The organism is Thalassospira profundimaris, from assembly GCF_003326675.1.
Taxonomy (GTDB): Bacteria; Pseudomonadota; Alphaproteobacteria; order Rhodospirillales; family Thalassospiraceae; genus Thalassospira; species Thalassospira aquimaris.
In genome coordinates, this window is sequence record NZ_JPWF01000006.1 from 1 (window position 1) to 115,343 (window position 115,343).

108 protein-coding genes and 1 pseudogene (1 of these 109 running past the window's edge) are annotated in these 115,343 nt (G+C 54.0%); 54 read left to right on the top strand and 55 right to left on the bottom strand.

Annotated features, from left to right (window positions below):
• Positions 1-81: 81 nt before the first annotated feature.
• Positions 82-696 (bottom strand): HAD family hydrolase, encoded by a 615-nt coding sequence (locus tag TH19_RS09870; RefSeq protein WP_114102199.1) that lies wholly within the window; start codon positions 694-696, stop codon positions 82-84.
• Between the two features lie 222 nt (positions 697-918).
• Here TH19_RS09870 and TH19_RS09875 point away from each other — a divergent pair, with 222 nt between their 5' ends.
• The gene (locus TH19_RS09875) at positions 919-1,743 is read left to right on the top strand and encodes a dienelactone hydrolase family protein (RefSeq protein WP_114102200.1); all 825 of its coding nucleotides are present in this window, start codon (positions 919-921) and stop codon (positions 1,741-1,743) included.
• A gap of 84 nt (positions 1,744-1,827) precedes the next feature.
• Here TH19_RS09875 and TH19_RS09880 read toward each other — a convergent pair whose 3' ends face one another.
• The 3 genes from TH19_RS09880 to TH19_RS09890 form a co-directional block, all read right to left on the bottom strand.
• Positions 1,828-2,598, bottom strand: a complete 771-nt coding sequence (locus tag TH19_RS09880) for an ABC transporter permease (protein WP_114102201.1) — start codon at positions 2,596-2,598, stop codon at positions 1,828-1,830.
• Positions 2,599-2,616: 18 nt separating this feature from the next.
• Positions 2,617-3,402, bottom strand: coding sequence for an ABC transporter ATP-binding protein (locus tag TH19_RS09885; protein ID WP_114102202.1), 786 nt, complete (start codon positions 3,400-3,402; stop codon positions 2,617-2,619).
• A 100-nt stretch (positions 3,403-3,502) separates the two neighbouring features.
• Entirely contained in the window at positions 3,503-4,525 is a 1,023-nt protein-coding gene (locus TH19_RS09890; RefSeq protein WP_114102468.1) for an ABC transporter substrate-binding protein, read from the bottom strand.
• 281 nt (positions 4,526-4,806) lie between these two features.
• Between TH19_RS09890 and TH19_RS09895 the strand changes: the two genes are divergently transcribed.
• From TH19_RS09895 to TH19_RS09935, 9 genes are all read left to right on the top strand, one after another.
• On the top strand, positions 4,807-5,526 hold the full coding sequence (locus TH19_RS09895; RefSeq protein ID WP_258547901.1) for an ATP12 family chaperone protein: 720 nt from the start codon (positions 4,807-4,809) through the stop codon (positions 5,524-5,526).
• 320 nt (positions 5,527-5,846) lie between these two features.
• Positions 5,847-7,658, top strand: coding sequence for a sensor domain-containing protein (locus TH19_RS09900; RefSeq protein ID WP_114102204.1), 1,812 nt, complete (start codon positions 5,847-5,849; stop codon positions 7,656-7,658).
• A 299-nt stretch (positions 7,659-7,957) separates the two neighbouring features.
• Complete coding sequence (locus TH19_RS09905) at positions 7,958-9,490, top strand: acyl-CoA carboxylase subunit beta (protein WP_114102469.1); 1,533 nt, start codon at positions 7,958-7,960, stop codon at positions 9,488-9,490.
• 26 nt (positions 9,491-9,516) lie between these two features.
• Positions 9,517-11,517, top strand: coding sequence for an acetyl-CoA carboxylase biotin carboxylase subunit (gene accC / locus TH19_RS09910; RefSeq protein ID WP_114102205.1), 2,001 nt, complete (start codon positions 9,517-9,519; stop codon positions 11,515-11,517).
• A 128-nt stretch (positions 11,518-11,645) separates the two neighbouring features.
• Positions 11,646-12,215 carry a hypothetical protein gene (locus TH19_RS09915; RefSeq protein WP_147250748.1) on the top strand — a complete coding sequence of 190 codons (570 nt, stop codon included), beginning with the start codon at positions 11,646-11,648 and terminating at the stop codon, positions 12,213-12,215.
• 187 nt (positions 12,216-12,402) lie between these two features.
• Positions 12,403-13,215 carry an HAD family hydrolase gene (locus TH19_RS09920; protein ID WP_114102207.1) on the top strand — a complete coding sequence of 271 codons (813 nt, stop codon included), beginning with the start codon at positions 12,403-12,405 and terminating at the stop codon, positions 13,213-13,215.
• A 177-nt stretch (positions 13,216-13,392) separates the two neighbouring features.
• Positions 13,393-13,776 carry a DUF1244 domain-containing protein gene (locus TH19_RS09925; RefSeq protein WP_114102208.1) on the top strand — a complete coding sequence of 128 codons (384 nt, stop codon included), beginning with the start codon at positions 13,393-13,395 and terminating at the stop codon, positions 13,774-13,776.
• A 26-nt stretch (positions 13,777-13,802) separates the two neighbouring features.
• On the top strand, positions 13,803-14,117 hold the full coding sequence (locus tag TH19_RS09930) for an acylphosphatase (RefSeq protein WP_114102209.1): 315 nt from the start codon (positions 13,803-13,805) through the stop codon (positions 14,115-14,117).
• Between the two features lie 172 nt (positions 14,118-14,289).
• Positions 14,290-15,144 carry a 5'-nucleotidase, lipoprotein e(P4) family gene (locus TH19_RS09935; protein ID WP_114102210.1) on the top strand — a complete coding sequence of 285 codons (855 nt, stop codon included), beginning with the start codon at positions 14,290-14,292 and terminating at the stop codon, positions 15,142-15,144.
• Between the two features lie 65 nt (positions 15,145-15,209).
• Here TH19_RS09935 and TH19_RS09940 read toward each other — a convergent pair whose 3' ends face one another.
• From TH19_RS09940 to TH19_RS09965, 7 genes are all read right to left on the bottom strand, one after another.
• On the bottom strand, positions 15,210-15,785 hold the full coding sequence (locus TH19_RS09940; RefSeq protein ID WP_309471252.1) for a DUF4336 domain-containing protein: 576 nt from the start codon (positions 15,783-15,785) through the stop codon (positions 15,210-15,212).
• 3 nt (positions 15,786-15,788) lie between these two features.
• A complete protein-coding gene (locus TH19_RS23065) occupies positions 15,789-15,959 on the bottom strand; it encodes a hypothetical protein (RefSeq protein ID WP_258547903.1) in 171 nt (56 codons plus the stop codon).
• Between the two features lie 47 nt (positions 15,960-16,006).
• Positions 16,007-17,419, bottom strand: coding sequence for an FAD-binding oxidoreductase (locus tag TH19_RS09945; protein ID WP_114102211.1), 1,413 nt, complete (start codon positions 17,417-17,419; stop codon positions 16,007-16,009).
• A gap of 12 nt (positions 17,420-17,431) precedes the next feature.
• The gene (locus TH19_RS09950) at positions 17,432-18,427 is read right to left on the bottom strand and encodes an L-threonylcarbamoyladenylate synthase (RefSeq protein WP_114102212.1); all 996 of its coding nucleotides are present in this window, start codon (positions 18,425-18,427) and stop codon (positions 17,432-17,434) included.
• Positions 18,428-18,853: 426 nt separating this feature from the next.
• Positions 18,854-19,669, bottom strand: coding sequence for a 3'(2'),5'-bisphosphate nucleotidase CysQ (cysQ, locus tag TH19_RS09955; RefSeq protein ID WP_114102213.1), 816 nt, complete (start codon positions 19,667-19,669; stop codon positions 18,854-18,856).
• A gap of 109 nt (positions 19,670-19,778) precedes the next feature.
• Complete coding sequence (locus TH19_RS09960; RefSeq protein ID WP_114102214.1) at positions 19,779-20,168, bottom strand: DUF2750 domain-containing protein; 390 nt, start codon at positions 20,166-20,168, stop codon at positions 19,779-19,781.
• Between the two features lie 31 nt (positions 20,169-20,199).
• The gene (locus tag TH19_RS09965) at positions 20,200-20,979 is read right to left on the bottom strand and encodes a phosphodiesterase (protein ID WP_181846379.1); all 780 of its coding nucleotides are present in this window, start codon (positions 20,977-20,979) and stop codon (positions 20,200-20,202) included.
• 238 nt (positions 20,980-21,217) lie between these two features.
• On the opposite strand from TH19_RS09965, the gene TH19_RS09970 reads away from it, so the two are divergent.
• From TH19_RS09970 to hisN, 6 genes are all read left to right on the top strand, one after another.
• Positions 21,218-22,522 (top strand): ABC transporter substrate-binding protein, encoded by a 1,305-nt coding sequence (locus TH19_RS09970; RefSeq protein ID WP_181846380.1) that lies wholly within the window; start codon positions 21,218-21,220, stop codon positions 22,520-22,522.
• 78 nt (positions 22,523-22,600) lie between these two features.
• Positions 22,601-23,503, top strand: coding sequence for a carbohydrate ABC transporter permease (locus TH19_RS09975; protein ID WP_114102217.1), 903 nt, complete (start codon positions 22,601-22,603; stop codon positions 23,501-23,503).
• Positions 23,503-24,381, top strand: a complete 879-nt coding sequence (locus TH19_RS09980; protein ID WP_114102218.1) for a carbohydrate ABC transporter permease — start codon at positions 23,503-23,505, stop codon at positions 24,379-24,381. The genes TH19_RS09975 and TH19_RS09980 overlap by 1 nt, the downstream gene beginning before the upstream one ends.
• A 21-nt stretch (positions 24,382-24,402) precedes the next feature.
• Positions 24,403-25,473, top strand: a complete 1,071-nt coding sequence (locus TH19_RS09985; RefSeq protein WP_114102219.1) for an ABC transporter ATP-binding protein — start codon at positions 24,403-24,405, stop codon at positions 25,471-25,473.
• A gap of 17 nt (positions 25,474-25,490) precedes the next feature.
• Positions 25,491-26,264 carry a DeoR/GlpR family DNA-binding transcription regulator gene (locus tag TH19_RS09990; RefSeq protein WP_114102220.1) on the top strand — a complete coding sequence of 258 codons (774 nt, stop codon included), beginning with the start codon at positions 25,491-25,493 and terminating at the stop codon, positions 26,262-26,264.
• Entirely contained in the window at positions 26,261-27,067 is an 807-nt protein-coding gene (gene hisN / locus TH19_RS09995; protein ID WP_114102221.1) for a histidinol-phosphatase, read from the top strand. The genes TH19_RS09990 and hisN overlap by 4 nt, the downstream gene beginning before the upstream one ends.
• On the opposite strand, the gene amrB is transcribed toward hisN, so the two are convergent.
• Positions 27,064-28,530 carry an AmmeMemoRadiSam system protein B gene (amrB, locus tag TH19_RS10000; RefSeq protein ID WP_114102222.1) on the bottom strand — a complete coding sequence of 489 codons (1,467 nt, stop codon included), beginning with the start codon at positions 28,528-28,530 and terminating at the stop codon, positions 27,064-27,066. The genes hisN and amrB overlap by 4 nt on opposite strands.
• A 92-nt stretch (positions 28,531-28,622) precedes the next feature.
• On the opposite strand from amrB, the gene amrS reads away from it, so the two are divergent.
• The 3 genes from amrS to TH19_RS10015 all read left to right on the top strand — a co-directional run bounded on the left by amrS (position 28,623) and on the right by TH19_RS10015 (position 30,696).
• Positions 28,623-29,720 (top strand): AmmeMemoRadiSam system radical SAM enzyme, encoded by a 1,098-nt coding sequence (amrS, locus tag TH19_RS10005; RefSeq protein ID WP_114102223.1) that lies wholly within the window; start codon positions 28,623-28,625, stop codon positions 29,718-29,720.
• Positions 29,721-29,741: 21 nt separating this feature from the next.
• Positions 29,742-30,146, top strand: a complete 405-nt coding sequence (locus TH19_RS10010) for a (R)-mandelonitrile lyase (protein ID WP_114102224.1) — start codon at positions 29,742-29,744, stop codon at positions 30,144-30,146.
• A 79-nt stretch (positions 30,147-30,225) separates the two neighbouring features.
• Entirely contained in the window at positions 30,226-30,696 is a 471-nt protein-coding gene (locus TH19_RS10015; protein WP_114102225.1) for a GNAT family N-acetyltransferase, read from the top strand.
• Positions 30,697-30,707: 11 nt separating this feature from the next.
• On the opposite strand, the gene TH19_RS10020 is transcribed toward TH19_RS10015, so the two are convergent.
• Positions 30,708-31,940, bottom strand: a complete 1,233-nt coding sequence (locus TH19_RS10020; RefSeq protein WP_114102470.1) for an NnrS family protein — start codon at positions 31,938-31,940, stop codon at positions 30,708-30,710.
• Between the two features lie 247 nt (positions 31,941-32,187).
• Between TH19_RS10020 and TH19_RS10025 the strand changes: the two genes are divergently transcribed.
• Together TH19_RS10025 and TH19_RS10030 are read left to right on the top strand one after the other, a co-directional pair.
• Positions 32,188-33,657 carry a leucyl aminopeptidase gene (locus tag TH19_RS10025; protein WP_114102471.1) on the top strand — a complete coding sequence of 490 codons (1,470 nt, stop codon included), beginning with the start codon at positions 32,188-32,190 and terminating at the stop codon, positions 33,655-33,657.
• 82 nt (positions 33,658-33,739) lie between these two features.
• Positions 33,740-34,195 (top strand): DNA polymerase III subunit chi, encoded by a 456-nt coding sequence (locus TH19_RS10030; protein WP_114102226.1) that lies wholly within the window; start codon positions 33,740-33,742, stop codon positions 34,193-34,195.
• Positions 34,196-34,209: 14 nt separating this feature from the next.
• Here the strand turns inward: TH19_RS10030 and TH19_RS10035 are convergent, their stop codons facing one another.
• From TH19_RS10035 to TH19_RS22730, 3 genes are read right to left on the bottom strand one after another with little or no spacing between them, the layout of a single operon-like run.
• Positions 34,210-34,827: a hypothetical protein gene (locus TH19_RS10035; protein ID WP_114102227.1), complete on the bottom strand. Its 618-nt coding sequence runs from the start codon at positions 34,825-34,827 to the stop codon at positions 34,210-34,212.
• Positions 34,828-34,857: 30 nt separating this feature from the next.
• On the bottom strand, positions 34,858-37,212 hold the full coding sequence (locus tag TH19_RS10040; protein ID WP_181846381.1) for a protein-arginine deiminase family protein: 2,355 nt from the start codon (positions 37,210-37,212) through the stop codon (positions 34,858-34,860).
• 7 nt (positions 37,213-37,219) lie between these two features.
• The gene (locus TH19_RS22730; protein WP_181846382.1) at positions 37,220-38,098 is read right to left on the bottom strand and encodes a hypothetical protein; all 879 of its coding nucleotides are present in this window, start codon (positions 38,096-38,098) and stop codon (positions 37,220-37,222) included.
• A gap of 323 nt (positions 38,099-38,421) precedes the next feature.
• On the opposite strand from TH19_RS22730, the pseudogene TH19_RS10050 reads away from it, so the two are divergent.
• The 3 genes and pseudogenes from TH19_RS10050 to TH19_RS10060 all read left to right on the top strand — a co-directional run.
• Positions 38,422-39,150, top strand: a pseudogene (locus tag TH19_RS10050) (methionine ABC transporter ATP-binding protein); the annotation flags it as partial.
• 69 nt (positions 39,151-39,219) lie between these two features.
• Positions 39,220-39,879, top strand: a complete 660-nt coding sequence (locus TH19_RS10055) for a methionine ABC transporter permease (RefSeq protein ID WP_114102230.1) — start codon at positions 39,220-39,222, stop codon at positions 39,877-39,879.
• Positions 39,880-39,935: 56 nt separating this feature from the next.
• Positions 39,936-40,736 (top strand): MetQ/NlpA family ABC transporter substrate-binding protein, encoded by an 801-nt coding sequence (locus tag TH19_RS10060; protein WP_114102231.1) that lies wholly within the window; start codon positions 39,936-39,938, stop codon positions 40,734-40,736.
• Between the two features lie 142 nt (positions 40,737-40,878).
• Here the strand turns inward: TH19_RS10060 and TH19_RS10065 are convergent, their stop codons facing one another.
• Positions 40,879-41,517: a LysE family translocator gene (locus TH19_RS10065; protein WP_114102232.1), complete on the bottom strand. Its 639-nt coding sequence runs from the start codon at positions 41,515-41,517 to the stop codon at positions 40,879-40,881.
• 353 nt (positions 41,518-41,870) lie between these two features.
• On the opposite strand from TH19_RS10065, the gene TH19_RS10070 reads away from it, so the two are divergent.
• A complete protein-coding gene (locus TH19_RS10070) occupies positions 41,871-43,832 on the top strand; it encodes a diguanylate cyclase domain-containing protein (RefSeq protein WP_114102233.1) in 1,962 nt (653 codons plus the stop codon).
• Positions 43,833-44,005: 173 nt separating this feature from the next.
• On the opposite strand, the gene TH19_RS10075 is transcribed toward TH19_RS10070, so the two are convergent.
• On the bottom strand, positions 44,006-46,879 hold the full coding sequence (locus TH19_RS10075) for a DUF2339 domain-containing protein (RefSeq protein ID WP_114102234.1): 2,874 nt from the start codon (positions 46,877-46,879) through the stop codon (positions 44,006-44,008).
• 341 nt (positions 46,880-47,220) lie between these two features.
• On the opposite strand from TH19_RS10075, the gene TH19_RS10080 reads away from it, so the two are divergent.
• Positions 47,221-47,565, top strand: a complete 345-nt coding sequence (locus tag TH19_RS10080) for a hypothetical protein (RefSeq protein ID WP_114102235.1) — start codon at positions 47,221-47,223, stop codon at positions 47,563-47,565.
• Between the two features lie 155 nt (positions 47,566-47,720).
• Here the strand turns inward: TH19_RS10080 and TH19_RS10085 are convergent, their stop codons facing one another.
• Together TH19_RS10085 and TH19_RS10090 are read right to left on the bottom strand one after the other, a co-directional pair.
• A complete protein-coding gene (locus tag TH19_RS10085; RefSeq protein ID WP_181846384.1) occupies positions 47,721-48,020 on the bottom strand; it encodes a hypothetical protein in 300 nt (99 codons plus the stop codon).
• 189 nt (positions 48,021-48,209) lie between these two features.
• The gene (locus TH19_RS10090) at positions 48,210-50,111 is read right to left on the bottom strand and encodes an ABC-F family ATP-binding cassette domain-containing protein (RefSeq protein WP_114102472.1); all 1,902 of its coding nucleotides are present in this window, start codon (positions 50,109-50,111) and stop codon (positions 48,210-48,212) included.
• A 423-nt stretch (positions 50,112-50,534) separates the two neighbouring features.
• On the opposite strand from TH19_RS10090, the gene ndk reads away from it, so the two are divergent.
• Positions 50,535-50,957: a nucleoside-diphosphate kinase gene (gene ndk / locus TH19_RS10095; protein ID WP_022734236.1), complete on the top strand. Its 423-nt coding sequence runs from the start codon at positions 50,535-50,537 to the stop codon at positions 50,955-50,957.
• A 100-nt stretch (positions 50,958-51,057) separates the two neighbouring features.
• Here ndk and TH19_RS10100 read toward each other — a convergent pair whose 3' ends face one another.
• Both TH19_RS10100 and TH19_RS22735 read right to left on the bottom strand, forming a co-directional pair.
• The gene (locus TH19_RS10100) at positions 51,058-53,106 is read right to left on the bottom strand and encodes a methyl-accepting chemotaxis protein (protein ID WP_114102236.1); all 2,049 of its coding nucleotides are present in this window, start codon (positions 53,104-53,106) and stop codon (positions 51,058-51,060) included.
• Between the two features lie 172 nt (positions 53,107-53,278).
• Positions 53,279-53,416: a hypothetical protein gene (locus tag TH19_RS22735; RefSeq protein ID WP_181846385.1), complete on the bottom strand. Its 138-nt coding sequence runs from the start codon at positions 53,414-53,416 to the stop codon at positions 53,279-53,281.
• Positions 53,417-53,769: 353 nt separating this feature from the next.
• On the opposite strand from TH19_RS22735, the gene TH19_RS10110 reads away from it, so the two are divergent.
• The gene (locus TH19_RS10110; RefSeq protein WP_114102238.1) at positions 53,770-54,312 is read left to right on the top strand and encodes a P-loop nucleotide/nucleoside kinase family protein; all 543 of its coding nucleotides are present in this window, start codon (positions 53,770-53,772) and stop codon (positions 54,310-54,312) included.
• Positions 54,313-54,377: 65 nt separating this feature from the next.
• On the opposite strand, the gene TH19_RS10115 is transcribed toward TH19_RS10110, so the two are convergent.
• The 4 genes from TH19_RS10115 to purM form a co-directional block, all read right to left on the bottom strand.
• Entirely contained in the window at positions 54,378-54,506 is a 129-nt protein-coding gene (locus TH19_RS10115) for an aa3-type cytochrome c oxidase subunit IV (RefSeq protein WP_114102239.1), read from the bottom strand.
• Positions 54,507-54,625: 119 nt separating this feature from the next.
• Positions 54,626-54,982 (bottom strand): hypothetical protein, encoded by a 357-nt coding sequence (locus TH19_RS10120; protein ID WP_114102240.1) that lies wholly within the window; start codon positions 54,980-54,982, stop codon positions 54,626-54,628.
• Positions 54,983-55,130: 148 nt separating this feature from the next.
• Positions 55,131-55,805, bottom strand: a complete 675-nt coding sequence (purN, locus tag TH19_RS10125; RefSeq protein WP_114102241.1) for a phosphoribosylglycinamide formyltransferase — start codon at positions 55,803-55,805, stop codon at positions 55,131-55,133.
• Positions 55,793-56,866: a phosphoribosylformylglycinamidine cyclo-ligase gene (gene purM / locus TH19_RS10130; protein ID WP_114102242.1), complete on the bottom strand. Its 1,074-nt coding sequence runs from the start codon at positions 56,864-56,866 to the stop codon at positions 55,793-55,795. The genes purN and purM overlap by 13 nt, the downstream gene beginning before the upstream one ends.
• Positions 56,867-57,230: 364 nt before the next feature.
• On the opposite strand from purM, the gene TH19_RS10135 reads away from it, so the two are divergent.
• The 7 genes from TH19_RS10135 (at position 57,231) to rnd (ending at position 64,312) form a co-directional block, all read left to right on the top strand.
• Positions 57,231-58,355 carry a DUF2066 domain-containing protein gene (locus TH19_RS10135; protein WP_258547904.1) on the top strand — a complete coding sequence of 375 codons (1,125 nt, stop codon included), beginning with the start codon at positions 57,231-57,233 and terminating at the stop codon, positions 58,353-58,355.
• Between the two features lie 81 nt (positions 58,356-58,436).
• Positions 58,437-59,534, top strand: coding sequence for an AI-2E family transporter (locus TH19_RS10140; RefSeq protein WP_114102244.1), 1,098 nt, complete (start codon positions 58,437-58,439; stop codon positions 59,532-59,534).
• Positions 59,535-59,586: 52 nt separating this feature from the next.
• Entirely contained in the window at positions 59,587-60,327 is a 741-nt protein-coding gene (locus TH19_RS10145) for an HdaA/DnaA family protein (protein ID WP_258547905.1), read from the top strand.
• 83 nt (positions 60,328-60,410) lie between these two features.
• Entirely contained in the window at positions 60,411-60,911 is a 501-nt protein-coding gene (locus TH19_RS10150) for an ATP-dependent zinc protease family protein (protein WP_114102246.1), read from the top strand.
• A gap of 136 nt (positions 60,912-61,047) precedes the next feature.
• Positions 61,048-61,953 carry a 30S ribosomal protein S6--L-glutamate ligase gene (gene rimK / locus TH19_RS10155; protein WP_114102247.1) on the top strand — a complete coding sequence of 302 codons (906 nt, stop codon included), beginning with the start codon at positions 61,048-61,050 and terminating at the stop codon, positions 61,951-61,953.
• A 4-nt stretch (positions 61,954-61,957) separates the two neighbouring features.
• Complete coding sequence (locus TH19_RS10160; protein ID WP_181846386.1) at positions 61,958-63,046, top strand: succinylglutamate desuccinylase/aspartoacylase family protein; 1,089 nt, start codon at positions 61,958-61,960, stop codon at positions 63,044-63,046.
• 102 nt (positions 63,047-63,148) lie between these two features.
• Positions 63,149-64,312, top strand: a complete 1,164-nt coding sequence (rnd, locus tag TH19_RS10165) for a ribonuclease D (protein WP_114102248.1) — start codon at positions 63,149-63,151, stop codon at positions 64,310-64,312.
• 69 nt (positions 64,313-64,381) lie between these two features.
• On the opposite strand, the gene TH19_RS10170 is transcribed toward rnd, so the two are convergent.
• Positions 64,382-64,960: a TetR/AcrR family transcriptional regulator gene (locus tag TH19_RS10170; protein WP_114102249.1), complete on the bottom strand. Its 579-nt coding sequence runs from the start codon at positions 64,958-64,960 to the stop codon at positions 64,382-64,384.
• A gap of 179 nt (positions 64,961-65,139) precedes the next feature.
• Here TH19_RS10170 and TH19_RS10175 point away from each other — a divergent pair, with 179 nt between their 5' ends.
• The 3 genes from TH19_RS10175 to TH19_RS10185 all read left to right on the top strand — a co-directional run bounded on the left by TH19_RS10175 (position 65,140) and on the right by TH19_RS10185 (position 68,701).
• Positions 65,140-65,688 carry a carboxymuconolactone decarboxylase family protein gene (locus TH19_RS10175; protein WP_114102250.1) on the top strand — a complete coding sequence of 183 codons (549 nt, stop codon included), beginning with the start codon at positions 65,140-65,142 and terminating at the stop codon, positions 65,686-65,688.
• A 92-nt stretch (positions 65,689-65,780) separates the two neighbouring features.
• Positions 65,781-66,245, top strand: coding sequence for a nuclear transport factor 2 family protein (locus tag TH19_RS10180; RefSeq protein WP_114102474.1), 465 nt, complete (start codon positions 65,781-65,783; stop codon positions 66,243-66,245).
• A gap of 845 nt (positions 66,246-67,090) precedes the next feature.
• Positions 67,091-68,701 carry an autotransporter outer membrane beta-barrel domain-containing protein gene (locus TH19_RS10185; RefSeq protein ID WP_147250750.1) on the top strand — a complete coding sequence of 537 codons (1,611 nt, stop codon included), beginning with the start codon at positions 67,091-67,093 and terminating at the stop codon, positions 68,699-68,701.
• A gap of 508 nt (positions 68,702-69,209) precedes the next feature.
• Here the strand turns inward: TH19_RS10185 and TH19_RS10190 are convergent.
• Positions 69,210-70,076 (bottom strand): SDR family oxidoreductase, encoded by an 867-nt coding sequence (locus tag TH19_RS10190; protein ID WP_114102475.1) that lies wholly within the window; start codon positions 70,074-70,076, stop codon positions 69,210-69,212.
• Between the two features lie 100 nt (positions 70,077-70,176).
• On the opposite strand from TH19_RS10190, the gene TH19_RS10195 reads away from it, so the two are divergent.
• Positions 70,177-71,091 (top strand): LysR family transcriptional regulator, encoded by a 915-nt coding sequence (locus tag TH19_RS10195; RefSeq protein WP_114102252.1) that lies wholly within the window; start codon positions 70,177-70,179, stop codon positions 71,089-71,091.
• A gap of 55 nt (positions 71,092-71,146) precedes the next feature.
• Here TH19_RS10195 and TH19_RS10200 read toward each other — a convergent pair whose 3' ends face one another.
• From TH19_RS10200 to TH19_RS10240, 9 genes are all read right to left on the bottom strand, one after another.
• On the bottom strand, positions 71,147-72,040 hold the full coding sequence (locus TH19_RS10200) for an NAD-dependent epimerase/dehydratase family protein (protein WP_114102253.1): 894 nt from the start codon (positions 72,038-72,040) through the stop codon (positions 71,147-71,149).
• Entirely contained in the window at positions 72,037-72,573 is a 537-nt protein-coding gene (rfbC, locus tag TH19_RS10205) for a dTDP-4-dehydrorhamnose 3,5-epimerase (protein WP_114102254.1), read from the bottom strand. The genes TH19_RS10200 and rfbC overlap by 4 nt, the downstream gene beginning before the upstream one ends.
• On the bottom strand, positions 72,570-73,802 hold the full coding sequence (locus TH19_RS10210; RefSeq protein WP_114102255.1) for a class I SAM-dependent methyltransferase: 1,233 nt from the start codon (positions 73,800-73,802) through the stop codon (positions 72,570-72,572). The genes rfbC and TH19_RS10210 overlap by 4 nt, the downstream gene beginning before the upstream one ends.
• Positions 73,799-74,905 carry a CDP-glucose 4,6-dehydratase gene (gene rfbG, locus TH19_RS10215; RefSeq protein ID WP_258547906.1) on the bottom strand — a complete coding sequence of 369 codons (1,107 nt, stop codon included), beginning with the start codon at positions 74,903-74,905 and terminating at the stop codon, positions 73,799-73,801. Before rfbG ends, TH19_RS10210 begins: the two co-directional genes overlap by 4 nt.
• Positions 74,890-75,660 (bottom strand): glucose-1-phosphate cytidylyltransferase, encoded by a 771-nt coding sequence (gene rfbF / locus TH19_RS10220; protein WP_114102257.1) that lies wholly within the window; start codon positions 75,658-75,660, stop codon positions 74,890-74,892. Before rfbF ends, rfbG begins: the two co-directional genes overlap by 16 nt.
• A 54-nt stretch (positions 75,661-75,714) precedes the next feature.
• Complete coding sequence (locus TH19_RS10225) at positions 75,715-76,596, bottom strand: glycosyltransferase family 2 protein (RefSeq protein WP_114102258.1); 882 nt, start codon at positions 76,594-76,596, stop codon at positions 75,715-75,717.
• A gap of 135 nt (positions 76,597-76,731) precedes the next feature.
• Complete coding sequence (locus tag TH19_RS10230) at positions 76,732-78,018, bottom strand: DUF1835 domain-containing protein (protein WP_114102259.1); 1,287 nt, start codon at positions 78,016-78,018, stop codon at positions 76,732-76,734.
• A gap of 156 nt (positions 78,019-78,174) precedes the next feature.
• Complete coding sequence (locus tag TH19_RS10235; RefSeq protein WP_114102260.1) at positions 78,175-79,653, bottom strand: Ppx/GppA family phosphatase; 1,479 nt, start codon at positions 79,651-79,653, stop codon at positions 78,175-78,177.
• Between the two features lie 45 nt (positions 79,654-79,698).
• On the bottom strand, positions 79,699-81,846 hold the full coding sequence (locus TH19_RS10240) for an RNA degradosome polyphosphate kinase (protein WP_114102261.1): 2,148 nt from the start codon (positions 81,844-81,846) through the stop codon (positions 79,699-79,701).
• Positions 81,847-82,045: 199 nt separating this feature from the next.
• Between TH19_RS10240 and TH19_RS10245 the strand changes: the two genes are divergently transcribed.
• The 4 genes from TH19_RS10245 (at position 82,046) to TH19_RS10265 (ending at position 86,563) form a co-directional block, all read left to right on the top strand.
• Complete coding sequence (locus TH19_RS10245) at positions 82,046-82,579, top strand: SixA phosphatase family protein (RefSeq protein WP_114102476.1); 534 nt, start codon at positions 82,046-82,048, stop codon at positions 82,577-82,579.
• A 244-nt stretch (positions 82,580-82,823) separates the two neighbouring features.
• The gene (aspS, locus tag TH19_RS10255) at positions 82,824-84,611 is read left to right on the top strand and encodes an aspartate--tRNA ligase (RefSeq protein ID WP_114102263.1); all 1,788 of its coding nucleotides are present in this window, start codon (positions 82,824-82,826) and stop codon (positions 84,609-84,611) included.
• A 153-nt stretch (positions 84,612-84,764) separates the two neighbouring features.
• Positions 84,765-85,712: an SPOR domain-containing protein gene (locus TH19_RS10260; RefSeq protein WP_114102264.1), complete on the top strand. Its 948-nt coding sequence runs from the start codon at positions 84,765-84,767 to the stop codon at positions 85,710-85,712.
• Positions 85,712-86,563 (top strand): EipB family protein, encoded by an 852-nt coding sequence (locus tag TH19_RS10265; protein WP_114102265.1) that lies wholly within the window; start codon positions 85,712-85,714, stop codon positions 86,561-86,563. The genes TH19_RS10260 and TH19_RS10265 overlap by 1 nt, the downstream gene beginning before the upstream one ends.
• Positions 86,564-86,659: 96 nt before the next feature.
• On the opposite strand, the gene TH19_RS10270 is transcribed toward TH19_RS10265, so the two are convergent.
• On the bottom strand, positions 86,660-86,977 hold the full coding sequence (locus TH19_RS10270; RefSeq protein ID WP_114102266.1) for an ArsR/SmtB family transcription factor: 318 nt from the start codon (positions 86,975-86,977) through the stop codon (positions 86,660-86,662).
• 678 nt (positions 86,978-87,655) lie between these two features.
• Here TH19_RS10270 and TH19_RS10275 point away from each other — a divergent pair.
• The 5 genes from TH19_RS10275 to dxs all read left to right on the top strand — a co-directional run bounded on the left by TH19_RS10275 (position 87,656) and on the right by dxs (position 92,901).
• Positions 87,656-88,585 carry a histone deacetylase family protein gene (locus TH19_RS10275; RefSeq protein ID WP_114102267.1) on the top strand — a complete coding sequence of 310 codons (930 nt, stop codon included), beginning with the start codon at positions 87,656-87,658 and terminating at the stop codon, positions 88,583-88,585.
• A 129-nt stretch (positions 88,586-88,714) separates the two neighbouring features.
• Positions 88,715-88,978: an exodeoxyribonuclease VII small subunit gene (locus TH19_RS10280; RefSeq protein ID WP_114102268.1), complete on the top strand. Its 264-nt coding sequence runs from the start codon at positions 88,715-88,717 to the stop codon at positions 88,976-88,978.
• Between the two features lie 12 nt (positions 88,979-88,990).
• Positions 88,991-89,887, top strand: coding sequence for a polyprenyl synthetase family protein (locus tag TH19_RS10285; protein WP_258547907.1), 897 nt, complete (start codon positions 88,991-88,993; stop codon positions 89,885-89,887).
• A 24-nt stretch (positions 89,888-89,911) separates the two neighbouring features.
• On the top strand, positions 89,912-90,880 hold the full coding sequence (locus TH19_RS10290; protein WP_114102269.1) for an alpha/beta hydrolase family protein: 969 nt from the start codon (positions 89,912-89,914) through the stop codon (positions 90,878-90,880).
• A 101-nt stretch (positions 90,881-90,981) separates the two neighbouring features.
• A complete protein-coding gene (dxs, locus tag TH19_RS10295) occupies positions 90,982-92,901 on the top strand; it encodes a 1-deoxy-D-xylulose-5-phosphate synthase (RefSeq protein WP_114102270.1) in 1,920 nt (639 codons plus the stop codon).
• Between the two features lie 88 nt (positions 92,902-92,989).
• Here dxs and TH19_RS10300 read toward each other — a convergent pair whose 3' ends face one another.
• From TH19_RS10300 to dctP, 7 genes are all read right to left on the bottom strand, one after another.
• A complete protein-coding gene (locus TH19_RS10300; RefSeq protein WP_147250751.1) occupies positions 92,990-93,730 on the bottom strand; it encodes a type 2 periplasmic-binding domain-containing protein in 741 nt (246 codons plus the stop codon).
• Between the two features lie 203 nt (positions 93,731-93,933).
• The gene (locus tag TH19_RS10305; RefSeq protein ID WP_114102272.1) at positions 93,934-94,716 is read right to left on the bottom strand and encodes a glucose 1-dehydrogenase; all 783 of its coding nucleotides are present in this window, start codon (positions 94,714-94,716) and stop codon (positions 93,934-93,936) included.
• Between the two features lie 207 nt (positions 94,717-94,923).
• Positions 94,924-96,450: a malonate--CoA ligase gene (locus tag TH19_RS10310; RefSeq protein ID WP_181846387.1), complete on the bottom strand. Its 1,527-nt coding sequence runs from the start codon at positions 96,448-96,450 to the stop codon at positions 94,924-94,926.
• A gap of 12 nt (positions 96,451-96,462) precedes the next feature.
• Entirely contained in the window at positions 96,463-97,779 is a 1,317-nt protein-coding gene (locus TH19_RS10315; protein ID WP_114102274.1) for a malonyl-CoA decarboxylase, read from the bottom strand.
• Positions 97,779-99,095 carry a TRAP transporter large permease gene (locus TH19_RS10320; protein ID WP_114102275.1) on the bottom strand — a complete coding sequence of 439 codons (1,317 nt, stop codon included), beginning with the start codon at positions 99,093-99,095 and terminating at the stop codon, positions 97,779-97,781. The genes TH19_RS10315 and TH19_RS10320 overlap by 1 nt, the downstream gene beginning before the upstream one ends.
• A gap of 12 nt (positions 99,096-99,107) precedes the next feature.
• Positions 99,108-99,806, bottom strand: a complete 699-nt coding sequence (locus TH19_RS10325; RefSeq protein WP_114102276.1) for a TRAP transporter small permease — start codon at positions 99,804-99,806, stop codon at positions 99,108-99,110.
• 81 nt (positions 99,807-99,887) lie between these two features.
• A complete protein-coding gene (dctP, locus tag TH19_RS10330; protein ID WP_114102277.1) occupies positions 99,888-100,895 on the bottom strand; it encodes a TRAP transporter substrate-binding protein DctP in 1,008 nt (335 codons plus the stop codon).
• 318 nt (positions 100,896-101,213) lie between these two features.
• Here dctP and TH19_RS10335 point away from each other — a divergent pair, with 318 nt between their 5' ends.
• Both TH19_RS10335 and TH19_RS10340 read left to right on the top strand, forming a co-directional pair.
• The gene (locus tag TH19_RS10335; RefSeq protein ID WP_114102278.1) at positions 101,214-101,891 is read left to right on the top strand and encodes a GntR family transcriptional regulator; all 678 of its coding nucleotides are present in this window, start codon (positions 101,214-101,216) and stop codon (positions 101,889-101,891) included.
• Positions 101,892-101,968: 77 nt separating this feature from the next.
• Positions 101,969-102,709: a TlyA family RNA methyltransferase gene (locus TH19_RS10340; protein ID WP_114102279.1), complete on the top strand. Its 741-nt coding sequence runs from the start codon at positions 101,969-101,971 to the stop codon at positions 102,707-102,709.
• Positions 102,710-102,752: 43 nt separating this feature from the next.
• Here the strand turns inward: TH19_RS10340 and TH19_RS10345 are convergent, their stop codons facing one another.
• Both TH19_RS10345 and TH19_RS10350 read right to left on the bottom strand, forming a co-directional pair.
• Positions 102,753-103,181, bottom strand: coding sequence for a GlcG/HbpS family heme-binding protein (locus TH19_RS10345; protein ID WP_114102280.1), 429 nt, complete (start codon positions 103,179-103,181; stop codon positions 102,753-102,755).
• A 109-nt stretch (positions 103,182-103,290) separates the two neighbouring features.
• A complete protein-coding gene (locus tag TH19_RS10350; RefSeq protein ID WP_114102281.1) occupies positions 103,291-104,166 on the bottom strand; it encodes a LysR family transcriptional regulator in 876 nt (291 codons plus the stop codon).
• Between the two features lie 312 nt (positions 104,167-104,478).
• Here TH19_RS10350 and TH19_RS10355 point away from each other — a divergent pair, with 312 nt between their 5' ends.
• Both TH19_RS10355 and TH19_RS10360 read left to right on the top strand, forming a co-directional pair.
• Positions 104,479-104,928 carry an RrF2 family transcriptional regulator gene (locus TH19_RS10355; protein ID WP_114102282.1) on the top strand — a complete coding sequence of 150 codons (450 nt, stop codon included), beginning with the start codon at positions 104,479-104,481 and terminating at the stop codon, positions 104,926-104,928.
• A gap of 162 nt (positions 104,929-105,090) precedes the next feature.
• Positions 105,091-106,176, top strand: a complete 1,086-nt coding sequence (locus tag TH19_RS10360) for a methyl-accepting chemotaxis protein (protein ID WP_114102283.1) — start codon at positions 105,091-105,093, stop codon at positions 106,174-106,176.
• Positions 106,177-106,254: 78 nt separating this feature from the next.
• Here the strand turns inward: TH19_RS10360 and cobT are convergent, their stop codons facing one another.
• On the bottom strand, positions 106,255-107,316 hold the full coding sequence (gene cobT, locus TH19_RS10365) for a nicotinate-nucleotide--dimethylbenzimidazole phosphoribosyltransferase (protein WP_114102284.1): 1,062 nt from the start codon (positions 107,314-107,316) through the stop codon (positions 106,255-106,257).
• 452 nt (positions 107,317-107,768) lie between these two features.
• Between cobT and TH19_RS10370 the strand changes: the two genes are divergently transcribed.
• A complete protein-coding gene (locus TH19_RS10370) occupies positions 107,769-108,746 on the top strand; it encodes a DMT family transporter (RefSeq protein ID WP_114102285.1) in 978 nt (325 codons plus the stop codon).
• Positions 108,747-108,776: 30 nt separating this feature from the next.
• On the opposite strand, the gene TH19_RS10375 is transcribed toward TH19_RS10370, so the two are convergent.
• The 6 genes from TH19_RS10375 to fabI form a co-directional block, all read right to left on the bottom strand.
• On the bottom strand, positions 108,777-109,244 hold the full coding sequence (locus TH19_RS10375) for a DUF2269 family protein (RefSeq protein WP_114102286.1): 468 nt from the start codon (positions 109,242-109,244) through the stop codon (positions 108,777-108,779).
• A gap of 60 nt (positions 109,245-109,304) precedes the next feature.
• Positions 109,305-109,910 carry a TetR/AcrR family transcriptional regulator gene (locus TH19_RS10380; protein ID WP_114102287.1) on the bottom strand — a complete coding sequence of 202 codons (606 nt, stop codon included), beginning with the start codon at positions 109,908-109,910 and terminating at the stop codon, positions 109,305-109,307.
• 202 nt (positions 109,911-110,112) lie between these two features.
• Positions 110,113-110,826, bottom strand: coding sequence for a hypothetical protein (locus tag TH19_RS10385; RefSeq protein WP_114102288.1), 714 nt, complete (start codon positions 110,824-110,826; stop codon positions 110,113-110,115).
• Between the two features lie 48 nt (positions 110,827-110,874).
• Complete coding sequence (locus TH19_RS10390; protein ID WP_114102289.1) at positions 110,875-111,297, bottom strand: hypothetical protein; 423 nt, start codon at positions 111,295-111,297, stop codon at positions 110,875-110,877.
• Between the two features lie 36 nt (positions 111,298-111,333).
• Positions 111,334-112,437 carry a chorismate synthase gene (gene aroC / locus TH19_RS10395; protein ID WP_114102290.1) on the bottom strand — a complete coding sequence of 368 codons (1,104 nt, stop codon included), beginning with the start codon at positions 112,435-112,437 and terminating at the stop codon, positions 111,334-111,336.
• Positions 112,438-112,520: 83 nt separating this feature from the next.
• Complete coding sequence (gene fabI, locus TH19_RS10400; protein ID WP_114102291.1) at positions 112,521-113,351, bottom strand: enoyl-ACP reductase FabI; 831 nt, start codon at positions 113,349-113,351, stop codon at positions 112,521-112,523.
• Between the two features lie 204 nt (positions 113,352-113,555).
• Between fabI and TH19_RS10405 the strand changes: the two genes are divergently transcribed.
• Positions 113,556-114,914 carry a YihY family inner membrane protein gene (locus TH19_RS10405; protein WP_114102292.1) on the top strand — a complete coding sequence of 453 codons (1,359 nt, stop codon included), beginning with the start codon at positions 113,556-113,558 and terminating at the stop codon, positions 114,912-114,914.
• A gap of 79 nt (positions 114,915-114,993) precedes the next feature.
• Here TH19_RS10405 and TH19_RS10410 read toward each other — a convergent pair whose 3' ends face one another.
• Positions 114,994-115,343 carry the 3' portion of a tetratricopeptide repeat protein gene (locus TH19_RS10410; protein ID WP_114102293.1) on the bottom strand. It continues 316 nt past the right edge of the window, so 350 of the gene's 666 nt are visible here — the last part of the coding sequence; its start codon lies beyond the right edge, outside the window; the stop codon is at positions 114,994-114,996.

The following is a 115,343-nucleotide window of genomic DNA, read 5'->3' on the forward strand; positions in this document are numbered from 1 at the left end:
TGACAACGTATTTCAGGACGAGACACAAAAAGAAAAAAGGGCACCAATCGGTGCCCTTTGTCGTCTATGCGAAATGCGCGTCTAGAACAGGCGATCTTCGATCAGTTCGCGCTGCAATTTGACCGGATCGCGGAACCAGTGGGTCATAAAGCCCATTTCGCGTGCCTGCTGGATGTTCTTTTCACTGTCATCAATGAACAGGGTTCGGCGTGGATCAAGTTTGAAACGTTCGCAGACCAGATCGAAAATCCGCGGGTCCGGCTTGGCGAGTTTTTCCTGACCCGATACCAGAATGCCTTCAAAGTGGTTCAGGAACTCGAACCGTTCCAGGGCGTGTGGCCAAGTATCTGCCGACCAGTTGGTCAGGGCAAACAGTCTCACCTTGTTCTTGGCTTTCAGGTCTTCAAGAATGCCGACCGTGCGTTCAATCGGGCCTTTCATCATTTCGGGCCAGCGATCATTCCACGCGGCAATCTGATCGTGATATTCGGGATAGCGGTGCTGTAAATCCAGGACGGATTTAACAAAGCTCAGCGCGCCCTTGTCATGCAGAAAGTTCCAGTGCGGATGGCAAATTTCGGTCAGGAACTTTTCCATTTCTGCCGGGTCGGTGAAAATCTTGCGATACAGGTGTCGCGGGTCCCAATCAACAAGAACGCCGCCAAGATCAAACAAAACAGTCTCGATATCGCGCATGATGTCTCCGTCCGGAAAAAGTCTGTTACGGGATGGTTAAAGCAGTTGTGAAGTACAATCGCAAGATGCAGTTTCTTGAAAGAATGCTGTTGTGGCATGATCTTGAAGGGACAAGGTGGCGTAAAGAAGATGCCGCAGATGACAGGAATGTCATTTGCCAACCGGCAAGACCGTCACGAAAGGTGGATATTCCATAAAACAGGAATCAGAGGAGGCTTGAACATGTGTACCCTTGATGGATGTGGTTCCCACGAACATCTTGGCCCGCCGCCCAAGGCGACAGATGAAGACCGTCGACTGTTTCTCAAAGGGGCTGTTGCCCTGCCGCTTGCTGTAATCCTTGCCGATCCGATGTTGGCCCATGCTGCGGGCGCGATGCTTGATAAAGTCACCATCACCACGCCGGAAGGCGATAAGATGATGGCCGAAATCGCCATGCCGGCAACCCTTCCGGCGCCAACCGTGATCCTGATCCATGAATGGTGGGGATTAAATGATCAGATCCGTGCCGTTGCTGCGGAATATGCCAAGCAGGGCTATATCGCGCTTGCGGTTGATCTTTATGGCCAGCCGCCTGCAACCACGCCGGATGGTGCCAAGGCCCTGATGGCCGGGCTGGATCCGGTCAAGGCGACCCGCAAATTGCAGTCATCGGTCGAGTTTCTGAAAAACCACAAGGACTCAACAGGCAAAGTCGGATCGGTCGGCTGGTGCTTTGGCGGCGGCTGGTCGCTAAATACCGCACTTGCAACCGATGTTGATGCCTCGGTGATCTATTACGGCAATGTCAAAAAGACCCCGGAACAGGTCGCGACCCTGACGGCACCCTTGATGGGGCATTTCGGCACCCTTGATAAAAGCATCAACAAGGAAATGGTCGACGGGTTCGAGCGGTCCCTGCGGATTGCAGGCAAGTCGCTTTATAAAATCTACTGGTATGAAGCCGACCATGCCTTCGCCAATCCAAGTGGCGGGCGTTACGACGGCGAAGACGCCAAACTTGCCTGGGATCGCACCATGGCATTCTTTGGGCATCACTTGTCCTAGGGCAGGGCCGAATGCAAATTGTATGACGAAAAAAGGCCGGGAAAATCCCGGCCTTTCTATTGGTCTGATGATTGCAGATCGGGCTTAGGTGTTCTGATTGCCACGGTTCGCCCATTTGGTCGAACGGCGTTCAATGACGTTGAAAATTTCATACATCGCGATGCCCATCACGGCGATGACCAGAAGGCCGGCAAAGACCAGCGGCATATTGAATTTCGACGATGCGGACAGCATCAGATACCCAACCCCGACATTCGATGCCACGGTTTCGGAAATCACCGATCCGACAAAGGCCAGGGTGATCGCAACCTTAAGCGATGCAAAGAAATAAGGCATTGCACGCGGGAAGCCGACCTTGACCAGAATATCGCGGCGGGTCGCGCCAAGGGATCGCAACACATCGCGCAGTTCCGGTTCAAGGGTTGCAAGTCCGGTGGCGACGTTGACGACAATCGGAAAGAAGGAAATCAGGAAGGCGGTAATGATCGCCGGAACGGTGCCGATGCCGAACCACATGACCAGAACCGGTACAAGCGCAACCTTCGGGACCGAGTTGAAGCCGACCAGAAGCGGGTTGGCCGCATCATAGATCGCCCGGCTGGAACCAACCAGCGCGCCCAGAACCACACCAAACACCACGGCAATGGCAAAGCCTGCAAGGGTTGTATAAAGCGTATGAACCGCATGCATCCAGATCGCTTCATGGAACTGCCAGCCGACAATGATGCTTTCGGACGGGGTTGGCAGGACATAGGGCGGAATGTTGAAAATCCGCACGATCAATTCCCACAGGACGAACAGGCCAATTGCACTAAGCCACGGGGTTGCTTTGGTAAAATTGAATTTCTTTTTCATGGTATCTGCCCGCCCTTCTTAGGATTCTCGCACGTCACGGATGTGACTGCGCAGTTCATGGACAAGGTCGGTGAATGGCTGGGTAAAGGTGGTTTCCTGATCGCGCGGGCGGGGCAGGGTGTTATCACGTGCCACCAGAATTTTGCCCGGACGTTTGGACATCACATAAATGGTGTCGGCCAGATAGGCCGCTTCGCGCAGATCATGGGTCACCAGAATGACGGTAAAGGGACGCACCATCCAAAGGTTTTGCAAGATGTCCCAAAGTTCTTCGCGGGTGAAGGCATCAAGCGCGCCAAACGGTTCGTCAAGCATCAGAAGATCCGGCTCATGGATCAGCGACCGGCACAATGATGCGCGCTGCTGCATGCCGCCGGACAGTTCCCACGGATATTTGTCTTCGTGGCCCTGAAGGCCGACACTTGCCAGAAGTTTGCGTGCGCGTTCTTCGTATTCGGCGCGATGTTTGCGCAGGCGATTGCGGTGTGGCTTGACGATTTCCATCGGCAGCAGAACGTTATCAAGCGTCGTGCGCCAAGGCAGCAGCGTCGGGTTCTGGAACGCCATGCCGACGATTTTAAGCGGGCCGCTGACTTCCTTGTTATCGACAATGACATTGCCCTCGGATGGGGGCATCAGACCGGAAACCAGTTTCAGCAACGAAGATTTGCCACAGCCCGACGGACCGACAACGGCAATGAATTCCCCCTTGCCGATCTTCATGTTGGTGGTTTCAAGTGCTAGTTCGTCGCCTTCGCTATAGCGCAGCCTGACGTTGTTGAGTTCGACAAAGCTCTTCGACACTGCGGTAATTTCCCCTGCTTGTCTTGATCGTTCTTATAATTGAACTTTTGCGAGTGCATGGAAAACCGGGGCGGAAAACCGCCCCGGTTGACAGGATGACTTACTTGATTTTGCGGTCTTCTGCGCCCGGCATGAAGACGTCGGTGAAGACGTCACCAACGGTCGGTTTCTTTTCAAAACCGAATGCCAGTGCGACCTGATCGATGGCCTTGGCCATACGGTCGGTTTTGACCAGACCCATGCCGTTGGCAAGGGTGTCCGGGGTGACGACGTTTTCATCAATCGCCATCTGAAGACGCTGCAATTCAAGCGCCGGGTCAATCAGCGGATCGACTTCTTTAAGGGCGTCGATGGCCGATGCCGGATCGGCAATCGCCGCACGCCAGCCTTTAACAACACCGCGCAGGAAGGCACGCAGTTCTTCCGGATGTTTTTCCATCATGTCAGGCGATGCCAGAAGGCCGTTGCCATAGAAGTCCATGCCGAAATCCTTGTATTGGAAAACGGTCAGGTCATCTTTGGTCACACCCTGTGCCTGAAGGTTCAGGATCGAGGTGAAATAGTGACCGGAAATCGCGTCAACATCACCGCGGACCAGCATCGGTTCGCGCAGCGGCGGGTCCATGCTTTCCCAGGTGACGGCATCAAGTGCAAGGCCGGTTGCGGATGCAAATGCCGGATAGAGTTTGCGCGATGCGTCAAATACCGGTGCGCCAAGCTTTTTGCCAATCAGGTCTTCCGGTTTGGTGATGCCCGATTTCTTAAGCATGAACAGCGAGAAGGGCGGGCGGTCATACACCATGAAGATCGACTTCATGGCGCGATCGGGGTTCGATGCGTTGAATTCGACCAGCGAGTTGATGTCGGCAAGCGAAACGTCATAGGCACCGCTGGCAACGCGGGTGATCGCACCGACCGAGCCGTTGCCCGAATCAATGGTGACATCAAGGCCTTCTTCTTCGAAGTAGCCATTCTTCTTTGCCAGAATATAAGGCGCTGCCGGACCTTCGAATTTCCAGTCGAGCGAGAATTTGATCGCCATTTCAGCCATGGCCGAATGTGCGCCAAGTGCAACTGCGGCACCAAGTGCAGCACCCAAAAGTCGATTTGTGAAAGTTGTCATTTGTTGTGAAGCCTCCTGTATCGGGTCTGTTGTGCGACCCTGCAACCGAATAATCCCCTGATGACACAGCAATTCATATGCCATGTCGCGAACGCGCCCGCTTTGTTGCGGATTTGTAATCTTCACGAAACAGAGTAGAGTTGTTTATTATTTGGTCAATGGGGCAATTTGATCAAAAATTATACAGAAATTTTTGATAATCGCCCAAACAGCGATCTCGGCATGGTGGTCCGTTATGAAAACCCCTTGCGTCATGCGCCGCTTTTAGGCATATGGCGATCATGATTACAAAATCGATCAATCGCTTCTATAAAAAAGCCGAGGCTGCTGTGGATGACAGCGGTTCGGGTTGGCGCGTGCATCTTGACGGTCGCGCGGTAAAATCCCCTGCAAAGGCAGAGTTTCTGTTGCCTTCCGAGGTTCTGGCGCGCGAAGTCGCTGCGGAATGGGATGCGCAGGGCGAAAAGGTTCAACCCGCGACCATGCCGATCATGCAATTGGCGGCAACTGCCATTGACCGGGTCGGGCCAAATCGCGACGCCGTTATTGCAGAATTGACCGGTTACGGCCGGTCTGACCTGTTGTGCTATCGGGCATCATTCCCCGAAGACCTGATCGAACGTCAGGCCAAGGCATGGCAGCCGTTGCTTGATTGGGCAAAGAATGACCTTGGTGTCACGCTTGCTGTGACCGAAGGTGTGATGCCGATCACACAGGACGATGCTTCGCTGCTGCGTTTGCAGGAACATGTCGAGAGTTTCGATGATTATTATCTGACCGCGCTGCACAGCCTGACCACGGTTTCGGGTTCAGTGATCATTGGTCTTGCGGTCATGAACCGTAAAATCGATGCACAGCGGGCCTTTGAATGCGCGATGCTTGATGAGGAATACGCCATCGAGCAATGGGGTGAGGACGCCGAAGCCGTTGCGCGTCGCGACCGTCACAAGGCAGAGCTGCTTGCGACCGGACGTTATCTTGATTTGCTGGCCGGAGTTTGACGGGGCCGCTATCCGCATCATATTAACGACGCAAAATCGAAGTTGGAGGGGCAGGAAACTGCCCCTTTTTTCATGTCTGGTTTTCCGAATGCCATGGTCCGTGGCGATGTGATCATGGTCGCATCTGTGATGTTTCCGGCGAAAAATGCGCATCACATGACATCCTTCGGTGGTATAAGTATTCGACGATGATTATATACTGTAGTATTAGGTTTTAAATTCGCTCCGGCGAGGAGAGGGGCAGGTGGCATTGCGCGTTATACGGAACTGACGTGCGTGGAGTGCTCAGCCCCGAACCTTCATCTGAGCGCTGGACCCTGATGGCGGATATATTTGCTGAAATGTCGATTGCGCGCATGAAACAACCTGGTTTGACAAGCTCATTGCGAGATGCCGAGAGCCGCTATAAGCGGTTGCTTGACGCATTGGCCGAGGGCGTTGTTGTGCATGACGCATCCGGCGCGATTGTCGAGTTTAATGATGCTGCTCTTTCGATATTGGGGCTGTCCCGTGAAGAACTGATCGGGGCAACACCGATCGATCCGCGCTGGAGCTGCGTTAAGGCAGACGGATCGCCATTCCCCGGCGAAGAACATCCGGCCGCACGGGTGCTTGTCACGCATCAGCGTGAATCAGATGTAGTGATGGGGGTTAATCAGCCTGATGGCACTTTTACCTGGATCCGCATCAATGCAGAACCTTTGTTCCGCGAAGACAGCAACGCCTTTGACGGGGTCATCGTTTCATTTGCCGATATCAATGCCGTCAAACAGGCCGAGGTTGCGGTGAAGGAGCGCGAGCGTCTGTATCGACAGATGTTTAAAAATACGCGGTCTGTGAACCTGTTAATCGATCCGGTTGACGGGCGTATAGTTGATGCCAGCAACGCCGCCAAGGCCTTCTACGGATTTGAAGGCGATGGATTGATCGGGTTCAGTATTCTGGATCTGAACATTAATGGCGCTGGTGATGTCAAAAAGCATATTGCGGATGTGCTGAATGGCGGCGCCGCAAGTTTTGATGTGCAGCACCGTCTTGCCAATGGACTGGTGCGCGATATTCAGATCAATGCCGGGTTGGTCGAGCTTGATGAACGCCAATTCATCCACTCGACAAACTTTGACGTCACGGACCGCAAAAATTATGAGCGCCAGCTTGTTGATGTGAATTGTGCGCTATCTGCGGAACGCCAGCGTCTGGACGAAATTATCTGGGGCACCAATGTCGGAACCTGGGAATGGCATGTTCAAACCGGCGAGGTGCGCTTTAACGAAAGATGGGCCGATATTATCGGATATGGCCTAAGCGAGCTTGCGCCGATCAGCATCGAAACCTGGATAGGTCATTGTCATCCCGACGATCTGGAGCAGTCCAATGCGCGCCTTCAGCGGGTTTTTTCCGGCGAGGATGACTATTATGAATGCGAATGCCGGATGTTGCATAAATCCGGTCACTGGGTTTGGGTTCTGGATCGTGGCAAGGTCGTGGAGTGGGATCACGAAGGCAACCCGGTTCGTATGTCGGGTACGCATTCCGATATTACGCCGTCAAAAACGGTCGAGGCCGAAATCCGTCGTCTGGCGCAAACCGATCAGTTAACCGGTCTTGCCAACCGCTATCAGTTCAATGCCATGTTGTCGCATATCGTGCAGATGAACCGCCGATACAACAAGAATGTCGTTCTGATGTTGCTTGATCTTGATTACTTCAAGGCGGTCAATGACACATTCGGGCATCCGGTTGGGGACAAGCTTTTGGTGCGGGTTGGTGAAATCATCAAAACCCATTCGCGCGATGCGGATGTTGTCGCGCGGTTGGGTGGTGATGAATTTGCGATTATTTTGCCAATGATCGAGGATGTCGCTGATGCTGCTACACCAGCACAGCGGATGATCGACGAGATTTCACTGCCCCATATGATTGATGGCCATGAAATTCGGGTCGGTGCCAGTATCGGTATTTCGACTTGTGAGGGCGGCGAAAGTGACCCCGAGGCGATCTATAGTGACGCGGATCGGGCGCTTTATCGGGCCAAGGCATGTGGGCGTAACAAATATTGTTTCCACAAGTCCGGTTCGTCCGAGAATTGTGATGAATGCGCCCATATTCTGTGCGGTGACAAACAACCGTGATCTGCTGTGTTGCCGGTGCAGTTTGTGTGTTGCGCGTTGTGCCGGGTGTGGCTTGTTGCCAGGGCGTGCGCCGTTTTGCGATGCTATTGATCATCGGCGGCCCTAGACTTTAGTCCTGCTTCTTCTCACATATTGCAATGACTCTAGGGAATTCAGGTGCTTGCGCCAGTTTTTGGTGTGTCTGAAAACTGTTAAAAATAATTGGCATTCCAGTACCGAATAATGCTATTTCATTTCTCAGGACGCGCACATTGGGCGAAATGTGCATGCACGCCCGATCACAGCAAGGAAAACGCAAGATGCAAGATATCATCGCCAAGCTCGAAGCGAAACGCGCCGAAGCCGCCATGGGCGGTGGCCAGCGCCGCATTGATAATCAGCACGCCAAAGGCAAGCTTACCGCACGTGAGCGCCTTGATGTGTTGCTTGATGAAGGTTCCTTCGAAGAATGGGATATGTTTGTCGAACATGATTGTGTGGATTTCGGCATGACCGAAAACCGCATCCCGGGCGATGGTGTTGTCACCGGACATGGCACGATCAACGGTCGCCTTGTCTTTGTGTTCTCGCAGGATTTCACGGTGTTTGGTGGCGCACTTTCCGGTGCCCATGCGCGCAAGATCGGCAAGATCATGGATCAGGCGATGAAGGTCGGCGCGCCGGTGATTGGCCTTAATGATTCGGGTGGTGCCCGTATTCAGGAAGGGGTCGAAAGTCTTGCCGGTTACGCCGATGTATTTCAACGCAATGTCGAGGCATCCGGCGTTATTCCCCAAATTTCGCTGATCATGGGGCCATGTGCCGGTGGTGCGGTTTATAGCCCGGCCATGACCGACTTTATCTTCATGGTCAAGGACAGCTCCTATATGTTCGTCACGGGGCCGGATGTGGTCAAAACCGTGACCCACGAAGAAGTCACCCACGAACAGCTTGGCGGCGCGTCAACCCATACCTCGGTTTCGGGGGTTGCGGACCTTGCCTTTGACAACGATGTCGATCTGTTGCTTCAGACCCGTCGTTTCATGGACTTCCTGCCGCTCTGTAATAAGGAAGACCCGCCAGCACATCTGTGCGAAGACCCGATCACGCGCGATGATTTCTCGCTTGATACGCTGGTGCCTGAAAACCCCAACATGCCCTATGACATGAAGGAACTGATTGCAAAGATCGTCGATGAAGGCGACTTCTTTGAAATTCAGCCCGACTACGCCAAAAACATCATCATTGGCATGGCACGCATGGATGGCCGGACGGTTGGTGTGGTTGCCAACCAGCCGATGGTTCTGGCCGGGTGCCTTGATATCGATAGCTCCAAAAAGGCCGCGCGCTTTGTTCGGTTCTGCGATGCCTATAACATTCCGATTGTTACCCTTGTCGATGTTCCGGGCTTCATGCCGGGCACCGCACAGGAATATGGCGGGATCATCAAGCATGGTGCCAAACTTCTTTATGCCTATGCCGAGGCAACGGTGCCAAAAGTCACAGTGATCACGCGCAAGGCCTATGGCGGGGCTTATGACGTTATGGCGTCCAAGCATCTGCGTGGTGATGTCAACTATGCCTGGCCGACGGCGGAAATCGCAGTGATGGGGCCAAAGGGGGCAGTGGAAATCATCTTCCGGTCTGACATGAATGACCCGGCCAAGATCGAAGCCCGCACCGAGGAATATCGCGAAAAATTCGCCAACCCGTTTGTCGCGGGTCGCAAGGGCTTTATCGATGATGTCATCATGCCGCATGGCACCCGTCGCCGTGTTTGCAAGGCGTTGGGCATGCTGCGCAACAAAGACATCAAGAACCCTGAAAAGAAACACGGCAATATTCCGTTGTAAGCCGCAAGACATATTGGGAGACATCCATGTTTTCGAAAATCCTGATTGCCAACCGCGGTGAAATTGCCTGCCGTGTGATCAAATCAGCCCGCAAAATGGGCATCAAAACCGTCGCGGTTTATTCCGATGCGGATAAAGCTGCCCTGCATGTGCAGATGGCCGACGAGGCCGTGCATATCGGCCCGGCCCCGACCAATCAGTCCTATTTGATCATCGAGCGGATCATCGAGGCCTGCAAATCCACCGGGGCCGAGGCCGTTCATCCGGGCTATGGCTTCCTTTCGGAAAATCAGGCCTTTGCCAAGGCGCTTGATGCTGCAAACATTGCCTTTATCGGCCCGCCGAATGGCGCGATTGCCGCGATGGGTGATAAAATCACGTCCAAGAAAATTGCCGCTGATGCCGGGGTTTCGACCGTTCCGGGCTATATGGGCGTCATCAAGGATACCGAGGAGGCGATCAAAATCGCCAATGAAATCGGTTATCCGGTAATGCTTAAGGCATCGGCTGGCGGTGGCGGTAAGGGCATGCGCATTGCGCGCAATGACGCCGAATGCCGCGAAGGGTTCGAACGTGCAACCTCCGAAGCTGCAAGCTCGTTCGGGGATGACCGGGTCTTTGTCGAAAAATTCGTCGAAGAACCGCGCCATATTGAAATTCAGGTTCTGGCCGACAAGCACGGCAATGCGATCTATCTCGGCGAACGTGAATGTTCCATTCAGCGCCGCCATCAGAAGGTCGTCGAAGAAGCCCCGTCACCCTTCATCGATCCGGCAACCCGCAAGGCTATGGGCGAACAGGCCGTGGCACTGGCGCGGGCGGTTGATTACTGCTCGGCCGGGACGGTGGAATTCATCGTCGACAAGGACAAGAATTTCTACTTCCTTGAAATGAACACCCGCCTTCAGGTCGAACATCCGGTAACCGAACTTGTCACCGGACAGGACCTTGTCGAATGGATGATCAAGATCGCCGATGGTCAGGAACTGACCCTTAAGCAGGATGACGTAACATTGACCGGCTGGGCGATGGAAACCCGCGTCTATGCCGAAGACCCGTTCCGTGAATTCCTGCCCTCTACCGGTCGTCTGGTGAAATATCAGCCGCCAGAGGAAAGTGCGACGGTGCGTGTCGATACCGGCGTCTATGAAGGCGGCGAGATTTCGATGTATTACGATCCGATGGTCGCCAAACTGATCACCTATGGCGAGACGCGCGATCAGGCGATTGATGAAATGCGTGCTGCCCTTGATGGCTATTACATCCGTGGCATTTCGCACAACATCCCGTTCCTGGCCGCCGTGATGGCCAACAAACGATTTCAGGATGCCAATATCACCACCAACTTCATTGCCGAAGAATATCCGGACGGTTTCTCGTCCGATGATCTTCCTGATGAAGATCCGTCGACCCTTGTCGTCGTCGCAGCCTACCTTAATCAGCGCTATGCCGAACGCAATTCCGGCATTACCGGCCAAATCAGCGATCACCCGATCAAGGTTGCTGAAAGCTGGGTCGCGGTAAGTGGCGATGACCACACGCCGTTTGATATCGAGTTTGATGGTGTTAATGGCGATTACATTGTTGCCATCGGGGATCGTAGTTACGGCGTGGTGTCGGACTGGAAGATCGGCAATCCGATGTTTGTCGGTGAAATTGATGGCGCGCCGGTTTGTGTGCAGATCGATATCGAAGGCATTGGCTTCCGCCTGGCGTCAAATGGTGTTCAGCGCAGCTTCAAAGTCCTTCTGCCCCGCGTGGCCGAGCTTCAGAAACTGATGCCGTTCAAGGCACCGCCAGACATGTCGAACTTCCTGCAATCACCGATGCCGGGTCTTTTGGTCAAGGTCTCCGTAACCGAAGGCCAGACCGTTCAGCCGGGGCAGGAGCTTTGCATCCTTGAAGCGATGAAGATGGAAAACGTGCTGAAAGCCGAAAGCAAAGGCGTGGTCAAAAAAATCCATGCCGAGCAGGGGGCGAACCTGTCAGTCGATGCCATCATCATCGAGTTCGAAAAAGACGAGTAAGCCACCTGTTCCCTCTTGGGTGATGCTTGATCGGGCGCTGACTGGAAACGGTCAGCGCCTTTTTGCGTTGTGCTTAGGCTACGTTTATATTGACAGCGTCATCATATGGCTCTTGAGAAGGACGTGCAGTGAACGGAATCTCCTGCCATCGCGTTACTGTTTGGTATCTGGAAGAATGCCTTTTCCACCTTTCAAGGCGGAAAAGGCATGTGGGGGCGTTGGTGCTTGCAAATAAGAGCATGAGCACAGCACTAATCAATGCTGCTACAGCGACGATATCCGATCGTGATGCGTCTATAGCTTTCACCGAAAAAGCAAACGCAGCTTTAAAGTCGCAAGACGTGATGAAGGAGTACCAAATCCTAGATCGTTCGCGGCACAATTTCTTGAGGACTGAAGTTAAAGGGGGCAGAGAAGTGCTGATTCTTGCTCTGACTCACGGTGCATTTGGTGGAGATTTCTCTGAGGAGGATGAGGTGGTTCTAAATGAACTGAAGTTGGTCCGTGATCTGATCGAACACCCTAGGCCTTTAGAGCATGCATTCGATGATGAGTTTTTGCTTAGAGGTATTCGGAAGGGTGTGGAAATAATTCGGAGATTTGACTTTTCGCCAGAAGTTTCAAGGTCCGCTCAAATAGTCTCAGCGGTCGACGATGTTGAGCTTGCTTGCAATGCCATCTCGAATGGAGGTGCTTAGTTGCTCAGTACCTTTTGTTCTAGCCTGTTCACACACTTGCTTTTTCAACCCCTTTCGATGTGCGCCTGCGAATATTAAATACAGATAACGGGGCTTTACGGCGGGTTTGCGCTGCCATATGGTCGCAAATCGAGGCTGTTACTTCCTGATGAACACGGCCATCCAATAACAAGAAACGAGGCGTAGAATGTATAAACTGATTGCTTTTGATGGCGACGATACCCTGTGGCACAACGAGCCACTTTTCCGCGAAGCACATGTTCAGTTGCGCGAAATGTTAAGCCACTATGTCCCGGCCGATCAGGTTGACGACCGGCTCTATCAGGCCGAACTGGCGAACCTTTCGATCTATGGCTACGGGGTGACGGGCTTTACCCTGTCAATGATCGAAACAGCGATCGAACTTTCTGATCGCAAGATCAGTGCCGAAGATATTCACAAACTTGCCGAGATCGGCAAATCCATGTTGCGCGCGCCGACCCGTATCATTGACGGTGCGGCCGATGTGTTGCGCCATTATGCTGATAATCCGCGCTATAAGGTGGTTCTGATCACCAAGGGCGATCTGATTGCCCAGCAGCTTAAAATCGACCGTTCCGGGTTCGAGGATCTGTTTGACGGGATCGAGATTGTCTCGGAAAAGGATCCGCTGACCTATCGCAATATCTTTGGCCGCTATGGCGTGGAACCCGAAGACGCGATCATGATCGGCAATTCGATGAAGTCCGATATCCTGCCGGTCCTTGCGTGCGGTGGGGCTGCGATCCACATTCCCTATGAAATCACCTGGGTTCATGAAATGGTCGATCAGACCGAAATTGAAAACCAGAACTTTGTCACGGCCGAAGGCATTGCCGACGTTCCGGCCATGATCGAGCAACTTGAACAACATCGAACAAGGGTTCAGACTCACTCAAACTATAGCATCGGCAACTGTGGTGACAGTGAGATACAAGGAACCCCCGGCAGAGCGGGGCTGGCCCCCGGTCAAGGGGGGTGACGATGGAGGTTGCTGTCACCACAGTTGTCTACTGATCGACCGGATTTGCACGGACTGCTGTGTCGCCAGACATTGAAAGATGTATATCTTCCTGCTGTCTGGCTCCTAGCATCCACACAAATCCGGTCGACCGATGCCATAGTTTGAGTGAGTCTGAACCCTAAGGAAGTATGGAACATGTCTGATTGCGCCGGTTCTGAAATGTCGACGGCGGCCGTTCTGGCCAATGGCCCGGCAGCCGATCTTGATCCGCAAACCAAACTGGAACTTGAAGCAGCGGCCTTTCGCGGGCTTGTCATGCATCTTCAGGATCGCAAGGATGTCCAGAATATTGATCTGATGAACCTTGCCGGTTTCTGCCGCAACTGTCTGGCCAAATGGTATCTGGCCGCCGCACGCGAAAAGGGTGTGGCGATGGATTATGACGGGACCCGCGAAGTTGTGTACGGCATGACCTATGACGAATGGAAGGACAACCATCAGGCCCCCGCATCCGACGAACAGAAACAGAAATTCGTCGATACAGCCCATCTTCATGCCAAAATTCCGGGCGCGAAGTAATCTGTGTCCGGTGAAGGAAGTTTTTGATGAATGATACCCGTCCCGATCCTGTAACCGGTACCGGCAATATTTCCGTGCATGCGCGGATCGAAGGCCGGGTGCAAGGTGTGTGGTATCGGGCATGGACCGTCGAAGAAGCTCGCAAGCGCGGCCTGACCGGCTGGGTGCGCAACCGCACCGATGGCACGGTCGAGGCCGTGTTTTGTGGGCCGGTGGATGTCGTGAAATCCATGATCCTTGCATGTCAGGACGGGCCGCCAAATGCACGGGTGGATCGCATTCATGAGGAACCGGCTCTTGAAGACGGGTTTGCGTCGTTCGAGAAGCGTCCGACGGCCTGAAGGAACGCCAACGACGTTCCGTGGCGTCATTTTCAAACTGCATGCAAAAGCCTTTTTCCAAGACGAATTGGAAAAAGGCTTTTTATTTGGTGCGGTGCGGTGGCATGCTGTTGAAATCCTGTCTGGATGGTCAGCATCTATCCGGTCGGGAAATCAATCAGGGAGAATACAAATGACCTTTATCGCGAAATCATTCGGTGTGGCTGCCATCGTTGCGACCACTGCCTTGTGTGCGGTTGGTGCGCAGGCACAAGAACCGGCACAGAATGACGGTTTGAACGGAACACTTTGGTTGCAGACCTCGGTCGAATACAAAACGACTGCAATGTCGGTATATGCCGGTGCGACCCGTTTACTGAGTGATGCCATTGGCGATCACAGCTGGACGGCTGCGATTGAACAGGACGGCAACTATATGTCCAAACCGCCGGCGATCATTCTTGATCTTGACGAGACGGTTCTGGATAACTCCAAGTACCAGTCCTGGGTTGTGACCGAAAAAACCTATTACAGCTCCAAGACCTGGGCGAAATTCGTCCATGATATGGTTTCAACCCCGACCCCGGGCGCGCTTGAATTTACCAAGGCTGCTGCTGCCAAAGGGGTAGAGGTATTCTATGTATCCAACCGCAAGGCACCGGAAGAAGCCCCGACCATCGAGAACCTGAAAAAATACGGCTTCCCGTATGCAGATGAAAAACACGTCATGCTGCGCGGCGAGATTGATGCCTGGGGATCGAACAAAACGTCGCGTCGTCAAGCGGTTGCCGATGATTATCGTGTGATCATGCAGTTCGGGGACAATTTCGGCGACTTCACCGACGAGATTGACGGCACCATCGCAGAACGTCTCGAAGTGATGGAAAAATACGCCGATTATTGGGGTGAACGCTGGTTCATGCTTCCGAACCCGAGCTATGGCTCGTGGGAAGAAGCCGCCTTTGGTGGTGACTGGAAAAAGTCGGGCGACGAACGCCGCCAGAACAAGCTTGATGCCATGGACCCGTGGGCCGGTCCGGGCGAATAAGCCATCCATTGATATCGTGAACGTGAAAGGGCGTCTTGCGGAACGCCCTTTTGTATTTGTAGCGGTTATTTCAGGACCCAGCGAAACGCACGTTTCAGTTCAGCCACTGCATTATCCTGATACCAGCGCCCATGGGCCAGAATGACCCGTTTTGGGTTCCAGCCAATCATGGTTTCAACGCATTTGCGGACATGGCCGCGATGCCCGATAAAGGTCGCACGCATATCGCGCGGGGCCGATCCATCGGGATCCATGGTGCCGAAAAGACGGACCATAAATCGCCAGAACGGGCTTTTGATCTTCTGTGGTTCGAAATTCTCGATCAGATCGGTCAGGATCAGGGTTTGCGATGCTTTATGGAAAAACACTGCTTCATTCAGGTAGCTGCCGCGCACCAGGACCTGTTGGATGTCATCTGCCCAATCTGTTTCGGCACTATCGGCCAACTCGCCGTCAAACCGAACAGCGATGCCAACCAATTTGGCGCGCTTGATCACGCCGGGCGCACAAAATGCAACGGCCTTGGGATAGGTTTTTTGCCAATCCGGTACGCCTGCATAATGGATGGTGTTTGAGGCAATCAGCCAAGTGACCTCGCCCAACGCATCAACGGCCTCCTTAAGCTCATCTGTCAGGCGAATGGGCTAATGCACAAATAACCGGTTTCCCGAAAGACGCACGATGGTCATCCGGGTCGGAAAGGGCATCGAAAACCCGAAATTCTGAAACCCGATCACCGGACCATCAATGATCCAGATATTGTCATCAATCTGTTTGGGGACATCAAGCGGGGCATAGGTATCGACAGAGAACATGGGGCTTGTCTCCGGTTCAATGGGGCAGTGGGACGCATGTGTAAGGATTACACAACTTTACCGGGATTGAACCTATCATCGGGATCGATTGCTGTCTTGATTGCGCGCAGCAATTTCATCTTTTCGTCACTGGCATAGTGGGCAAGCTCGTCACGTTTAAGCTGCCCGATCCCGTGTTCGGCACTGATTGACCCGCCAAGATCGGCGACAATGTCGTGAATGACGCTATTCAGGCTTTCCCAGCGGGCCAGATATTTGGACTTTTCCATATCGACAGGCTGGCTGAAATTGAAATGGATATTGCCATCGCCCACATGGCCAAACGGGCAGGGGCGAATGCCCGGGATCAGGGCCTTGGCCGCGGCAATGCCGCGAACCAGAAGATCGGGAACCTTTGATACCGGAACCGATACATCATGCTTGATTGATCCACCTTCAAATCCCTGGGCGTCGGGGATGCCTTCGCGGATCGCCCACAGATTGGCGCGCTGCTTTTCCGACTGGGCAATGGTGGCATCGGTGGCAAGGCCGATTTCAACCGCATTGCCCAGAAGGTCAACCAGAAGCGTCTGTAAATCATCATCGGGGCGTGATGATGTCAGTTCGATCAAAACATGCCAGTCGGTCTTGGTGGCAAGCGGACGCGTCAGGCCCTTAAGGTAGGTCACAGACATGTCATGGGCGAAACCGCTCATCAGTTCAAAGGCGGCAATACCATCCCCGGAATGGCGGCGCGCCAATGCCAAAATATCAATCGCACAGTCCGGCGACGGCACGGCAAGCCAAGCGGTGGCGATGTGTTTTGGCTGCGCAAACAGCTTCAGCGTCGCCTTGGTGATAATGCCCAGCGTACCCTCGGCCCCGATAAACAGATCGCGCAGGTCATAGCCGGTATTGTCCTTGCGCAGCTTGGAAAGCCCGTTCCAGATGCTGCCATCGGGCAGGACAACTTCAAGACCAAGGCACAATTCACGCGCATTGCCATATCGGATCACGTTCAAGCCACCGGCATTGGTGGCAAGGTTGCCACCAATCTGACAGGTCCCCTCCGCGCCAAGCGACAGGGGAAACAAAAGATCATGCTTGGCACAGGCTTCCTGAATGGTTTGCAGGATCGCACCGGCCTCGACCGTGGCTGTGAAGTCGCGTTCATCGATTTCGATGACTTTGTTCATGCGTTTCAGGTTCAACAAAACCTGCTTTGACGTCGCAACTGCACCGCCGCACCGCCCGGTATTGCCGCCTTGCGGGACAATTGCGATATTGTGTTTGGCACAGATGGCAACGGCCCTGGCGACTTCATCAGTGCTTGCCGGAAACAGGATCAGCTCTGCCTGACCTTTGAACTTGCCACGTGCCTCGGCATTATGGGGGGCCAGAACGTCAAGATCGGTGCTCCAGCCCTTGGGGCCAAGCAGGTCTTTCAGATCATTGATCACGCTGTCTGGCAAAAAGGGCATTGCAGAATCCGTTCACACAGATGGATGGGGCGCACGGGGCGCTGCCGCACGTTTCATGCGGTCATTGATCGCAAGTCCAAGTCCCGTATCGGGGATTGGCGCAATCGCGATACCGTCAAACCGTTTCTGGTCGGCTTCATGAAGTTTGGCAAACAGATTGGCGGCCGCTTCACGGTCATCACCATTTTTCGAAAGCCACAGAACCGCATCAAATCCCTTGGTATTGCAATCGCCAAAAGCCAGAAGAACTTCATTGCCGTATTTCGACGTATCGGCAGTTTTGGCATCAAGCCGAACCGGAAGGCCCGGCGCATAATGGCTGGTCAACATGCCGGGGCTTTTGGGGGCTGTATCATCGGTTTCGGCCATGATGACCTCACAGCCAAGAATTTCCCCAACCTGTTCCTTGGTGATCCCGCCGGGGCGCAGCATCACAACCCGGTCCGTGGTCAGGTCAATGACCGTGCTTTCAAGGCCGACGCCACAGGGGCCGCCATCAAGGATCATGCTGATCGCATTGCCAAGCGAATGGGCAACATGGCCTGCCGTGGTCGGGCTGATCCGCCCGGAACGGTTGGCGGAAGGCGCTGCAATCGGGCGTGCAACCGCGCGCAACAGGTCACGCGCCATCGGATGGGCCGGAACACGCACTGCAATACTGGGAAGGCCCGCAGTCACCAGTTCGCACACATTGCTGTCGGGCTGGCGCGGCAGAACCAGTGTCAGCGCACCGGGCCAGAATGCATTGGCCAGCTTGTCGGCACGTGCATCAAAGACGGCATGTTTGGCGGCGGCATCGCGATCTGGAAAATGGCTGATCAGCGGATTGAAGCTTGGCCGTTGCTTGGCGGCATAAATACCGGCAACCGCATCGGCATTGGTAGCATCGGCACCCAGTCCATAGACCGTCTCGGTCGGAAAGGCCACCAGTTCGCCTGCGCGCAATTTCGCTGCGGCCTGACTAAGGGCACCTTCGGAATAGGGTCGAATGGTCAATGCGGGTGACATGCAAGTATCCGTGAAAAGACAATCTACTCAGATACCTAGCTACGATCATGGCCGATGACAAGGAAGAACGCCCCGTTACCGTGCGATGGCAGCCAAAAAAGAAGTGCATATCAAAGATGAATTTGGCCCCAAACAGCGCAGAGCCGCCATGAAATGGCGGCTCCAATTTACGCTCTAGCCCGATTTCGCCCCGCGGTGGTGAAACTGGACCGCGTCGCCGTTAGTCCGGCGGCTATTTACGTCACCTACACTCTGTGTGGCGATGATTTCTGTATATCGCAAAATTGCCCCAAAGTCAACAAAACTGCGGATCAGAGGGTGTTTAGGATGGCGAAAAACCAAAGCGGCCTGCCACATGTGCGATGCACAAAGGACAAGCCGCTGAGGATGCTTGATTATTCGATATTCGCTGTGCTGCGCGGCAAATTACGCTTCGTATTTCACCGGAACGGACGGGCTGCGCGCGATAAAGAACGGATTGCGGAAATCATCCTTGCCATAATGGAATCGGCTGCCATCCATATTTTCAACAACGCCACCGGCCGCCGCCAGCACCGCATGACCGGCACCAATGTCCCATTCCATGGTCGGGCCCAGACGCGGATAAAGATCGGCTTCGCCCGCCGCGACAAGGCAAAGCTTAAGCGAGCTTCCCGCCGGGCGCAGTTCCTTGACCGGAAGATCACCCAGAAACGCTTTCATGGCTTCGGGATCGCCATGCGAACGCGACCCGACAACAACCACGCCGTCGCTTGGCATGTCGCGAACGGTAATGTCGGTGATGGTCGGTTCAACATCGCCGTCGATCAGTTTGGCGCCATCCGGACCGCCGTAATAAAGTTTTTCAATGGCCGGGGCATAGACCACGCCCAGAACCGGCTGGCCCTTGGCGATCAGTGCGATATTGACGGTAAATTCGCCATTGCGCTTGATGAATTCCTTGGTGCCATCCAGTGGATCAACCAGCCAGAAGAAATCGGTCTCGCCATTCACATCGGGTACATCACCCTTGGCAGCGGATTCCTCGGACACGATTTTGACATCCGGGGTAAGGGCGCGCAAACCCGGCAGGATCACCGCCTCGGCGGCTTCGTCTGCCTCGGTCACAGGCGACGCATCATCCTTGGAACGGACTTCGAAATCGGTTTTATAGATTTCCATCATTGCGGCACCGGCCTTGCGGGCAATTTCGATCAGGCCGTTTTCAAGGGCGTCGGCTTTGGCGGGCAGGGCAATGGTCATCGCGGTCTCGTTCAATGATGTGAAGGGTCGGCTATCGTAAAGATGCTGATTGATGGGATAGGGAATTTTGCGCCCAAGGTCCAGTCTGCATCCACGATTGAACCGCGTTTCAGGATTTATTGCCGTTCAGGGCAGATTTAAGCGCGCTTAGTAAATCCTGTGCAAATTCATCGGGTGCGATCAAAACCGGGGCAAGGGCAGGGGTTGGCGAAACCCCGGCCATAACGCCATTTGCCTGCCAGTCGGGCACGATATGTTCGATGGCATCAACCAGTGTGATCGGCACGGGGACATGGTTGGTCTGAATGCTCGCACCCCAGCTTTGGGCATCTTCGCGCCTGGCAAAGACCGGGCAGAATGTCTGTCCGCCACTGGTATGAAGCAGCCAGCCATTATGATAAAGGCCCCAAAACCCTTCCCATTGCGCCGCACGGACAACAAAGCTTTGATACCGGGCGGATTGTTTTGGGCACTGTTCGGGGTTCAGGGGCTTTGACATCGTTTTCCGGCGTGGTTGGGGCGGTTGTGGATTACACCGGGTGTTTTACCGGAACCGTGTGGCTGGTCACACCATTTTCCGGATTCCAGATATGCAGCATGTATTGCGCGGGCTCGGCGACCAGTTTGTAGGGCTGATCAACGCGCAGATCACATTCGATCTGATGGGATGCGGATGGTGAAACCCGGACAGGAACGCCCGCAAAGGTGCCCTGAATAGATCGATGCAAATGCCCGCACAGAATGGCTTCGATCTTGCCATGTTCCTCGATCATTGCCTTGAACTCGGCGCCACCTTCGAGAAGTCCGATATCGTCCATTGCACGCAAGCCGGTCGTGATCGGCGGATGATGCATAAAGATCAGGGCGGGAATGCCCTTTAAATCTGTCAGGGTTTGTTTCAACCATGCCAAGCGCTTTGCGCATAACGCGCCATGCGGCTTACCCTCGACAATGGTGTCCAGTCCGATGATGGCAAGATCAAAGCTGGTATCAACACAGCAAAGATGCCCGTCCTTGGTCACTGAAACCATATCAGGCAGTTCGTCAATCATCGGGGCGCGTTTGTCATGATTGCCCGGAACAGCACGCACCGGGATGTTCAATGCCCGTAGTTCGCGTGCGATATGGGCATATTCTTCATGGGTGGCGTCCTCGCCCAAATCCCCGGTATACAGGATCAGATCAGGTTTAACCGTAAGCTTCGCAAGGCTTTCGATCAGATGTTCAAATGCGCTGCCTGTATCAAACTTCCCGGCAAGCTTTTGATTATTGGTCAGAAAATGGGTGTCGGTGATTTGCGCGATTAACAATGTCGTCGGTCCTTTGGTGGTGCTTTGGTCTGCGTCAATCTGGATATGTGGATTTAGCCACGTTCTTGTGCCGATGTGGACCCATTTCCACGATTGTCACGGAAATGTATTGGAAGTGTCACCAAATTTGCGCGCGTTGTGTGGGATTGTGTTTTTGAAATACTCGAAATCCTCAAATTTCCCACAGTCAAGTTATGGGCGGTGGGTCTTTGTTCAATCTCACATGGAGACGTGTGTCATGAGTTCATCGAAATTCACTTTATCCCGCCGCAAATTCCTTGCTGCAACGGCGGCCATTCCGGCAATCGGTCTGGCACCGGGTCTTATTCGTTCGGCACGGGCATCTGGTCCGGTCAAGTTGCAGTTCATGTATCCGGTCGGCGTATCGGGCGACATCAACCGCATCGTTTCGGGCATGGTTGCCGACTTCAACGCGCAGCATCCCGGTATCGAAGTCGAAGCCATCTATGCAGGCAGCTACGACAACACCGAACAGAAAGTGATCACCAGTCTCGGCATTAACGAGCCGCCGTCACTGTGGCTTCCGATCAACTCGGCCCTTCAGACCTTCCTTGGTCTTGATGCGCTTGAAGACATTACCGATCTTGCCAAGGCCGATGACATCTATGATGACTTCCTGCCGGGCTTCCTCAATACCTGCATTTCCGATGACCGTCTTTATGGTCTGCCGTTCCAGCCGTCGACCCCGGTTCTCTATTACAACAAGGATGCCTTCAAGGCCGCCGGGATCAACAAGGCACCCGATACCTGGGACGAACTGTTCGAAGTCGCCAAGGCCGTTACCCTGCGCGAAAACGGTGAACTGAAACGCTGGGGCCTGACCATCGGTGGCGGTTGGCATGACTGGATGTTTGAATGCTATTGCCGCCAGAACGAACTGGTTCCGTGGCAGAAAGACAAGGTACTGTTTGACCGTCCCGAAGCCGTCGAAGCCCTGACCTTCTGGAAGCAGATGGTTGATGGTGGCGTAATGCCCCCGGCATCGACCTGGCAGGGTTCGGCCAACGACTTCCTGGCTGGTCATACCGCGATGCTTTATCACTCGACCGGGTCGCTGACCAACCTGCGTACCTCGGCGTCGTTTGAAGTCGGCGTTGCCTTCATGCCGAAAAACAAGACCTATGGCGCAGCACAGGGCGGTGGTCCGCTGATGATTGCCAAGAACCAGTCTGACGAGAAAAAAGAAGCAAGCTGGACCTTCGCACGCTGGATGACCAACACCGAAAACCAGGCGAAATGGAGCCGCGCAACCGGCTATCTCGCCGTTCGTAAATCGGCTTGGGCTGCACCGGAAATGCAAAGCTATCTTGCAGAAGTTCCGGCCGCCAAGGTTGCCCTTGATCAGTCCCAATATGCGGGCGCGTTCCTTCAGGTTCCGGGCTATCACCGTGTGCGCGAACACCTTAAGAGCGCCCTTGATCGCACGCTTGCCGGCGAGATCGAAGCAGCGGCCGCACTGACCGAGGCAAACAACAATTCGAACCGCGAAATTCAGCGCGTGATGCGTCGTCAGCAGAGCTGATAACTGCCTTTTGTCCGGGGTGCGGGATCAGGTTTCGGCACCCCGGATTTTTAGTTAATTCCTTTGGATACCTCCATAATGTCGCACAGTTTCGCACAGGTCTGGCGCAAGGAAGTGCTTCTGGCATATGCGCTGCTTTTACCTTCGGCGGTTTTTCTTGCTGTATTTACATATTGGCCGATCCTTCGGTCATTCTGGTTCAGTCTGCATGATGTCATGCTTGGCGATTCCAGAATTTTCTGGCTGGGGGCGGAGAATTATCTGCGTCTTCTTGATGATGGCTTGTTCTGGAAGGTGCTGGGTAATACGGCCTTCTACACCCTGACAACCATTCCGCTTTCAATCACCGTGGCTTTGTTGCTGGCTGTTGCACTTGATAGCAAGCTGCGCGGGATGTCGATTTATCGATCTGCCTTCTTTTACCCGGTCATGATCCCGTCAGTTGCGGCCGGTATGGTGTGGGTATTCCTCTATGCGCCGGGCTATGGGCCGATCAATTCGGCACTGGAATTTCTGGGGCTGCCACGTCTGGACTGGCTCTATGACAGTGCCTGGGCGCTTCCGGCGATTGTTCTGATGAGTATCTGGAAATATTCCGGTTACTTCATGCTGATCTTGCTGGCCGCATTGAAACTTGTGCCAAGTGACCTTTATGAAGCTGCCCGTCTGGACGGGGTGGGGCCGGTATCGCGTCTTTTGCATATTACCGTGCCGCTGATTTCACCGACCCTTTATTTCGTGATCGTGATCGGCCTTTTGCACAGCTATCAGATCTTTGATTACGTCTATGTCATGACACAGGGCGGACCGGCGGATTCCACCAATGTCCTGACATTCTACATCTATCAGAACGGTTTCCAGTATCAGGATATCGGCTATGCCTCGACGATTGCCAATACGTTGCTGGTCTTTGTGTTGGGCCTGATCGGGCTGGTTGCGCTCACACTCGGGCGTCGTGTTCATTACATGGGGGAACGGTAATGGATAACGCCGTTAACATGGTCTCGGCAACCCGGGCCCTGCCGCTGTCTTCACGGGTGGCGCGCTGGTTTTCAAAAAGCTGGAAGCATTTCATTCTGACACCGTTGGTCCTGCTTTGGCTTAGTCCGATGATCTGGATTGTCCTGACATCGCTTAAAACCAAGGTCGAGGTCTTTGATCCTGATGCCGGTATTCTTCCGGCGGTTCTGAATTTCGGGAACTATCCGGCGACGCTTTCGGTGGCACCGTTCGGGACATATTTGCTGAATTCCGTGCTGGTCACCGGATCAATCCTGATTGCGCAGCTCGTAACCATTACCTTGGCAGCCTATGCCTTTGCCCGGCTGGAATTTCCGCTGAAACGGTTGCTGTTTTCGCTGTTCCTGTTGCAGGTGATGTTCCCGATATATGCGATCTTCCTGACCAATTTCGTGACCTTGCGTGAATTCGGTCTGATCAACACGCTGCCTGCCATGATCGTGCCGTTTGTGGCATCGGGCTATGGCACCTTCATGCTGCGTCAGGCCTTCCGTCAGGTGCCGTCCGAGCTTTCCGATGCCGCACGGCTTGATGGCTGCGGGCATCTGGGAATTCTTTGGCATGTCTATTTGCCGCTGGTGCAACCGACCCTGATTGCCTTTGGCATCATCTCGGTCGTGACCCACTGGAATGACTATATGTGGCCGCTTTTGGTGACGAATTCCGACAGCGTGCGGACCTTGCCGATTGGTCTGGGCTTGCTTGCCAAATCCGATAGTGGCGCGGACTGGACCCGCCTGATGGCCGGAACCACGCTTGTGGTCTCGCCGCTTTTGCTGGTCTTCGTGATTTTCCAGCGCCGCTTCATCGACAGTTTTATGCATACCGGCGTCAAGTGACGCCTCTTCGGAGACCCTTTTATGGCTACCGTTACTCTTCAGAATATCTGCAAGTCCTATGACAAGCGCGATGTGGTGCATGATGTGTCCCTGACGATTGAGGACAAGGAATTCATGGTGCTTGTCGGCCCGTCGGGCTGTGGCAAGTCAACCACGCTGCGCATGATTGCCGGGCTTGAAGACATCACATCGGGTCAATTGATGATTGATGGCCACGATGTCACCCACGCGGCCCCGCAAAAGCGCGATATCGCGATGGTGTTTCAATCCTATGCGCTGTATCCGCATATGACCGCCTATCGCAACATGGCGTTCGGATTGCAGAAAACCACCAGTCTGTCGAAAACCGAAATCGATGGCCGCATCCGCGAAGCCGCCGAGATTTTGAACATCACTGATCTTTTGGATCGTCGCCCCAAGGAACTGTCAGGCGGGGAACGGCAACGCGTTGCCATTGGTCGCGCACTGGTGCGTCAGCCAAAGGTGTTCCTGTTTGACGAACCGCTTTCCAATCTTGATGCCAAATTGCGCAACCGTATGCGCGGAGAATTGAAACGCCTGCATCGTGAACTGGGTCTGACCGTGGTCTATGTTACCCACGATCAGATCGAAGCCATGACACTGGGCACGCGGGTTGCCATGATGTCTTCGGGCCGTTTGCAACAGGTTGGCGCGCCGATGGACATCTATATGAACCCGGCCAACACCTTTGTTGCGACCTTTATCGGATCGCCGGAAATGGGCCTTGTCCCGTGCAAGGCCGATGCATCGGGTCTGTTGTCGCACGCGGCATTTGGCAAGGGTGTGAATATCGACAGGGCCGGTTTGCCCGGCGACGTCATCCTGGGCGTACGTGCCGAGGAAGTGACACTTAGTTCCGGGGCTGGTATGGCGCGTGGTCTTGTTGAACGGACCGAGTTGATCGGTGCCGAGGCCCTGCTTGAAGTTGCACTGGGCAATGAGCGGATTACGGTGCGCGGTGCGGTGGCCGGTGCGCCCGAACCCGGTGCCGAAGTCGGGCTTGATTTCGATCTTTCACGCGTGCGCTTGTTCCATGGTGGCACTGGTCATGCTATTGCTTTGCAGGACTGAGTGGGGGAAAGAACATCATGGCACCGACGACACGCCAACAGCAAATCCTGTCTTTGCTGGAAAGCCGCGGGATCGCAGCAATCAGCGAGATCGCCGAAAAGTTTGATGTTTCCGATGAAACCATTCGGCGCGATGTCAAAGTCCTGTCGGCTGAGGGAATTGTTGAAAAGTTCCACGGCGGGGTAAGGCTTTCGCAACCATCGGCAGAACCCCCGTTTGAACGCCGCTTGAACGAGGCCGCCGAGGCCAAGGCAAGGATTGCCATACGCGCCGCGCAATACATTTCCGAAGGCGCTACCGTGCTGCTTGATAACAGTTCCACGGCCTGTTTCCTTGCCCGTGAACTGGTGCATCGCGAACGCATTTCTGTTCTGACGATCTCGCTTGAAATTGCGCGGATATTTGCCGCGGCCAACAGTCGCCATCGGGTGATCCTGCCCGGCGGAGAACTGCGCGCCGAGGATCAGACATTGACCGGCGTGCGCACCATCGAATTTTTGTCGCGCTTTACGCCGACCTATTTTGTGACATCGATGGTCGCCGGATCGCCGCAAGGGTGCTTTGACTTTGACCTGTTCGAAGCCGAGTTCAAACAGGCAATGATCCCCAAGGCAGATCAGACGATTGTACTTATGGATTCTTCCAAGTTCGAAAAGTCCGGGCTTATTCAGGTCTGTGACTGGTCACAGGTCGATGTGCTGGTATCTGACAAAGTGCCCCATGATGTGGCAATTGAACTTGAACACGGCCATGTCCTTTTGGCTGGTGACATGGAAAAGAACGACGGATGACCCGCGATATTGATGTCTTTGCGCAGGTCGCGGAAAAAATGCTTTCCGCGTCGCGCCCGATTGCCCGTGATAATTTCAGAAGCCGGCTTTTGGTTGAACGCAAATCGGATCAAAGCCCGGTCACACGGGCAGACCGCATGATCGAAACCGCGATGAAGGCCGTTCTTGAACGGGAATTGCCGACGCATGGTATTCTTGGCGAAGAACATGGCGCGCATGGTCTTGATACCCGTTATGTCTGGGTGATTGATCCGATTGACGGCACCAAAAGCTTTATTTCCGGGGTGCCTTTGTTTGGCACCCTGATCGCGTTGCTTGATCATGGTGTGCCGATCTTGGGTGTGATTGATATGCCGATGCTTGGTGAATGCTGGAACGCGCAAACAGGGCATGGCGCGTTTTTCGGACAGGAAAAATGCCAAACCTGCGCAGTCACAAAGCTGGAAGACGCAATCCTGTTTGCCACATCCCCCGATCAGTTCAAGGGCACGGATATTGCCATCTTTGACCTTCTTGCCAAATCATGTGTCGACCGCCGGTTTGGGGGCGATTGTTACAGCTATGGCCTTTTGGCATCGGGTCACATTGACCTGATCCTTGAAGCGGATTTGCAGCCCTATGATTTCATGGCGCTGGTGCCTGTGGTGACAGAGGCCGGTGGTGTTATCACCGATTGGGAAGGCAATGCTCTGACCCTGTCATCCTCTGGACGGGTATTGGCTGCGGCAACGCCGGAACTGCATCAAATGGCCTTGGCCAAAATCACCGATGTTCGTCGTTCACTGCAAAACAAGGTCGCCTAGGCATCCCAGAACCCGGTCGGGATAACATCCCGGCCTGCAATGCCACGGGTGATGAAACGCTGGGCTTGCATGGTGTTTGACCAGTAATCCATCGGCAATCCGGCCTTGCGTTTCAGGTGGGCGACAAAATCCTTGGGATCGGGCAACTGATCCCAAACCTGTGGCAGGAACAGGCCGCGACGATTGCTATCCGACAGGATGATGCCGTCTTCAAACGGTGTCAGTCTGGCAATCAGATCTGCTTCGTCCTGAAACGCGAACGGATGGGGCGGCGACAGGACCGAGATCGACAGTTCAAGGTCGTCATTGATCTCGTCTTTCGACAATCCGGCAAAGCGCGGATCGCGAAACGCCGCCTTGAACGCGTTTTCACAAAGATCGGAGGCAAGGTCGGCATGGGCAATGATCGACCCGATGCAGCCGCGCAATTGCCCGGATTTCTTTAACGTCACAAAACACGCCCCCGGTGCGGCAAGGGCAGGTGCGACTTCGCCGGGGGACACATGCAATGGTGCCCCGGTTTCAAGCCCGTGCAGGATCGATTTGCGGCACAGATCAAGCATGGCCGGGCCTTGGGCCTTGATCAAATCTTCGGTCGCCTTGGCGAAATTGTCTTCGGTGCTGTCAGGCTTGGTCATGGGCTGGTTGCTTTCTTCATAAAGCGCCCAGGCGCCATAGCCGACCACACGGGATTTATCGCCGGTCACATCACCGGAATTGCGCATCCCCAATGTTTCTATCCGCATATTGCGGTTCCGCGCCGACAGCAACATACCCGCCACCGGAAGCGCGCCACAGGCATCATCACTTCCGATATTTTCCGCATCAAACGTTTCGATCATGCGGCGGGTGTTGCCATCCATGCGCTTGGCGGTGTCATAATCATGGAAATGAGACAGGTCCGATGAAATAACAATCAGGGTTTCCGGGCCACCCCAAAGTTTTTCAATGACCTCACCCACCTGACGCGGGCTGCACCGACTGACCAGAAGCGGCACAATGCCGATATCTGCTGTTTCGCCAAACAGGCGCTGAATAAACGGCAATTCGATCTCAAGCCCGTGTTCAAGCTTGTGCGCGTCATCAAGCATCTGAACCTGTGGCAGTGAAAGAGCGGTTTGCAGGGCCATAAGATCGCAGCGCATATTGCCAAGTGGTGTGGCAAAGCCATCGGCCTTGGCCAGTGCAATGCCCTGAAAAGCCATACGGTGTGCCGGGCCGATGATCAGGATACGCTTTATCTGCCCCTTAAGGGCGCGCACCGTGGCAAAGCCAAGGGCGGCAATCGCACCCGAAAACATCAAACCGGCATGGGGCACAATGATCGCCTTGGGAATGGCCGCATTCTGCGTGGCATCGGAATGCAAGGCAGCATCAATCAGCCCGTCAATCTCGCTGCGCAGGATATCAGCATCAGCAGGATAAAAAGTTCCGGCAACGGCAGGCGGGCGAATAATGCTCATTCATGTTCCAATCGCATGACTTCCTTTGAAAAAGATAGCGATCAGGACTAGATTTTCAAAGTGGAAGCTTTGCCAAAAAGAAAGCCCGTTTGATGAATATGACCACCCCGCAGGTCGATACAGTCCCCGCCCGCTACTGGCACCATCTGGACGATGGGCGGATTCAGTGCGATGTCTGTCCGCGTTTTTGCAAGCTCAATGACGGGCAACGGGGCTTGTGCTTTGTTCGGGCGCGCGAAGGGGATCAGATGGTTCTGACCACCTGGGGGCGGTCATCGGGCTTTTGCATTGATCCGATCGAGAAAAAGCCGCTCAACCATTTCCTGCCCGGAACGCCGATCCTGTCATTCGGTACGGCGGGCTGCAATCTGACCTGCAAATTCTGCCAGAATTACGAGATTTCCAAAGCCCGCCAGATGGACAAGCTTTCATCGCTGGCAACACCGGAAATGATTGCCCAAACCGCCAAGGCACATGGCTGTTCATCTGTGGCCTTCACCTATAACGACCCGGTGATTTTCCTTGAATATGCGGTGGATGTTGCCCAAGCCTGCCGGGAAATTGGATTGCGTACGGTGGCGGTCACGGCGGGCTATATTGGCGACAAGGCGCGCGAGGAATTTTTCCGTCATATGGATGCGGCCAATGTCGACCTGAAGGGCTTTACAGACCGTTTTTATCATCAGCTTTGTTCGGCCCATCTCGACGATGTTCTTGAAACCCTCCGATACCTCAAACAGGAAACCGGGGTGTGGTTTGAACTGACCAATCTGGTCATTCCCGGCGAGAATGACGGGGATGCGGAGTTCGATGAAATGACCGGCTGGGTGCAGTCCGAACTTGGCCCGGATGTGCCGATGCATTTCAGTGCCTTTCACCCGGACTGGAAAATGATGGATACGCCGCGTACCCCGCCCGCCACATTGATGCGGGCGCGCGACATCGCGATCAAAAATGGCATTCGATATGCCTATGTCGGCAATGTCCATGACAAGGCGGGGTCAAGTACTTATTGCCATGGCTGTGGCGATATCCTGATCGGGCGGGACTGGTATCAGTTATCGGACTGGAACCTTGATGCCCACGGTGCCTGCAAGACTTGCGGAACCCATTGCGGTGGCGTGTTTCAGGTAAACCCGGGAACCTGGGGGCCAAAGCGCCAGCCGGTAAAACTCATTTCAAAAACGTAATTTCAAAAAGGCAGGAACGTCATGGATATCAAACGCGCAGGATCGCAAGGATCAACCACCGGATCGCCGGAATACTTCACCGGACAGGTACGGATCGAACCGATCATAAGTGCCGCCGATCCGGCACGGGTGGCGGCGGCCAATGTGACGTTTGAACCGGGTGCGCGCACCACATGGCACACTCATCCGCTGGGCCAGACGATTATTATCACCGCCGGGGTCGGCCGGGCACAGCGTCAAGGCGGCCCGGTCGAAGAAATCCGCCCCGGTGATGTCGTATGGTTCGAACCCGGTGAAAAGCACTGGCATGGTGCCGGACCCGAAACCGCCATGACCCATATTGCCATTCAGGAAAAGCTCAACGGATCGCCGGTCGACTGGCTGGAGCCGGTCAGTGACGAAGATTACCTTGGCGCCGGATCATGACAATCATGACATTTTTTGTGGCGTAATCTGTTTGCTTGGCTAAAGTGCGCGCGGTTTTAAATGCATCTGGAAACGCGGCATGGCTGGCATCAAAATTCGAAAAGCACGCTTGGGCGATGTCGGGGCGATTTTTGCCATTCGCAGCCGGGTTCATGAAAACCATCTTTCGGCAGCCGAGCTTGCCGAACGCGGCATCACCAAGGCCAGTTTCGGCAAATGGGTTGCTGATGGCTATGGCATGTGGATTGCCGATCTGGATGGATCAGCAGCCGGTTTTGCGATTGCCATTCCAAGCGAGGCGACCCTTTGGGCGCTTTTTGTTGATCCCGATTTCGAAGGGCGCGGTGTCGGGGCGGCCTTGCTGCGCACGGCCGAGGAATGGCTGTTTGCCCAAGGATGCAATGACATTTCATTGACCACCGGGGCAGACCCGAAAAACCGTGCGCATGGTTTTTATGAAATGCATGGCTGGCACAGCACGGGGGATGTCGATAACGACGATGTTGAATATATCAAATCCAACCCGTCATTATCGCTGTTTGATTTCTAGGGACTGATTGCTTAACGCACCGGAATGCCGCGTGTTTTCTTTTGCGACGGGCCCAAAAGAACCGGCGCATACCCGATCAGGAATGCCAGCCACCCGGCCAGCCACATCAGGGTCGCAATCGCAAGGATCGTCAGATAATGCGCATTGCTTTGCCCGGCCAATATCCGAAACGCGGTTGAAAACCAGATCAGGCCGAATGCGGCATTAAGCATCGTGCTGGCGCGCAATTCCCGCCCGGTATGGCCAAGGGCCGCACGTCCGGCAATGGCAATGATCATGCAAGCCATCGCCCCGCCGGTAAGGCCGTGCAGGGCATCACGCGACCCGATGGCATCGGGCCAGATCATCGATGCGCCCAGAAGTCCCAAGCCAACCGGCACCCAGAAATAGCCAAGATGCAGCATGGCAACAATCGGTTCGCGCCAACTGTAAACCCCGCGCCAGCGGATCAGACGCACGCCATGTAGCACGCTTGCAATCAGCAACACATATCCGGGCAGGGCCGCTTCGGGATTGGTAATCAGGGTGATGATGGCAAGTGCGATGCTTGCCAGACACGCCATGTCAAACCGGCCAAACAGGACGGGCAGGGGGGCGGCAATCTGTTCGCGTTGCATCCAGTTGCGCGTAAAGGCCGGGATCACCCGCCCGCCAATCAGGGCAATCAGCAAAATGATGGTCAGGATTGCCGTTTGATACAGCATCATCGGATCAAGGGCGATGACATCAAGGCAGGATGCGATAAACAACCCGTCAAATAGGGCAAGCACGCAAATCACCGCCAATACCCGCATGTTCTTAAGGTTACGCGCCGCAATCAGTTCACGCGCCCCCAGCGCAATCAGAAATGCGAAATAGGCCAACGCCCCGACAATCACGGCAACCGGCGGCAGGCTTTCGGCAAAGCCGATGGCAAAACGCCCCAAAAGCCATGTTGATGTAAGGGCCATTAACATCGGGCCTGCAATGGCCGGTCGTCCCGTCCAGTTGGCAATCGCGGTTAACAGGAATCCGCCAATCGCCGCCCCGCCAAACCCGAATATCATTTCATGGGCATGCCAGTATGACGGGGTGCCAAGGCTGGGCACCGGTATCCCGTGCGCAAAGGACGCCACCCACCAGATCACGGCAACAATCGCCAGAATACCGGCAAACAGGAAAAGCGGGCGAAACGCACCACTCCAGAATGGATGGGGCTTGGTTGCTGGTTCGGTGATCGAAATCGGGGCTGGTTTGGCAGACATTTGCGGGCCTCCTGCAAACGGGGAAAGGCCATCATAGAGGTCTTCAAAATTGTGTCGTTGATGTTGAGCAATTTTGACGCAAACGACTTTCCGCGGCCAAAGCATTGCTTTTACGTGAAAACCCCGTGTTTTTTCGATGATAAGGCTTTTCAAGCGCGTTATTCACGCTAGATTAGGGGCAGAATTTCAACGCGGCTGCTTTTGAAAGGGCCGCGCGCCCCGAAACATGACAGGAGTCCTGTTCACCATGAAGATCACGTTTTCCGATCTCGCCATTCCGTCTGGCGGTGCCGTTATTGCCTTTGCGACCGAGGGTGCGGACCTGATGCCAAGTGCGGTTGCCCTTGACGAAGCAACCGGCGGGTCGATCACCCGTGCGATCAAGGCGTCGACCTTCAAGGGTAAAGCAGGGCAAAGCCTTCAGATTCTGGCACCGGCCAATGTAGAGCTGTCACGTGTGATTGTGTTCGGGATTGGCAAGGAAGCCGAATTTGACGTGATCGCGGCCCAGAAGCTTGGCGGTTCGGTTACCGCACGCGCCCTTTCCACCGGCGAGAAAGAGGTTTCCGTTCTGTTTGATATGGAAAACCTTGCATCGGATTTCGCAACCGGTGCGATGTTGCGCGATTATCGTTTCGATAAATACCGCACCACCGAGACCAAGGAAGACAAGCCTGTTCTGAAATCCCTTGATGTCGCAACCCGCGATCACAAGGAAGCCAAGAAACAGTTCGACAGCGCCAAAAAGGTCGTCGAAGGCGTGTTCTTTACCCGTGATCTTGTATCCGAACCGGCCAACGTTCTTTACCCGGAAACCTTCACCAAGGAAGTCATGGCGCTTGAAAAGCTCGGCGTCGAGATTGATGTCCTTGATGAAAAGGAAATGAAAAAGCTTGGCATGGGCGCGCTTCTCGGCGTTGCCATGGGGTCGGCCAAGAAACCGGCGATGGTTGTCATGCGCTGGAACGGCGGCAAGAAAAAAGACGCACCGATTGCCTTTGTTGGCAAGGGTGTGACCTTTGATACCGGCGGCATTTCGATCAAACCGGCGGCCGGCATGGAAGACATGAAATGGGACATGGGCGGTGCCGGTGTCGTTTCCGGTCTGATGAAGGCCCTGGCCGGGCGCAAGGCAAAGTGCAACGTGGTTGCGGTTCTTGGTCTTGTTGAAAACATGCCGTCTTCGACCGCACAGCGTCCGGGTGACGTTGTGACCTCGATGTCGGGCCAGACCATTGAAGTCATCAATACCGACGCCGAAGGCCGTCTGGTTCTTTGTGATGCCCTGACCTATGTGCAGGAAAAATACGATCCGCGTCTGATCGTTGATCTGGCGACCCTGACGGGTGCGGTCATCATTGCCCTTGGTCATGAAAATGCCGGTCTGTTTTCCAACAACGATGATCTGGCTGCCCAGATTTCGACGGCGGGTCTTGCCGTTGATGAAGGTGTCTGGCGTCTGCCGCTGTCACCGGCCTATGACAAGCAGCTTAAATCCGACATTGCCGACATGAAAAACGTGGGCGGTCGTCCGGCCGGTTCGATCACCGCGGCCCAGTTCCTGAAGCGCTTTATCACCAAGGATCGCCCGTGGGCGCATCTTGATATCGCGGCAATGGCCTGGTCGACCGCGGACAAGGAAGTGGTCCCGAAAGGCGGCACCGGCTTTGGCGTACGTCTGCTTGATCGCTTTGTTGCCGATAACTACGAAAACTGATTTCGGTTTTTATAAACCGTAATTTGCGGGGCAGGGTGTGGATCACCTTGCCCCGTTTTCATGTTCGGGCTAGAAACATTTTATGGCTGATATCTGGTTCTATCATCTCACCAGCTTGCCGCTGGAACGCGCATTGCCGACCCTGCTGTCCAAAACATTGGAGCGGGAAAAACGTGCTGTGGTGATGACGGGTAACGAACAGCGCATAGAGGCGATCAACACGCTTCTCTGGACCTATGATCCGGCAAGCTGGCTGCCGCATGGTTCGGCGGCCGATGGCGATCCTGAGATGCAGCCCGTCTGGCTGACATCCGAGGATGAAAACCCCAATGGCGCACAATTCCTGTTTCTGACCGACCGGGCGATGAGCGACAAGGTCGCGGATTACGAACGCGTCATCATGCTGTTTGATGACCGCGATTACGACGCGGTTGCCGAGGCCCGCACCCGCTGGAAAGACTGGAAAGACGCCGGGCACAAGCTTTCATACTGGCAACAGTCCCCGCAAGGTGCGTGGGAGAAAAAGGCTGAAAGCTGATTATTTGCCGGTGCTTATGGTGTTCCCGACCCTGATGTGAAATCTTCAAACAGGATTTCTACCAGCGCCTTTGTCACGTCATCCTGACTGAGTTTCCCGCCTGCCATTTCATTAATTGCCGGGAAACTGTCAGCAGACAAATCAAAAAGCTTTGTCTGGATTTCCGATGCGCGCACTGGCCAGTCGGGATCAATTTGCGCAAGTCCCAGAAGCATGGCACGGGCCATTTGATCGGAATTGCCACCTTTGATCGCATCCTGAACTTGCGGGATTTGCTTGGCTTCGGAAACGGCAACGTCAAGTGTAGCCAAAAGATCAGCCAGTGCCTTTGCCTGATCTTGGATATCCGTCACGGGAAAGCTCTGTTCAATCTCGCGCAGCGGCGCGACGGCTGCTGATGTGCCATAGCTTCCCAGATATGATATTGCCCCGCCAAGTTGCCAGCTTTCCCATTTTTTCCAGACCCCGGATTTGAAATCGTCAATCATCGGGGTGGCAATCGTACCGCTGTATTGACGGAAAATCTGTTCGACGGACTGGGGTGACGGGCGGCCGGTTACACGGGTTGCATCCTGTGTTGCAAGATCGGCGATATCCTTCAGGGCCTGTTGATAGTCGCTTTGTGCGGTCATCGGAATGCTCCTGTTTCATAGGGCATGATATCAGGCATCTACAGCCGTCCACCAGTTTGCATAGCGGGCGTTGCCATAAGCAGTCTGGCCATCATAACGGTCACGAAGCTCATTGGTGCCGCAGTGAATTTCGCCAAGCGCAACATGGTAATCATCCCAGTCATCAATGAAGTCGCAGGTCGGGCCGCCACCAATCGCAGCGATTTTCTGGCTCAGATTGTGCTCGAAAAGATCATAACCGTGATTGGGGTTTGTGTTGTCCTCAATCCACGGGCCAAACGGTTTGGGGATCATCAGTCGGTCATTGCCAACGAACATGTTTGGCATATCGCCAGTCAGTGCGCCGCACTGAAAACCGCCCTGCTTTCCGGGATAGACGTTAAACCCGTTGTCTCGCCCGATTGTCCAGCCGGACACTTTGTCGGCAAAGGTGAAATCACCGTCATTGTAACTTTCGGGGAAGAATATGACCGGCACCTTGATAATGTCGGTATCGTCAAGATCAAACGCCTGTTTCAACAGGTTAACATTGCGATTGATGATGACTTCGACGCCATTCACATTCCAGGTTCGCAGTTGCTGATAGGTGTAACGCAGTTGCGCAGGCAGATTTCTCGGATTTAAAAGCGGCGCCTGTCCGTTGCCCAGAAAGTCATTGATTGTGGCTCCGACATTGACGCCGACATGACGATATCGTGCATTCACGTTATCCCATTGTCTCTCGTGAATCTGCAAACTCGTATAGTTGAAGCTGTTGGTGCCATTGTTCCAGACTGCGCGGTTCAGGACACGTGCGCCGCCATGTGCGGCCCGGGCTGCTGTCATCACGCGATAAGCTTCTGCCGGACTTGCGACCAGAAGCTTCCATTTCTTGAATGCATTGGCCGCGTTGTTGTTCGGGACGAAGGTCATCATTTCGTCGACATGTCCGACCTCCAGCCAGTCCGTGTCGAGAATGATCGGTGCCTGCATATTCTGGGCAGCCATGAAGTTGCGACTGCTGGCATCAACACGGTGATACCGATTGTGACCATAATATATCCGGCCGTATCGATATGGTGTGACGACACCATTTACCGTTTTCTGGACGGGCGGAGTGACGGCAATGTTTCCGCCTGAATTGGCAGATGTAATGGCATCGGCACTTCCGGCTGCCGGATAGGAAATCCCGACATTGGCACTGATCAGGCTCTCGTAAACCCAGTTCTGCAAATGCCGCCAACGGTGTGTCTTCATGAAGACATCTTTATTTTCGACGCCTGTGCCGTTGCCCGGCCATGTGCAATGCCCCGACACAATGGTATCACGCATCCATCGGTCATCACCCGCTGGTAGTGCGCCGCCACGATAGTTTGCCCAAACGTTTCCGTTCAGATACGGAACTGCTGTCGGAGTTGCGTTGGCCGGATCGCCAACTGTTACCGGAATAACCGGATTGTCTGCACCCGCTGCCGCGCCAAGGTCGACGCGAAACTGCGCATTGTTGGCATCAGCGACATACATCCGGGTCACTTCCTGCAAGTGATGATTGCCGATCCATCGTGCAACGACCACACGATCAGCAAAGAGATAGGTCGGATTGCCAATACCCGTGACTTCCGGCTGGATTACATGCAGGGCAATGCGAATTTGCCCGGATGTAAATCCGTTTCCGGCAAACCGGACGGCTTCGAGCGCGTAAAGCTTGCTCGCGCCAATCGTGGCTGTCGTGATCGCCACATTGTCGGTCGTTTCCGGGCCGATGATTTCGGTACTGTTATTCAATATGCCGTTGAAAATCCGCAAATGTTGCCGGGCCGGGTTTTCACCAAGGGTGCCGATCACAGTTAGCAATAAACTCCAGCCGACTGGAACGGCCGGGGCACCGGCATTCGGGCCAAGGGCGTTCCGGCGGAGTTCAAGGCGGGATGTGCCGGTGACAAGATCATTGTTCCCGTTAACCCGCTGGTCCTGGTTATCTGCATATCCGCGGGCAGTATTGTTGCCGTCGCGATTGCAGTTGACCGGAATGATTGCTCCAATACCGGCTGTGCCATAAGTAATCGCCGTTGGTGTGACCTGATTAAGAAGCCCGGCATTATCAAGAATGCCGTCGCGATTGCGATCTGTGTGAAGTGTATACCAGACAACATCGAGATTCTTGGCATTGACGGCATTGCCATTCACCACAATGTTCTGCTCGTTTTCTGGAACGAAACCCGCGCCCGAAATTTCGAGATCCCATGTGCCGTTCGCAATATCGAATACATGCGAAACTGCGACATTCGGCGTCAGGATCATATTCTGAATTTGTTGGGGTTGACCCGCGCAGGTCAGCGAGACACGTACCGTGTTAAACGGATAAACGCCGGCAGGGGCGGTAAGCTGAACGGTGTAATTTGCCATGGCATCCTCAGCGGCTGACAGGTTCGTGGGATGGGCTTTCATTCATCGCGTCGGCAATCAGTTGCCGCGCCAAAAGCGCGTTGTTCAAGACCGCAATCCGGTCATCAATGGTGCCAAGCGCGGTATCTTTCAGGATGGCGCTGGCCCAGGATTGACCAAAGACATCCGGGCCACCTGTGAATTGCGCTGTTGCGTAATCAATGATTCCGGCGGGCGTTTTCGCGCCAAGCTTGATTGCAGCATCACCGGCCGTTTTGCAGGCATTCGCCAGGCCGACGGCATCGTAACCGGCAACGGAATATGGGATGGCGATCTGCAAATAACCGGGCAGGGATGCGATGACGTCCTGTAATGACGGTATTGGTGAAGGTTTTGGTTCCGGCGCTGGTTCCGGTTTTGGTTCCGGTTTTGGTGATGGTTGCGGCTGGGGTTTTGGATCTGGCTGTGGTGTGGGAACTGGTTTGGTGCCGCTTTCCAGTGCGGCAACCGCCTGTGCTTCCTGGGTCAGCAAGCTGCTGACTTCATCCGCAAAGCGTTTCTCCGCCTGATAGCGTGACGTGGCACTGGCATCGAATTTCTGTTTGCTAAAGATGCTGAGTGATTTCAGGCGTTCACCATCCTGTGCGCCAAATGCCGACAGGGTAGCGGCGATTTGACCAGCGCCGGATTTCAGGCGCGATGACAGGTTGGCGGCATTCGCGCATTTGCCGCTTGCCAGGGCGACATCGCCCTCGGTGGCAAGCTTTTCAAGCGATGCTGTCTCTGAGGACAGGGTTGAAAGTTGGGCTTTGGTGCGCACATCCACCTTGTTGCCGGTTACTGTCACTACGGTCGGGTATTGGGCAAGTGTTCTGGCAAGGTCGCTGATCCGGTCGGCATAGGCCATCTGTCCAATCCCGCGTTGATATTGACCCTTCCTAGACGGGGTGGGGGCGGGTTTGTGACGGGGGCTTGGGAATGCTGTTTAAACAAACTATTTGTGTTGTATATTTCGACTTCATGAAAGCTATGCGTAAAATGCATGATCATTGTCATTGATGAACTTTGTTCAGTCAGGTACATAGGAGCAATCGAACGCGCCGATTTGCTCCTCAGCTTGCGGGCGCGATAAAAATGCGGCTAAAGCGAGAGGGCGTATATGCTCCGTATGTACGACCGCCTCGGTTAAGCCGCGGCGGTTTTTTTGTATCTACGGAAAGGTTGGGGTCCATGATCAGGCTCTCGAACGTCCAGAAGACTTATGCTGCCCGTCGGGGCAGCGAGGAACATACAGCGTTGCGCGGTATCGATCTTGATATTGCAGCAGGCGAGATTGTTGGTGTCATTGGCCGTTCCGGTGCCGGGAAATCCACCCTGATCCGTTGTATCAACCTGCTTGAAACGCCGACCTCTGGCTCGGTTGTTGTTGATGGCACGGATGTTACCAAACTTTCCAAGCGTGATTTGCCGTTGTTCCGCCGTCAGCTTGGCATGGTGTTTCAGCACTTCAATCTTTTGTCGTCACGCACCGTCTATGACAATATCGCCCTTCCGCTTGAACTGGCTGGTGCCAGCAAGGCCGAGATCGCCGAGGCGGTAAATCCGCTTTTGCCGCTGGTCGGACTTGAAGAAAAGCGTGATCGTTATCCGGCGGAATTGTCTGGTGGTCAGAAACAGCGCGTCGGTATTGCCCGTGCGCTGTCATCCAGCCCGAAGGTTCTTCTGTGTGACGAGGTTACCTCGGCGCTTGACCCGGAAACCACCCGTCAGATCCTTAATCTGCTGAAAGACATCAACCAGCGTCTTGGTCTGACCATGGTCGTGATCACCCACGAAATGGCGGTGGTCAAGGCCCTGTGTGATCGCGTTGCGGTGATGGATGGCGGTGTGATTGTCGAAGAAGGACAGGTTGACGGCATCTTTGCCAATCCGGTCCACGAAACCACCAAATCACTGCTGGCCGATGAATTCGTCGAATTCCGTGCCGGTCAATCCAGCGATCAACTTAACGGGCAGGAGGGTTAAGCCATGTTTTCAACACTCGCACCGATCTTGCTTCAGGCGACCTGGGAAACTCTTTATATGGTTGCCGCTGCCCTTGCGCTTGGTACGTCGATGGGCTTGCCGCTCGGTGTTCTGTTGGCAACGTCGGGCCGTGGGGAACTGTTTGAAGCCGTCTGGTTCCAGCGCCTGTTTGGTCCGATTGTCAATGCGACCCGTTCCGTGCCCTTCATCATTCTGGCGGTGGCGATCATTCCGTTTACCCGCATGATCGTCGGGACCTCGATCGGAACGTCTGCGGCTATCGTGCCGCTGACCGTGGCGGCAACCCCGTTCATCGCGCGCATCATCGAGGGTGCCATTCGCGAAGTCGATAGCGGCCTGATCGAAGCGGCCCAAGCCATGGGCGCCCGCCCGGTACAGGTCGTGACCAAGGTCCTTCTGCCCGAAGCATTGCCAGGCATCATTCATGGCCTGACCCTGACGGCGGTAACCTTGATCGGTTATTCGGCGATGGTCGGTGCGGTCGGTGCCGGTGGTCTTGGTGATCTTGGCATTCGCTATGGCTATCAGCGTTTTCGTCCCGATGTGATGGCAGCCGTTGTGATCACCCTGATCGTGGTGGTTCAGGCCGTGCAAAGTGCTGGCGACTGGATGGCGCGCAAGGCCGACAAACGAAATATATGAGTATTCCTCACATTCAAGAATTCCCGCAAAAGACAGCGAAAACAAGGAGTTTTACAATGCGGTTTCTGCTTAAACTGACGGCTGCGGCCGTTCTGGCATCGGCCCTGACCGGTCAGGCACTTGCCAACGAAAAAATCAAAATCGGCGTTACCCCGGGTGCGCATGAAGAAGTCATGGAAGAAGTCGTCAAGGTTGCGGCGACCAAAGGCCTTGATATCGAAATCGTCAGCTTCTCGGATTACGTCATTCCGAACCAGGCGCTTGATGATGGCGACCTTCAGGCAAACAGCTTCCAGCACAAGCCGTATCTCGATAACCAGATCAAGGATCGCGGTTATGATCTGGCAGTTGTCGGCTACAACATCCTGACCCCGATGGGCATCTATTCCGACAAGATCAAAAATCTTGACGAACTTAAAGACGGTGCGTCGATCGGTATTCCGAACGATCCGACCAATGGCGGTCGTGCGCTTCTGGTGCTTCAGGCACAGGGCCTGATCAAGGTTGATCCGGCAGTTGGTCTGGTCGTAAGCCCGCTTGACGTGATTGAAAACCCGAAAAACATTCGCTTTGTTGAACTGGACGCTGCACAGCTTCCGCGTTCGCTTGCGGATCTGGATGCATCGGCGATCAACACCAACTATGCGCTTGAAGCTGGTTTGAACCCGATCAAGGATTCGATTGCGATTGAAGGCAATGACAGCCCGTATGCCAACGTGATCGTCACCCGTACCCAGGACAAGGACGCGGCATGGGTCAAAACCCTTGTTGAATCCTACCACGATGATGCGATCCGCAAATTCATCGAAACCAAATACCAGGGTTCGGTTCTTCCGGTCTTTAAAATTACTGAATAATCTGGCTGATTGTTAAATCAGACTGAATAATCAGAACAAGCACCCGTCAGCCGGTCCGGTTGGCGGGTGTTTTGCATCTTGATCATGGAATGGCATGGCATGGTCTGATAGGCCAGATCGCAAACCGGGTGACTGACGGTTTCTAATCCAGCGTGACAATGCCCTGCCAGGCGGTAAGAAGTGCGACACCGATAAACAGCGCACCCGCGATCCGCCCGATATAGATTGTCGCGACCGGGTTACCGGTAATCATGTTGCGGCTTGTCCCGGCGGCCAGTGCAAGGGCACCGTAAACGGTAAGCTGAACTGCTGCGGTCATGATGCCCATGATCAGGGCCTGCGACCACAGCGGGCCATATTGAGGGCGGATGAATTGTGGATAGACGGCGAAAATAAACAGATACGCCTTGGGGTTCAGCATGCATGTGATCATGCCCTGACGAAAAGCAATCCAGAGCGAGGAAGGCTTGGCTGCACGGATCGCGGCGACTGTTATCGCGCTTCTGATCAGGGTCACGCCAATCCAGATCATATAGGCCGCGCCGGCAAACAGCATAACATTGAGGAGCCAGGGGGCAACTGCCAGCAAGGCACTGATCCCAATAGCGCCCAGCAAGGTATGATAGACACCACCCAGCATGATGCCGGCCGTTGCCGATAAACCTGCACGCTTTCCACCAGTCAGTGCATTGGCAATGACGAAAAACATATCCATTCCGGGAACGATGATGATGCCCGATAGCAGGATGAAAAATAACCAGAGATTCTCGACATAGGTCATGGGGCGCCTTATTTGCTAAGTGATGGCTGATTGAATTAAGCCACCCTAGCAAGGTGCTGCTGACAGGATCATGTCAGGAGCCTGCAGCAAGCAAAGCCTTTCAGAAATAGCGTTTCCCGGCGTGTCGGGGGAATCCGGTTTGAGGTTTGTTAGAATGAAAGCTGTAATTACTATAATCTTTGGTTGCAATTAAGCATCTGAAAACAATATGTATTCCGGACTGTCGATACTTGTTATGTGCAAAATTGCGTTCGTGAAGTAGGATTTGCGTCATTATACTTACGAACAATATTTTCCGCGCAAGACCCGATTGAAACGGTTTGGACAAAGCCAGAGCAACCTGCAGGAAAGCCATGATCAAACTGGGCCATCTGAAGTCATTTATGGTGTGTTTTGCACCGCTTTCGGCCGTATTTCTGCTTGTGGTCAGCTTGCTGGCCTGGGAAGGCAGTTTGGTCCGCGAAAAGGTCATCTCCGATGATCAACGTTATGCGCTTGAAAAATCCATTTCGGTCCTACGCGAACGTATCGACATCGTTGTATCCGATCTTTTGATCCTGTCTGAAAGTCAGCAGGTCGACGCTGTTATTTCGGGCACAGCGAATTTACATCAGCTTGCCGACGAATTTGCGATCTTTTCCCTGCGGCGTGGCATCTATGACCAGATCCGGTTTCTTGATCTTGAAGGCAAGGAAGTCGTTCGTGTGAATTATGGCAGCGGCATCCCCTTTGCCGTGCCCCAACGCGAATTGCAGGACAAAAGCGACCGTCCGTATTTCCGCCTTGCCGAAAATGCCCCGCGCGGGACCATCTATATTTCCGGCGTGGATTTGAACGAAGAATTCGGCCAGATCGAAAAGCCGATCAAGCCGGTCATCCGGCTTTCCGCCCCGGTATTTGACAAGTTTGGCGAACGACACGGGGTCGTGGTTCTAAACATGCGTGCCGCACCGATCTTTGCCGATGTTGTTCAGGCATTGCAGCTTGATGATGCCGAGCCCTTTGTTCTGGACGACGATGGCGGCTGGATTCTTGGCGGTGAAGAAGGCGAAAACTGGTCCGAAGATTTGACCGGAAAGGCGATCAAGATCGGGGACCGTCTGCCCCAGGCATGGGAAAGCATGCAACTTGGCTTGCAAAGCTTCCGGGTTGATAGCGGGTTCTATTCGGTTCAGCGGCTTGATGTCTCTGACCTTTTACTTGCGCGGAATTCCCTGCGGTCCTTGTCGGTTATTTATGGCAGTGACGAAGAAAAAAGCAGCCGCCTGAACCTTTATGTCGGTGCGCGGTTGCCGGTCGATGTGCTGGACAAACTTCTGTGGCCGGAACGGGGCACCCTGATCATTGTCTCGCTGGCATTCCTGTTTTTGATTGCGATTGGCAGTGCTGCCTATGCCTGGACCCGGCAAAACCAGATTGTCGCAAGTTTCGATGCGCGCCTGTCCGAACAGGTATTGCGGGCTTCAAAGAACAGTGTGGTTGTCGCCGATCAGGAAGGCACGATCCTTAAGGTCAATCCCGGCTTTACGGCCATGACCGGATATCTTCCCAACGAGGCGGTGGGCAAGCCGCTTTCGTTCTTGCGGGCCCAGCGCGAGAATGCCGAGGCCCTTGACGAAATCCTGATGTCGGCACGCGCCAATGGCATTTGGGAGGGCGAGGTTCGCAACCGCCGCAAGGGCGGGGATTTCTTCTATTCCAATGTGGTCATCAGTGCGATTACAGATCCGACCACGTCCGAAGTCAATTTCGTCGAGATGGGACTTGATATCTCGCGCCATATGGAAAACGCACAGGAACTTTGGCGCCAGGCCAACCATGATGCCCTGACCGGACTTCCCAACCGTCTTCTGTTCGAAGACCGTTTGGAAGTGGCATGTGGTCATGCCGAGAATGAAGGGCATTCTGTTGCGTTGCTGTATATTGATCTGGATGGCTTCAAACCGGTGAATGACCGCTATGGCCATGAAATCGGTGATCAGGTCCTGCGCAAGGTTGGCGAGCGGATCAAAAACACCATTCGACAGGGCGATACCGTTGCCCGTCTTGGTGGTGATGAATTTGCCGTGATTGCCGATGACGTCAAGGGGCGTGACGAAGCCGAATGGGTGGCGCAGAAAATTGCAGCATCTGTCCAGCGACCGATTGAAATTGATGCGCTGAGCATCACGGTTGGCGCAAGCATCGGTCTTGCGATTTTCCCTCAGGACTGCAAGGAAACCGTGGCGCTGCTCGGACTGGCTGACGAAAAAATGTACCAGCAAAAACGCGTTCGCAAGTCGAAGAGCAGCGATCTGGTCAGTGCATCACGGTAAAGGTGGCAATTCACTGATTCCGCCATTGTGAACCTGAAGACAAAAGGACTGGCAGGGGTTACTGCCAGTCCTTTTGTATTTTTTTGAACCCTGAAAGAGGCTCTTGATCGTTCGAAAGCCTTGTGACCGCTGTTCTGGTTGAAGGCAGGAACAGAAGTTATGTCAGGCCGATATCAGTCATCTTCTTGAGGTGGAGAAGCGTCATCCGAAGAAGGATTGCTTTGTTCTGTTGTTTGGTTTGGGCGTGATAGTAAGCGCTGATAGAGAAGTCCAACCGAAACAAGAACGATGCCAAGCCCGATAAAGGACATCGCGCGCCAAATCCCGTCAAGTGATGACATATCAAACAGGAATGCCTTTGCCGCCGCCAACGCAACGAATACACCCGATGCAATACGGATGTGGTGTACCTGGCGCCAAATACCGTAAGCAAGCAATCCAATGCCAAAGGTCAGCCATGCGGCAGAATAGCTGTAAAGTTCGGCACTTGACCATTCATGGTCATAGCCGAGGTATCCATGGTGAAACAGTTGGCGAACCTGAAGGGAAATCCAGCAGAAGCTCAGAAGTACGGACAGAATTCCTGCTGCCTGACGATAGATATCGGGCTTCCCTTCGGCAAACCTTGTTGCGAGTAACCCCGTCAGAATAGCAGGCAGCAGATACGCGAGCAAAAGCGGGTTCAGAAAGGCACTTTCACCGACAAACTCGTCGGTGAATAAAGGATTGAGAGCCATCAGATTGAGCAATGCAATGATTGCGAAACTGAGGAAGCCCAGACCGATGATACATTTTGAGATCAGCGGACTGCGCAACGAGCGGTCAATTCGTTCCAGTCCGATGCAAGCAGAAAGGGCGAGCAAGGATTGCAGGCTCCATTCCAGCAGGGTATCAGCCGGGCTATAAAAAAGACCGTCATTCGTTGCGTGGTGCAGCAGAACTGCGCCGGTCGCCAGCGATGTGAAAATTGCCAGTCCCTGAAACGCACGGCTTTGCCGACGAATAGGCATCGCAATTTCATTTGTCGCGGTGAGTGAAGCTTTGTGCAATTTGACTGCACACCACCAGAAAATCAGTGCAGGCCCGCCATACCCCCACAGAAGGGCATTGAAGAAGGGCGTGGTTGACAAATCCTCGACCGGAACGATGGTCGGTTGCCAATAGATCGACAACAATACAAGTGCACCGAGGCCCAAGGCGCAGCGACCGAGGCCCGGCATTGGCCACCGTCCGCCGACCCAAACGGTTGATGCACACAACGCCGCCAATCCAAGTTGTATCCATCCGTCACCCAGAAGAATGACAATTGCCGTCGCGATCAGTCCGATTGTCGCGGTTGCATAGCTTGCAAGGGTTGGATTTCGGTCATGGTCCTGCGGGTCAAGTCGGCGTTCAAGGAATGACAATGCGCCAAGGTAGGCAGCCGCCATCGCAAGTGCCGTTGCACCGAAAAATGGCTGTACGTCCAGTGCTTCGCTTCGCCAAAGTGCGATGAAGAATATCCCGATTGGCCCGGATACGCTTGCCAGTGCAAGGAACAATCTGGCGGCAGACAAATAGGCGCCTGCAAATCCGGCAATTCCCATCAGTAATCCGAGCATCAACCCGGTGACAACGAAGGACTGTGCATTCGGGATAACCGCGAATTTGTCGATTGCATAGGTGATTATTGGCTGATCAAGCAGCAGATCATCAACAGGGATACGTACATCCCAGCTGAGATACCCGAGAACGGCCAATGCTGGTGCCGCCAGGGCAACCGGCGCAATCACAGGCCAGAAGAATGCCGTCGCCATTAACATGGCCAATGTGATCAGAAGTGCCGTTGTTCCAACCGCATCGAAGTTGCTTTGGTGCAGAAGATAGATGACCAGCCAGCTGTTCAAGACAACAAAGAATGAAGACCTTTGATCGATAAACTTGGGTGGGGTGACTGCGTCGCGGACAAAAATTCCAAACACAAATGTGGCGATGGTCGCAGCCAAGAGTATGACGTCATAAAATGCAAGTGGCGCCCCACCCATATGAGCGGGGGCGGCAAAAGCAACGAGATGTCCCCACGCAAATCCTGCAACCACCGTTACAGTGGCAAACCAGTGCCATCTGCGGAAACGGGATATCGCGTAGCAGCCAAGACTGATCACCAAGCCATAAATCGCCAGCACCCACGGAGCCGGATCGGACGATTGCACCAGAAACGGCACGATGTAACTTGCCAAAAGACCGGTTGATGCCAGAAGTGGTCCTTGGAGTAGTGACAGCGCCAAAGTCCCCATCGCAATCAGAGCCAGCATGGCAAATGCGGTGCCCGGCTCGATCAGGTTATAGAGGACGTGGGCTGAATAAATCGCTGCGAATGCCGTTGTCGTTCCGGCAAGGGTAAGAATGCCCGGGATATAGTTGCTTTGGGATAAATCCCCGATTTTTGCAAAGGTCGGACGGCGACGCAAAAATTCACCGCCGATGTAAAGTACCAATGCAAACAGACCGGCGGATATGACGCGCTGGACAGGGCCAAGCAGTCCTGCGTCGATTGAATAGCGAACAAGGAAAATACCACCGAGAACCAAGGCGAGGCCGCCAACCCAAACCGACCAGCGCGAACCGATTTTCTCTTCAACGCTTCCACGTGTTGATTGCGGTTTTGGTTTGGATGGCGTGGGGATATCACTTGCTGGTGCGGACGTTTCTTTGTCTGATGGAGATGCGGGCGACGCAGATGATGCTGATGTTTCGGGAAGCGAAGCTGTCACCGGTACGGACGACGGTTCAGATGCTTTCGCTTGTTCCGGTTCCGAGGGCTTTGCATTTGAATCTTGAGAAACAGAGTGCACGGCGTCGGTCTTTGACGGTGCTTGTGCCACACGCATCGCATTGATCTGCGTTTCAAGCATCCTTACCCGTATCGACAATTTTTTGTTGCGGGAGAAGGCAGCGATACCGAGTATTGAGCCGACCAAGATTGTTACGCACAATCCAAGTACGAGCAGTCCCCCGAAAATTTCCATATCGTCCCCGTTCTGCAGCCACAAACCAGAAACAGGCATTGCCAAGAATGCATGTTCTCAACGGTTTGATCGGTCTTTCAAATTAATCCGATCACAAGTTGACGGAGCAGAATATAGCTATGTTTCAGGATGATAAATAGTTTGGTTGTGTGTTCGGTTTGCTTTGCAGCTTGAATTTCATCATGGGCAAAGACATCAAAGTCTCAATGCCGTTGGTGGAGGCGGGGCCAATAGCATATTGCGCGCCGCGCAACTTTCGCCACGTGCCCTTTCTATTTTTCCAGAATCATCAAAATCATCGCGCTGGAACACTGGTGACAGAATTTTGGGACACTCAGTCAAAACCTTTGATCGGGACATGTGTATTCTTCGGGCAATGAATGTCTGTCGTTGGGGGAAAGTGGCGATGGGGTTTTGGGGGCAGCGTCGGGGGCGACGGGCTTGCCGTGCAAAGCGGCTCCACGGTGGCGATTGTTGATACAACCGGCCTTGCGGCAAACCGGGCGGCATTGGGTTCAACCACAGTGGGTATTCCTCCGGCTGTCAGCCAGCAACTTGCACGGTTAAACAAGCTGGACCTGATTGTGGTCGCCGCCGATGAGCTGGATCCCGGCATGCTGTTTGTCGAAGAGATGCCGTTTGCATGGGGCAGGTTTTGGGAAGCTACGTTGAACGCGGGGATGTCAGGGCGGCTTTGGCCTATTCAAGCCGGGTTGGCGGGGTGATTGCCGGGTATGAAAAGCCGACAATCAATCAGATATTTCCGGTCGTTTGTCCCTCGGAAGAACAAGGGTCAGGTTTTCAAATTTGCTACTGATCATGTCATGGGGCTGATCAAGATCGATGATCAGCATATCACCTGCAACGATACGCTCGTTGTCTATGGTCCGCCGCTGCCCTTAAGGAAAAGCTGAACCAGAATGTGGTCCATATCGTCCTGGATCACCCGGCGGGTATTGCGCGTGAAGCGCTGGGTTTGTGATCGGGTTACACCAAAAACGGCGTTGCCAAGATTGCAGACATCGATCTGTGCATGGACATTCGTTGGCTGCTTTCCGCCATCGGGCATCGCAAGATCGAAAAAGACGCCGATATTTTCCTGCCAGGCATCAAAGCGGAGATCCGGCTCGATGCTGGCCGTGTCAAAATGCGATATCGGAACCTGTACCGTTTCGGACAATCTGAAAATTCTTTAAGATTGCAGGTAAGGCAAACAGGAGGAGACATCAATGATGTTTCCTGTGCTTTTTTAACTAACCGCAGGTTGATGGTTGCGGCTGGTTTATATTTCTTCACATCGCTTTAGACAAGCGCCATTAGAAACCTTCCAAGTCGGCGTGGGCCCAATATCTTGGTGGTACCGCCTTTTTCAGGCGACCATCGCCTCATATTCTTCCTGCTTTTCCATCCACTCGACTTCGATATCGCCAAGCTGGTTTTCGATTTTGCCGAGTTCCATTTGCAGGTTGCCAAGCTTGTGGCTGTTGGCGGCTTCATACAGCTTTGGGTCGGCCATTTCGGCTTCGATGGCGGCTTTGCGAGTTGAAAGCTTTTCCATCTGGGCTTCAAGCTTTTCAATCGCCCGTTTGACCGGGGCGGCGGCCTTGCGCTTTTCGGCGGCCTGCTGGCGTTCGGCCTTGCGGTCGCGTTTGGCGTCCTTGCCATTGGTGTCATCTTCGCCGCCTTTGTTGGCACGGCGTTCCTGACGGGCACGATCGAGAAGATACTGGCGATATTCGGCAACGTCACCGTCGAACGCCTTGACCGTGCCATCGGCGACCAGAACCAGACGATCCGCGCAGGCCTCGATCAGATAGGGATCGTGGCTGATGATGATCACCGCACCTTCATAGGCATTAAGCGCATGGTTCAACGCATCGCGGCTGTCGATATCAAGGTGGTTGGTCGGTTCATCAAGGATCAGCATATGCGGCGCATCAAGGGTCATCAGCGCAAACAGCAAACGCGCCTTTTCGCCCCCTGAAAGGTCCTTTACCTTGGTGTCACCCTTTTCGCCTTCAAAGGCAAAGCGGCCAAGCTGTGCGCGTACCTTGCTTTCAATCGCATCGGGCATCAGGGCGGCCATATGCTGATATGGGGTGTTTTCCCCGATCAGTTCATCTGTCTGGTGCTGGGCGAAGTAGCCGATACGCAGCTTGTTCGAGGATGCCTTTTCACCGTCGGACAGCTCAAGACGGTCAGAAAGCAATTTGGCCAGTGTCGATTTACCATTGCCGTTGGCACCAAGAAGGGCGATGCGGTCATCCATATCGATGCGCAGGCTGATATTGCGCAAAATCGGCTTGCCCGGCTCATAGCCGACTTCGCCGTTATGAATATTGATCAGGGGAGGCGGCAATTCCTTGGGGCTCGGGAAGTCAAAGGTGATGCCGCGGTCTTCGACCACCGGGATCGCCGGACCCATTTTTTCAAGCATCTTCACACGGCTTTGCGCCTGTTTGGCCTTGCTGGCCTTGGCGCGAAAACGGTCGATGAAGGATTGCAGATGCTTTTGCTGGGCGATCTGCTTTTCATATTGTTTGGAGGCCAGCTCCATCTGTTCTCGCCGGGTCTTGGCAAACTTGTCATAATTGCCGCCATAAAGCGTGACAATGCCGTCATGCAGATGGGCAATCGATTTGACCGCACGGTTCAAAAGATCGCGGTCGTGGCTGATCAGGATGATGGTGCCGGGATAGTTGATCAGATAGTTTTCAAGCCAGATGGTGGCTTCAAGATCAAGGTGGTTGGTCGGTTCATCAAGCAGCAGCAGATCAGGACGCAGGAACAGGGTTGCCGCCAGGGCAACACGCATACGCCAGCCACCGGAAAAATCATCGCAGGCACGTTGTTGGGCATCGGCATCAAAGCCAAGACCCGAAAGAATGGATGCCGCGCGCGCCTCGGCGGTGTGGGCATCAATATCGGCAAGGCGGGTGTGGACCTCGGCGATGCGATGGGGATCGGTGGCGGTTTCGGCTTCTTCCAGAAGGCTTGCGCGTTCTGTATCGGCGGCAAGCACCGTATCAAGAAGCGAACGACTGCCCGCCGGGGCTTCCTGCGATACTACGCCCATGCGGGCACGTTTAGACAGGACGATATCGCCGCCATCGGTGGCAAGATCACCTGAAATCAGTTTCAGCAGGGTCGATTTGCCCGCACCATTGCGTCCGATCAGGCCAACTTTGTGACCGTCGGGGATGGACAGGGAAACCTGGTCAAGAATGACGCGGCCACCAATACGATAGGTGAGATCGGTAATTTGCAGCATTTTATCGGTCGTTCTCTTGGTCGTGTCATCCGGGTTTCCGTGCATTTCCGCCAATGGTTGCGGGAATCGCAAGGATTTCTGTGCTTTCAATAGGGCAGAGCGCGGATTGAAGCAAGGTTTCTTGAAAGTGTAACCCTGCGAAAATCAGCGACAACTACGCGTATATAATCATTTGCAAAATCGCGGTTTCATGCGTTTTTGCGCATTTTTCTGATGGTTTTGAGGTGAATGCAACTACTGCAAGTCTGTATTGCGCGGGCAGAACTATCTGTTGCGTTGCGCTTCAACCCCGTTTATATAGCGCCAACCTTTGGGTCTGTGGATCATAAGGGAGTTCTTATATTTTGCTCCTTTATGTTCCGCAGGCCTGTTTGGAAGCCCCTTGGGGGGTAATGAAATTTTTAAAGTAGCTAGGTGAAACCAATGGCTGTCGAACGCACTCTTTCGATCATCAAGCCGGACGCAACGCGCCGCAACCTGACCGGCAAAATCAACGCCGTCATCGAAGAAGCTGGCCTGCGCATTGTCGCACAGAAGCGCGTCGCTCTGACCCGCGCTCAGGCTGAAGGTTTCTATGCAGTTCACAAAGAACGTTCGTTCTTCGGTGAACTCGTAGACTTCATGATCTCCGGCCCGGTCGTTGTCCAGGCTCTGGAAGGCGAAAACGCTGTCGCGACCTACCGCGAAGTTATGGGTGCAACCAACCCGGCAAACGCCGAAGAGGGCACCATCCGTAAGCAGTTTGCAGAATCCATCGAAGCGAACTCGGTCCATGGTTCGGACTCGCTCGAAAACGCTGCAATCGAAATTGCTTACTTCTTCGCTCAGACCGAGATCGTCGGCTAAGCTTAGAATACAGAATTCCGGTTCATCCGGCATGAAAACGTCCCGCAGATTGCGGGGCGTTTTTTTGTGCGTGAATGGCGGGTGTTTCGACGAGGCAGGGTTATCTGACGTCTTCAAGAAACTTGTCGACCGATGTGCGAAGCGCGTTCGAGCCGCTTGACAGTTCACGGGCGGCCTCGGCCAGTTCGGTGGCGCGTGCCCGGTTTTGTTCGGCGGCCGAATGGATGTTGTCCGACTTGCCCGATGCGGTGCTTGTCGCATCAGACGCATCAAGTACACGTGCGGCAATTTCGGCAGTGGCAAGCCCCTGTTGTTCGATGGCCGTCGCAATGGCTGCGGAAATCTCGCTCATATCCGAGATGACATGCGAAATGTCCTGAATGGCCTGAACAGATTCCCGCGTCGCATCCTGAATGCCGCTTATTTGTGCGCCGATTTCATCGGTTGCCCGACTGGTCTGGGTTGCAAGGTTTTTGACCTCGGACGCCACAACGGCGAACCCCTTGCCGGCATCACCGGCCCTTGCAGCTTCGATGGTTGCGTTCAGGGCAAGCAGGTTGGTTTGGGCCGCGATATCGGAAATTAACCCAAGAACCTCGCCGATCTTTGCGGCAGATGCGGCAAGGCCTTCGACCAGTGCGTTGGTATGTTCGGCCTGGCTGACGGCATTTTGCGAGATCGCCGATGACCGGTCGACCTGATCGCGGATATTGTTGATCGATGCGCTAAGCTGTTCGGCGGCAGAGGCGACTGTTTGAACATTTCGGTTGGCCTCTGACGAGGCGGATACGATTTCGGTCGCCATTGCCGCATTCTGATCAGCGGTTTTATTGATGCTGCCCGACGTGTCTTTGACTTTACTGACCGAGCCGGTCACCAGCCCCAGAATGCGTGAAATCTCGCCATCGAAATTCTGGATCGAGCTTTCGCGGGCGATGTTGGCCGCATCGCGAGCCTTTTGATCCCGTTCCTTTTCTTCGGCCAGTTGATCGGCTGTGACCATACTGTCCTTGAAGACCTGCACAGATCGGGCCATGTCACCGATCTCGTTCCTGGCTGCAAGATACGGGATTTCGACCTTCATATCGCGCCCCGCCAAGCGTTCCATATTGCCCGACAGAAGCGTGATCGGACGCATTATTCCGCGTCGTGCCCAGATCGTAAACAGGATCGCCAGAACAAAGCCGATGGTCGTGATGATGGCCATTGTCCATTGCGAAAAGCCGATCTGTCGGTACATCACGACCAGACCAAGATCCATGTCATCATGAATGATTTCTTCGGCCGCATCGGCCAGATTGATGAAGCTTTTGAAACTGTTGTCAAACTCGACATCGGCGGTGGCATTGGCCGCGGTGCTTGCAAGGGTATTGTCGGTGCGTGTCTTGGCGGTATCGGCAAGGGTCTGGATATCTTTGGACAGTTTTGCGATGGCATCGGATAGTGTCGGAATATCGATTGCTTCGATACGTTCACGTGCCACGGTGAAATTCGATGACACACCATCAAATGTCAGTTCGTCATCGCCACTTAGAAGTTCTTCGAGGAACAGATGGCCGTTCGCCAGACGATATCGGGCCTCGCCGATATTTTCGATGGCCTGCATGGAGGCGGGCCTCAGATCGTTTCGAAGCGGAGGCAGAAGCTTGGCCAGGCTTTCCTGCAGGTCTTCGTAAAGCTTGTCAAATTGCTGGTCCGCACCGGTTCCAACGCCTTGCTGTGATGACAGACGGGCGTATCTTTGCTCGCTGACGGCGATCAGGCTATCGAGTGCGACAAGGACTTCCTGAATTTTTGCGCGGGTTTCGGCACTTTGGGACGGGACAAATGTTCCTTCGTCATTTGATCCGCCATCAAGGATCGCGGTTGCGTACCATCGCGATTCACCCAGAAGGTCCCAGACTTCCTTGATGTCCTCTGTACTGTCGCCAGCCATGATTTCTTCAAGCAGCAGGTGGGCGGCGGTTGCTGTCAGTTTGATTTCCATGGCCGCGTCGCCAAGCGGGGCAAGATCAACCGCAACGGTTTCGCTTTCTTCACCAACCAATGATGTAAAGAGAACACCCGATGCACCGGTAAGTGTTGTCACCAGCGCCATCGACAGAAAAGCCATCATCAGTCGAGTACGGATACGCAGACGATCAAGCATGTCACCTTCCCCCGGGGAATTTGAACCATTCTAAGCGTGGTGGCTTGTGTGAATGGAGGTGGGGGAAGTTGCCCGATTTTCAATAGGCAGACGTCCTGTAACGATTAAGGCGGCCCGGAATTTCGCGTTAAACCGGACCGCCAAACAAAGGATTTTCGAAAGAGCCTGTTCGTTAATCGATCAGGAATGCCGCCATTAAAAACAGCAGGACGGCAAGAGAGATAATGCTCCAAAGAACGAACTTGGTCCAATTATGCCAGCCTGACTCATGCATTTTGACAAGTTCGAGATCGTAGTCGCTTCCTTGCATTGTTTCCTCTCCAGTTGGGTGGGCCCAATTGGTTGGGTCCGATTGTTTCGGCTTGCCGGGCATTGGTCCGGGTTATCAATCAAGACAACGCATTGATCTTATCGCTATTTAACCTATGGGTGAATATCTTTTGTTTTGATATCTTTTTGTGCGCCGCAGCGCGCTGGACAAGCTTATGGTGCCGTGCCATGATCGGGATATGGAAAACGTTGTCGCCACCACCTGCGTACGAATTTTTACCGCCATTCATAGGATGGCGGGGTAGCGACGTTTTGACCAAATGACACCCACCCGCCGGAGAGGCGGGTTTTTTGTAGCTGTCTCCCGGCTTTTCCAGACAGGGAGATTTAAGAATGCAGCCATCAGTTTATCGTGATCGAAGTTTGCCAAAGCCGGTCGGGCATCAGCCAGCCGTTTTGCATATGCTGTGCGGGAAAATTGCCGCCGGTAAATCAACACTGGCGGCCGAATTGGCGCGCAAACCCGGTACGCTTCTGATTGCCGAGGATGAATGGCTTTCAACCTTGTTTGGCGATCAGATGTGTTCGGTTGCCGACTATGTTCACGTTTCAAACAAGCTGCGCGCTGTTATGGGGCCGCATATCAGTATGTTGTTGATGTCGGGGCTTTCGGTGGTGCTGGATTTCCCGGCCAATACGGTGCGTTCGCGCAACTGGATGCGTCAGACCTTTGAAGATGTCGGGGCAGGGCACAAGTTGCATTTCCTCGATCTTGACGAGGATATTTGCAAACAGCGGTTACGCGCACGCAACCGGGCAGGGGAACATCAATTCGCGGCCAGTGATGCACAGTTCCATCAGATTTGCGCAGCGTTTCAGCCCCCCACCAGCGAGGAGGGGTTTGATGTCATCACCTATGAGACAGACACGATCTGAAAAACAAAAAAAGCTGCCGTTGAACGGCAGCTTTTTGCATATCCGGATCCATGCCAATCGGCAGATCACAGCAGGAAGATGGCCATCAGCACCAGCAGGGCGATGATTGAAATGGTGCCCCATTTCACAAAGCTTGTGAAACCGTCATAAATAGCGACGTGCGTTTCGGTGAGTTCGTAATCGTTACCCTGCAAGACTGCCTCCTTGGTTTGAATTTTTCAATTTTATATCTGTGTGGTTGAGGCAGGGCAAGTCAAAGATTAACCAGAAATATCATCCCTTTGACCAAGTTCACATTAACCTGGCCGAACGCTTATCTGCCCGGCTCCTTGCAGCCAAAGGGCAGGAACGATCCGGTCGCGCCTTCATTGGTCATGACGACCGACATCAGATTGGCGTAATCAAGCTCGGCTTTGGTTTGCGGGCAGGCATAAACCCGTTCCGTGCAGCCGGACGCGACAAAGGCGGCTTCCTGTTGATCAAAGGCCGGACTGAACCCGTCAGAGGGCGCCTTGGCGCGCAAATCATCACGGTGTGTTTGATACAGCGTGCATTTGGTTTCACGCCAGCTCGCGCTATGTGCATTGCTGTGCATTAGCGACAAGCCGATGGGCAGGACAACCGTTATCAGCATGATGCCAAACACGGTGTTGCGAAAATATCTATTCATCAATGGGGCCTTGGGAATGGGGCAGAGCAAACGGGATAGCTCGCCTAATCTGGCCTGAAATCAAAGATGCGCAAGCCGCAGATATGAAAAAAGGGCGGATAATCTATCCGCCCTTGATCAGTGTGCGCACTTTGCGCCAAAGGTTCTTTCAAGCCGGTTCAATCGCCGGATTGATTTCTGCAAACTCGGCCGGGTTGGCATCCGCCACAGTGACAATGCCCTTGGCATCGACCGAAACGCGGCTTTCTGCAATCCAGCGAATTACTTGCGGATAGATGCGGTGTTCCTGTTTCAGGATACGCTGGGCCAGTGTGCCGGCGTCATCACCGGGAAGAACCGGAACGACGGCCTGGGCAATGATCGGGCCGCTATCGACTTCGGGGACCACGTAATGCACGGTGCAACCGGCAAACTTGACCCCGGCATCAAGGGCTGCCTGATGCACATGCAGGCCCTTGAAGCTTGGCAGAAGCGACGGGTGGATATTGATCAGCTTGTCTTTCCAGCGGGTGACAAAGCTTTCACTGACCAGTCGCAGGTAACCTGCAAGCACGACAAGGTCCGCACCGCTTTCTTCGATCAGGGCGCTGACGGCTGTGTCATAGGCCTCGCGCCCACCGGGATACCCCTTGTGCGAGATCGCCTCGGTACGGATACCGGCCTTGCGTCCGCGTTCCAACCCGCCGGCATCAAGCTGGTTTGAAAAAACCAGAACGATTTCGGCGGGGTAGTCGGAGGCGTTGCAGGCATCAATGATGGCTTGCAAATTGGACCCGCCGCCTGAAACCAGAACGGCGAGTTTAAGCTTGCTTACTTTTCCCATGCGGGGCCCATGTTCTTGATGATGACCTGCGGGCCATCACCGGCACGCGGGCCGATCACACCGATCTGGCTGACGGTTTCACCATGTTCGCGCAGGATGGCTTCGGCCCCCATGGCCTTGTCGGCCGGGACCACGACGCACATGCCAATGCCGCAGTTAAAGGTGCGCGCCATTTCGACAGACGGAATACCGCCTTCTTTGGCCAGCCATTTAAAGATCGGCAGGAATTCCCAGGTGCTGGCATCAAATACAGCGGTCAGGTTTTCCGGAAGAACACGCGGAACGTTTTCAGTCAGACCGCCACCGGTAATGTGGGCAAGGGCCTTGACCAGACCGGCCTTGTGCGCAGCCAGGCAGCTTTTGACATAAATCTTGGTCGGTTCAAGCAGGGCTTCACCAACGGTTTTGCCCGGTGCGAACGGGGCTTCGTCTGCGTAACCAAGGCCTGCCTTGTCGACAACCTTGCGGACCAGCGAATAACCGTTGGAATGAACACCGCTTGATGCCAGGCCAAGGATAACGTCGCCTTCGGCAACGTTGCTGCCATCAAGAAGTTCACCACGTTCCGCAGCACCGACAGCAAAACCGGCAAGGTCATATTCGCCATCCGAATACATGCCCGGCATTTCGGCGGTTTCGCCACCGATCAGCGCGCAGCCAGCCTGCTTGCAGCCCTCGGCAATACCGGCAACGACGTCGGCGGCATTGTCGACCGACAGTTTGCCGGTTGCAAAGTAATCAAGGAACAGAAGCGGTTCTGCACCCTGAACAACAAGGTCGTTCACACTCATTGCGACAAGGTCGATACCAACCGTGTCATGCTTGTCGGCAAGGAAGGCAACTTTCAGCTTGGTGCCGACACCATCGGTGCAGGAGACCAGAACCGGATCGTTGTAACCGGCAGCTTTCAGATCGAAAAGGGCACCAAAACCGCCAAGCCCGCCCGAGACGCCGGAACGAGAGGTGGCTTTCGCCAGCGGTTTGATTCGGTCGACAAGGGCATTGCCGGCATCGATATCGACACCGGAGTCCTTATAGGTAAGGCCTTTGGAGGCGGTCATTTTGGTGATCCTTGGCTTCGCGCGTGCATGAAAGTAAGGGCGGTATAACCCGCGTTTTTCATCAGTACGTACCGACTTTCGGGCGACGTTCACTGGGCATTTGCGGGCCGGGTCGCAGCACGGATGCTGCTGTTTGACCAATCCGCCTTACTGACGCCTTTAATCAGATATAGGAGCTTTTCCCAATCCTACTGATAAAAAACGCGGGCTTGATAATTTCCGCTGGGCCGAAAATACTCAAACGCGGACAATATGCAATGATCACCTGCGCATGACAGAGTTTTCTTTCCAGAATGCGTGCAACGTGCCACAAAGGCCACTGCATAAGAATTCGACAAGACACGATTAGGGCAACGAGGCATACGTGCTTACTTCATTGAAAAACATCAAGATGTTGGCTGGCGCCGTTACCGTATCTGCGCTGATGGCTTTTCCGGCTTTCGCACAGGACATTTTTACCGTCACGGGCGTTCACGTTGATGAAAGTGCGGAAACAGCCGCAGCCGCGCGCGAAAAGGCGCTTGAAATCGGCCAGCGCGCCGCATTTGAAGAAGTCATCGCGCGTCTGACCCTGCCCGAAGATCGTGCCGGATTGCAAATTCCGGCAATGTCGGAAATCACTAATATGGTGCGTGATTTCGGTCTGTCGAATGAAAAGGCATCATCGGTTCGCTACATCGCGGACATGACGGTGCGTTTCAAGGATGATGAATTGCGCCGCTTCCTGCGATTCCGCGATATTTCCTTTGCTGAATTGCAATCCAAGCCGGTGATGATTGTGCCGGTATATCGCACATCGGGCTATGTCAGCCTGTGGGATGATCCCAATCCGTGGCGCGAAGTATGGTCGCGCAATATTGCGACGTCCGGTCTTGTTCCGATCAAGGCCCCGATTGGCGATTTGACCGATATCGGTACTGTTTCGGCCGAGCAGGCGGAAAATGGTGCGATGGATCGCCTGTCTGAACTCGCGAAGCGCTATGGGGCGGATGTTGCCGTGGTTGCCAGTGCTGATGTTGCAGGCCCGACCGGCGGGGAAAGTGTCAATGTGACCGTAACCCGCTATGACCCGAATAGTGGTCCGCAGATTTTCGGTGTTCAGGAAAATACCCTTCCGAATGAAACACTGAATGAAACGCTGGTCCGTGCGGCAAAGTCGGTTCAGGACCAGCTTTCCGACAGCTGGAAACGCGCAAACCTGATCAATTACAGCACGGGCGGCAGCCTGATGGTGTTTGTGCCGATCACCGGCCTTCAGGATTGGGCAAAGATCGAAGACAAGCTGATCGGGCTTCCGGTTGTGCGGAATTCCCGTGTGGTTGCGATGTCGCGCCGTGAAGTTCAGTTGTCGCTGGAATTTGTTGGCTCTACCAACCAGCTCGAAACCGCCCTTAATCAGCAGAATTTGACGCTGAGCCGCATGGGCGAACTTTGGTTCATCCAGCCGACCGGCTCGGACCGTTTGCAGGGCTTGTCGATCGGCGGATAGGTATCTGGCCGGGGCGATCATGAAATGGCGGGCAGGGTGTCCTGCCAACATGATTGCAAAAGGCATTGAGGGGAACCGGACATGACGTTACGGCAACAGGCACGTTTCTGGCTTGTATTCCTTGTCGGATTCTTTTTTCTGGTCTGGCTGTTTTCAGGCATCCTTTTGCCGTTCGTCGCGGGGATGGCAATTGCCTATTTCCTTGATCCGCTGGCCGACAAACTTGAAGCCCGCGGGGCCAGTCGTACCTTTGCGACAAGCATCATCACCGCTTTGTTCTTCTTTGTTTTTATTCTGGTGATTTTGCTGATCGTGCCGATGATCGGCAGCCAGTTGGCCGGTTTCCTTGAACGGTTGCCCGGCTATGTTGATGCGTTGCGCACCAATGTCGCCCCCTATCTTCAGCATATCCTTGACCGGGTAGCGCCCGAAACCCTGCAAAGTGTGTCCGATGCGGTCAAAGGCCAAAGTGCCAATGCCCTTAAGTGGGTTGGCAATGTTTTGACCAATGTGCTTTCGGGCGGGTTGGCGCTTTTGAACTTCCTGAGTTTGCTGTTCATCACGCCGGTTGTGTCATTCTATCTGCTGCGTGACTGGGACAAGATCGTTGCCAAGGTCGACAGTTACCTGCCGCGCCGGTCGGCATCAGACATCCGCCAATGTGCAAGCGAGATTGATGAAACCCTTGCCGGATTTGTCCGCGGGCAGGCAACGGTTTGTGTGTTGCTTGGCCTGTTTTACGGGCTGGGACTGACACTTGCGGGGCTTGAATTTGGATTTGTGATCGGGTTGATGACAGGTCTTGTTTCCTTTGTGCCCTATTTCGGGATGATCGCGGGCTTTGCGGTTGGTATGGGCGTTGCGATTGCCCAGTTCGGCTTTGGCCTTGATCTGGGACTTGTGGCACTGGTGTTCGGGATCGGCCAGATTTTGGAAGGCAACTTCCTGACCCCGAAACTTGTCGGGGACAAGGTTGGCTTGCATGCGGTCTGGGTGATGTTTGCTTTGCTGGCTGGTGGTGCGGTGTTCGGATTGCTTGGTGTGATGCTTGCCGTTCCGGTGGCCGCTGTCATAGGCGTACTTGTGCGTTACGGTTTAAGGCAGTATCTCAGTAGTCGTTTATATAATCACGGGCCAGACCACCCAAACGGTGATGCGCTCGAAGACGGCGAGAATTGAGACCACAGTGACCCGGGCAAGTAAAAATCCGGCCAGTGACGCGGACAAAACAGTGGCAGATTTGCCGGACGACCAGAAGGCCAGTGTGGCCGAAGTCGCCCCGCAGCAATTGCCGCTGGCACTTGAAATGCGTCCGGCACTTGGCCGGGATGATTTCATGGTTGCCCAATGTAATCGCGAAGCTGTGGCCTGGATTGATCTTTGGCCGAACTGGCCGGTGCCGGCCTTGTGCCTTTATGGGCCCAAGGGATGCGGCAAAAGCCATCTGGCCGAGGTGTGGCGCGCACGGTCCGCTGCCCTGAGTGTTCCGGCAACCGATCTTGCCGGGTGTGATCCCGATGCGTTGCTGGGCGATGCGCAGGGGCTTGTGATCGAGGATGCGGATAGTGCCCTTGATGAAACCGCCTGCTTCCATCTTTACAACATGCTTAAGGAGCGGGGCGGGCATTTGTTGATGACCTCGACATTGCCGCCATCGCGCTGGAAAGTGGCTTTGCCCGATCTGAAATCACGGTTGGGGGCGTCCCTTGTGTGCGAGATTTCCCCACCGGATGATGATCTGATGGTCGGATTGTTGTTGAAACTGTTTGCGGATCGCCAAATTCAGGCCGGGCCGCAAACCATCAGCTATATCCTGCCGCGGATCGAGCGATCCTTTGTTGCACTGACCGATCTGGTGGCGGCGATTGATCGTCGCGCACTGGCCGAAAAGCGCGCGGTGACCTTGCCGCTGGTACGCAGTGTGATGGAAGACATGCAGATTGCCGGAAAGCACGGCGACCCCGCGGACTAAATTTCGCGTTTACGCAAAAATCATAGGCTGATCAGCCTTTTGCAAGCTATATTCATTGCACGATCAATTAGCGGATAGTGCCTGTGAGCTTACAACGTCAAAAAGCAAAACCGTCTTTTAAAACCCAGATAGATGCCCTGATTGCAGACGGGCATGTTTTGGGATGGCGGGAATGGATTGGGCTTCCTGATCTTGACGTTCCCCTGATCAAGGCCAAGGTGGATACAGGGGCAAGAACATCGTCCCTTCATGCCTTGAACCCGAAAAAGGTCACCAAAGATGGTCGTGATTATGTCCAGTTCGTATTGCCGCATTATCGCGGGGACGGGCATGGGCGTATTACGTGCCTTGCGCCACTTGTTGAACTTCGCGAGATTCGCTCGTCAAACGGAAATGCCGAAGAACGGTTCATTGTGTCGACCCATATCGTCGTCGGGCATCACAAATTGAAAGTTGAGGTGTCGCTCGCCAACCGCTCAATCATGGGGTTTCCCATGCTTTTGGGGCGCACGGCGATGAAGGCAGGAAGATTTTTGGTGCAGCCATCAAAATCTTATCTTGCAGGGAAGCCCGAACAGAGTTAGATGCGCAGAAGAACGATCACGCAGTGGAACATATTTCCCGCAGGATCGTTTTTTCTTTCTGACAATTTTTCAAAGCCCCGCAAACGATCCTTTATCGTTCGCGCGCCTATTGATGCCGACCACGGGAGTTCATTTTATGAAAATCGCGATGCTTGCGCGTAACCCAAATCTTTACTCCCACAAACGGTTGGTCGAGGCAGCCGAGGCGCGTGGGCACGAGATTGATATCATCAGCACGCTGCGCGTTACGATGAACATCACATCGATGAAGCCGGAAATCTATTACGGCGGTAAAAAGCTTTTGGGCTATGAGGCGGTTATTCCGCGTATTGGTGTGTCGGTAACGTCATTTGGTCTGGCGGTATTGCGCCAGTTTGAAATGATGGGCGTTTATCCGCTGAATGAATCAGTGGCAATCGGCCGTTCGCGTGACAAGCTGCGTTCGTTGCAGATCCTTTCGCGCCGTGGTGTTGGCCTGCCGGTTACGGCCTTTGCCCATGATCCGAAAAAAACCGACGAGGTCTTGCAGATCGTTGGCGGTGCGCCAGTGGTGATCAAGCTTCTTGAAGGTACGCAAGGCATTGGTGTGGTTCTGGGTGAAACCGAAAAATCGGCCAAATCCGTGATCGAAGCATTCCGTGGTGCCAGCGTCGACATCATGGTTCAGGAATTCATCAAGGAAGCGGGCAATACCGATATCCGTTGCTTTGTCATCGGTGGCAAGGTGGTTGCCAGCATGGAGCGCAAAGGTGCCGAGGGCGATTTCCGTTCGAACATCCATCGCGGTGGCTCGGCGCGTTCTGTGCGCATTACCCCGCAGGAACGTTCAACAGCAGTTGAAGCCGCCAAGGCAATGGGGCTAAATGTTTGTGGCGTCGATATTTTGCGTTCGAACCACGGGCCAGTGGTGATGGAAGTCAACTCGTCACCGGGCCTTGAAGGCATCGAAGGCGCAACCGGCAAGGACATTGCCGGCATGATTATCGAGTTCCTTGAGAAAGATTACCGTCCGGGCAAGGTTCGGACCAAAGGCAAAGGATAACGGCATGAGCGAAACCGGTTCGACCAAGGGAAAAAACAAAACTCCCAAGACCCCCAAGACACCAGATTTTGAGATTGGCGGGAAAAAGGTTGCACCGGGGACGCGCAAAATTGTCGATATCCCGATTTCGCTTCTGTCGAACCACACACCGGTTAATTTGACAGTTAACGTTATCAATGGCAAACGCCCCGGTCCTGTTCTGTTTGTCAGCGGGGCGGTCCATGGTGACGAGATTGTCGGTGTTGAGGTCATTCGCCGCGTGTTGAAATCACCGGCCCTTCGCGGGATGCGCGGCACATTGCTTGCGGTGCCGCTGGTCAACGCATTCGGGTTTTTGAACCACACACGCTATTTGCCCGACCGCCGCGATTTGAACCGCTGCTTCCCGGGGAATGCCCGCGGGTCGCTTGCCGCACAGCTTGCCCATCTTTTCCTGCATGAAATTGTTGAACGGTCCGATTTCGGGATTGATCTTCATTCGGCGGCGGTTAACCGCGTTAACTTGCCGCAGATCAGGGTCAATGAAGATGATCCGAAAATCATGGAATACGCCGAGGCCTTTGGCGCGCCAATTATCCTGACCAGCCCGCTGCGTGAAGGATCCCTGCGCCAGGCCGCGCGTGAAATTGGGGTGCCGATCCTGCTTTACGAAGCAGGCGAGGGGCTTCGTTTCGATGAAATGTCGATCCGGGCCGGGGTTTCTGGTGTGCTGCGTGTGATGCGCAAGCTGGGCATGACGTCGGAAAGAACTGTACGTGCGCCACGTGTTCCGTCTTTCAAATCGTCAAACAGTCACTGGCTGCGTGCGCCGGTTGGCGGTATTTTGCGGACCTTCAAAATGGCGGGCGAATTCGTTCATGCCGGTGATGTGGTTGCCGCAGTGGCGGATCCATTCGGGCAGATGGACGAAGAAGTGGTTGCACGCGAGGATGGCTTGATCATCGGGCGGACCAATCTGCCGATTGTCAATCAGGGCGACGCACTGTTTCATGTGGCGTCGATCAAGCGGCCGTCCGAGGTTCAGGAACGTATGGATGCCATCGAAACGCATCTGCAATCTGATCCGCTTCTGGACGAGGACGAGATTATCTAGCCGCTATCGGAATTTGGATCAGCTGGTGTCTGACCATATTGAAGATCAGCCCTGCATCGAAGCTACTGGCGGATTGTGCCGCGCAATGATATAGCAATCGACATGGAACCTATTACAACTACAGAAGAACTGCGGAGCTTGTGTGAAAGCCTGCGCAAGTTCGAATATGTCACTGTCGATACCGAATTCATGCGGGATTCGACCTATTGGCCGCAACTGTGCCTGGTGCAGCTTGCGAGCCCGGAAAATTCGGACAACGGTGCGGCGGTCGACCCGCTTGCCGAAGGCATTGACCTGTCTCCGCTGTTTGAACTGATGCAGGACGAAAGCGTGATCAAGGTTTTTCACGCTGCCCGTCAGGATATCGAGATTTTTGTTCATCTGTCTGGCAAGGTCCCCCATCCGGTATTCGATACCCAGGTGGCGGCGATGGTGCTGGGATATGGTGATCAGGTTGGCTATGAAACGCTGGTCAACAAGGTTGCGCGTAAAAGCATTGATAAGTCGATGCGCTTTACCGATTGGTCGCGCCGCCCGCTTTCAAGCAAACAGATTACCTATGCACTTTCCGATGTCACCCATTTGCGGGTGATCTATGAAGATTTCCATGATCGGCTGGAAGCCAATGGCCGTGCTGCATGGCTTTTCGAGGAAATGGAACGTCTGACCGATCCGTCGATTTATTCGATTGATCCGGCCGAAGCATGGCAGCGCCTTAAGACCCGGTCCAACAGCCCGAAATTCCTGGCGGTTGCCCGTGCGCTTGGCGAATGGCGTGAAACCGAAGCCCAGCGGAAGAACCTGCCGCGAAACCGCATTCTGCGCGATGATACGCTTCTCGATATCGCTGCCCGGCAGCCAATGACCGAGGCGGATCTTGATAAAACGCGTGGTGTGGGCCGCAATTTCGGAAGTTCCAAGCCGGGGCTCGCCATCATCGAAGCCATCAAGGCAGCCCTTGAATCGCCGCAAGACCAGTGGCCGAAACCCAAGCAGCGCATTGAGCTGCCAGCTGGAATCGGCCCGACGGTTGAATTGCTTAAGGTGTTGCTGAAACTTTGCGCCGAAGAAAAAGGTGTCGCACAGCGTTTGGTGGCATCGGGCGATGATTTGCAGAATATCGCAGCCGATGACAATGCTGATGTTCCGGCCATGCATGGCTGGCGTCGCGACCTGTTTGGTCAATATGCCTTGCGCCTGAAACACGGGCAGCTTGGTCTGAAGCTTCAGAATGGTGAAGTGGTGCTGGTTGATCTGAACCAGTAACAACACGTTCAATCTGAATGCAAAACAAAACGGGGCCCATCAGGCCCCGTTTTGTTTTGGTCGTCCCGATCAGGCGGGCAGGGCCGCATCCAGCAGGCCCTTGGCGATATCCTTTGCGGTTTGTGCGGCTTCGGGCAGGCCGCGGACCTGTGCAGTGACAATCGCCCCTTCTTTCAGCAATGCCAGTTGCTCTGCCAGTGATACCGGATCGCTTGCGCCTGCGGCCTTGCACAGGCCTGCAATATGATCAAGCACGGATTGTTTGTGTTCTGCCGCAATCCGGTGGGCGGGGTGATCAAGCTGCGCAAACTCGCTTGAGGCATTGATAAATGCGCAGCCCGCAAAGCCGAGTCCCTTGAACGCACGTCCCCGGAACCAGTCTTCGAGCGCGTCAAACATCGCAAGAAGCTGTTCGCGCGGCTGATCGGATGCCTTGGCCATTTCGCCAGTAAGCCATTCGCGGAATTGTTCATCCCGGCGTAGCAAGGCCGCAAGGATCAATTCATCCTTGGATTTGAAATGCTTATACATCGTCATTTTGGCGACGCCGGACTCGGCCAGAATTTTGTCGATCCCGGTGGCATTAAAGCCCTGTGTGTAGAAAAGGCGCAGGGCCGTATCGACAAGATCGTCACGTCGTGATCGCACGTTAGTTCTCCAGTAGTCAGACCGTTCTGTATTTTTTGTGCCGTAAAACACGCAGAAAATCAACGGTTTCAGAATTTCAGAATGATCGTTTTAAAAATATGTTTGACAAATAGACAGACCGGTCTGTATTCATAATGACACATGAGCTACAAACATTCACGCATTAAGGAGAAACTCCTATGTCACGCATTACACTTCCTGCTTCGATTGATGCCGCACCAGCCAATGCCCAGCCGCTGCTTGAAGCTGTCAAAAAACAGCTGGGTTCTGTTCCGAACCTTTTCCGTCTGACCGCAAACAGCCCGGCGGCCCTTGAAGGTTACCTTGGTTTGAATGGTGCGCTATCCAAGGGGGCACTGGATGCCCAGACCCGTGAACGTATCGCCCTTGCGGTTGCCCAGTTGAACGGCTGTGATTATTGCCTGTCGGCGCATACCTATCTTGGCAAGAACCTGGCCAAGCTTGACGATGCGGAAATTGCCGCGAACCGCAATGGCACCTCGACCGATCAGAAGGCAAATGCAGCTGTACGGTTTGCTGTTGCGCTTGTTCACAAGCGCGGACAAGTCGGTCAGGACGAAATCGCGGCGGTCAAGGCGGCTGGTTACAGCGAAGCCGAACTGGTCGAAATCGTTGCGCATGTCGCGCTCAATACCCTGACCAATTACCTCAACGAGGCATTTGATACCCCGATTGACTTCCCGGTGGTTAGCGCAGCTGCTGCGTAACGATCCGGTCTCCCCGGTCGACGGTCCCCCTCCGCAAATCTGCCCGCGTCGACCGGGGTCTTTTTCCTGATGACAGTTCAAGGATGAAAACCATGTCACGTCCACCACTTCCGCCCTTTGATCTTGAAACCGCAACGCAGAAGGTCCGCATGGCCGAAGACGGCTGGAACGGGCAAGACCCGAACAAAGTCGCATTGGCCTATACCGAAGACAGCCGTTGGCGCAATCGTACCGAGATCTTTGAAGGACGTGAAAACATCGTCGCCTTCCTGACCCGCAAGTGGGAGAAGGAGCGGGAATATCGCTTGATCAAGGAACTTTGGGCATTCAGGGAAAATCGCATTGCGGTGCGCTTTGCCTATGAATATCGCGATGACAGCGGCAACTGGTTCCGTGCCTATGGCAACGAAAACTGGGAATTTGATGAGCATGGCCTGATGCGTCATCGCGTCGCGTCAATCAATGACAAGCCGATTACGGAACAAGAACGTCTGTTCCACTGGCCGCTTGGCCGCCGCCCTGATGATCATCCGGGATTGTCTGATTTGGGGCTTTGATGGTCCCCCTGTGATACCGCCATGTTTTGGATGCCTTGTGAACAAGGGAAACACGGTGGTTGCGTTTTTCTCTGGCGGGTAAGGGGCACGTCCCCGGTGTTTCCTTACCTGTCCCTCGCAAAGGACCCTGAACATGATCGCCAAATATATCGTCTTTTCGATCACATCAACCGCCGTGCTTTTCGTGTCCTCCCTGTTGGCGTTTGCGCCGTAAAAACTGTTCCCATGCCTCCCTGAAGACTTGCCGGACTCCTGTTGGGGCCCGTTTTTTTTTAGGGTTCAAGGAAACGTACAAGTTCGGTCGGGAAGATAAACTTCGTTGCGACTGGAGGTTTAAAAGTGAATCGAAAACAGCATTGTTTGATGCGGTTTATATATTTTGTGCATGAACGGTATGGTAGCTGTTTGTGTCCAGGTGATCAACTAAGTAGATAATAAATTGTTGTTTTTAAAGGTAATGCTGACACATTCTGACATTTTCCCTGGTGCAGTTGACTCGTGGTCACGTAGGTGTGAAGAGGCTTGCAACGGAAATTCTAAACGCGATGACAGTCTTGTGGGGAATGTGGGGAAATATGAAGTTGTTAAGGCCTTATCTAGCTTCGGTACTTGCGCTGAGTGCCGTAGGATTTTTTGTAAACTCTGAACCGGTAAATGCAGCGACAGTACAAACTTGCTCTACGCTGTCTTTGTCCGACCTCAATGTGCGTGCAGTCGGTGGTTCAGGGAACTTTCCGACCGGAACGGCATGGAACCGGTACGGATCGGGAATTGTGGATCTGGTTGCAGGGGACAAGATAACGTTTGTTGGTGAAAACATTGACACCGCAACCAGGTCATCGCGCATGTTTGTAAGCGCAAGCAATGTGATAAAAGATGACACCGGTGCGCAATCGGTTGCAGCTGGGCAGCGTATCACGCTGAGCTTCACTGTTACAGCAGCGTCGGTTGACAAACTTGAAATCTATATGTCCGGCAGCAGTGCTGCCACGCTACCGAACTTTATTTCTTTGTCTTGTTCCAATGGTGGTGAAGACCAAGGTTCTTCAGAAACCTCGACTGAAACCACGTCAAAAGCAGTGACAAGTGCTGTTGCTCGTTCGCAGACCTCGGTTATTCAGCAAAATATTGGTGCTCGTGTTGCAACCGTCATTGGTTCTGCCGGTGCCGGGACAGTCGGAACAGGAAATGCTGGAAGTCCTGGCGGTGCAGGAAGTGCAACCGGTGGTGTCGGCGGAACGACCGGTGCCGAGGATAGCAGTTCTTTTACTCAGTTTGCCTTTGTAGATCAGATCAATACCCTTGATGACAGTGATAGCAAAAACCGTGATGTGATGCGTCAGCTTGCTATGCGCTCAAGCTTTGACAGCTCTGTACTGGCGGCGGACTTCGCTCGTGAAAGTGCGCTTGCGCTTGGTCCGACGGATCAGGGCGCAGTTGGCGGGGCCTCTGGTGTGGATGGCCGTGCGGCCCTTGTATCAACGTCACCAATTACGGTTTGGGGACACGGTTCCTATACCTCGGTCGACAACGATTACAATAATGGCACAGATGACAATCGTTACGACGGTGATGTCTGGGGCTATAACCTTGGTGCGGATTACCGCTTTGCCGACAACCTGATTGCCGGTTTGTCGCTGGGTTATAACGATACCGATCTGACCACGACCTTTAATAATGGCAGTTACGAAGAAACCGCGTGGGTTGTCTCGCCCTATGCAATTTTCAGTCCGATCGAAAACCTTAATCTTGTGGTCGAAGCGGGCTACTCGCAAGGGGATGTTGATGTCACGCGCGACAATGATACCGTGCGGGGATCAACGGATTCTGCCATGTGGTATGGTTCAGTCAAAGGCGTCTACGCCTATCGCCCGATGGAAACCGCACCCCTGACATTAAGCCCGTCGGTATCGCTTCTGGCTGCACGCAAAACCATCGATAGCTACACCGAAAGTGATGGCACTTTTGTCGCCTCGTCACGGTCGAACACACGTCAGTTCAAACCGGCAATCGAAGCTGCCTATGATTTCAGCTTCACCAGCCTGATCGTGACCCCGTTTGTTGAAACCGGGATGGTCTATGATTTCACTGACGAGCTGAATAACGACAAGACTGCCTTTAACATTGGCGGTGGTGTGCGTCTGTCAGACAGTTCAACAGGACTGAATGCAGCACTTGAGGGCAGCTATCTCGCCGGGCGTTCGGATTATACCGAATACACCTTTGCCGGGACGGTCAGTTACGGGTTCGAACTTCGTGATCTCGAAGGCAAGCCGGTTGGCTTGATGACGCCGTTCGTCGGAAGTGACGTTGATGAATATGGTAACCAGTCGATGCGCGGCGGCTTGGGCTTTGACACCGGCCCGATGCAAAGCCGTTTGTCACTGGCTCGTGACATTTCCCAAGGAGGAAATGCCGAAAGCATCGCGCAAGTCTCTATGTCTTTGGCATTCTGATCGATATCAGTTTCGAACCTTTAATACAGCCGCTCATGTTAATGGGCGGCTGTTCTTCTATGTCGGAATATCGTCGGAAGTGGTGTCTGAATTTAAGGGTATCCTGATGTTTTCTGGTGACTGTTGCTCACTTCGCCGTCAATCTCGCTGATAAATTTGTACGATCTGCACATATTTGTGGACGTCCGGCATATTGAAGACTTGGGCAACGCGCTAAAGTCCTGTCTTGCGTGTGCTTCTGCTCTGTGTTCACCCAGAGGAGGGCCGCCTGACCAGGTAGGTTATGGTCCCGGCATTACGCCAAGTAGGTGCAGGCCGGGACGCTTTCTCTATAAATCATCAATGCACCGAAATACGGTTTGGGCTCAGGCGCGGTCGCGGGAGTTAGGGGGACGATCGTGCGGGGCCGAGTATGGCAGTTGATTTCTGACCTGTTGCGCATGTTGGAAATGAAAACAGCCGCCCAATCTTTTGGGCGGCTGTTTTCTTGCTTGGGGCAGGGGGAAGTTTAGGCGGCAAGTGCCTTGCTGATAAAATCATCAACCGACTGTGCCGGACGGCCGAGCAGCTTTTCAATATCGCTGCTGACGGTTTCGTAATCGCCTTTCTTCGCGCCGACATAAAGACCTGCAAGGGCTTCGACCAGATGGCCGGGAAGACCGATGCTGTTTAGGATCCCGACGTGAACGTCAGCCGGCAGGTCGGCAAAGGTAATTTCCTTGCCGGTCGCCTTGGCAACGTAGCTGGCAATTTCAGCATGGCTGACGGCTTTGCTGCCGGTCAGGTCATAGATCGCGTTGATGTGATTTTCCGGATTGGCAAGGACCGCAGCGGCAGCCTCGGCCAAATCATTGCGCGGGATATAGGTGATTTTGGCATCACCAGCCGGTGCGCCATAGGCACCGGTTTCAAGCGCATGGGGAACGCCGGCAAGCAGAAGGTCGGCATAGAAGCTGTTGCGCAGCAGGGTGTAGTTCAGGCCGCTTTCCTTGATGTAATTTTCGGTATCTAGGTGAATGGCGGAATAGGTGAAATCGGCATCGGAACGCGGATCAACAATGCTGGTATAAACCAGATGTTTGACGCCGGTGGCCTTGGCGGCGTCAACTGCTGTGCGGTGCTGGGCGATACGGGTTGCGTTGTCGGCTTCTGCCGAAATGATCAAGGCGGTTTCGATGCCTTTGAAGGCATTGGTCATCAAGGCAAGGTCATCGAAGTCACCATGACGGACGTCAATGCCAAGCGATGCAAAATTTTCGGCCTTGGCCGGGGTACGGACACTTACTGCAATTTCACTCGCCGGAAGGCGGTCGAGCAGATGTTTCACAACGAGGGTGCCGAGCTGGCCGGTGGCGCCGGTAATCAATGTTTTCATTTCAATTCTCCAATTTGGGGCAGGCATTGCCTGTTCATGACGGAGAATGTGATCTTTAAAACCCATATGATCAATTCGATAGATATGATAGTAAGTATGCATGAATATCGATGAATTAGACCTTGATTATCGATTGTTGCGTCTGTTCCTGACCATCTATGACGAAGGATCGGTAACGGCTGCGGCACATCGCCTTGGTGTCGGTCAGCCCACCGTCAGCCACGGGCTTGACCGGTTGCGCCAAATTATCGGGGATCCGCTTTTTGTGCGCTCCGGGCGATCGGTTGCGCCAACCGCACATGCAGATGAAATCGTCCCGCAGATACGCGTGCTGTTACAGGGAATGCGTGATCTGACCAAGGTTGTGGCGTTTGACCCGGATGATCCGTCTCATAGCGCACATTTTACGATTGGTTGTAATGACTACGAAGTCAGCGTCGTCTTGCCGGAATTGATGCAGCGATTGCAGTCATGCAAGGCGGATATTCGTCTCAAGGTTTTGTCGATCAGTGGCGAGGATCATTTTGTCGGTTTGCTCCGCAACGGCAAGATCGATCATGCCATCAGCATCCAGTCCGCAGGCAAGCACGCCGATATCGCAATGCAGGCTCTGTTTCGCGAACAGATGCGGTGCTTTTATGATCCGGGTTTTCATGATGCTGCGCCCGATAACCTCGATCGTTACTGTGCGGCGGATCATGCGCGTGTGATCATCGGGGCGAACGACGTGTCGGCGATTGATGATTTGCTGCGCGCAGTTGGCCGCACCCGCCGTACAGCGTTGCAAGTTTCAACCTTTGCCAGCATTCCAAACCTGATCCGCGGAACCAGGGTCATCGCGACATTGCCGTCGCGATTATCGGAAAACATGATGGACGGCTTTGCGACCTGTGACTTTCCGCTGGAGTTTCCCGAATACGGCTTTGCCCAATACTGGCATGTTCGGAATGCCGCAAACGCAGCCCACAAATGGCTGCGCGCCGAGATTTTCAGGATTGCACGTGGTCTGGGTTAGTGTTGTGAACTACCGCCTCGCATAAAGGCGTTTGGAGCGAATTTCGCGTTACCGATTACGCGTTCGGGGATCGCCACCATTCAATGCAACTTTCCAATGCCGTGATCAGATCGTACTTCGGCTCAAATCCGATTGTATCATGAAGGATCGACGTATCGGCGACGAGGTAAGGGGGATCGTCAGGGCGATCCGGCAGGCTGCCCGCCGATACCTGTCCATGTCCGATCAATTGTTGCAAGGTATTTGCGACCGACAGCAGGGAATGCGCTTCGCCACTTGCAACATTGAGAATGCCATTGAATGTGCTTTCAAATACCGACGCAAAGGCGGTGCCAGCATCTTCAACATGCATGAAGTCTCGGACCTGTTTGCCGGAACTCATTTTTGCCGCATCCCCGGCAAGAAGGGCGTTGGTCACCGCCGGGACGAAACGTGCCGGATATTCACCCGGTCCGCATAGAAGGAACAGGCGTCCCCATGCAATTGAACTGCCCTGATCAAGCAGGTTCTGGCAGTGTCGGGCCAGTTTCAGTTTTTCCTGCCCATAAAGGGTGCCCGGAATACAAGCATCTGTTTCGCAGGTTTTCTTGGCGGTTTCCGATATGGTCCAGTCATATTCGGCACAGCTTCCGGCAAGAACGGCACGGGTTCCACCAATTTCGAGAAAACGATCAAGCAGATCAATGGAGGCGACACGCCAGTCGGCATTGTCCGGTGCGTTCCAGAAATAGCCATGCTTGGTTTGCCATGCCAGATGGATCAGACCATCGGGGCGCTCGTCCCGCATGATCCGGGATCGGAAACCCGGGTCAAGCAAGTCACCAACTTGGTGGCTTGATGATTGGGAACCGGATCGACCACAGGTCAGGACATCATGGCCGGATGCCCTTAATGCCCGGCAGGTATGAGACCCGATAAGGCCGTTGGCGCCGGTTACAAGTATTTTCATTCTTGGCGCTCGTAGTCGGGATAGTTCGCATCACGATCATTGATCAGGGATGGCGTGATCGGCCAGTCAATCGCGAATGCCGGATCATTCCAGCGAACACCGGCGGCAAGATTTGCCTCAAACGGGGCGCCCATCAGATACATCACCTCGGATTTGTCGTCGAGTGTGATGAAACCATGTGCGCAGCCTTCGGGGATGACGAAGGATTTGCGGTTTTTGGCAGAGAGTTCAGCACCGGTCCACTGGCAATAGGTGGGTGATCCTGCGCGCAGGTCAATCACCACATCAAAAATCCGTCCGGCGATACAGCGGACAATTTTCGGATCCCCGACCGGGGCTGCCTGATAATGCATGCCCCGCAAGGTGCCTGCGTGATGATTGAAAGACAGGTTCGCCTGATGGACCGCGAAGTCATGACCATTGTCGCCAAGTTCATCAACACAGAATGACCGTGCAAAGAAACCACGGTTATCTTCGTGTGTTTCCAGTTCGATCAGGTCGACACCCGCGATATTTGTCTTTGTAAACTTCATCCCAGAACAGTGACTTCCGGTACTGCGACAAGGAACTGTCCGCCCCAGTCACGAACATAACCGACACTTTCCATGATCTCGTTCTGCAGGTTCCAGGGCAGGATCAGAACATAGTCCGGTTTGCGTTCCTTGAGCATATCAGGTGCATGAACCGGGATGCGGCTTCCGGGAAGGAGGGTGTTTTGCTTGTGCGGGTTGGCATCGACAACAAAATCAACCAAGTCTGTTCCAACAGCACAGTAATTCAAAAGGGTATTGCCCTTGGCTGCCGCACCGTAACCGGCAACGGTTTTGCCATCGGCTTTGGCCTTTTTCAGGAAGGCAAGCAGGCTGTCACGAATGGCTTGAACCTTGGTTTCAAATCCTTCATAGCAGGCGAGGGTGGCGATACCGGCATCGGCTTCCTTGGCGCGTAGCGCAATCAGGCGATCTGTTTCCGGACGGGTGCCGACCATTTTTTGAGCCCAGACACGCAGGCTTCCGCCATGGGTGGGCAGTTCTTCCACGTCAAAGACCTTAAGCCCGTTCGCAGCAAAGCATTTCTCGACCGCATAAAGCGACAGGTAGGAGAAATGTTCGTGATAGATCGTATCGAACTGGGTCTTGTCCAAAAGGTTCAACAGATGGGGGAACTCGAATGTTGAAACGCCATCGTCTTTGAGGATCGCGGCAAAGCCTGAGACAAAATCATTTATGTCAGGTACATGCGCAAGAACGTTGTTGGCCGCCGTCAGATCGGCATGACCATGTTCGGCAACAACACTTTCTGCTGTTTCCTTGCCAAAGAACGCCACCAGACTGCGAACACCTTTTTTCTCGGCTTCGGCGGCGACATTGGCCGCGGGCTCAACACCAAGAACGGGCACATTGTTGGCAACAAAATGCTGCAACAGATAACCGTCGTTGGAAGCCACTTCGACAACGAATGACTTCTCGTTCAGGCCCAGCCGTTCGGTCGCATTCGCGCAATATTTGCGGGCATGTTCGACCCAGCTGCTCGAATAACTTGAGAAATAGGCATAGTGACTAAAGATATCGGATGGCGGAACAACGTCATCAACCTGAACCAGAAAACAGTTGCCACATACACGGGCGTGCAGCGGATAAGTCGGGTCTGTATCGGTCTTGTGATCAAGCGGAACATAGGAGTTCGCAAGCGGGCTAAGGCCAAGATCAACAAGGGTATGTTCAAGGTCGGTGCCGCAAGCACGGCAAGTTGGCGTTGTCATTCTTTATCCATCATCGCTTCAAACGAAGAAATCTGCGTTTCGGTCAGGTCCCGCATGTTCTGTCCTGCCAGATGTGCCTTATGCCATTCGACAATCCAGTTCACACATTCGGGCAGTGTAAGGCGTGGTTGCCACGCCAGAGTAGTTGTTGCAAGGCTTGAGTCCAGCGCAAGGGTAAGAGCTTCCTTGCTGGCGGCCGATACGTCCTGTTGCGTGGTTCCGGCAATGCATCCCCAAGCATTCAGGACCAGATCGGTCACATGGGCAACGGTATGGGAATCTTTCGGGCCAAAGTTCAGTGCGGATACCGATGCCGTTTTCTCGACCACAGCCTGAAGATACATCAAATATCCGGCCACCGGTTCAATCACATGCTGCCAAGGGCGGGTGGTGCCGGGATTGCGAAGTTCGACTGCCTTGTTGTTCGCGGCCGCCCGAATGATATCAGTCATCAGGCGATCTTCGGACCAGTCTCCGCCGCCAACGACGTTGCCGGCGCGGGCCGTGACAAGCGGGATACCCTTGGCGCGGAAATAGCTTTGTTCAAAGCTGCGCGCGACAATTTCCTGACAGCCCTTGGACGCGCTATAGGGGTCGCGTCCGCCCAATGCATCGCCCTCGCGGAAGATGATCTCGCCATGGGCCTGATCATAGCTGTCATTGTCATAGGCCTTGTCGCTGGTGACGACCAGAATGCCCTTGACGCTTTCACAGTCGCGCAGCGCATCAAGAAGATGTGCGGTGCCCATGATATTGGTTGCCATGGTCTCGACCGGTTCGCGGTAACCGCGACGCACCAGCGGCTGTGCCGCCATATGCAAAACCAGATCAGGCTGGACCTTTTGGACCATTTTCTGAATGTCTGCACGATCACGAAGATCGGCAATCATTTCCGAGGCATAATCAAGATCAAGCAGGTCATGCAGATTGGGATCGGTTTCCGGTGCCAGGGCGAAGCCGTGAACCTCTGCCCCCATCTTGATCAACCATGCTGCTGCCCAACTGCCTTTAAAGCCGGTGTGACCGGTCAGAAGGACCCGTTTGCCAGACCAGAAAGAACGAAGGTTTTCACTCGGACGCATCGTTTTTACCAGACCTTCCAAGGGGCTTTTCCGCCTTCCCACAGGCCTTCAAGCATCTGCTTTTCGCGCAGCGTATCCATAGGTTGCCAGAAACCGTCATGGCGCCATGCCGACAGCTCGTTGCTTTCTGACAGGCTGCGCAGCGGTTCTGCTTCCCAGACGGTTTGATCATCCTTGATTTCGGAAAGGACGGATTTCTCGCACACAAAGAATCCGGCATTGATGCGCGCGCCGTCACCAAGCGGCTTCTCCTGAAACGCCGTTACCTTGTCGCCATCAAGAACAGTTGCGCCAAAACGGCCGGGCGGCGAGACAACGGTCATGGTTGCCTTGCGGCCCTGCTTTTTGTGGAATTCGATGCTTGCCGTAATATCGACATCGCCAAGGCCGTCGCCATAGGTCAGGCAGAAAGGTTTGTCATCATCAAGATAATCACCAACCCGTTTGATACGGCCGCCAGTCATGCTGTTGGTGCCGGTATCGACAAGGGTGATCTTCCACGGCTCTGCATTGGCGTTGTGATATTGAAGCTGGTTGGATGCCATATCGATGGTGACATCGGCGTGATGCAGGAAGTAATTGGCAAAATATTCCTTGATCACATAGCCTTTGTAACCAAGGCAGATGACAAATTCATTCACGCCGTGTGCAGAATAGATTTTCATCAGGTGCCACAGGATCGGTTTACCGCCGATTTCGACCATCGGCTTTGGTTTGACCGAGGTTTCTTCACTCAGTCGGCTGCCATAACCGCCAGCAAGAATTACTGCCTTCATCAGACTAGATATCCATTCATCCAGATTTCACTGTCGGTCCGATGAACCGACATGTCAGCGCGGAAGTTTCGATGCCCTGACGCCAAGAACTGCTGCGAACGAACCGGCAGACCGCGCAAGATCGCGCCATCCTTTTGCCCGTTTCAGTGCAATCCCGTGTATCAGTGCTTTCGCGGCATAGCGCAACGCGTATTTGATGCCAAGACAGCTTCCGGCCAGACGACCTTTGTATTTGGTTTCAAAGTATATTCTGGACCATGCAATGTTCCAGAACTTTTCCCAGTAATATGCGCGGTTGGGGCGCACAGACCCGCCATTCAAATGCGTAACCACGGATGACGCAACAAGCACCAGACCATGTCCGGCGCGGCGCAACCGCATACACATATCATCATCTTCGTAATAAAGATAAATTTCCGGGTCGTAGAAGCCGACGTCTTTCATGACATCCATGCGCACAAGATTGACCGCACCAGACAGGAATTCGACGCAAAGTGCACCTTCCGGGACGCAGTGATAGGCTTCCTTGCCGTATGAACGACGTTTCCACAGCTCAACATCGTGGCTTGGCTCGATATCGCCGTTGCCATCCTTGTGAAGCGGGCCGAACATCGCGGCATCTGGATATTGATCTGCGGCATTAACAAGGGCGTCAATCGCATCCTGCGTCATCAGAGAGTCCGGATTTGCAAGCAGGGCAAATTCGGTGGTGACTTCGGAAAGCCCCTGACTGGCGGCCGCACCATATCCCAGGCCAACAGCGTTACGGATAATTTTCGCATCGGGGCGCAGGGACGTTACGATATCAAGGGTATCGTCCTTGGACGCGTTATCAACGATGATCAATGGCAGATCGGCCGGTAGCGATTTCAAAAGACCGCCGATAACCAGCCCACCATTATGGGTAATCGTGATTACAGTTGTTCTTGCCGCCATTCAAATTTCCCGCAGAATTCATGCTGTCCCGTTGCCGGTGAACATATTCAATCCCGTCATAATGTCCAACGACAGTTTCGCCTTTTGTCAAAAAAGGCGAAACCCGTCCAACAAAGATATTCGTTCGCGCATATTTCAGCGGGAATGTCTGCTTGTGCGCGGCGAAACTTCTATGCCACCAACCCATCGGTTGCCGGTGAAGTTATCAAGGAAATTGCGGTTGCCTGCCAGTGTTTCCAAACCGGTTTCGGTCAGGGTGAATAAGCGGGTTGGCCAATCCTGTTCCTGATCGCCAGACAGGATGAATAACGGGGATTGGCATTCCATCATGGTCTGTATCTCGGACCAGAACATCAGATCGCCAAGATACGGAAGCGGATCGTAACTTCGCATCAAATGGCCAAAGATTTTTCCAACCGGAAGCGGGCCGTGATCGGCCGCGATTTGAAGGGCAAGTTTTTGGGTCAGGCCTAATCCAGATTTCTGGTCTGGCAATTCGGCGATATGGCGTTTAAGGGCCGGGATCAAATGGAGCAGGGCATTGGTATTTGATTGAACAAAGGCCTTAAGTGCATCGGGTGTGGTTGAACGAATGGCCTTCCAAGCCGTGCGGCCGGCTTCAAGCATGGCGTCAGATACAGAAACGCGGTGGTTTTCCCAACACCAGATCAGCAATTCGGGAGATAATTGCCCAAGCCCGATAAAGCGCGCAACCCCGGGAACCTCGCCAACCGAAATCAGTTCAATCCGCGTTGCCGGTTTGGTTACAGCGATGAAATCCATCAGAAATGCCAGAATAAGCTGATCGTAACAGTCATGTTCGAACCACAAAACCACATGGTCATAATTGTCCAAGGTGGTCAGGGCACTATATTCCCGTTGGCTGCGGGCAAGGGCGTCTTTGGGGGTGATGTGATAGCTGCTGGCGATGAAATCGGCGCGGATCGCGACAAACTGATCCAGCGGCAAATCGGGTACTGGTCCCTGACAAAACGGATCGGCAAATTCCAGAAAATCACCGGCAAAACCGGCAATGCCCAATCCGTTGCGAATATCGGACCCGCAGCGCAGATGCAGGGTGTTTGGGGTATCAAGTGCGGGCGGGGTTCCCGTGGCAATTTGACGGTTTTGTTCGGTGATGCGGTCGATATGGTTTTTCAGCTTTGGCCAACTGGCAAAGCCGTTTTCACGTGCAATGACAAGCTGCGCATCTGCAAGCTGAATGTTTCCGGCTTCGGCGGTGCTGATGCCATGTCCCGTATTTGCAAACCGTGTTTGCGCATCTGAGTTGCCCGAACGCAGGGCGCGCAAAAGCTCCTTGGCACGTTTGCGTTGCTGTTCAAGGTTTAACCGCCCGTCAAAGATCGGGCTTGTGGTGGATGGCTTGGAATTATCGGATTTCGATGTGCGTGACGCAGACATACGATTCCCCTGATCATAACGCCTGTGTCCGCCAAACAGGCAAGGAAACCGTGTGTTTCATATGCGATAAACCGGGCGCAGCCCTTTCCGCGGACGGGGTGCTTGGAAGCAACCCCAACATAGCGGCTTTCAACGCGAAAGCAAACCGTTCCGAAATTACATCAGGCGGACTTCGCTTTCGCGGTTCATCAGTTTGGCTAGTTTGGACAGGCGCTGTTCGACGACTTCGCCATATAGCGTGGAAACCTTTTTCTCGAACTCGAGAACCAGTTTTTCGTCTTCAAGCACAAGTCGGGTTTGCTGCAATATCCCTTCGACCCCGCCCGAAAGCGTATGGCCAAGGCGAATGACGTGGCCAAAAAGCCGCCCAGTCAGCCGGGCATCATCATCAAGGATACGGTCGCTTGCCTCGTCCCCCTTGAAGTTGCCGGTGTAACGCGATCCGATGGTATAGGCCAGAAACACCCGGTCATGATGGTTCAGATCAAGATAGGGATGGCGCAAAATCCGGTTATAGCTTTGGATGGCGCGGTAATCGGGATGTTCGTTCCAGCCGACATCACCGATAATGCACGCCGCCAGTCGCAACCGTTCAATATTGTCTGGCAGTTCCGAGAATATCGGCGCACACCAGCGTGCGACTTCTTCACCGTGCTGGTGGAAACGTTCACCGTCCTCGGCAAAGCTGAGACAGGCATCAAGTAACGGATCACGTTGGCGCAAATCTTCGGGCAGGACTTCATACATCCAGCCTTCGCGCAATCCATGCCCCGAGAACACAACTTCCTTGGGACGCATGCGGGCCATCAACATATTCATAACAAGGGCCGCATGGGGCAGGCTGTCGATACGGCGTTTGGACACACCACCAATCTTTTCAAGCGATATGCGGCTTTGTTGTGAAATGATATGGGTTAGTTCATCCATTTCCGAGCGCGGCATCGCAAGATTATGCACAACCGAAATCGGATAGTTTTCCTGCGCAATGAACAGTTTGGCAATCGAACGCCATGAACCTCCAACTGCAAAAAGCTGTTGTCCGGCGGCTTCTGCAAGCCAGTCGACCTCATCAAGATATCGGGTGATCTCGGCCGTCAAACGGGCCCGGTCGGACCCGAAAACCGCCTGAAGGCGCATTGCACCCAGTGGCAGGCTGACGCGTTTTTTGATCTCGCCCTGATCAAGCAGGACAAGTTCAAGCGACCCGCCGCCGATATCGCCCATGATCCCCGACGCAAGGGGATCACCGGAAATGATACCAAGGGCCGACAGGCGGGCTTCTTCAAGGCCGTCAATGACCTTGACCGTCAAGCCGGTTTCCTTGGCGATGCGATCGCAAAACAGTTGGCCGTCGCTGGCCGCACGAACCGCGGCCGTTGCCAGCACATCAACATGGGTGACCTTCATGGCACGCAGAAGTGTGGCAAATCGCTGCATGGCGACCACGGCAAGCTCAACCCCCTCGGGGTTCAGCTTGCCGGTATCTTCGGGATCGCGTCCCAGTCCGCACATGACTTTCTCGTTGAAAATCGGGACCGGGGCACGTGTCATGCCATCGAAAATCACTAGACGCACAGAGTTGGAGCCAACATCTATGATCGCGATGCGGTTGGAAGCCCGTTGGTCAGTTAGCATACTGTTGATGGCACCTGTTGGTCATTTGGCTGCATCTTGCAAAGCTTAGTCGTCAAGTTGCAGAACCGGTACATTCGGGTCCTCTTCATTCAGGGCGCTGCCGCGGCCTGACAAGGACGGGTTGGTCATGAAATATTGATGCGAAGAAAACGCCTTTTCATCGGCCTCGCAACGTTCATATGAACCATCTGGCTGAAGATACCAAGCCTGCGCCGTATCCTTGAGGTTTGCAATCATGATCTGTTCAACAATCTGGCGCTGACAGGTCGGGTTTTCAACCGGAACAAGGGTTTCGACACGGCGGTTCAAATTGCGCGGCATCCAGTCCGCAGACGAGATGAATGCCTTGGCCTTGCGCGACGGAAGCTTTGCCCCGTTGGCAAAGACGACAATACGCGAATGTTCAAGGAACCGGCCGACAATCGATTTGACGCGGATGTTTTCCGAAAGTCCCGGAACACCCGGGCGCAAACAGCAAATCCCGCGCACAACCAGTTCGACATGAACACCGGACTGACTTGCACGATAAAGCGCATCAATCACCACCGGATCGACAAGACTGTTCATCTTTGCCCAGATGCCGGACGGTTTGCCTGCCTTGCAGTTTTCGATTTCCTGATCGATATGGGTCAGAAGGGTCGGGCGCAAGGTGTGCGGGGCAATGGCGATCTTTTCCAAAGAACGCGGCGTGGCATAGCCGGTCATAAAATTAAAGATGCTTGCCGCATCACGACCCAGTGCCGGATCGCACGAGAAGAAGGAGATATCAGTATAGAACTTTGCGGTGATCGGATGATAGTTGCCGGTCCCGAAATGGACATAGGTTTTAAGGCCGTGGGTTTCACGGCGGACAACCAGCGACACCTTGGCGTGGGTTTTCCAGTCAAGGAAGCCATAAACCACCTGACAGCCCGCACGTTCAAGATCAGCCGCCCAGCGCAGGTTGGCTTCCTCGTCAAAGCGGGCCTTGAGTTCGACCATCGCGGTAACGGATTTTCCGGCCTCGGCCGCCGCAATCAGGGCTTTGACAATCGGGCTGTTTTCCGAGGTACGATAAAGGGTCTGCTTGATGGTCACCACATCGGGGTCGCGTGCGGCCTGAAGCAGGAACTGGACAACCACGTCGAAATCTTCGAACGGATGGTGGACCACAAGGTCCTTTTTGCTGATCGCGGCAAAGCAATCACCGCCAAAGTCACGTACCCGTTCCGGGTAACGCGCGGCATAGGGCGCAAACAGCAAATCATGATGCAGATCGGAATCGATCAGTTGTCTGACGTCAACAACACCGAGCAGACCATCAACCTTGACGACTTCTTCAAGGGCGACATCAAGTTCATCAATCACGAAATCCAGAAGGTCTTCGGGCATCCCCGCATTGACTTTAAGGCGGATGATGCTGCCGCGACGGCGGCGTTTCAGGGCGGTTTTGAAAACGCGCACCAGATCTTCGGCTTCTTCCTCGATCTCGACATCCGAGTCCCGGATGACGCGGAAGAAACCGTGCTCGATCATATCGAACCCCGGGAATAGCTTGCCCAGATATAGCAGGATTGCCTGTTCGACCGGAAGGTAACGTTCATTACGACCGGGCAGGCGCAGGAACCGGCCGATCTTTTGCGGAACCGGGATCAGGCCACGCATATTGTGACCATCGGCCGGATCAAACAGTTGCATCACGATGGCAAAGCCAAGGTTCGGAATGAACGGGAAGGGGTGGGAAGGATCAATCGCAAGCGGTGTCAGGGTCGGGAAGATTTCGCGCATGAAATAGCCGTCAAGCCATTTGCGGTCTGTCTGGGTCAGATCGGACTGATCGATGACCGAGATACCCTGCTGTTCCATTTCACGGCTGAGCTGACGCCAGATGCGTTGCTGATCCTGCATCAACTGATTGGCGTCAAAGGTAATGGCGCGCAGTTGCTCGGACGGGCTCATGCCATCCTGACTGACCTTGGTCATGCCGGCACGGAGCTGCCCGACAAGACCGGCGACGCGGACCATATAAAATTCGTCAAGGTTGCTTGCCGAGATCGACAAAAAGCGCAGGCGTTCAAGCAACGGATGCCCGGTATTCTGGGCTTCTTCAAGGACGCGATTGTTGAAAGCCAGCCATGAAAGTTCGCGATTGATAAAGCGACTTTCCGAATCAATGCTGATCGCGCTTGATTGAACTGCAACGGCGTGGGTCACGCTATGCCTCCTGCGAATTGGGGGACTGTGCTTGAATTTATGCGACAGGTCCCGGTTGCAAATGGAGTATAAGATAACTGTTTGTGCCGGTGCAATTTTCTTAAATTTATGTGTCAGTTTTTCTGATGGCATCGACGGGCCTGATATGGCATGGAAGAACACCGTTTGCTTATCATTCGTGGCTGTGAAGACCGAAGACATGAAAACGTTGCTGTTGCTCCGACATGCGAAATCAAGCTGGTCCGATCCCGGTCGGGCCGATCATGATCGTGAACTTAACCGTCGCGGGGAAAAGGCAGCCCCCTTTATGGGGCGTTACCTGCGTGAAAGCGTACTTGTTCCTGATCTTGTCTGGTGTTCGACGGCGGCGCGTGCGGTGCAGACCCTTGGTCTGCTGGGGCGCGATTTCGCAAGCCATGCCGATGTGATCTATAGTCAGGATCTTTATATGGCCGGTGAAGGTGTTCTGCTTGAAAGCCTGCATCACACCCATGAAGACGCCAGTTCCGTGATGTTTATCGGCCATAATCCGGGGCTTGAGCTTTTTGCACAGGCGCTGTTCGGGGGCGGGGATGAAGCCCTTCGTGACAATATGGCACGGAAATATCCGACATGTGCCTTGGCGCATTTTGAATTTGATGTCGAAAACTGGGGCGATATCAAATTAGGTAGCGGGACTTTGATCGGATTTACCAAGGTCAAAGATTTGCAGGCGGTCAGGATCGGATCGTGACGGCATGGCAATCGCCACGTTGGTGATATGCAAGACGGGCACTTGACGCGCCGCCCCCGAGAGCGTTTTATACCGCTGAAATTTTGATGCCGCGTATGAATGGCAGTGAACACATCACAATCAAACGCTCCGAATTGATCGGGACGGGACTGTTGTGGTGCGTTTTTTGTTTGACAGCGCGGGTCTGGCATGCACCTTTGCGGCCAAATTTGCGGCCCAAAATATAAAGCAACCTGGAATGACAATGCATCCTTATCGCTCACACAATTGTAATGCGCTGCGCGCTACTGACGCAGATGCGGAAGTTCGTCTGTCTGGCTGGATTCACCGTAAGCGTGACCACGGCAACCTTCTGTTCGTTGACCTGCGCGACCATTACGGCATCACCCAGGTCGTTATCGACATTTCCAGCCCGCTGTTTGAGGTTCTCGACAAGGCGCGTGCGGAAAGCGTGATCACCGTCGATGGCAAGGTTGTCAAACGTACCGCGGAGACCATTAACCCGAATCTCCCGACTGGCGAGATCGAGGTTTATGCATCGAACATCGAAGTTCAGTCCGCGGCCGAAGTTTTGCCGATGCCGGTCTTTGGCGATGTCGAATATGGCGAAGAAATCCGCTTGCGCCACCGTTACCTCGACCTGCGTCGCGAAAGTGTTCATTCGAACATCGTTCTGCGTTCCAAGGTCATCTCGGCCATGCGTCAGAAAATGACCGCACAGGGCTTCCTTGAAATCCAGACTCCGATCCTGACGGCAAGCTCGCCGGAAGGTGCGCGTGACTTCCTGGTTCCGTCGCGTATGCATCCTGGCAAATTCTATGCCCTGCCGCAGGCACCGCAGCAGTTCAAACAGCTTCTGATGGTTTCGGGCTTTGACCGTTACTTCCAGATCGCACCGTGCTTCCGCGATGAAGATGCCCGTGCCGACCGTTCGCCGGGTGAATTCTATCAGCTCGACTTCGAGATGGCCTTTGCCACCCAGGAAGACGTGTTTGCAGCGATTGAGCCGGTTCTGTACGAAATCTTCGTCGAATTCGGCGGTGGTCGTGATGTAACCCCGTTCCCGTTCCCGCGCATTCCGTTCGATGAATCGATGGCGAAATACGGTTCGGACAAGCCGGACCTGCGTAACCCGCTTCTGATTGCCGATGTGACCGAGCCGTTCCGTGGTTCGAGCTTTGGCATCTTTGCATCGAACATCGAAAAAGGTTCGGTGGTTCGCGCCATTCAGGCAACCGGTGCGGCGTCGCGCCCGCGCAGCTTCTTTGACAAGCTCAACTCCTGGGCGCGTGATGAAGGTGCGGCTGGTCTTGGTTACATCGTTTATGGTGAAGACGGCGAAGCAAAAGGCCCGATTGCCAAGAACCTTGATGCCGACCGTATCGCGCAGATCAAGGAAATCGCAGGTGTGTCGAACGGCGATGCCGTGTTCTTCGTTTGCGACAAGGCGCTGGCTGCTGCCAAGTTCGCCGGCAAGGTTCGTGACAAGGTCTGTGACGAACTGGAACTGCGCGAAGAGGGCATGTTCAAGTTCTGCTGGATCGTTGATTTCCCGATGTACGAGGAAGACGACGACGGCAAGATTGAATTCAGCCACAACCCGTTCTCTATGCCGCAGGGTGGTCTTGAGTCGCTCGAGAACATGAACCCGCTCGACATCAAGGCGTGGCAGTATGACATCGTTTGTAACGGTATCGAACTGTCGTCGGGTGCCATTCGTAACCACCGTCCGGACATCATGTATAAGGCGTTCGAAATCGCCGGTTACGGTCAGGACGTGGTCGAAGAACAGTTTGGCGGCATGCTTAACGCATTCAAGTTCGGCGCACCGCCGCACGGTGGTTCTGCCCCGGGTGTTGACCGTATCGTCATGCTGTTGGCAGACGAGCCGAACATTCGCGAAGTCATTGCCTTCCCGCTGAACCAGCAGGCACAGGATCTTATGATGAATGCGCCTTCGAATGTCGAAGACAAGCAGCTTAAAGAATTGCATCTGCGCATTCAGCTGCCGCCGAAGGCGAAAAAAGACTAACTGATTTTCCGATCTTCTGATCTGGATTGTTAGATGATGAACGGCCCGGTTTCTCCGGGCCGTTTTCTTTTGCGGCAATTGCTTACCTAATATTAACTGCCGGTGCGTCAAAGTACCTCGAAGATAACGAATTTGATCCTCGGGGGATGGGTTTTGAAAAAGATACTGGTCGTGGCGGCACCCTTGGCGCTAGGCGCATGCGGCGGTCCGATTGAGCTTACAGTTGCCAAGCTGGCCGGCGATTTGATCAGCTATGTGACAACAGGGAAAAGCACGACGGATCATGCGGTATCCTTTGTCGCCGAACAGGATTGCGCATTGCATCGCCCGTTAATGGATCAGGACATCTGCAAAGATGAAGAAGTCCTTCTTGCCGATGGCAGTACTTCCCTTGCCGAAATCGCAGAGCCGGACATCAAAAAAGAAATTCGTGCTGCCCGTCCGGAAATCTATGCCGTGAATGCCCCGGCTGACCACTGGTCTCGGCCGGCTGATATGGCCGCTGTTCCGATGGTCAAAACCGATCTTCCGCCACGAGCAACGGTGACAGAAACCCAATTGCCTGAATCGCAAAAGGTGTCCCCGGTTGTGGTTGCCTCAGCATCCGAACAGTTCGAGCCCGCTGATGTTACCGGTTACGGCAATGATGGCAATGTTCTGGATCCGCAGGCCGAGGCGGATGCCGCGATTGCCGGATATGTGCCCGATCCTGCGGATCAAGGTCGACCGGTTCCGCCTGCAACGGTGACCGCATCTTTGGTCGAGGCGACTGTCATGACCGATGATCGCAACCCCATGGCCACCGGTATTGATGCGGCTACGGATGGAGAAAGTCTTGCCGGGGATGTCCTTGCAGCACCGCTTCCCGGTGATTATGTGATCCTCGCAAGTTTTACCGACGAAGGTCGTGCGCATAAGGCGCTTGAGATTTATCACGAATATCAGCCGCGACTTTTAAGTGCGCTTGTGAATGGGCACAATTACATGCGGGTTGCAGTCGGGCCGCTTTCGGCAGAACATGCAAATGATTTGCGCCTTCTTGCTGCCAAAAAGGGTGTTAAAGATCCCTGGATTGTCGGGATTGCCGCAACCGGAGAGTAATGTTGTCGGTTTTGTTTTCAAGATTTGAAGAATGTCGGCGTTCCTTTGCGGGAACGCTGATCTTGTGTCTGGGTCTTGGGGGATGTGCTGCGCAGGCAGGCAATCTTTCAAGCAGTGAAGGAACGATGGTTCCGCATGTTGCGGAATATCACTTCAAAATGACCCGGTCCGAACCGGGAAGTTCCGTGGTCGATGCATCCGGTGTGCTTGGCTATCGCTTTGAAAAGATGTGCGATGGCTGGGTTACGGAAATGCAGCAAATCATGATCCTGCAAGGGGCCGAAGGAACAACTGTCAATTCAGCCTATTCCATGACCCAGTGGGAAGACTTCGCCGGTAGTCAGTACCGGTTCCGGATGCGGGATTATCTTGACGGAACCAAGGTCGACGAAATCGTTGGCAAGGCTGTACGCGAAAGCGACGGAGTCAAGGTAACCTATGAAATTCCGGTCGAAGTCACCGAGGAACTTCCGGCAGATACCATGTTCCCGACCCAGCATTCGGCAATGTTGCTTGAACGTGCGGCGGCGGGTGCCAAATTCGGAAATGATCTTGTCTTTGATGGCAGCGGGGATGCACCGACCAACAGGATCGCTGTGGTCATCTCAGACAGGAAAAAACCGGAAAATACGGCAACAGACCCCGACAAGATCGCAACAACGCCGTTCCATCGGATGAGCTTGGCCTTCTATCCGCTCGGCGAAGCGGAAAACGGGCCTTCTACCGAGATGGCGGTGGATTTTGGCGAGAACGGTGTTGCCCATGCCATGCGCTTTGACTATGGCGAGTTCGAGGTTCTGGGCACGCTAGATAAGGTTTCGATGTTGCCGGGACCTGATTGCGGGTCCTGATAGGCCGTAAACCCGTGCGATGCGATGAAATCACACCACAAAAAAAGCCTGCCACATCTGGCAGGCTTTTTTTATGGGGCATTACCCTGATGATATTTACGCAGCAGCTGCATTTGTGCTGGTATCGCAGTAAAGCGCATAGAGTGTTTTAATAACACGCAGTGCTTCATCACCGTGCAACGAATAGAAGATGGTCTGTGCCTCGCGACGCGTTTTTACAAGTTTGTCACGACGCAGACGTGCAAGGTGCTGCGACAGGGCGGACTGACTCAACCCAACGATACGTTCAAGTTCACCAACGGACTTTTCGCCTTCGTTAAGTTGGCAAAGAATTAGCAGTCTGCTCTGATTGCTCATGGCCTTTAACAGGGTGCTCGCCTGCTGGGCCTTTTGTTCTAAATGGTTAAGTTCCATTTGGCTTCCTTATAAGCCTGACCGCAAGCGGCCATTGTCCCAATGAAAATCCTCTTTTTATGTCATTTGATCCCGCCAAAGACACCGGTGTGATCATTTGACTAGAATTTCCATTCCTTATACAACCGCGAAGGTTGTAGCTCCTGAACCATCCAAACACTAATGTTTGGCTGGTTCTTATTCTCAAGTATATAAAGCATCTGTCAAGATGATGTTTTGGTCCTGACGGGATGCTATTTGCTCGTAGTACGGTTGAAATACTTCATTTTTTTGGAAGTTTCACCCGAATTCGAATGGTGTTCTGATCCTGCCTTATTAGCATTTCCCGTTGGTAATACAGGGGTTAAAAGGCAAAATTACGTCAAATTGCGGACAATTTATCATCAAGTGCGCTTTGTTCTGCCGGGCAAAACAATTCTCCTGATCAGCCAAATATAACAGAAAAAAAACGGCAAAACTGTGAACGCCATTACACCCAAATTGTGTGTAATTTTGCTTTTTGGATGGATTTTCGGACCAAATGACTTGCAGCTTCGATGCGCGATGTGCTGATTTAGAACAAAGCGCTGCGTGTCGCGTCGCGCATATAATCCATCAATCATAATGATAAACGGGAAATGCATCGCATAATCCCGCAAGCCCAGATCAAAGATCCTGTCAGGAAGGCGACCCACCAAGATGGCGACACTGTTCGTTACACATCATGATTGTATTGAACATGATACCGGCCCGGGACATCCGGAATCATCGGACCGGCTGCGCGTGATCCAGCGCGTTTTCGAGGCCGAGGAATTTATGTTCCTGCACCGTGAAGAAGCCCCGCTTGCCGATATCGACCTGATCAAGGCTGTGCACGACCCGGCCTATGTCGACAAGGTGATGGCATCAATTCCGGAAACCGGCATCAAGGCCCTTGATGGGGATACCTATATTTCGCCGAAGTCGGGCAAGGCCGCATTGCGGGCTGCCGGTGGGGCATGTGTTGCGGTCGATGCGGTGATTGATGGACATGAAAGCAACGCCTTTGTTGCCACCCGTCCGCCGGGACATCACGCGGAATATGACCGGGCGATGGGATTTTGCCTGTTTAACAATGCCGCGATTGCCGCCCACCATGCGCGCAAGCAATATGGCCTTAAACGGATTGCCGTCATGGATTTCGATGTGCATCACGGTAACGGGACGCAGGATTTGTTCTTTAACGATCCCGACCTGTTTTACTGTTCAACCCATCAATGGCCGCTTTATCCCGGAACAGGTGCCGAAACCGAACGCGGCTGTGCCAACAATATTCTGAATGTCGGGCTTCCGGCCGGGGCGGGAACGACGGAACTGCAGGCGGCATTTAATGAAACGGTGTTGCCGGGTATTTCGGCGTTCAAGCCTGAACTTCTGATCATTTCTGCGGGTTTTGACGGCCACAAAAATGATCCGCTTGCCGGTCTGTGTTTTGAAACCAGTGATTTTGTCTGGATGACCCGGCAATTGATGGCATTGGCAGATCGCGAATGTCAGGGAAGGGTGGTGTCGCTTCTGGAAGGCGGATACGACTTGCCGTCGCTGGCCGAGAGTGTTTTGCAGCATGTTCGGACTTTGATGACAGGCTGACAACCGATTGTGGCCAAAGAAGATGTTGTGGACGCGGGATGTTTCGGGACCACGAAATTCCTTTCTGCCCGGTTGCCCTGATCCGGTCTTGCGCGTAAACTCCGCGCCAATCAAAGAAATGGAGCTTACATGTCCGAGGCTACTTCATCTTCCGCCATCCCCGATGATATCGCAAAACTCAGCTTCGAAGAGGCATTGGGGCAACTTGAAACACTTGTTCGTCAGCTAGAACAGGGGCAGGTTGGGCTTGATGACGCAATCGCATCCTATGAACGTGGTGCGGCGCTTAAACGTCATTGTGCGGACAAGTTGCGCGCAGCCGAAGAGCGTATTGAAAAAATCACCCTGAATGCGGATGGCCGCCCGTCGGCAACCCCGACCGAAATCGAATAATTTGCGGAGACCGTGGTGAGTTACAATCTGCTTGCCGAACTGAATACTGCGTCTGCTGATCTTGCCGAAACGCTTGATAACATCCTGCCGCGCGCCAATGGCCAGATCGAGCAGCGCCTGTTTCAGGCGATGCGCTATTCCACGCTGGGGGAAGGCAAACGTTTACGCCCGTTTCTGGTGCTAAGCTCTGCGTCCTTGTTCAAGGTATCGCGTCAATCAGCACTTCGGGTTGCTGCGGCGGTCGAGATGGTTCACAGCTATTCGCTGATCCATGATGACCTTCCGGCGATGGATGACGACGATCTGCGCCGCGGAAAGCCGAGCTGCCACAAGCAGTTTGACGAGGCGACCGCGATCCTTGCCGGGGATGCGCTTTTGACCCAGGCATTCGAAGTGCTGGCAGACGAGGATACCCATCCCGATCCGCGTGTTTGCACCGATCTTGTCCGTGCTCTTGCACGTGCAGCCGGGCCGCATGGCATGGTTGGCGGGCAAATGATTGATCTGGCGGGCGAAGGTCAGGCCTTTGATCAGGCGCAGGTCACCCATCTGCATCTGCTTAAAACCGGCCGGATGTTTGCGTTTGCCTGCGAAGCTGGTGCCATTCTTGGCAAGGCGCCGAAAAGCATCCGCATGGCGCTTCGTTCCTATGCCCATGACATGGGATTGGCGTTCCAGATCAAGGATGACCTTCTGGATGTCGAAGCAAGTTCCGAGGAACTTGGCAAGACCGCCGGCAAGGATATCGATCAGGACAAGTCGACCTTTGTCAAATTGCTGGGTCTTGAACAGGCCCGCGCACAGGCAACCATGCTGTGTGATCAGGCGATCAATCATCTAAGCTGCTTTGACGGCGAAGCCGAACCGCTGCGTGCAGTGGCACGCTTTGTTGTTGAACGCGGCCGATAAACCAAACAGTCAAAGCGCCCCACAATGACTGAACAGCCAAAATACACAGCCGGTTTTCGTGACCGGCTGTTTGACAAAGACCCGTTCCCCTTGGCGATCTGGTATCCGGCAGAATTGCCGGAAACACCGGTACGTCACATGGGGGTGGCTTCAAGTGCTGCACGCAATGCGCCGTTTGCCGGTGACGGGGCCTTTCCGATTGTCATGTTTTCGCACGGTTCCGAAGGGCACCGGTTCAACCAATTCTGGCTGGCCGAATATCTTGCGCGACGCGGTTATATCGTCGCAGCCCCGCAGCATGAAGGTGACAATTACCTTGATGCAACCGATGCACGGCAACTGACGATCATTGAGCGCCGTCCGCGCGAAATGCGGCTGGCGCTTGATCTGTTGCTCGATCATGCGGAAATTACCTCCCACATCGACCCGGACCGGATTTATGCATTGGGGCATTCGGCCGGTGGTGCAACTGTTCTGAAACTGGCGGGGTGGGACTTTGATGCCAAGGCTTGGCAAAGCTATTGCGCGTTGAATGCCGATAGCGACAAGGTCATTTGCCAATATGCCCCGACCGATGATCATATTGACCGGCTTCATGCAACCAATGGCGGCCCGGTTGTATCGGAATATGATCCACGGATTTCTGCCGTCATTGCAATAACACCGGCATTTGGTGTGGCGGCAACCGATGACGGGCTGGCCGAAATGTCGGTGCCGATGTTGTTCGTCGAGGCCGAGACAGACGAAATTCTGCATGATCACGTCAATGCCGCACATTTTCGCAACCTGTTGCGCGGGCGGGCAAAATTCGTGAAGGTCAAAGGGGCGGGGCACTATTCATTCCTGCCCAAATGTACCCCCTATATCGCTGAAAACTTTGGCTATTTATGTCGCGATTTCGGCCGGGACCGGGATGATATTCACCGCACTGTCGAACAAGTCATCCATGGCTTTCTCGAACGTGTGAAATCAGGTGAAATTCAGGGTCGCTAAATCGATTGAACCCCGCTATTTTACGCAGCTTGCAACATGGGCCTGGAAACGTCACTTTGTTGTAATCTACGCCTTATAAAAAATTGAAAATCGAGATCGGTATGAGCACGACCTCCAAGACACCGCTATTGGATACCATTAACACCCCTGACGAGCTGCGCCAGTTGCAGCCTGCCCAAATGCGGCAGGTGGCCGATGAATTGCGCGCCGAGGTGATTGATGCAGTATCTGTAACCGGCGGACACCTTGGTGCAGGCCTTGGCGTGGTCGAGCTGACCGTTGCGATCCATTACCTGTTTGATACGCCCTATGATCGTGTGATCTGGGATGTTGGTCATCAGTGCTATCCCCATAAAATTCTGACCGGGCGTCGTGACCGTATCCGTACACTCCGTCAGGGTGGTGGGTTGTCGGGTTTCACCAAACGGTCTGAATCCGAATATGATCCGTTTGGTGCCGGTCACAGCTCTACCTCGATCTCAGCCGGTCTTGGGATGGCGGTTGCCAACCAGCTTTCCGAGGACAAGCGCAAGAACGTGATTGCCGTGATCGGCGATGGTTCGATGAGTGCGGGTATGGCCTATGAGGCGATGAACAATGCCGCTGCCACGGATCAGCGTTTGATCGTGATCCTGAATGACAACGACATGTCGATTGCCCCGCCGGTGGGCTCCATGTCGGGCTATCTGTCGCGCCTGATTTCGGGCAAGGGATATCAAGGCCTGCGTAATGCGGCCAAAGGCCTGACCAAGCATTTGCCGCGTCAGATCGAAGAAGCAGCGCGCAAGCTCGAAGAATATACCCGTGGCATGGTTACGGGCGGCACTCTGTTTGAAGAAATGGGCTTTTTCTATGTTGGGCCGATTGACGGTCACAACATGGATCACCTGTTGCCGGTTCTGAAAAACGTCCGCGATGCCGATGTTGATGGCCCGATCCTGATCCATGCGGTTACGCAGAAAGGCAAGGGTTATGGCCCGGCTGAAAGTGCGGCGGACAAATATCACGGCGTTGCCAAGTTTGACGTCGTCACCGGTAAACAGGCCAAGCCAACCCCGAATGCGCCCAGCTACACCAAAGTGTATGGCGAAACGCTGGTCAAGCTGGCCGAGAAGGACGAAAAAGTCGCGGCAATCACTGCTGCCATGCCATCGGGCACGGGCGTGAATATCTTTGCCGATCATTTCCCGGATCGTGCGTTTGACGTTGGCATTGCCGAACAGCATGCCGTGACCTTTGCCGCCGGGATGGCCTGCGAAGGCTACAAGCCGTTCTGCACGCTGTATTCAACCTTCCTTCAGCGCGGTTATGACCAGGTTGTCCATGATGTCGCGATTCAGAACCTTCCGGTTCGTTTTGCCATGGACCGTGCCGGTCTGGTCGGGGCCGATGGCGCGACCCATGCCGGGGCATATGACATTGCCTTCCTTGGTTGCCTGCCGAACTTCGTTTTGATGGCTGCGGCGGACGAGGCGGAGCTTGTGCATATGACCACGACCGCATGGGCGATTGATGATCGTCCCAGCGCGTTCCGCTATCCGCGTGGCGAAGGTGTTGGCGTTGAAATGCCGGCCGAAGGCCAGGTTCTTGAAATCGGCAAGGGCCGCATTCTTCGCGAAGGTGGCAAGATCGCCATTCTGTCTTATGGAACCCGTTTGGCCGAGGCGCTTTTGGCGGCCGAAGATCTGGCTGCACGTGGTCTTCCGGCGACTGTAGCCGATGCCCGCTTTGCCAAGCCGCTTGATCATCAACTGATCGCTGATCTGGCGCGCAACCACGAAGTCCTGATCACCATCGAAGAAGGATCGATCAACGGTTTCGGGGCGATGGTGTTGCAGCATATGGCGGGACAGGGCCTGCTCGATAACGGTCTTAAAATCCGTACCATGGCACTGCCTGATACGCTGATTGATCACGACAAGCCGGAAATTCAGTATCAGAAGGCTGGCCTTGATGCTGCTGCCATCGTCAAAACCGCGCTTGGCGCGCTTGGCATGAGTGAAAGCAAGGCTCGCGCCTGATCGATCATCCCAAGATCAAAGCCAATATTCAAGCAGCGCAGAAGTATCTTCTGCGCTGCTTTTCTGTGTGATCAGGATAGTCCGGCGGTTACTGCACCAATTCGTCTGAGGGCTGATTTTCGATCAGATGCGGGGCATGTCCGGCTTTGAAAACCTGGTCGGCGCAAGATTTGCGATAATAGAACCCGCTTTCGGTTTCAAACATAACGGTGTCGGAAAACTCGACAGCTGATGCCGAGATATCAGGCATGGCATCAAGTGTGAGGTTATCGCCCTGCGCGTAATCAACCCGGTCCCCCAAAAGCATCTGGAATGCCTGATGGCGGGTTTCGACATAGACCGGTTTTATACCCGCACGCATAAGGCTTTCAATGTAAGGGCTTTGGACATTTGTCCGCAGAATCGCGATGCTGCTGCCGCCGAGTTCAGAAAGGCTGTTCCATCGAAACGGGGCAGTGTTCCCGGCGCGACGTTTGCGATAAAGCCCGATCTTGATGGTTTTATCGAGAAGACGGACAAAATAGGCGTCAATATCGTTGCTGTCGGCTGGATATGTTGACAGACACCAATGCCCGTTTGTCATGTTTTGTTTGGCACGGGCAGGGGGCAGGAATAGTGGTTTTATCCTGATCTTGAAATGGTCGTTAGCGTAGCTTGAAAGCAGTTCAAATATGATGCCGTAATTTTCAAGATCCTCACCGAGTAACGGTGGGTATTCTATGGCGATGACATTGATGATGTCGGATTGATCTGTTTCATGTTCATGATCGGCCATCGCAAGGCCCGATTGCACCGTGATCCCCAGCCCAATGATCAAAACCCGAAACATCGCTTTCCTGCATGCCACAGATGTGCGCGATGCAAGCAATGCAAGGAATAGACGGACAGGTGTCATTCTGGGCGTTTGCACAATGCATCCTGAAACGGAGTTGGCAAAGGTCACGGACGGGTTGCGAACGATAGAAGCACGATCAGCAGCCATTTGTGATGGATATGATCGCAAGACATTGGCTTTTCAACCAATCCCCCGTGTCACTCCGCATAAATCATCTTGTGGGTCATGCCGCCATCAACCCGGATGGTTTCGCCGGTCATGAAGCCGGATTTGGTGCCGTCCAAAAGGAAGCTTACCGCCTGTGCTATGTCGTCAGGCGTGCCGACCCGTCCAACCGGATGTTGTGATTTGTCGATGTCACGATGGGATGGCATTTGGCGGTTTGTCGCTTTTTGCCAGTCACCGACTTCTATCCATCCCGGTGCAACGGCATTAACACGTACATCCCCGGCAAGACTGACGGCAAGCGCGTGTGTCAGTGCAACCACACCGCCCTTTGAAGCAGCGTAGGACTCGGTATTGGCTTCGGACTGGAAAGCACGGGTTGAGGTGATGTTGACAATCGCCCCCTTGGTGTGGCGCAAATGTTGGGTTGCATGTTTGGTGGCAAGGAATACGCCGCCAAGATTGACATTGAGTACACGCTGCCACTGATCCCAATCAAGATGTTCAATACCACCGGAATGCGGATTGGCGATCCCGGCATTATTCACAAGCCCGTCAATCCGGCCAAACCGGTCAATGGTTTGCTGAATGGCGAGTTTAATGTCGTCTTCGCAGGCAACGTCACCGGCAATAAACAGGGCGCGATCGCGCTGGGTATCGTCAAGGGCCTCAAAGGCCTCTGTCCCGGCGTCCTGATCACGATCAAACAATGTCACCCGCCAACCGGCATCGAGAAGATGTTTGGAAATGCCAAGGCCCAAGCCCTGTGCGGCACCGGTGACAAAGGCGACAGGTTGGTCCGTTTCGCTGTTCATGGTCGTTCCGTATTTGAGTGTGGTGACGAATGGCGGTCGGAACCGCCAACCTCGCCAAAATGGGTTTGTTTGTCAGGGATTGCAACGTTTGCAAAATTTGTGATGTGGACAAAAAAATCCGGCCAGATCGGCTCTGACCGGATAGTAGGGTCTATGACCCTTTGGGGGCGGCCCGTTAGGGCAGCGGGAGATACAAGCGACGTCGCATCAAGCCGCAGGGGAGGTAAAGGTATCGGCATATTGCTTGCGCAATTCTGCCTTCTGGATTTTGCCCATCGTGTTGCGCGGCAATTCCTTGATGACCCAGATGCGCTTGGGCACCTTGAATTTCGCAAGCTTGTCCTGGGTCTTTTTGATGATGGCGTCGGTATCGGCCTGTCCACCTTTGGCTGCAACGATCACACCGGCAACGGCTTCGCCGAAGTCGGGGTGGGGCAGGCCAAAGATCGCGACTTCATCCACCTCGTCATATTCGGCAATGACTTCTTCGACTTCTTTCGGATAGACGTTGAAACCACCCGAAATAATCAGGTCCTTGTCGCGACCGACAATCGTGACATATCCGTCCTCACCAATGGTGGCGAGGTCACCTGTGATAAAGAAGCCGTCGGTCCGGAATTCCGACGCGGTTTTTTCCGGCATCTGCCAGTAGCCCTTGAAAACGTTCGGGCCACGGACCTCAAGAACGCCGATTTCACCAGCACCAAGAATATTGCCATCCTTGTCACACACCCGCGCTTCGATCCCCGGCAGGGTCGGACCAACCGCACCCGGACGACGTTCGCCATCAAGCGGGTTGGACGTGTTCATGCAGGTTTCAGTCATGCCGTAACGTTCAAGGATCTTGTGACCGGTACGTTCAAAGAACGCATCATGGGTTTCGGCCAAAAGCGGTGCCGAACCCGACACGAACAACCGCATGTTAGCGGTAACATCCTTGGTAAACTGCGGATGTGACAGCAGGCGGGTATAGAAGGTCGGAACACCCATCAGGACGGTTGATTGCGGCAGACGTTCAATCACGTCATCCGCATCAAATTTCGAAAGCAGGATCACCTTGCCACCATTCATCAGCATGATGTTGATGGCAACAAACAGGCCATGCGTATGGAACAGCGGAAGCGCATGCAAAAGCGTATCGCCCGGCTTGAAGCCCCATGCGGAATGAAGCGTCTTGGCGTTTGACCCAAGGTTATTGTGGGTAAGCATCGCACCCTTGGACCGGCCCGTGGTGCCAGATGTGTAAAGGATTGCTGCCACATCATCCTTGTCCGCAGGGACAACCGTGGTGATCGGATCAACATTCGCGGCCTGATCATTCAGGCTGCCATCACCGTTCGCACCCAGCGACAGGACAGCACCAACATTGTTCTGTGCACCAAGTGCGGTGGCCGCATCAATATGGGCCGGGCGGCAGACAAAGACGCGTGGTGCGGCATCGCCAAGGAAATAGGCAATTTCATCACCGGTATAGGCAGTGTTCAGCGGAAGGTGAATGGCACCAAGCTGCAGGCAGGCAAGATAAAGCGCAATCACGTCGGACGATTTATCGACCTGTGCGGCAACGCGGTCACCCTTGACCACGCCATGCGATGCCAGAACAGCGGCATAGCGTCCCGTGCGATCAAGCAACCAGGCAAAGCTGCGCTCCGTTCCGTCACGTTCAATCAGGAACGTGCGCGATTTATCTGCCGGGAACCGGTCGAGAAAGGTTTGAAAAAGATTATCTGACATGGTCATACCTACTTAAATACCGGCAAGCTGTGCGACGGATTTCGATGTTGCAATCTTGCCGTCATTCATCAGTGCTTCGTGATTTTTCTCAATATCGTCAAGGTGATAAGCATAATTGACCATCATGCTTCCTGCCTGGCGCAGTCCCTTGACTGATGTATCGCCCAACCAGTTCAACCGTTCAAGCTGTGCGCCGTTACCAAGATGGAACCGCGCCGTCGGGTCCAGTGGAGACTTTCCGCGCTTGCAGGTCGCAAGATAGGTTGCACACAGGGCCACAGTTGGCTTGCGCAGGGCTTCGACCTTGTCGGGATCATTGATCCAGTTATCGTCGCTAAGACCTTCAAGAACCTGACCGGCAAGATCGGAATCGTCGGCCTTGCTTTTCTGGCGGGTCCGCAGCCAGCCCATAAAGCCCGGAATGGGGGACAGGGTTGCAAACTGTTTAAGTTGCGGGAATTCACGTTTAAGTTCTTCGACAACCTGTTTAATCAGGAAGTTGCCAAATGAAATCCCCTTCAGACCGGCCTGGCAGTTGCTGATCGAATAGAAGATCGCGGTCTTGGCCGTGTCGGGCGCCTTTTCATCGATTTCCGGTGCCAGAAGGGCCTGGACACTATCAGCCAACCCGTGAACAAGGGCGACCTCGACAAAGATCAGCGGATCGTCAGGAATGGCCGGATGGAAGAAGGCAAAGCATTTGCGATCGGTCGCCAGGCGACGGCGCAAATCATCCCAGCCCTGAATTTCATGCACCGCTTCATAGCGGATCAGCTTTTCAAGGATGGCTGCCGAGGTATCCCAGTCAATATGGCGCAGTTCAAGGAAGCCCCGGTTAAACCAGCTGGTCAGCAGATGCTGCATATCGGCATTCAGCGGTTCAAGATCGCGGTTGGTTTTCAGAAGGCCAATTAGGATTTCGCGCATGTCAACGATGGCCCGGGTCCCGCCCGGTGCCATGTTGATACGACGCAGAAGTTCCTGACGGGCGGGTTCGGATACTTGGGTCAGAGTTGCCAGATTGGTCTCGGACGGATCCTTGGCAAATGCATCGGCGGCCTTGGTGACTTTGGCGCGATCCGCGCTGAAGTCATTTTGCATCATCTCGAAGAAACGCAAATGATCTTCGGTCGGCAGGTTTTCCCAAAGTCGGACAACTTCGCGGGCAACCGCGGTGCCACGGGCTTCGCCTTTTTGCGAGACGAGGTCCTTGCACATGGCACTGAGTTGCGTGAAGGAATCCTGCGGGGTGGAAATTGGCAGATCAAGCAATTCGCGACCGCGGTCCGCAATGCTTGAAATCCAGCTTCTGACAGAGATGCCTGACATTAGCGTCCTCCGATTACCGTTTCAGGAAGCCAGGTGGCGATTTCAGGGAAGAAGCAAAGGATGATGATCGCGACAACCATGCAAAGAACATAGGGCATCGCACCTTTGAGGATCGTCTGCAAACGGATGTCCGGCGCAATGCCGTTAATGACATACAGGTTCAAACCAACCGGCGGGGTGATCAGGCCGATTTCCATATTGATGGTCAGGATGACCGCAAACCAGTAGGGGTCAAAGCCGGCATTGACGATCACCGGAAGAAGGATCGGCGCACTCATCAGGATCACGGCAACCGGCGGCAGGAAGAAACCGCTGATAAGCAGGAACAGGTTGATGAAGCCCATCAGCACCCAGCGGTTCACCTCAAGGGCGGTAATCCACTGTGCAATTGACTGGGTGATGAAAAGTGACGACAGCATGTAGCTGAACAGACCGGCCGCACCGATGATCAGAAGGATCATCACCGACTCTTTGGTCGTGTCGCGCATGATGTGCCAAAGCTTGCTTGGCTGCCACATGCGATAAATGATCATCGCGACAATCAGGCAGAACAATGCGCCGACGCCTGCTGTTTCCGAAGGTGTTGCAACACCACCGTAAAGGGCAAACAGAACCGCGCAAATGATCACAATGAACGGCAGAACGCGCGGCAGAATTTCAAACTTTTCTTTCCAGCTATATGTCACAGATGCCAGTGCGACCGATGCGTTGCCCTGACGCCAGGTCGAATAAAGCGACCAGGCCATGAACAGGATTGTCAACATCAGGCCGGGCAGGAGACCGGCAAGGAACAGTCGCCCGATGGATGTGTCGGTCGAAATACCATAGACAATCATGGTGACACTTGGCGGGATCAGGATGCCAAGGGTACCGCCCGCTGCAATGGAACCGGCTGCAACCGAGCTTGGGAAGCCGCGTTCGCGCATTGCCGGGATACCCATTTTGCCGATGGCAGCACAGGTTGCCGGTGATGAGCCCGAAAGTGCCGAGAAGATCGCACATGCCCCCAGGTTGGAAATAACCAATCCCCCCGGCACGCGCGTCAACCAGCGATCAAGCACGGAATACAGATCCCCGCCAGCCCGCGAGGATGCTACAACCGCACCCATCAGAATGAACATCGGAATGGCGAGAACTTCAAAGCTTTCGAGTTTGGAAAACAGAATTTCAGGCAAAAGCGGCAGGGCGCTGGCGCCATCGAAAATCCAGATAAAGCCAACACCAACCATTAAAAGACCGATGCCGACAGGAATACCGGAAAACAGAATAAGGGTCGTAACAATGCCAACCAGTGCGGCCAAAGTAAGCGGATCCATAACGCCGGCTCCTTAAAACGGGTTGTCTTCGATATGGAAGGCTTTCGACCGGTTGGTCAGAAGGCACATCAGATCGGCGAGAAATTGCAGGAACAGCAGGCCAAAGCCGATTGGCAGCATCATGTAGGGCTTCCACAATGCAGCAGCCCAGATCGTCGGGGACTTCCAGCCACCCTGATAGGCTTCAACGACCAGTTCCGCGCCATAAAAGGCAAACAGCGCGCTGATTGCCAGGCCACAGGCCAAAGTCGCAATTGCAAGAAGTTTGCGCGGGCCGCGCTTGAGATACATGGGCAGCAAATCGACATTCACATGTCCGCGCAACAGCTGGACATAAGGCAGGCCGATCAGGGTTCCGCCGATCATCAGATAAATGACGGCTTCGGTTTGCCAGACCGTAGAAGAGTTGAGAATATAGCGAATGAGGACCATCTGGCAGATCAGCAGCATTGCAATGAAGAACATTGAAGCAGCCGCGATACCGCACGCCTTCGACAGCAGATGGACAACATTGACGACATGATCAAGCGGGCCGCGCGGCGCCATGGGTGCCGGGCTCGCGCCATTGTTGCTGTTATCGGATTTCTCCGGCAGCGGCTCTACATCTGGCGGCGGCGGGAAACTGTTATGGTTCGACCGGTTGCGCGGGCCGGTAGTGGCCTCATCAGGCAGGTCGATCGGAAGAGAACTGGGAAAAACTGCGTTCGCCACGCTAGAGCTCCTGAAGATCAAGTTCGTCGTGAAAAGCGGGAAGGGTGTTGGCGCCGGGGAAATCCCGGCGCCAGGTCACCGTTACTCGACAGAAAGAGCCATATCGAGCAGTTCCTGACCGCCCGGAGTCTCTTCGACGAATTTGGCATAAGACGTCTTTTTGGCGATGTCCTGCCATGCCTTGAAGTCGGCATCGGTCAGATCTGCGATTTCAACACCGGCATCCTTGAAGACCTGGATGCTGGTTTCGTCTTCCTTGCGACCTTCTGCGGAATAGAAAGCCTCGGCTTTCTTGGCAGCAGCAGCAAGAGCAGCTTTCTGGGCATCGTTCAGCTTGTCATAGCTTTTCTTCGACATCAGGACCGGCTGATACATGAACCACAGGGCATTGCCTGCAGCCGGGGTATAGCATTTGACCTGTTCGTAAATACGATATGAAACAAAGCTCGACGAGCTGGTGTTGGTGGCATCAAGAACGCCGGTCTGCATGGCCGGATAGATTTCCGAGCTCGGCATTGCAGCGATTGAAGCACCGGCACCCTGAAGCATCTGCTCGAAGGATTTGCCCGCTGCACGGATCTGGAGACCTTTGACGTCATCGGGAACACGGATGCAGCCCTTGGTCGATGCGAAGCCACCCGCAAGCCAGCCTTTGGCAATGGTGACAACGCCGTTTTCGTTCAGCAGTTCTTCCATTTTCGCCATGAATGGCGAATTGTTCAGGCGCTCGGCGTGGTCATGGTTTTTGACCAGTGCCGGCATCAGGGTAAGGTTGGTTGCCGGAATACGACCGCCAGCATAAGCAAGCGGGTAGACAATCATGTCCAGCTGACCACGTTCCATCGGGGTCCACTGTTCGTTAGCTTTGAAAAGCGAGCCTGACGGGAAAATCTGGATTTCCAGATCGACATTTGCTGCTTTGACTTCGTCAGCAACGATCTGTGCAACTTTGTGACGGATGTCGCCGGTCGACCACTGGTGCGACAGCTTCAGGGTTTCTGCATCAGCAGAAGAAGACATGCCAAAAGCGGCAACAGACATGGTGATGGCGGCGACGGACGCCGAAAGGGTCTTTTTAAAAATCTTCATCTTTATCCTCCCGGATGAAGTATGCGTTTTGATGCATTTTGACGGTTTTGAACGCGTTCTTTTATTGATGCGGTTTTCGCATTGGTGAAAAGCGTTACAGATTTCTGGCATCCTGTCTATGCAATTTTGTATACCAGAGATGTGTTTTGCAGTGCCACAAGTCCACGCCTGAGTATTTCCCTGAAATTACTGGAAAACTGCGAATTAACTTTTGCGTTGCAGCATCAAAACACCGCAAAGCAGCACAGAAAAGGCTTTGATTAGTACCATTTTATGTGTTCTGGTATACCAGATATCGAATGAATAAGAGGGCGTTTTATGGCGCAAAACGGTAAGCTTGCCACCGATCTGGTGCAGAAACTTGAACGCGATATTGTGACCGGAGTCCTTAAACCGGGCGACAAGCTTGATGAACGTTCCCTAAGCGAGCGGTTTGGTGTTTCCCGCACCCCCGTGCGCGAGGCGCTTCAGACACTGGCCGGTTCCGGGCTTGTGGCGACCATGCCGCGCCGGGGCACCATCGTTGCGTCGATCACGGTTGCCGAACTGATCGAGATGTTCGAAGTCATGGCCGAACTTGAAGCCATGTGTGCACGTCTTGCCGCACGCCGGATGCCGCGCGCCGATATCGAAGGGTTGATTGCTCTTTCTGAAGAATGCAGTGCGCTTCAGGAACATTCCGATGCGGATGCCTATTACGAGGCCAATGTCCGTTTCCACGAGGCGATCTATGCCGGATGTCGCAACAGCTTCCTTGAGCGCCAGACCAAGAATGTCCGCAACCGTTTGGCACCTTATCGCCGGTTGCAGCTCCATCGGCCAGGGCGTGTAAAGAAATCAAACAATGAACATGCCGATATCCTCAATGCCATTTCAACCGGCGAAGCCGATGTTGCGGGCAAGCTGATGCAGCAGCATGTTGCGGTTCAGGGTGAGGCGCTTAATGATCTTCTGGCGATTGTGCCGCGGGGCTATCTGGAGCCGCTTGCGAGCTGATAGTTTCCCCCTGTGTTTGTCGTCTTTATCACGGTTATTGGCGTGACCTTTTTTCTTTGGTGGGGTAAAACCCGCTTATGGCAAAGAAACGTTTAGATCAGTTGCTTGTGGAACGCGGGTTGGTCGAAAGCCGATCCAAGGCACAGGCATTCATTATGGCGGGCAACGTCTTTAGTGGCGAGCAGCGCCTTGATAAACCCGGTCTGCAGTGCAAGGAAGACATAGCGATCACCTTGCGCGGGCAGCCCCATCCATGGGTATCGCGTGGCGGGCTTAAGCTTGAAAAGGGCTTGGCCGAATTCAGCATCGATGTGACCGGTTTTATCGGCATTGATGTTGGCGCCTCGACCGGTGGTTTTACCGATGTCTTGCTGCAAAATGGTGCGGCAAAGGTTTATGCCATTGATGTCGGACAGGGCCAGCTTGACTGGAAGCTCCGCAATGATGACCGTGTGGTTGTCATGGAAAAAACCAACGCCCGACACATCACTGATGAACAGGTTCCGGAACTGGTCGATATCGTGGTTTGCGATGCCAGCTTCATCGGGCTGCGCACGGTCCTTCCGGCCAGCATGGAACGCCTGAAAGCCGGTGGCTACCTGATCGCACTGATCAAGCCGCAATTTGAAGTCGGCAAGGAGCGTGTCGGGAAAAAGGGCGTGGTCCGCGAACCCGAGCTGCATCAGGAAGTGTGCAACACCATTTCCGATTGGCTGGCGAATTTGCCGGGATGGGAAGTGCTAGGCATCACGGAAAGCCCGATCACCGGCCCCGAAGGCAATGTGGAATTCCTGATTTGCGGGCGGAAATCGGCCTGATTTCAAGCCGTTTCCCACCCGAGATAACCGAGATTCAGTCTGCTTACTTGCCGATTTTCTTCATGAAGAAATCAATGCCGGCCTGGGCGCAATCTTGATCCTGGGGCGGGGTGCCGGAACTGACGCCAATGCCGCCAACGCATTCGCCGTCAACAAAGACCGGCAGGCCGCCAGCAACGATTGAAAGGCGTCCGCCAATTTCCGAGTCAATCCCATAGGCCGGTTTGCCCGGCTGGGCCGCGGCGGCATATTCGTGCGTGCCTTTGCGTGCGCCCGATGCGGTGAATGATTTGTCCTGGGCGATGGTGGTGCTGGTGACCTTGCCGCCATCCATACGTTCAAAGGCAATCAAGACACCTGATTCATCGGTGATGGCAATGCACATCGGAACACCGATTTCAGTGGCGCGGTTACGTGCGCCTTCAATCAGGATATAGGCATCTTCGATGGACAGGCGTTTGATGGTCAGCATGGAATGTCTCCGGGGATTTGAATTAAGCTGGCGCATCTTATGTGGTGGCGCAAAAGCCGATCAATCACATAAAACGTCTTTTCGCATGGTGGAAGATGCCGGCAGGTAATCAGGCCGGAATGCTATCAACCGCAATATCATCCGGGGACAATGCGGCAATTGCGCCAAGTGCCAGTTCACGGACTGCCGGATTGGCGCGGTCACGGACCATCAGGCAGATATCAACCGATGGCAACGGCGGTAGGTTGCAATCAACCAATTGATGAAGTCCGGCATGTTCGGCCGTGCAACGGGGCATCGCACCAATCGCATGTCCGCCATTGATCACTGTGATGATCATGGTGTTTGCATCGCTGCTATGGCTGATGCGATGCGGGATTTTGCCGTTTTTCAGGGCGCTTGTCGCGGCATCCCGGATAATGCAGCCATCTTCAAACAGCACCAAGGGCAAGGGTCTCTGTGCGATATCAAAATCAGGGGCCGCAACCCAGACAAGCTGTTCGGAAATCACATGTAGGGACGGGGTGTCGGGATCAGCCGTCAGAATCGCCAGATCAATATCGCCATTTGCCACCCGCTTTGACAGGTTGCGCGAAAGATCGGCATGGCAGGTTATCTCTGTTTCCGGCAGTCTGCGCGCAGCAACCCGAAACAGTTCGGGCAGATAAACCGCCGCGTAATCATCGGGAACCCCGATGCGGATTTTTGCCGGTGCCGCATCAACCAGATCGGCCAGCATCTTGTCATTCAGGCCAATGATGCCCTCGGCATAGGATTTGACAACCAGCCCGGTTGTGGTTGGGCTGATGGCCTTGCGATCACGGGTAATCAGCGGTGTTCCGACCGTTTCTTCAAGTTTTTTGATCTGCTGGCTGATTGCCGGTTGCGTACGCAAAAGACGTTCGGCAGTGCGGGTAAAACTTTGCGTTTCAAGCACCGTCAGAAATGTCCGCAACAGATCGATATCAACATTAAGAAGGGTCACAAGTGCCTGCTATCCGAAGCATAAGCCGAGGTGGCATCCAACCGATAGCCCAATCCGCCATCATGTGTCCAGTCACAGAGCTTTCTGACGACTTTGTTTGACTGCTTTCAATTCGGGATATCAAAGTGATGACCAGACTGCTGACAATGCTTGTCGCGAAATGTTCTACAACCTGGTCTGTAAACACAGTACAACCAACGTGGTGTCATCGACCGTGTTTGAAACCAAAGTCGTCTGATCCAAGAGCAGGATGGCGTTCTGGCAGGCAAATCTGCGATGTAAACCAAACTTTCAACTTTAACCGAGCCTTCGATGCGTCTTACTCATTTCACCGACTATTCCTTGCGCGTTCTGATTTATCTGGGATTGAATCCGGATCGTCTGGTTACGATTGAAGAAATTGCCGGTGCCTATGACATTTCGCGCAATCACTTGATGAAAATTGTTCACCATCAAGCACAGAACGGTGTGATCGAAACTGTGCGAGGTAAGGGGGGCGGAATGCGACTTGGCCGGTTGCCCGCAGATATCGGTATTGGTGATGTTGTCCGGGATACCGAACAGGATATGGTGCTTGTTGCGTGCTTTGATCAGGCGCATGGCGGAGAATGCAAGATTGAAAGTGCCTGTTTCCTCCGACATGCCTTGAGGGAGGCACAAGATGCCTTTTATCGCACCCTTGATAATTACACATTGGCAGATCTGCTGCGTCCCAAAGCACGGTTATCTGCATTGTTCGGCATGCCTGATCCGGCAGACTGATGCGGTTTCACGTATGTTGTGTTTTGGAAACTCGGCGCTGAGATAATCTTCCTGCAAATTTGGGCGGGCAGATATGTTTTAACATGTATTTACAATGCATCTTTTAAGATGTATTTCAAATGCATGTTATGAAGTCCCGCGTATTGACCAAAGGAGAGGGCCATGTTCGAAGCGATCCAGAGCCAAGAGAATGTGCAAACCGCAGCCGTTGAGCATGAGACGGCAATTCTGCGCGCCCGTGTTGCGGAGCTAGAGCAAGAACAGAAAATCACCCGGTCGATCTTTGGCAGTCTGGTTGCATTTGGGGACTCACTTATCGCGGTCCGAGAGTCCTTTTCCGATTTGTCGGCCTTGCTCGTGGAAACCAGCAAGGCCAATGAAGATGCCCGTCATCAGTCTGGGCAAAGTCAGGCCGGATTGAAAAACATGTCTGCGCAGATTAGTGAAATCAGCCAGCATATCCGCGCCGCATCGGAACAAATCAGCACGCTGAATGATAATGCCGGGCAAATTGGCAGCATTCTTTCGATGGTTGATGATGTATCACGTCAAACCAAATTACTCGCATTCAATGCCAGTATCGAAGCTGCCCGCGCCGGAGAGGCCGGAAAGGGATTTGCGATTGTTGCGACAGAAGTCCGCGCATTGGCCAATCGCGCCACGGATGCGACGCTTGAAATTGGCAAGCTGGTTCGCAAAATTCAGGCACAGGCTGATCATGCCGACCGGGATATGCAAACCAATGCCGATTCCACGTCCGAACTGGAAACGGATGCCAATATGCTTTTGGGCAGAACCGAGCATATCCTTGATATCTCTACCCAGGGACAATCGGCGATGTCTACAGCTGCGATACTTAGTGAAATCGAATTGGCCAATCTAGAAGAGCTTGAACTCAAACTTGCGGTGTATCGGGTATTTATGGGGCTTTCTTCTGCAACCGAGGCAGATTTTCCACCCGAAACCGACTGCCGCCTTGGGCAATGGTACTATGATGGGAGCGGGCAGGGACTTTTTGCCGGTTCCGCCGATTTCCGGGCGCTTGAGGTGCCACATCGTGAAGTCCACGATAATGCGCGCAAAGCTGTCGCGTTCTATCGCAAGGGTAATCTTGATCTCGCCCTGCAAGCTTTACAGGCGATGGAAGTAAACAATCTTGATGTAATGGGGCGGTTGCGAAAAATGATCCGCAAGGATCAGGCCGAAAAGCCGGTGGTAACAGGCCCGACATTTACCAAGGCCGCGTGATCCCGGTGATGCCTTGTCAAATGGAATAGACCACCAAAGCCCCCCTGCCTGTTGAGTTGGAGAGGGGCTTTGGCTTCTTTAATGTGCGATTTCTCGGGCAAGGCCGATATCATCGAAGCATGCCATATTATTGTGGCAAGTGACGGCGGCGCGAACAACGAGTCCGGCAAGAACAGCGCCTGTGCCTTCTCCAAGACGTAGGCCAAGATCAAGCAATGGTCGTTTGCCAATCCGGTCGAGCAATAATCTGTGCCCGGGTTCGGCAGAGCCATGGCCGACCATGCAATGTAATAGGCTTTGGGGTGATGTTTCGTATAAGGCAGCAGCGGCAGCGCCACAAATAAAGCCGTCGAGCATGACCGGAACATGAAGCAATCGCGCGGCAATAATTGCACCCGCCATCGCAACGATTTCGCGGCCACCAACGCAGCGCAAAACGTCAAGGCCGTCTGTGACAGAAGCTTCGTGCAAGAATTTTGCCTGTCGGACGACATCGATTTTCCGTTGATATTGTTCGTTGTTGATGCCCGTGCCAGACCCGACCCAGTCGCTTGGCATTCCGTTCCAGATAAGATGGCATATGGCTGCAGCCGATGTTGTATTTCCGATACCCATTTCGCCCGGACACATCAAAGAGGCGTTCGGGTTGACGGCCTCCATCCCGGTTCGGAATGCATCGACACATTCGTCTTCGCTCATTGCTGCTTCTTGGGTGAAATCACAGGTCGGGTGGTCAAGGTCAAGCGTGCGTATGGTAATTTCGGCGCCAAGTTCTTTGCTTAACTGATTGATTGCCGCACCCCCTTTGACAAAGTTTTCGACCATCAATGCTGTAACAGATGCCGGAAAAGCCGAGATATCATGCCGGGTGATCCCGTGATTTCCAGCAAAAACACAAACTTGCGGGTGATCCATATCAGGCACGCTCTTCTGCTGCCAACGACACAGCCAGAAAACAATTTCCTCCAAGCGCCCCAAACTTCCGCGTGGCTTTGTCAGTTCAAGGTCTCTTTTGCGGGCCTCAATTACCGATCCTTCTGATGCCCTGGGCAGGGAATTTAGTAATGAACGAATGTCATCAAGTGATCCGATATTCCTGGCAATATTCGTTTCTGGGCGCGTTTTACTGATTTCCAGCATGTGGCCTTCTCCTGATCGATATCATTTGCCCCATACCGGTTCATCCCAATGAGGCGCGGGGACACTCAATGCGTTTGGTGTGCGAATATTTCAGCGGCCACCGAAAACAAAAGGTCGCAGTCCCCTGAGACCGTCCGGGAGACCACGACCTTTCATACGAGGTAGGGTAACAACACCGATTAAGACATTGAGGCCGGAATTTTCCCTTGATGATCGTCAAGTCGATTGTTCCGGGACGCGCGATCGTCAAATGATCAGGCATCAAAGCACAGCATTTTAGTCATCGATCACTGATTTGCAGGCGCGCATAAGCACCGGTTATCCAATCCATAAGCCGAAGCAATTTCCATTCGACTTATCAATCATCCATGCTGTGTCCAGCCGCAGACGCATCTGTGACCTTTGCCGGTCATTTGCACAACCGGCTGTGATGCCACTGGAAAGATCTTGTTATGTCCCACGTCGGAAGTTCCCTTTGTGATCCCTCCGCCACCAAATGCGTGGGCGTTTCTGCTGGTCAAACCGATGACGGTCATGTCAATCCGTTATGGGCAATCGGCCTTTTGCTGTTTGCTGGCGGGTTGCTGGGCATGTCACCGATACTGGTTCGTCTCAGTGGCGTTTCGCCGGATGCTTCTGCGTTCTGGCGCGTTGCCATCGCAGCCCCCTTGCTGTGTGCAGCCGCCTTCCTTGTGCCGGCCAGGCCGGTTGGCCCGGATACGATGCCTGCTCCCCAAAAGCGCAGGGTTGTAATTGCGGGCTGGATGGTTCTGGCCGGTGTCTTTTTCGCGGCTGACCTGATTGCCTGTCACATCGCGATTGAGCTTACCACGGCGGGTAATGCAATCCTTCTGGCCAATCTTGCACCGGTGATCATCGGATTGCTGGGGCTTGTCGGATTGGCGCGGCGACCGGGCAGAATGTTTTGGATCGGATTGCCCTTTGCCGGTTTCGGGGCTTGGTGCCTGTTTCGCGCGAGTGATGTTGGTGGCGGCAGCATTGCCGGTGATGCCTTCGGGCTTTTGGCTGCTGTTTTCTATGCCGGCTATCTGATCGTTATAGGACGGTTGCGGCGCTATGTCGGGGCGGCAGCGACGATGTGCGGAACGACATTGGTTACTGCAATCGTGATTGGTGTCTTTGCCGCAGTCCGGGGGGATTTAACGATGCCCGGCGACTGGACCGGTTGGCTGGCACTTGGTGGCCTTGGCATTCTGGTGCATGCATTGGGGCAGGGGCTGGTTTCGGTGGGGCTTAAAGTTGTTGATGAGGCCACCGGATCCATGATCCTTCTGGTTCAACCGTTTATCGCGACCCTGCTTGGCGCAATGGTTCTGGGCGAAGTTCTTAATGGTTGGCACATGCTGGGCAATATTGCCGTGGTGCTTGCCCTGTTAATAGCAACGCGGGCACGCCGTAGGCCCGCGTGATCAAAGTGTTACTCAAGTTGGTGTCGTGACTTAGCGGAAAATCATAAAATACAGCGCACCAAGCGGCATCAATACCGCCAGCCCGCCGATGATATTCCAAAGTTTACGGCATTTGTCATAGGCCGCAGGCATATGTGCCTCTCCAGACAGCACAGTCTTGCTGGCAATCTTGGACATATAGATTTGCAGGGGCAGCAACCCGGTAACCCAAAGCATCGCCGCCATGCCAAACAGACTGATGCCAATTGTCAGATGTGGGGCATCTGAAATAGCGATGCCGGTCGCATGAAAAAGACCGATACCGCCAACTGTAATCAGCGCCGCGCCAAAGGCGGTAAAGAACAAATCCGTCACATTCACCAGCCGACAGGCAAAGGCGATGATGGCGGGATTTCCGGTTTTGTCCGCCTGCGTTTTCCAAACGGCCGAGACAATGATATTGCCAAGGAAAAGAACAACGCCAAGGACGTGAATGAATTTAACCGTGGAATATTCCATTGGAAGGTCCGCTTGGTTGGGGCCGTGGGGATGGCACACAGAAATGAAAGGTGAAAGGGGTTAGGCGTCGTTTGGTGCAATCAGGTCTTCGGCCAGAAGACCCAGCACAAAATCACCAAGTTCTTGATCGGCAGGCGGCGCAATCATGCCGTCAATCACCAGCATCGCAATACCATGGGCACGAGACCATGCGGCGAGGGCGCGGTTATAGGCGGTGGCAGCTTCGCTTAGCGTCATTTCAGCTTTGCGGTCAACCGATGTCACGGCGCGCTGCAAAACATCAAAGGCGTTGTCGGCGGCTTCGCGCAGTTCGGGATATTGATCAAGTGGCGGGCGTTCGCGCCCAAAGATCAGGCGGAAATGTTGCGGGTTTTCAACGGCAAATCCGACATAGGCCGCACCAAGTTTCATGATGCGTTCTTCATGCCTTTCCACGTTTGCGGCAACAGTTTCAAGTTGCTCGGCAAAGCGCTCAAAGGCCGAAATGGCCACTGCCGCCAAAATGCCATCCTTTCCGTCAAAATGACGATAGGGGGCTGCTTCGGACACGCCGGTCATGCGCGCCAGACGGCGCAGCGAAAGCCCGGTCGGGCCTTCTTCGGTCAGGATTGTTTCGGCCTTTTGCAAAAGAACATTGCGGACGTCACCGTGATGGTATTTCCCCATAAGCTCGCATCTCGTTTTTCTTATGTTAACTGAGTTAACATTATCGCTTGTGCTGGGCTGTTTCAAGAAAAAATTGGCCTATGTTTTCCTAAAAGGCCTCAGGAAACATCACGCAAACCTGATATTTTCTGACAAAAAGGCACCGCCCGCAATGGGACGGTGCAGTACGTTCAGGAGGTATGATTGAACAACGGCCCGGACTTTACGCCGGGGCGGGGTTTGTTTGGGTGGTGTCAGTTTGCCTGGTGTCGGACTGCGCATCGTCGGACTCTGCATTGCCAGTTTGTGCATTGCCAGTCTGTGCCTCGCTGGATTGTGCGTCGCTGTACTGTTCGTCGGTGGATGGTGGCACGCTATTCTGATCTGATGGAGATGCTGGGGGCGTTTCCCCTGCTGCTTTGGCACCCTCATCACCAGATGAGGGTGCCAGAGGATCAGCTGTTGGTTGGGAAGCTGCGGTGGCTTCGGCCTCATCTGTCGGGCTGGTGGTATCCGTTGCGGAAGTTTCGGCGGGTTCCACAGCAGGACTGTCACCGGCAGCGGGTGATTGCGGCGTATCCGTTGATGGGGCAACCGGGCTTGCAGCATCTTCCGAAGTTGTCGATCCGATATCAGTTGGCGTTGCGGGCTCGTCTTCTTTTTTATCTTCGGACGCTCCGTCGGTGGGGGCTGCCGGGACTGTGCGGACTGTGTCATCGGTCGTCGGGGGTGTCGGTTGAGACGTTTTCGGTGCCGGGTCCTGTGCCGGGTTAAGGTCGACGGACGGTGTTGCGACAGTCTTGCTTTTTACATCCCGGTCCGGACGGATCAGGAATTTGTCGCCAAGCGTGTCCTGGCCGATCAATAGCGGCTGTTCAAGGCCACTCATTTCCAGAAGGCCGATTTCCACGTCGCGCACCATGCCACCGATCTTCATCTTGGTGTGAATAACCGGCGCGCGGACGCTATCGCTGTTGCTGCTGGTCTAGATATCGCGATATCCGGCAATTGGAAGGGAAAGCTTCCAGATGATGGTACAGGATTTGAGGCTGCTGTCCGGTGCCGGTGTGCAGGACAGTGTCAGACTGAAAGATGCAATTTCTTCTGACGGATTATCAGATGGTTTGTCTCTGGAATTGCTGTTTTCTGAGGAATTGTCATCGGGCCCTGAAACATTCAAGTCACTGACAAACAGGCAGGTTTTGGGGGCTGCGCCAAGGATCATGCCGGGCATACCGGCAATTCCCCATTCGGGCAGATCAAGCGCCTCATCCGGATAAAGGATGGTCCGGTTGCGCAGTTGTGCATCAGTGCCAAGCGATCCGCTTTTGGCGGATTTGTTGTTGGATGCAGCAAGTGAGATCAGGGTTTTGAGCAATATCGGGTTCATGCCATCAAGACGTGGCATCAACCCGATTGTGACGTAGATTCTTGGGTGGGGCTGTTAGCTCGGGAAATGCTTGTTGCTGTTCCAGCCTTCGCATTGTGCACGGTGACGCAGAAGGTGGTCGGCAAGCACGATGGCGGCCATTGCTTCGCCAACCGGAACGCCACGGATGCCCACGCACGGGTCATGACGGCCTTTGGTCACGACATCGACTTCCTTGCCATAGATATCGATGCTTTTGCGCGGGGTCAGGATCGAACTGGTCGGTTTGACTGCAAACCGGACAACAACATCCTGACCGGACGAAATGCCGCCAAGGATGCCACCGGCATGGTTGGAGCCAAAAACAGGCTTGCCATCATCGCCCAGGCGCATTTCATCGGCATTTTCAATGCCGGTCAGTTCGGCGGCCTCAAAACCGTTGCCGATTTCAACGCCTTTGACTGCGTTGATCGTCATCATGGCTTTGGCCAGATCGGCATCAAGCTTGTCATAGACCGGATCGCCAAGGCCGACAGGAACGCCGGAACAGACAACCTCAATCACCGCACCAACCGATGATCCATCCTTGCGCAGGCCATCAAGATATTCTTCGAAAACCGGAACGGCTTCCGGGTCCGGGCAGAAGAACGGGTTGTTATCAACTTCGTTCCAGTCCCAGTTATCGCGATTGATTTCCTTGGTGCCCATCTTGACCAATGCGCCGCGGATTTTGATGTCATCACCAAGAACTTTGCGGGCAATCGCACCGGCAGCAACGCGCATCGCCGTTTCACGGGCCGATGAACGACCGCCGCCGCGATAGTCACGGGTGCCATACTTTTCCCAATAGGTGTAATCGGCATGGCCCGGACGGAACTGGTTTTTGATCTCGCCATAATCCTTGGAGCGCTGATCAACGTTTTCAATCAGAAGCCCGATCGGGGTGCCGGTGGTTTTGCCTTCGAACACGCCAGACAGGATTTTGACCTGATCAGGTTCGCGGCGCTGGGTGGTAAAGCGCGACTGGCCGGGTTTGCGTTTTTCAAGGAATTCCTGAATGTCGGCTTCGGACAGTTCCAGAAGGGGCGGGACGCCATCTATTACACAGCCGATTGCCGGACCGTGGCTTTCGCCAAAGGTGGTGAAGCGAAAGAGAGTTCCAAAACTGTTGCCAGCCATAACCGAAATTCCAGAATTCAAATATTAAAGAGACAAAACGGGCCGCCCCTAAAGGCAGCCCGCAAAATCAGATCATGCTCAGATCAGGCTTTCTGAACATTGATGTCAGGTGCGTCGGCCTGTTTCATGCCAACGGTGTGATAACCGCAATCGACATGATGGGTTTCGCCCGTGACACCGGTCGAAAGGTCCGACAGGAAATACAGACCGGAACCGCCAACGTCATCAAGGGTAACGTTACGGCGCATCGGCGAATTGTATTCATTCCATTTCAGGATATAGCGGAAATCACCAATACCCGAAGCAGCTAGGGTCTTCATCGGACCGGCAGAAATCGCATTCACACGGATGCGGTCCGGGCCAAGGTCGTTGGCAAGGTATTTAACGCTTGCTTCGAGTGCCGCCTTGGCAACGCCCATGACGTTGTAATGCGGCATGACTTTTTCTGCGCCGTAATAGGACAGGGTCAGAAGCGATCCGCCATCGGTCATCAGTTTTTCTGCACGCTGGGCAACAGCGGTAAAGGAATAAACCGAGATATTCATCGAAAGGGCGAAGTTTTCCGGCGACGTGTCGACATAGCGACCGCGCAGTTCATTCTTGTCAGAGAACCCGATGGCGTGGACAACAAAGTCCAGCTTGCCCCATTTTTCCTTGAGCGTCTCAAAAACGGCGTCGATGCTGGCGGCATCGGTCACGTCACATGGCAAGACGATATCACTGCCGACAGACTCCGCAAGCGGGCGGACACGCTTTTCGAGTGCTTCACCCTGAAAGGTAAAGGCGATCTCGGCACCGGCAGCAGCGGCGGCACGTGCGATACCCCATGCGATGGATTTGTCGTTGGCGACGCCCATAATCAGGCCGCGCTTACCGGCCATCAGGCCCGAAATGTTTTCGGTGGACAGGCTCATATTCCCTCTCGTTCCCACGATCTCTTTTTCCGGCAGGTAGAGGCATTCAAAAAAAGCCGCGACCGGCACAGAAGGTATTAGACATTCGGCGCATCCTACACAAAGCTAGGCCAAGGTCAATCTGGCCTGTAATAACGAGTATAGGCGCGCTATCTTGTTGATCACGTGCAGTATAACCGGAAAATGCGTAGGGATAAGCGTTTAATGGTCGAAATTCACAAATTGATCGCGGATCGAACGGCATTTTGGCGTTATGCAATTATGCGATTTATCCATGATAAATCGATCCAGCGCGCCGCAGGACTGTCTTACACGACGCTTTTGGCGATGGTGCCGTTTCTCGCAGTTGCCTTGACGGTTCTGTCCGCTTTCCCGGTCTTTGATCAGTTCAAGGACCAGATCATGGACGTCATTTTCAAAAACTTCCTGCCCGAAACCGGCCAGCAGGCCATGGATTACCTCGGCACGTTTTTGCAAAATACCGGGCAAATGACGGCGGTGGGCACAATTGTTCTGGCACTTACCGCGATTATGCTTCTGGGTGCCATCGAAGGGGCGATGAATGACGTCTTTCGTGTTACGAGTCCGCGCAAATTTCTGTCGCGCCTTGTCGTATTCTGGACGTTGCTGACCATTGGCCCGATGTTGCTGGGGCTTAGTTTGTCTTTGGCATCCTATATTTTTGCGATGCGTCACATGGTCGGGGGCGAAGCCCTTGGCGAACATATCGGTCAACTGACATTCCTTGCGCCGTTCTTCTTGTCGGCAGCGGCATTTTCATTGCTGTTTATCGGAATGCCCAACAGGGCAATTGAAATCCGGGACGGGGCGGTTGGCGGCTTTGTTGCGGCCATGCTGTTTGAGGCCCTTAAAAAGGGCTTCGGGATTTATGTGACCAATTTCCCGACCTATCAGACCATCTATGGGGCGGTGGCGGTGGTGCCGATCTTCCTGTTGTGGATGTATCTGACCTGGATTGTCATCCTGCTGGGCGCGCAGGTGGCGGCGGCACAGTCGGAATGGCGTGCGGCGCGTGCCGCCGGGCTTATTCCCGATCCGCGCGGGGCGGTGCCGGGCCATATGGAACGGATTATCGCTGTCCTGCGTGTTTTGGAATATCTGCAAATCCGTTTTCATGGGGCCGCAAAACCGCCAACCTATCGCAAGATGATGCGCGAGCTGAAACTGGGCGGGCGGGACTTGAACTGGGCATTGGCGGCCTTGCGCCGTGAAAAGCTGATTGACCGGTCCGAAGATCGCCGTTGGTTGCTTTCTGGCGATCTTTCACGGATCACGTTGATGGAACTGATGACCAGAATGGGGCTGTTCCTGGATTATGATCGGTTGTTGCTTGTCCAAACCGATGGTGGTTGGCCGATTGTTATGCGCGAACGTCTGGTCGAGCTCGAGAAAAAGCGTCAGTCGGTTCTTGATGTTCAGGTGGGCGCGCTTCTGGATACACCAAGGCCGTCGGACAAGATCCCTGAACAGGTCGAAGTCGATCCGGCGCAGCTCAAAGCCAATCAGGTCGAACAAAAAGACATGACCGATATCATCAGTTGATCAGAGTTCAGCATCACAAAGCAAAAGGCCGGATCATCAGAACCCGGCCTTTTGCATGTCTGAAAGGGCACAACGTGCGCTACTTCGATGATTTACGTGCAAGGTCATTCAGTGCGCGGGCAATTTCGGCACGGCGACCGGCATCGGCGCGTGGTCGGCTTGGACGATCCGGCGCATTCAGGGCCTTTTCGAAATAGGTTCGGGCCTCCGAGAACCGGTCTTGCTGCATCAAAAAGTCGGCATAGAAAAAGTTTGGATCAATGCCGTTCGGATTAAGGGCCAGCGCCTTTTTCAGAAATTCTTCGGCCTTGGTGTCACTGCCAAAGGCAAGCGGCCAGCCGGGAACCTGATAGTAAAGCGACCCAAGCGATGTATAGGCAGAGCCATCCAGAGTGGTCGGGTCAGTTGCAATTGCCTGTTCAAACAGCG

Excerpts from the sequence above, each read along its gene's own strand:
- TH19_RS09980 (WP_114102218.1), top strand. The coding sequence starts at position 23,503 with ATGGATAACGCCGTTAACATGGTCTCGGCAACCCGGGCCCTGCCGCTG.
- TH19_RS10185 (WP_147250750.1), top strand. The coding sequence starts at position 67,091 with ATGTTTGTAAGCGCAAGCAATGTGATAAAAGATGACACCGGTGCGCAA.
- fabI (WP_114102291.1), bottom strand. The coding sequence starts at position 113,351 with ATGAGCCTGTCCACCGAAAACATTTCGGGCCTGATGGCCGGTAAGCGC.
- TH19_RS10315 (WP_114102274.1), bottom strand. The coding sequence starts at position 97,779 with ATGTCAGGCATCTCTGTCAGAAGCTGGATTTCAAGCATTGCGGACCGC.
- purN (WP_114102241.1), bottom strand. The coding sequence starts at position 55,805 with ATGGGAAAAGTAAGCAAGCTTAAACTCGCCGTTCTGGTTTCAGGCGGC.
- TH19_RS10020 (WP_114102470.1), bottom strand. The coding sequence starts at position 31,940 with ATGTCTGCCAAACCAGCCCCGATTTCGATCACCGAACCAGCAACCAAG.
- TH19_RS10030 (WP_114102226.1), top strand. The coding sequence starts at position 33,740 with ATGGCTGATATCTGGTTCTATCATCTCACCAGCTTGCCGCTGGAACGC.
- TH19_RS10335 (WP_114102278.1), top strand. The coding sequence starts at position 101,214 with ATGGCGCAAAACGGTAAGCTTGCCACCGATCTGGTGCAGAAACTTGAA.
- rimK (WP_114102247.1), top strand. The coding sequence starts at position 61,048 with ATGAAAATCGCGATGCTTGCGCGTAACCCAAATCTTTACTCCCACAAA.
- ndk (WP_022734236.1), top strand. The coding sequence starts at position 50,535 with ATGGCTGTCGAACGCACTCTTTCGATCATCAAGCCGGACGCAACGCGC.
- TH19_RS10180 (WP_114102474.1), top strand. The coding sequence starts at position 65,781 with ATGTCACGTCCACCACTTCCGCCCTTTGATCTTGAAACCGCAACGCAG.
- amrB (WP_114102222.1), bottom strand. The coding sequence starts at position 28,530 with ATGAGCATTATTCGCCCGCCTGCCGTTGCCGGAACTTTTTATCCTGCT.
- TH19_RS10210 (WP_114102255.1), bottom strand. The coding sequence starts at position 73,802 with ATGACAACGCCAACTTGCCGTGCTTGCGGCACCGACCTTGAACATACC.
- TH19_RS22735 (WP_181846385.1), bottom strand. The coding sequence starts at position 53,416 with ATGCAAGGAAGCGACTACGATCTCGAACTTGTCAAAATGCATGAGTCA.
- TH19_RS09870 (WP_114102199.1), bottom strand. The coding sequence starts at position 696 with ATGCGCGATATCGAGACTGTTTTGTTTGATCTTGGCGGCGTTCTTGTT.
- aroC (WP_114102290.1), bottom strand. The coding sequence starts at position 112,437 with ATGGCTGGCAACAGTTTTGGAACTCTCTTTCGCTTCACCACCTTTGGC.
- aspS (WP_114102263.1), top strand. The coding sequence starts at position 82,824 with ATGCATCCTTATCGCTCACACAATTGTAATGCGCTGCGCGCTACTGAC.
- TH19_RS22730 (WP_181846382.1), bottom strand. The coding sequence starts at position 38,098 with ATGGCCTATGCCGACCGGATCAGCGACCTTGCCAGAACACTTGCCCAA.
- TH19_RS10120 (WP_114102240.1), bottom strand. The coding sequence starts at position 54,982 with ATGAATAGATATTTTCGCAACACCGTGTTTGGCATCATGCTGATAACG.
- purM (WP_114102242.1), bottom strand. The coding sequence starts at position 56,866 with ATGACCGCCTCCAAAGGCCTTACCTATAAGGACTCCGGTGTCGATATC.
- TH19_RS09970 (WP_181846380.1), top strand. The coding sequence starts at position 21,218 with ATGAGTTCATCGAAATTCACTTTATCCCGCCGCAAATTCCTTGCTGCA.
- cobT (WP_114102284.1), bottom strand. The coding sequence starts at position 107,316 with ATGCTGGAAATCAGTAAAACGCGCCCAGAAACGAATATTGCCAGGAAT.
- TH19_RS09945 (WP_114102211.1), bottom strand. The coding sequence starts at position 17,419 with ATGCCCTTTTTGCCAGACAGCGTGATCAATGATCTGAAAGACCTGCTT.
- TH19_RS10055 (WP_114102230.1), top strand. The coding sequence starts at position 39,220 with ATGTTTTCAACACTCGCACCGATCTTGCTTCAGGCGACCTGGGAAACT.
- cysQ (WP_114102213.1), bottom strand. The coding sequence starts at position 19,669 with ATGACCATTGCCCTGCCCGCCAAAGCCGACGCCCTTGAAAACGGCCTG.
- TH19_RS10370 (WP_114102285.1), top strand. The coding sequence starts at position 107,769 with ATGTCCCACGTCGGAAGTTCCCTTTGTGATCCCTCCGCCACCAAATGC.
- TH19_RS10275 (WP_114102267.1), top strand. The coding sequence starts at position 87,656 with ATGGCGACACTGTTCGTTACACATCATGATTGTATTGAACATGATACC.
- TH19_RS10245 (WP_114102476.1), top strand. The coding sequence starts at position 82,046 with ATGAAAACGTTGCTGTTGCTCCGACATGCGAAATCAAGCTGGTCCGAT.
- TH19_RS09895 (WP_258547901.1), top strand. The coding sequence starts at position 4,807 with ATGATTACAAAATCGATCAATCGCTTCTATAAAAAAGCCGAGGCTGCT.
- TH19_RS10305 (WP_114102272.1), bottom strand. The coding sequence starts at position 94,716 with ATGAACAGCGAAACGGACCAACCTGTCGCCTTTGTCACCGGTGCCGCA.
- TH19_RS10080 (WP_114102235.1), top strand. The coding sequence starts at position 47,221 with ATGTCTGTCGTTGGGGGAAAGTGGCGATGGGGTTTTGGGGGCAGCGTC.
- rfbC (WP_114102254.1), bottom strand. The coding sequence starts at position 72,573 with ATGAAGTTTACAAAGACAAATATCGCGGGTGTCGACCTGATCGAACTG.
- TH19_RS10360 (WP_114102283.1), top strand. The coding sequence starts at position 105,091 with ATGTTCGAAGCGATCCAGAGCCAAGAGAATGTGCAAACCGCAGCCGTT.
- TH19_RS10230 (WP_114102259.1), bottom strand. The coding sequence starts at position 78,018 with ATGTCTGCGTCACGCACATCGAAATCCGATAATTCCAAGCCATCCACC.
- TH19_RS10380 (WP_114102287.1), bottom strand. The coding sequence starts at position 109,910 with ATGGGGAAATACCATCACGGTGACGTCCGCAATGTTCTTTTGCAAAAG.
- TH19_RS09930 (WP_114102209.1), top strand. The coding sequence starts at position 13,803 with ATGAATGATACCCGTCCCGATCCTGTAACCGGTACCGGCAATATTTCC.
- TH19_RS09990 (WP_114102220.1), top strand. The coding sequence starts at position 25,491 with ATGGCACCGACGACACGCCAACAGCAAATCCTGTCTTTGCTGGAAAGC.
- TH19_RS09880 (WP_114102201.1), bottom strand. The coding sequence starts at position 2,598 with ATGAAAAAGAAATTCAATTTTACCAAAGCAACCCCGTGGCTTAGTGCA.
- TH19_RS10010 (WP_114102224.1), top strand. The coding sequence starts at position 29,742 with ATGGATATCAAACGCGCAGGATCGCAAGGATCAACCACCGGATCGCCG.
- TH19_RS10090 (WP_114102472.1), bottom strand. The coding sequence starts at position 50,111 with ATGCTGCAAATTACCGATCTCACCTATCGTATTGGTGGCCGCGTCATT.
- TH19_RS09975 (WP_114102217.1), top strand. The coding sequence starts at position 22,601 with ATGTCGCACAGTTTCGCACAGGTCTGGCGCAAGGAAGTGCTTCTGGCA.
- TH19_RS09950 (WP_114102212.1), bottom strand. The coding sequence starts at position 18,427 with ATGTCACCCGCATTGACCATTCGACCCTATTCCGAAGGTGCCCTTAGT.
- TH19_RS10075 (WP_114102234.1), bottom strand. The coding sequence starts at position 46,879 with ATGCCTGTTTCTGGTTTGTGGCTGCAGAACGGGGACGATATGGAAATT.
- TH19_RS10195 (WP_114102252.1), top strand. The coding sequence starts at position 70,177 with ATGAATATCGATGAATTAGACCTTGATTATCGATTGTTGCGTCTGTTC.
- TH19_RS10340 (WP_114102279.1), top strand. The coding sequence starts at position 101,969 with ATGGCAAAGAAACGTTTAGATCAGTTGCTTGTGGAACGCGGGTTGGTC.
- TH19_RS10345 (WP_114102280.1), bottom strand. The coding sequence starts at position 103,181 with ATGCTGACCATCAAACGCCTGTCCATCGAAGATGCCTATATCCTGATT.
- TH19_RS09900 (WP_114102204.1), top strand. The coding sequence starts at position 5,847 with ATGGCGGATATATTTGCTGAAATGTCGATTGCGCGCATGAAACAACCT.
- TH19_RS09985 (WP_114102219.1), top strand. The coding sequence starts at position 24,403 with ATGGCTACCGTTACTCTTCAGAATATCTGCAAGTCCTATGACAAGCGC.
- TH19_RS09960 (WP_114102214.1), bottom strand. The coding sequence starts at position 20,168 with ATGTCAAAGCCCCTGAACCCCGAACAGTGCCCAAAACAATCCGCCCGG.
- TH19_RS10405 (WP_114102292.1), top strand. The coding sequence starts at position 113,556 with ATGGTCGAAATTCACAAATTGATCGCGGATCGAACGGCATTTTGGCGT.
- TH19_RS10280 (WP_114102268.1), top strand. The coding sequence starts at position 88,715 with ATGTCCGAGGCTACTTCATCTTCCGCCATCCCCGATGATATCGCAAAA.
- TH19_RS10310 (WP_181846387.1), bottom strand. The coding sequence starts at position 96,450 with ATGTCAGATAATCTTTTTCAAACCTTTCTCGACCGGTTCCCGGCAGAT.
- TH19_RS09920 (WP_114102207.1), top strand. The coding sequence starts at position 12,403 with ATGTATAAACTGATTGCTTTTGATGGCGACGATACCCTGTGGCACAAC.
- accC (WP_114102205.1), top strand. The coding sequence starts at position 9,517 with ATGTTTTCGAAAATCCTGATTGCCAACCGCGGTGAAATTGCCTGCCGT.
- TH19_RS10140 (WP_114102244.1), top strand. The coding sequence starts at position 58,437 with ATGACGTTACGGCAACAGGCACGTTTCTGGCTTGTATTCCTTGTCGGA.
- TH19_RS10160 (WP_181846386.1), top strand. The coding sequence starts at position 61,958 with ATGAGCGAAACCGGTTCGACCAAGGGAAAAAACAAAACTCCCAAGACC.
- TH19_RS10390 (WP_114102289.1), bottom strand. The coding sequence starts at position 111,297 with ATGCCACGTCTTGATGGCATGAACCCGATATTGCTCAAAACCCTGATC.
- TH19_RS10200 (WP_114102253.1), bottom strand. The coding sequence starts at position 72,040 with ATGAAAATACTTGTAACCGGCGCCAACGGCCTTATCGGGTCTCATACC.
- TH19_RS10070 (WP_114102233.1), top strand. The coding sequence starts at position 41,871 with ATGATCAAACTGGGCCATCTGAAGTCATTTATGGTGTGTTTTGCACCG.
- TH19_RS10015 (WP_114102225.1), top strand. The coding sequence starts at position 30,226 with ATGGCTGGCATCAAAATTCGAAAAGCACGCTTGGGCGATGTCGGGGCG.
- TH19_RS10225 (WP_114102258.1), bottom strand. The coding sequence starts at position 76,596 with ATGGCGGCAAGAACAACTGTAATCACGATTACCCATAATGGTGGGCTG.
- TH19_RS09925 (WP_114102208.1), top strand. The coding sequence starts at position 13,393 with ATGTCTGATTGCGCCGGTTCTGAAATGTCGACGGCGGCCGTTCTGGCC.
- dctP (WP_114102277.1), bottom strand. The coding sequence starts at position 100,895 with ATGAAGATTTTTAAAAAGACCCTTTCGGCGTCCGTCGCCGCCATCACC.
- TH19_RS10035 (WP_114102227.1), bottom strand. The coding sequence starts at position 34,827 with ATGACCGCACAAAGCGACTATCAACAGGCCCTGAAGGATATCGCCGAT.
- TH19_RS10025 (WP_114102471.1), top strand. The coding sequence starts at position 32,188 with ATGAAGATCACGTTTTCCGATCTCGCCATTCCGTCTGGCGGTGCCGTT.
- TH19_RS10110 (WP_114102238.1), top strand. The coding sequence starts at position 53,770 with ATGCAGCCATCAGTTTATCGTGATCGAAGTTTGCCAAAGCCGGTCGGG.
- TH19_RS10300 (WP_147250751.1), bottom strand. The coding sequence starts at position 93,730 with ATGTTTCGGGTTTTGATCATTGGGCTGGGGATCACGGTGCAATCGGGC.
- TH19_RS10060 (WP_114102231.1), top strand. The coding sequence starts at position 39,936 with ATGCGGTTTCTGCTTAAACTGACGGCTGCGGCCGTTCTGGCATCGGCC.
- TH19_RS23065 (WP_258547903.1), bottom strand. The coding sequence starts at position 15,959 with ATGTTCTCTGTCGATACCTATGCCCCGCTTGATGTCCCCAAACAGATT.
- TH19_RS10100 (WP_114102236.1), bottom strand. The coding sequence starts at position 53,106 with ATGCTTGATCGTCTGCGTATCCGTACTCGACTGATGATGGCTTTTCTG.
- TH19_RS09935 (WP_114102210.1), top strand. The coding sequence starts at position 14,290 with ATGACCTTTATCGCGAAATCATTCGGTGTGGCTGCCATCGTTGCGACC.
- TH19_RS10190 (WP_114102475.1), bottom strand. The coding sequence starts at position 70,076 with ATGAAAACATTGATTACCGGCGCCACCGGCCAGCTCGGCACCCTCGTT.
- TH19_RS10065 (WP_114102232.1), bottom strand. The coding sequence starts at position 41,517 with ATGACCTATGTCGAGAATCTCTGGTTATTTTTCATCCTGCTATCGGGC.
- TH19_RS09875 (WP_114102200.1), top strand. The coding sequence starts at position 919 with ATGTGTACCCTTGATGGATGTGGTTCCCACGAACATCTTGGCCCGCCG.
- TH19_RS10270 (WP_114102266.1), bottom strand. The coding sequence starts at position 86,977 with ATGGAACTTAACCATTTAGAACAAAAGGCCCAGCAGGCGAGCACCCTG.
- TH19_RS10320 (WP_114102275.1), bottom strand. The coding sequence starts at position 99,095 with ATGGATCCGCTTACTTTGGCCGCACTGGTTGGCATTGTTACGACCCTT.
- rfbF (WP_114102257.1), bottom strand. The coding sequence starts at position 75,660 with ATGAAGGCAGTAATTCTTGCTGGCGGTTATGGCAGCCGACTGAGTGAA.
- TH19_RS10355 (WP_114102282.1), top strand. The coding sequence starts at position 104,479 with ATGCGTCTTACTCATTTCACCGACTATTCCTTGCGCGTTCTGATTTAT.
- TH19_RS10375 (WP_114102286.1), bottom strand. The coding sequence starts at position 109,244 with ATGGAATATTCCACGGTTAAATTCATTCACGTCCTTGGCGTTGTTCTT.
- TH19_RS10040 (WP_181846381.1), bottom strand. The coding sequence starts at position 37,212 with ATGGCAAATTACACCGTTCAGCTTACCGCCCCTGCCGGCGTTTATCCG.
- TH19_RS10290 (WP_114102269.1), top strand. The coding sequence starts at position 89,912 with ATGACTGAACAGCCAAAATACACAGCCGGTTTTCGTGACCGGCTGTTT.
- dxs (WP_114102270.1), top strand. The coding sequence starts at position 90,982 with ATGAGCACGACCTCCAAGACACCGCTATTGGATACCATTAACACCCCT.
- rnd (WP_114102248.1), top strand. The coding sequence starts at position 63,149 with ATGGAACCTATTACAACTACAGAAGAACTGCGGAGCTTGTGTGAAAGC.
- TH19_RS09905 (WP_114102469.1), top strand. The coding sequence starts at position 7,958 with ATGCAAGATATCATCGCCAAGCTCGAAGCGAAACGCGCCGAAGCCGCC.
- TH19_RS10265 (WP_114102265.1), top strand. The coding sequence starts at position 85,712 with ATGTTGTCGGTTTTGTTTTCAAGATTTGAAGAATGTCGGCGTTCCTTT.
- hisN (WP_114102221.1), top strand. The coding sequence starts at position 26,261 with ATGACCCGCGATATTGATGTCTTTGCGCAGGTCGCGGAAAAAATGCTT.
- TH19_RS10385 (WP_114102288.1), bottom strand. The coding sequence starts at position 110,826 with ATGAAGATCGGTGGCATGGTGCGCGACGTGGAAATCGGCCTTCTGGAA.
- TH19_RS10175 (WP_114102250.1), top strand. The coding sequence starts at position 65,140 with ATGTCACGCATTACACTTCCTGCTTCGATTGATGCCGCACCAGCCAAT.
- amrS (WP_114102223.1), top strand. The coding sequence starts at position 28,623 with ATGAATATGACCACCCCGCAGGTCGATACAGTCCCCGCCCGCTACTGG.
- TH19_RS09890 (WP_114102468.1), bottom strand. The coding sequence starts at position 4,525 with ATGACAACTTTCACAAATCGACTTTTGGGTGCTGCACTTGGTGCCGCA.
- TH19_RS10235 (WP_114102260.1), bottom strand. The coding sequence starts at position 79,653 with ATGCTAACTGACCAACGGGCTTCCAACCGCATCGCGATCATAGATGTT.